Below are 88146 nucleotides of genomic sequence, written 5' to 3'. Positions count from 1 at the left end.
CTTGGAGTTTCTGGAAAATCATTATTGTCAATGTCAATTTTGGTTAATTGATCATTGCTCTTTTGGCAGTTTGTGCCAAGCACCTGCTGCCTTTTTTTCTTTTTCTAGTCCAAAGTCCAGTTTATTGTGATTCCCCAACCTGCGATCGCGATCGCACAAAGCATCAGGAATAATCACTGGAAATAAGTACCGCGATCGCACAGCCACCCCCTTGAAAAGGCAACAATAAGTCTACTAGCGACGTATCTACAAACGTCTAGCCCGAAGAGTAACTCCTTCGGGCTTTTTATTGTGATTCCCCAACCTGCGATCGCGATCGCACAAAGCATCAGGAATAATCACTGGAAATAAGTACCGCGATCGCACAGCTAACCCCTTGAAAAAGCAACAATAGATCTACTAGCGACGTATCTACAAACGTCTAGCCCGAGGGGTAACTCCTTCGGGCTTTTTTTTGTGATTTCCCAGCCTGCGATCTCGATCTATAATTCCTACAGGTGCTAATCCTGAAAAGAGGTCAACATATGGCGATTCTGCAACCTCGCTATAGTAAAGAAGAATTTGCCCAGCGGGGCGATCGAATTTATGAGACTCAAGTACGTCAAAGAGTTGAGTCAGGGAATCGTGGCAAAATTGTGGCGATCGACCTTGACACTGAAGACTTTGAAGTTGATGCGAGTGAAATAGCTGCTTGTGATCGCCTTGAAGCACGTCATCCAGATGCACAAATTTGGATCGTCCGTATTGGTTCCCGATATGTTCGTCGATTTGGTGGGCGCACAAAGAGAGCCATATGATCGCAGGAATCGTTAGCGCTGATTTTGAACCGATTATCTCACTTTCGATATGTAGTTCTGATGGAAAAGTTTACACACAAGATGCGATCGTAGACACGGGTTTTAATGGTTGGCTTTCATTACCTCCAGATTTGATTTCTCAGTTGGACTTGAGTTGGAAAAGGAGAGGACGCGCTATTCTCGGTGATGGTAGTGAATGTGTTTTTAATGTCTATGAAGCAATTTTAGTTTGGGATGGAGATTATCTAACTGTCCCAATTGATGAGGCTGATTCAGAACCTCTTGTTGGAATGTCATTGATGGAAGGCTATCAACTCATAATTCAAGTCTTTGAAGGAGGTAACGTAGAACTCCACAAAGTCTAACAAGTCATTTCTCAGGTTATTTGGATAGAAAATGGTTGGCGGCAACATCATGTACGAAGATTCGATTTCATCCCAACATTCCGCCGATAGTGACAGTTTGGCGCGTTACCTAGGCAATACTATCCGAGACCTTCGCCAAAAGCATGGACTGACGATCGCTGAAGTCGCCGAAAAATCTGGCATCTCGCGGGGAATGCTCTCTAAAATCGAGAACGCACTCACTGCTACCAGCCTCGAAACCCTCGTAAAGATTGCCAATGCGCTCGGTGTCTCGATGGCTACTCTTTTTCGTCACTACAATCCTCCCGAAGGTGGTGCGCAATTGATCAAGCAAGGACAGGGAATGGAAGTCGTGCGGCGAGGCACAAAATCTGGGCATACCTATCATCTGCTGTCTTATAACCAAGGCCCCAATAAATATTTTGAACCATTTTTAATCTCTATGGATGATGCATCGGAGGTATTTCCCACCTTTGAGCATCCAGGGATTGAGTTTATTTATATGTTGCAAGGCAAACTAGATTATCGGCACGGACAAAAGACTTACCTTCTAGAACCTGGAGATTCTCTAACCTTTGTAGGAGATATCCCTCACGGGCCCGAACGCTTGATTGAACTGCCGATTCGCTTTCTAGCAATTATTCACTACCCTCAGCAAGTTTGAATGTTGAGGTTCCTACTCACCATTCATCTGATACCAATTTCTCTTGAATTTGCAACAGATCGGATTTTGTGTTCCGCGCAGAGCGCGGTCTTTTCAAAAAGATGCGTTGCATCATTTTTTGAAAATGGTATGAGCTACGCGCGACCTTTCAAAAAGCTGCGACGTCGCTTTTTTGAAAATGATATTGCTATTCGGTAAATTGCACTGCTAATAGTTGTTCTGAGGCAATTGTTTTTAAGCTCTCGGCTCCTGTGTGTTGAATTCTTTCTCTATCATCCAAATCAGTTGTAATCCTTGAGTTAATTTGACCGATCAGAACCTGCCATTCAACAGGGCTTAGGTCGCTAATCAAAGCAATTTGAGGTTCTTCTTCTAGATCGATATCCTCTTGCATAATCAGATTCATGGTTAGCTCGGCTAATAGCTCATCCCCGCTGTTTACATCCGTATCGCTGGCATCGATCAAGAGTGTAATTGCGCCGCGATCGCTGTGTAAAAGCACCTGTCGAATCGCTTGGCTGAGAGATTCACGAATGTCATCAGGTGAAGCTGACCAGTCAGGGAAAACAATTAGATTGATATCGTTTAAGGGTAGGAAATCTAGAGAAATTGATTCTGTCTCTATTGGGAATGCATCTTTTGTTTTTCTCAGATAGCCATTGATATTCCAAGTTACATTTGTGCCAAAGAAATCGCAGTAGTTGCGATCGACTTCATAGGCATCACCTCTTGTATCGAGGAATTCCTTTGATGCTTTAAGCGCACCTTCACAGGTCATGCCATCTTCAACGAGAATATATTCTCCCTGTCTGAGATAGGGGTGAAAGAATTCTAAGACCTTGGATGTGGTTTCATAGGTATGATCGGCATCCTCAATCACCAATAAGGGACGAGGTAGAGCCTTGAGGAATTCTGGTGAAAACACCGTTTCCAACCGACGACCATCACCACCAAGGAACGTGACGCGATCGCTGCGCACGAGATTCACAGGAATTAGATCTACAGAGTAAATATGCCCATCAATATGGAAATTATCCAGCAAATCCGCCATCCATAACGCGCTACCGCCATATTTGGAACCGATCTCAATAATCGATCGCGGCTTTACCTCCCAAAGCAAGAGCGGATAGAGTGCTAAGTCAAAGGGATTCTTGAGCATGGGAATGCCCTTATAGGAATAAAGATGAGCGCCGAGTTCGATTGGGAGCATGTTGTCCCGAGTTAGCTTGGACTCCCATACTCGCTCATGGGTGGGGGATTTATACGCTTGTCTGTCTGCCAGAATCCTCAGGGTTTTGATTGCCTCATCCGCGTAAAAGTGGCTGGGGTTGAGGGCAAGTTCGGTTTCTACAGCAGCGAGACTGGCTGGGATCTGTCCTGATGCTCTCAAACATAGGGATTTGAGGTAATGTATACCCTGCAGGGTGGCATCCTTGGCTAACAGTGCTTCTACAATCCCCAAAGCTGCTAGAGGTTTAGCATCGCTGAGGAGTGCGATCGCTTGCTCTATTTGTTCCACCAGTGAGTTTGACTGACTCCGATTGGCTAGATCTGCCTGTAAGTCAAAATATTGGGGTTGCGAAGCTTCCAATCCAGATTTGCTAGAAGCATGTTTGCGAACTTCTATATCTGATTGAATGCCATCCCAAACCTTGTCAAATATGGTTTCCCAGTTATGTTCTCGGAGTAGATAATCGCGGATTTTTTGACTGCGGCTGAGTAGTTCAGCTTCGGGCAGATTCAAAGCCCATTTGATAATCTGACGATTGCGATCGGGGTCGTGGGTCAAGAAAATCGCATCGGGACAATCAAATCCACTTTCGGGTGTGACTAATGGAATTAAACCTCTGGCACAGTTCTCTAAGATCGCGGTTGCCTGTGCGTCCAGTGTGGCGGTATGGATGTAAAAGTCACAGGTATTCACAACCCATTGATTTAGATTAGGGTCGCCATTATTGATGCCACCTAAAAAGTTGAAACTATATTGGCGATCGTTAATGCGAACATCCACCATACCTTGAGGGGCTTTGAGCGACTGACTCGCCACATTGAGTAGAACGTCTAGACCTTTTAGGCTTTCGCAAGTCACATCAAAACCCTTATATGAACCGAGGGTACTGACATGCAGCATTTGACGTTTGCCAATGGGATTGAACTGCTGTTTGACAAAGGGGAAATTCTGTAAGGCCACCCCAATATTGGAACGGATTAATTTGTGCCTGACTCGCGATTGAATAGAATCATCTACTTTGGCGAGGGTGCGATCGAACCAAACCTGACCGCAGAGCGTAAAAATTTTATTAACCGCCAAAAGTTGGCTTTCGACCTTGACCAAGTTGGGAACCCATTCTTGGGGAAATTCGGGAACCCAGGGCATGATGATATAGGTGTTGGGATGACAGGCAGCTTGGGGAGTTAGGGCATTATCTTTGACCCAATCACACTTGATCTGTCCGATGCCTGAGGCTTCGGCTTGCTCGGGATTGTCCCATGTGGGATGGCCTAAAAGAATATCCTGGGGATTTTCTGTGACTTTCCCCGTACACCAGTTGGACTGATGAAAAGAGACTTTTTGACTCAAGTAGTATTCTGCCCACTTGGCTAGCTCAAAGTTATAAAACTCATAGCGAGAATAACTATGTTCGCGGATGGCATAGCCAGTCAGAAAGAAATGCAGCATACTTGGCAAGACTTCTAGGGTGTGTCGAGACTATGTCAAGACTACCCCTCAAATCGGAGTTGCGATCGCATCGAGCCGTAAATCGCTAAAATTTTTAAAAGAGCATCCTAAAATCACCAGCCTAAAATTACCGAGATCCCATGAGCCAGCCCCCTGAAACTATTTTTAGCAAGATTATCAATCGGCAGATTCCTGCGGATATTGTCTACGAGGACGATTTAGCTCTTGCCTTTCGAGACATTACGCCACAAGCCCCCGTACATATTCTCGTAATTCCCAAGCAGCCGATCCCGATGTTGGCAGTTGCCACAGATCAAGACCAAGCTCTGTTGGGGCATTTGCTGTTGGTAGCGGCTAAAATTGCCAAAGATGAAGGTCTCGATCGAGGCTTTCGCGTGGTGATTAATAATGGCGATAATGGCGGACAAACCGTGTTTCACCTGCACTTACATATCCTAGGCGGACGAGCTATGCAATGGCCGCCAGGTTAATCGTAGAGGCAATTCATGCGTCAGTGTCGAGGGTCGTCACCGAGTTTTTTCTGGGATGAGGTAAAGCGATCGCTTACCGAATCGTAACAGGCAATTATACTGTTAGGTGAACTGTTCGTCGAAGAACAAAAAGTTAACGCTTCTAAGCTCAGTCCAAATTTAATCACGCTAAACCTAATCCATGACAACTACACCTGTACGCTCAACTGTCGAAGCAAACACCACAGTTAAGCACGAAGTCAAAGATCTCAGCCTCGCCCCATTGGGTAAGCAACGCATCGAGTGGGCGGGTCGAGAAATGCCTGTTTTACGTCAAATTCGCGATCGCTTTGCCGCAGAAAAGCCCCTTGCTGGGATCCGCATTGCTGCATGCTGTCACGTCACCAGTGAAACGGCCAACCTTGCGATCGCGCTTAAAGCCTCTGGCGCAGATGCTGTCTTAATTGCTAGTAACCCCCTGTCTACTCAGGATGATGTCGCCGCTTGCTTGGTGGCTGACTATGGTATTCCCGTATTTGCGATCAAAGGTGAAGACAATGCCACCTATCACCGCCATGTCGAAATTGCCCTAGACCACCGACCCAATATCATCATCGATGATGGTAGTGATGTCACCACCAGTCTTGTATTGCATCGCGCCCATCAGCTTCCTGAAATCATCGGTACCACCGAAGAAACCACCACAGGTCTAGTTCGCCTCAATGCCATGTTTAAAGATGGCAAGCTCACTTTCCCTGCGATCGCTGTGAATGATGCGGAAACCAAGCACTTCTTTGACAACCGTTACGGTACGGGTCAGTCCACCTTAGATGGCATTATCCGCGCTACCAATATTTTGCTGGCTGGTAAAGTCATCGTCGTAGCTGGCTATGGCTGGTGTGGCAAAGGTGCTGCCCTTAGAGCTAGAGGTATGGGAGCCAATGTCGTCGTTACTGAGATCAATCCAGTCAAAGCGATCGAAGCAGTGATGGATGGATTCCGCGTCCTGCCTATGTCTGAAGCTGCACCGATCGGCGATATTTTTATCACCGTTACTGGCAACAAGCATGTGATTCGCGGCGAACACTTTGCTCAAATGAAAGACGGCGCGATCGTTTGCAATTCTGGTCACTTTGACTTAGAAATTGACCTTGTAGCCTTGAACGAGCAAAGCGTATCCAACAGCTTTGTCCGCAACTCTACCCAAGAATATAAGCTCAAGTCTGGCAAGTCCGTAATCGTTCTGGGCGAAGGTCGCTTGGTAAACTTGGCAGCCGCAGAAGGACACCCCGCTAGTGTGATGGATATGAGTTTTGCTAACCAAGCTCTAGCCTGTGAATTTCTCGTCAAAAATCAAGGCAAGCTCCATGCAGGTGTCATTTCCATTCCCTATGACATCGACCAAGAAATCGCTCGATTGAAATTGCAAGCAATCGGCATTGCGATCGACACGCTCACAGACGATCAAATTACTTACATGAATTCATGGACAGTGGGTACATAGTTTTTAAATTCTTCACGTTGAACTAAAAACTAAATTCTGCAAAAAGGGTGCATTTATGCACCCTTTTTGCTTTTCAGTGAATATTTTGATGGGATGTTTTCGACCGTCGGCTGCAACTGAATTTTGGAGCTGATGAGGCTACCTTGGAGCTTTGCGCCAACCTGCTGCAACTGCTTCTGCTTCTGAGCAGAACCACCTTTCCCCCTTTGCGGAATCAACGATCGTTCCATCATAGTCTTCCATCCCCGGAACATGATAAAGCTTATCCCCTGTGGCAATCGAGATATTACCTTTGACAACACAGCTTGGTGTCGCGATCGCTGTGATTGGCGTAGAGGTTGGTGTAGACAAACGATTAGGTCTGAACTGCATCTGAAAAAGCACAATGGCAGCCACCCCCCCAATACCAAGGATAGTTTCGATTACTCGAAATTTCTTGACTTTTCGCTTGGTTGGCGTAGGCTTTAGTTTTTGTGTAGTTGAAGATTGAGAAACAACACCTTGAATTGAAGCATCGGAAGCGCGAATTCTTCCATCTGCCGCAGTGATTAACGCATAGAAAATAGTATCTCCGACTTTTGGGCGACGACCTGTTGTTTTGACTGCGCTGATGTGCAAAAAGACTTCTTTTCCCCCTTCACCAGACTTGATAAATCCAAAGCCCCGATCGTCATTCCATTTTATTAATTGCCCCTTGTTCAAATCAGGCTTCATAAACAACCTCGCTGTTAACCTACTTGCTCATCTAGGGAAGCAGGTGAAATGGCAAAATAGCGTATCTAAACTGATATTTTACTGTATAGCACCCCCATATCGGTGGTTTATACCTATAGTCTTATAGGCAAGAGAGCGAAGCGTTCGCCTAGGAGGTTTTTGTGCAAAAAAGCTGAGATTTTTATGTGAATGCTTCGCCCCTAACAGTTGGAATTAACTCAGAGGCGACGCAGGACTGAAAAACTATGTAAGACGGCTACAGCAAGGGTCAAAAGCAGAACGACCCCATTAATAATTCCTGCGGGTACAAGTCCTAAGCTGCGTCCAGTTGTTAAAATCACTAGGGCAGTCACGCTAACTACACTCCCTGCAATCAGCAAGTCGTAGCCCATCGCTTTATTTGCGGGATACCAAATTCTAGGGCTAGACAGGGTTTTGGCAGTGCGAAAACCATACCAGTTATTGGGTTTAATCTTTTCTGCAATCAATGGCAAGCTTAGTCCCACATACAGCAAGCCTACCCCTAAAAACAAGCTATTGATTAGGAAAAAGTCGTCCATATAAATTCTTTGGAAAAGTTACAGGATGTTTCATCAAGCCTAGGTCACCAGAAACTTACTGTAAGGAATCGATCGCAAAGAATTCACGAACTCGTTAAAGATTTGTAAAGGAACGATCGCAATTGTTCAGGCATTCCATTGACCTCAATCATTCCATTCGCCACGGGGGGGCACGACAGGATTCATAGTTAAAGGGCGAGAATTATCTGCCTCTTTGATCGCACGTCTTTGTAACCACTGACGAATTGCCATGTCAATGACTTGGTTGGGATCGTTGGTAACTTCCGCTAATTCGGCGAGTAGAGCAGGATCTACCTCTACGTTGCGATCGCTTTTGGATTCGCTGGCGTTATCGTCTGGCATAACAGTTTTGGGATATTTAGGGTTGAACTCAGCAAATAGTCTATAACTTGTGTTGGATAAAACTGTAACTTGGCTAGCTCAAAATGATAAAGCTTTAAGTAACTTACAGACTTTAACAACTCTAGTATAGGAAGCAAAGCAATAAATACTACTGTAACCGCTTTGAATCTATGCAGATCCTTTCTAGGGCGATCGCTGTTGGTTTGAGTGCGATCGTCGCGATCGCTTTATGCCCATTCTTTTCAACCCAAGCCACCCTCTTACCCCAACGCAGCCAAACCAGTATGGTGGCTTCAGCCAGTCCCCTTGCCAGTGAAGTGGGCTTGCAGATTTTGCGTCAAGGGGGCAATGCCGTAGATGCAGCTGTGGCGACAACCTTGGCAATTTCCGTGGTAGAACCCTTCTCCGCAGGTATTGGGGGCGGCGGATTTTTGCTCTATTCCCAAGCGGGTCACAATTCTAAGCCGACGATCGAGGCACTAGACTTTCGAGAGCGTGCGCCCCTAGCAGCAACCCCCGATATGTATTTAGATTCAACGGGGAAAGTTCGTGCAGGGCAGAGTCTGAACGGACATTTAGCTGTTGCTGTCCCCGGCACGATCGCTGGGCTAGTCGAAGTCCATCGCCTGCATGGCAAATTGGCTTGGCAAGACTTGGTCAAACCTGCCATTCAACTGGCACGAGCAGGTATTCCTGTTAATCAGCGGTTTGTGGAGCTAGCAAAATTACGGGAAGCGGCGATCCTGCAAAATCCTGCTGCTAAGGAATTGTTTACCCACAACGGTCAAGCCTACGCCCTTGGGGAATATCTCAAACAGCCTGACCTCGCCAAGACCTTAGAAGCGATCGCGCGACGCCCCCAAGACTTTTATACGGGCAAGATTGCCGATGCGATCGCCCGCGATATGCGCGATCGCGGTGGGATCGTTACCAAGTCAGACTTAAAAGCCTACAAACCGATCTGGCGATCGCCCCTCTGCGGTGAGTTTATGCAAACCTACATTTGCTCGATGCCTCCACCCTCGTCGGGAGGTGTTCACCTTTTACAAATTTTAAATATGTTAGGGGATGGCAAAATTTGGCAATCCCTTGGCTGGCATCATCCTGACACGTTACATTTCTTAACTGAGGCATTTCGGATTGCCTATGCCGATCGCGCCATTCATCTCGGCGATCCCGATTTTGTGGCTGTCCCCACTGCTGCCTTGATTAGCCCTCGCTACGCTGCCCATCGTCGCCAAGAAATTGACTTACACAAAGCAACACCCTCCCAAGCAGTAAAAATTTACGACCCAGAAGCCTTGCAAAAGCTGAGCGTCAAGGAAGATGACCAAGAAAGGTACGAACAAATTGGGAAATTGGCATTTTTACCGCAAACCGAATCCCTTAATACGAGTCACTTGACGGTAATCGATCGCGATCGCAACGCTGTCAGCCTAACATTTACGGTGAATGGGCCCTTCGGGGCAAGTGTAGTTGTGCCAAACACGGGAATTTTGCTAAACAACGAAATGGATGACTTTGCGATCGCCCCCAATACACCCAACCTATTCGGTTTAGTCGGCGGAACCAAAAATCAGATCGCGCCTCAAAAGACGCCTCTATCGAGCATGACCCCCGTCATTGCCTTTGATCGCGATCGGCAAAATTTGCAATTTGCCTGTGGCTCATCAGGCGGCAGCACGATCGTTACGCAGGTTTTACAGCTTGTCTTACATCTATTGGTTTATGGGATGGATGCTGGGGTAGCCATGTCTGCACCGCGTTTGCACCACCAATGGCTACCCGATCGCCTATCCGTAGAACGTTGGGGCTTAGATATCAAAACCTTAGACGATCTGCGGCAAAGGGGTCACAAAATCGAGGAGCGCAGTAACTGGGGACATGCCAATCTCATTGTAGTCAAGGCAGATGGGAGTCTTGAGGGGGCAGCCGACCCTCGGCGAGAGGGGTCAGCTTTAGGGTTTTAATAAAAACTTAACTAAGGTAAAGCGATCGTTTCTGCAAATCTTATCGTTTGGGACATCCTGCTGAGACCGCTTTTGGTAAACTGAATGAAAATATGAAAAACCATCTTAATTTATGAGTGTAGTAAGCCAAGTTTTATCGAAAGCAGACGACGAACTTCGTTACCCCACATTGGGTGAATTGCAAGGTATCAATAACTTTTTGAAAACCGGTAATCAACGGATTCGCATCGCCACAACACTTGCAGAAAACGCAGATAAGATTGTCAAAAAAGCCAGTGCAGAACTGTGGAAAGTCCATCCTGACTACATTTCCCCCGGTGGCAACGCCTTTGGACAAAAGCAACGCGCCCAGTGTTTGCGCGACTTTGGTTGGTATGTTCGCCTAGCCAGCTATGGCGTTTTAGCAGGCGACCAAGAACTCATTGACCAAATTGGTATTCTAGGCGCAAGAGAAATGTACAACTCCTTGGGTGTCCCAGTCAGTGGAATGGCTGATTCGCTCCGTTGCCTCAAAGATGCTGCTTTGGCATTGTTGAGCAAAGAAGACGCTGAAACCACAGCACCCTATTTTGACTTCATGATCCAAGGGATGTCTTAAGGAGATTTCCAACAAACAAATTACCTTATGTAGGGGTAGCGCCCCTGTGTTACCCCGCGATATCTAGGGCAACCACAGGGGGATTGCCCCTATATTGTTTTGAATTCTTATTTTGAATTCTTCGAGTCTATACTCTGCGTCAAATCAAAGATTAAAGATTCACAATATGGGCGCAAGTTTGCGCAACGAGAAAATGTCAGGGTTTAATTTCTGCGTCACCATAAAATGATATTTTAATCATTAGTAAAGAATCTTGAACGAGTTTCCATTTATTCAACTTGAGTTAAAGGGCTGGAGTAATCAGCAAGCATGGTACAAACTGCAGAGAAAGCAAACATAGGGTACATTACCCAAATTATCGGTCCTGTTGTCGATGTGGAATTTCCCAACGGCAAGCTGCCTGAAATCTATAACGCCATCGTCATTTCAGGGAAGAATGAAGCAGGGCAGGATATCAATGTCACTTGCGAAGTCCAACAATTATTAGGTGACAACCGCGTTCGTGCTGTAGCAATGAGCACCACAGATGGTGTGATTCGTGGCATGGAAACAAAAGATACAGGCGCTCCCATTCAAGTTCCTGTAGGCAATGCTACCCTAGGACGTATTTTTAACGTCCTAGGTGAGCCCATTGATGAGTTGGGCCCTGTCGATACGAAAGAAACTTTCCCAATCCACCGTCCGGCTCCCGCATTTACCAGCTTAGAAACCAAGCCTTCGACCTTTGAGACTGGCATTAAGGTCATTGACTTGCTCGCTCCCTATCGTCGGGGTGGCAAGATCGGTTTATTTGGTGGTGCTGGTGTTGGCAAAACTGTATTAATTCAAGAATTAATCAACAACATTGCGAAGAAGCACTCAGGGGTGTCTGTATTTGGTGGTGTAGGCGAGCGTACCCGTGAAGGAAACGACCTCTACAACGAAATGAAAGAGTCAGGTGTGCTGCAATACCTCGCTCTTGTTTACGGTCAGATGAATGAGCCCCCCGGAGCTAGAATGCGTGTGGGGCTGTCTGCTCTAACCATGGCAGAATACTTCCGTGATGTTTCTAAGCAAGACGTGCTCCTGTTTATTGACAATATTTTCCGCTTTGTCCAAGCTGGGTCTGAAGTATCTGCACTACTCGGTCGGATGCCTTCTGCTGTAGGTTATCAGCCAACACTGGCAACTGAAATGGGCGATCTGCAAGAGCGCATTACCAGTACCACAGATGGTTCGATTACCTCTGTACAAGCTGTTTACGTACCTGCGGATGACTTAACTGACCCAGCCCCTGCAACCACTTTTGCCCACCTTGACGCAACCACCGTGTTGTCTCGCGGTTTGGCATCTAAGGGTATTTATCCTGCGGTCGATCCACTGGATTCTACGTCAACGATGTTGCAACCAAACATCGTCAGTGCTGAGCACTACGAAACAGCCCGTGCGGTGCAACAAACCTTGCAACGTTACAAAGAGCTGCAAGATATCATCGCAATTTTAGGCTTAGATGAATTGTCTGAAGACGATCGCGTTGTTGTCGCAAGAGCGCGTAAGATCGAGCGTTTCTTGTCTCAGCCTTTCTTTGTCGCGGAAGTGTTTACAGGTTCGCCTGGTAAGTACGTCACCCTCGAAGAAAACATCAAGGGCTTTAAGATGATCTTGTCTGGTGAGCTAGACGAGCTACCCGAGCAAGCATTCTACCTAGTAGGTAACATCGAAGAAGCGATCGCTAAAGCTGAAAAGATGAAATCCGCCTAGTTTGATTCAGATTCAGATTCCCAGTCAGTTGTCGGTGTAAGTTTCATACAAACCACTGGCAACTGATCGCGACATCGACCGATCGCTGACAACTGACAACTGAAATATGACATTAACTGTAAAAATTATTTCCCCAGGTTCCACTGTTCTCGATGCTAAGGCTGAAGAAGTTATCTTGCCAAGCACGACTGGACAACTTGGTATCTTGACCAATCACGCTCCTTTGGTCACAGCCCTTGATATTGGTGTGCTGCGCTATCGACAAGACAAGGCTTGGGCAGCGATCGCGCTAACAGGTGGATTTGCTGAAATCGAAGACAATGAAGTCACGATCCTCGTCAAAAGCGCACAAGCTGGCAAAGACATCGATGCCGAAACTGCACGCAACGAGCTTACTGCCGCCGAGCAAAAACTTGCATCGCTTAAAGAAGACGATAAGCAAGGAAAAATTCAAGCCGAACAGGCTGTGAAAACTGCTCGCGCTCGCTTGCAAGCAACAGCGCCTCTGTAGTTCATTAGTAGTTGGCTTCGGCTCAGTTTGACATCAATCACTGACCTCCGCTCAGCCAACGATACGTTAAATTTAAATATTAATCTAAAGGGGTGGTCATGATGTTTTTTAACAGACTCAGCCCCTTTTTTACTTGTCGAGAAACAGTTACGACACTAATTCCTAAGGTTTCTGCAACTTCTCGGTGGGTAAACTCCTTAAGAAAGACAAATTCCACAATTTGGCGCGTCCGATCTTCTAAGAGATCGAGAGCTTGCTGCAACCGCATGTTATCTTCTTGCGCCAATTGAAAACTGCGATATTTTGTATCGGTCATCAAGTCGCCCAAGGTCGAATCCTCATCGCCATCCCCAATCGGCGTATCGAGACTAATGGGGGCGCGATTTTGGCAGGCTAATTTAATTTCTTGCCACTCAGTGAGTGGAATGTCTAGAGCCTTGGAAATTTCTAGGTCAGAGGGTTCGCGACGTAAGTTTATGCGCAGTTCGCGAATGACTTTGCAAGCTTGGTTGTAAATGGTCAGCCAACTTCTCGGAACGCGCAGCGTTGGACTTTTATCCCGCAGATAATGCTGAATCTCGCCCCGAATATAGGGCACGGCAAAGGAGCTAAAGGCATGCCCCCTTTCCATATCAAACCGCTCGATCGCCCGAATCAAGCCAATCGAGCCCACCTGCATTAAATCTTCAAACCCTTCTGTGCATTGGTTAACCCAGTGATATGCCTCTTTTCTAACTAGCCCCAGATTGAGACTGACCAAGCGATTGCGGAGTTGGGGCGTAGGTTGTTGGCGATAGGACTGTAATAGCTCTAGGGTTTCTTGCTTGAGTTGCCCAGAAGCAGTCGTGTCATCGGTGTCAGCTTTTGTTTTAGATCTCGCAATTTTTAATTCAGGTATTGGTTCAGATTTTAATTCAAGAATCGGCTCAGATTTTGATTCAGTTTTTTTGAGTGCCCGTTCTTCAAGGTTACGTAAAACCTGTTGTAAGACTTCAGTATCTTCTTTCGCTAACCGAAAGCTCTGATATTTGGGTTGCTGTTGTAATGCTTGCGTCTCATAATGCTGGACAGCTTCAGGGGAAATTTCACAGAAGTCAGACCGATCGTCCTCGGCATGTGCTTTGGGTACTTCAATTTCAGTAGACTGCTTTTTTAAAAAAACTTGAATATGCTTATGAATGTGTAAGACAGCAAAATACTGAAAATCTTGATCGGACTGGAGGTCGTATTCTTTAAATGCCTGTTTTAAACCGCTCGATCCTGCTTTGAGTAAATCTTTGTCTTCGCGATCGGCTTGATTGGGTAAGCAGTCGATGACGGTATGCACCAACCCGATGTGCAATTTTACCAATTGCTTTTGTAGCTTGGCAGACGGTAAGTCTTGATAGGATTTAATCAACCCTAGTACTTGACTACCTTGAGTATCTTGATGATTTGGTAGCATCTGTACTTTCCTCAGCTACACATACAACATTCGTTAAGCTGTTCGTAAAATAAAACTCAATCAGAGGCTTCAGTTAAGCCAAATGCTCAGATTCAAAAAAATTTAATTCTAAACGCTTTCCTAAAAGCTCTGAATGATTGCCCCACCGACTCGAAATTAAGTATTAACTGACGCAACATAGGTCTCTAACAAGATCTTGTTAGAAACCCAAAGTAGTAAAGCCAATCCCAGCTATGTCGCACTTCAGTGTAGTGAAGAAAGACAAACAACACCGAAAACACCCTAGGTGACTTACTAAAGCCAAAACTGTATCAACCGATCATACTTTGTCCTGAAGAAAATGATCAAAGATGTTGTAGCAGCAGTAATTCTCATGCAAAATAGGAACGCGAAAATGCTGCCAGATCTGGATCGTAGTCAGAAATCATTCCTTTATAATCAGCAGTGCCTTTGCGGCAAAGTTAATTAGCTGTGAATGCGGGTTTGACTTCCAGACAGTTGCCATTGCAACATTTCCACACTCGTGGCAGGTTCAAAACAGGTAAATCCCTGACAGACTAGGGCAAGGGTATCGGGTGAGGGTAAGTCGTCGGCAATTTTGAATAGGGTTAAGGGATGGTATTGCGGCTGTAATTGGGTGTATTGCTCGACCGTAGTACGGACTAAGGTATGGTTGCGAAACCAGTCGAGGGCAGTTAGCAGGCTCGGACAGGCAATCGGACTATTCACGATCGCTTGGCCAAAGGATTTTAGAGCAAATTCGGCTTTATTGAGGTACTCAAGATTTTCGGTTAACAGAGCCAGTCGAATTAAATTGGCGATCGCGATGCCATTAGGCGATGGTGTGGCATTGTCTTGGTAGCTGCGTTCGCGCATTAACAACTCCTTACTGCGATCGCTTGCCGTATTGAAGTAACCACCCGACTTGCGATCCCAAAAGTAGCGATCGAATTCTGCTTGCAAATATTTGGCTTTTGCCAGATAGCGATCGCCCAGCTCTGGGCAAGCTTGCTGCAAATCTAGCAGTGCTTTAATTAACAGCGCGTAGTCCTCTGACTGAGCGGAGACCAGAGGGTGACCGTTGTAGTTGAGACGTTGCAGGCGATCGTCTATCCATTGGTTTTGCAAGATAAAGTCAGCGGCATTTACTGCTAGTTGTTTGTAGAGATCTTGGCGTAATACGCGATAGGCGGTTGCCAAACCCGAAATCATCAGAGCGTTCCAAGCCACGATCATCTTGGTGTCGGTAACAGGTGGAACTCGTCCTGCCCACTCGATTGTTTTGACATCCTCTAAGCTGCGTGCCACTGGAAAAGCATCCGTAGGACGAGAATATTCCCCATAGCGACAACGAAACAGGCGTTCGAGACAGGTTTCCACCATGCCCGGCAATTGCCCAGAACGGCGACGCTGTAAAACATTTAAGCCCTCAAAGTTACCATTCGCTGTAATCGTAAAGGCTTCCATCAATGCTTGCAGTTCGGAGTCACTGAATAGCTTTCGCAACTCCCCATAGCTCCAAACCCAAAACTTTCCTTCTTTGCCTTCGCTATCAGCGTCTTGAGAGGCATAAAAATAGCCCTCCTCTGTCAACATTTCCCGTTGCAACCAAGTCGCTGTTTTCGCGATCGCTCGTTCTATGGCGGGTTCGTGCAAGCCCGAAGCCCATAGATTTGCCAAGTACTCCACGATCTGCCCGTTGTCATAGAGCATTTTCTCGAAATGGGGAACTGTCCAAGTAGGGTCAACGGTGTAGCGATGCCATCCCCCTGCGACGTGATCGAAAATGCCACCCAAGGCGAGATCTAAGCCGCGTTGCCTTGCTTTAGCTTGAAGTTCGTCATTCAAGGCTTCAAATCGGCTAGCTCTTAGTATCAGATCGGCGTAGGGAATCATGGGGAAGCAAGTTCCCTGCGTGCGGCTAACCACAACTTCGGCGCATTTGGCAATTCCTGTAAATAGGGTATCGTCGTTGAGGGTCGGTACGGAACTCAGTTGATTTACGGCGGTGAGGTTACTGATAATTTGACCTTTAAAGGTTTGAATCTCTTGATACCGCCCTCGATAAATTTGGACGATCGACTGTAAAACCTTTAAAAATCCTGGTCTACCGTAGCGAGGCTCGATCGGAAAGTATGTGCCCCCAAAAAAAGGCACGAGATCGTCTGGAGCCAGAAACAAATTCAGCGGCCATCCCCCTTGTTCGCCCATAATCTGAATCGCTTGCATATAAATGCTGTCAAGGTCTGGACGTTCTTCGCGATCGACTTTGATCGCCACAAAATGAGCGTTCATATAGTCCGCGATCATGCTGTCTGAAAATGCCTCATGCTCCATCACCGTACACCAGTGACAACTGGAGTAGCCAATCGAGAGAAAAATCGGCTTGTCCTGCGATCGCGCCTTCTCTAAAGCCCGATCGCCCCAAGGATACCAATCGATCGGGTTTTCAGCATGTTTGCGTAAATATAGGCTTTGAGATTGAGCGAGATGGTTGGGCATGACATGACCAAGTAGCGTTGCGATAAGGGTGAATTGAATATTGTTTTCAGGAAAACTGCGTTGCAGCTCTTTTGAAAGACTGCGCTAGGCACGGAACTCAAATCCCGATCTGTGGCAATTTCCGTGGAAATTGGCATAAGGATTGAGGATTGAAGGGGCGATCGCGCCTGAACCTAGAGGTTACATTAATTATTCATTATGCTAATTTTTCTGCGTTAAGTCTTTAGTCTTACTGTGGCTCGGTACAGTAACTTTTCCCCCTGCTCGTAACCGACATAGCGCACGATCGCAGGCGCTCCGATCTCAGCATCACCCCCTTCATCCAGTTTATGTTTGTGCGGATCGTAGGCAATTTCTGCACCCACCTCAGCGATCGCTGTAATTCCCCAATGTTTTAGCAAGCGATCGATCGGACGCAGCAAAGGCAACAAATTTCGGGCTGGCATTGTGGCATTGGTCTGGGCGGCATGGGCTGCCGTAGGTAGTTGTAGCAATAAGGATTCTAATATTTGCAAGCTTTCCTGTTGAAATTCCGATCGCAGTAACTGACATTGCTGTTCTAGCTGTTGTTTCAATCGCTCATATTCAGCGTGAATTTCATCCGTTGTAATCGATGGTTGGGGTACATCAGGTACACTACTCGGCAAACTTCTGAAACTTGCCATGAGGTCGGACAAGCTAATTTGTAAGACTTGACTGAGACGCAATAGATCCTGATATTTTAAAGTCTCGGCTTTGCCTTGCCGAATTGTGTCAACCGCACGCCTCGACAATTGTGACTGCTCTGCCAAAACTCGAAAACTATCAATTCCCACAGCCTGCATGAGCTGCCGTAATTGCTGCGTGTAAACCGTTGGATCGGACTGTAAAGAACTAGATGTCATGAAATTAGAAGCGATCGCAAATTTTGATAGAACTGCTAAAATGTTTTGATATGCGTACGATAATCAAATTTACGATCTACAATACGCATTGTCTTTAATAACTTAAAACATAAAGTTAAAGAATATCCTTATAGATACCTTGAGCTTTGACGTTTTATCCTTGACATGCGATCGCATCGGTCATAATCATAATCAGAAACCCACCCACTACTGCAATCCTAACCGCAATGGCACCAAAATCTAACTCTGCAAAGAATCCAGCTAAATCTGTCGGCATCAGTCCAGAAAAGAAGAAAGCCCTTGAAGTCGCTTTACAGAAAATAGAAAAAGATCATGGCAAAGGTTCGATTATGCGGCTAGGAGATGCCGTAGGGATGAAAGTAGAGACAGTCCCTACAGGAGCGCTTACCCTTGACTTGGCTCTAGGAGGCGGTTTACCTAGAGGTCGTGTGATTGAGGTCTATGGACCTGAGAGTTCGGGTAAAACCACGTTAGTGCTACATGCGATCGCAGAAGTCCAAAAACTGGGTGGCGTCGCGGCGTTTGTCGATGCCGAACATGCTCTCGATCCCACCTATGCTGCCAGAATTGGGGTAGATATTGAGAACCTGTTGGTCTCACAGCCCGACACTGGCGAAATGGCTTTAGAAATTGTCGATAACCTCGTGCGTTCGATGGCAGTCGATATCATCGCGATCGACTCCGTTGCCGCGCTAGTCCCCCGTGCTGAAATCGAAGGAGAAATGGGTGACTCTCACGTTGGCTTACAGGCCCGTCTCATGAGCCAAGCCCTACGAAAGATTACAGCCAATGTCGGACGCTCTAACTGCATTGTCGTGTTTTTAAACCAGTTGCGTCAAAAAATTGGGATTTCCTACGGTTCACCTGAGGTCACAACGGGGGGGATGGCTCTCAAGTTTTATGCTTCGGTTCGCCTCGATATTCGCCGCATTCAAACCCTAAAAAAAGGTACCGAAGAGTATGGCAACCGCGCTAAAGTCAAAGTCGCCAAAAATAAAGTCGCTCCCCCCTTCCGCATTGCTGAGTTTGACATCATCTTTGGTAAAGGTATTTCTACAAAAGGATGCTTAGTCGATCTCGCCGAAGAAATGAATATCATCGTGCGTAAAGGCGCGTGGTATAGCTATAAAGGCGAAAATGTCGCTCAGGGGCGCGATAACACGATCAAACATATGGAAGAAAATCCTGAGTTTGCCGATGAAATTGAAAAATTGGTACGGGAGAAACTCGCAGCAGGTGTCCCTGTTTCTGCCACAACCGTAGCCCCTAGCGACGACGATGAGGAAGACATTGAAGTTATCGGCGAGGAATTTTAGGCAGCCTCCCGATCTAGCCAATGCTTAAAAGACGAATCATGTCATTAAACACTTCACTATCTAATACCTCTAAAGCAAAGCGCCTATTTACTGACTTTGACGGCCCCATCGTGGATGTGTCCGAACGCTATTTCCGCGTTTATCAACTCTGTCTCGATAAAGTAAAGCAACCCGATCAGGTCGTGACGCCTTTAACTAAAGCTGAGTTTTGGGCGTTCAAGCGATCGCAGGTGCCTGAAATCGAGATTGCCATCAAATCTGGACTGCTGGAATCGGGGCAATCTAAAACCTTTGCGCAATTGCGTCGCGAAATCGTGCATACCGAGCCTTATTTTCAGTACGATTGCATCATTGAGGGGGCGATCGCTGCCCTCGAAAAAGCCCAACAAGCAGGTGTCGAACTTGCCGTCATGACCATGCGCCGCGTCCGCGAACTTGAGCCCGTGCTAGAGCAATATAATTTGGAAAGATTTTTTCCACCTAGCCACAGGTTCTGCCTCAGCAATGATTACATCAAGACAGGGGACACCAAAGACAAACCCAAACTGATGGAACGGGCGATCGCGACCCTATCTCCCGTCGAATATCAGTGGATGGTGGGCGACACAGAGGCAGATATTATTGCTGGCAGGAGTTTTAACGTGACGACGATTGGGATTCTTTCGGGAATTCGCGATCGGACGCAACTAGAACTGCACCAACCCAGCCAGATTCACCCCAATCTGATGTCTGCGGTCGAGATTGTCTTAAACAGTTAAAAGCTTCTAATTTTTTCTGATTAAGCTTAAAAACTGGACGAAACCACTTTAATCAAATAGGGGCGACTAACAAGTTGCCCCTATGGATATACAGATTCAATATAGCCTCAAAGCCAAAAGCTATTGGATAGCTTTAGATCCCCCGAAACATATCTTTCATATCTTGTTTTGCCATCTTGGCAAACATACTTTGCTGCCCAAGATAGAGTAAATGCAGATCGGTCAGTAATTTTTTCGCTGAGTCTAGATCTAGATCTTGAACTTGCTGGCAAAACATGGTGTGCACAAACTGCTTTTCAATGGATAAATCGCTCATGTGTTTTACTCCTCTTGGTCAGCCATGACTAGGTTGTCGTTGGAACTTAAACTTTAGGTATGCACATATCCAACACAAGGTTATGTCTAACGTAATAATAGTTTAAGAATAACTAAAATGTATCATAGCTACACAATAAGTAGATATGCCTAAAGAGCGATTTTTAAAGATCGCTCAAAAGGGTATTCAACCTACTTACTCACTAAGCCTACACCGTAAGCAATGTGACTAGATTTATGAGGGAAATAGAATGTAGAAAAGCCGAAGATTATTGCAGGCCAGTATTTGTGCCAGATTTTCCAGTAGCTAGACGAACTTGGACAATTTTTCCACCCATTTTCATGATGCGTTGCTGCTCGGCAAACCAATTGTCAAAAGGTACTAGCTTGGTAAAAAAGGTGTTTTGTAATTCGCGTTGGGTGCGAATGCGGGTTTGACTTGGGACGCAAGCTGTGATCTTAAACATCCGCATAGCGGTACTCTCCTTTAGAGTTGATTAAAAATTAATATCAAATTCTCAAAAAAATTACTGCCCTTAATGTCTAGTTATATAAACATATCTAGCTATATGAGCCGATTGAGCTACCTTCACAAATTAGGCGGGGAATCAGAAATCCTAGGTTAAAACATTGAAGCCAAATAATTTAGCCTGCAACACCTTAACATAAGCTTTTTAATTCCACCGCCCTTACTGTTAGCCCGAAAAACTAGCTCAAACCAGAGCTGATGTAGTCGAGATAAACACCAAGTTCCTTACCAGCTTCAGAACCAACCAAGCTAGCAGCTACTTCTTTGATAGCTTGAATAGCTTGAATTGTGGTAACAACAGGGACGCCCAAAGAGCTGTAGGTTTCTTTGAGACCGTTGAGTACGCGCTCATCTAGGATGGATGCGTCGCCAGCCAGCATGGCATAGGTAGCATAGCGGAGGTAGTAGTCTAGGTCGCGGATGCAAGCTGCATAACGACGGGTTGTGTACATGTTGCCACCAGGACGGGTAACATCGGTGTACAGCATAGACTTAGCAACAGCTTCCTTGATGATGGTGGAAGAGTTGGTGCTGATGGTTGCAGAAGCACGAACGCGGAGTTCGCCAGTTGCAAAGTAGCCTTTTAGTCTTTCGAGAGCGGCAGCGTCCAAGTACTTACCTTGAACGTCAGAAGAGTTGATAACAGAGGTAATAGCGTCTTGCATTTTTGATATATCTTCTAATTTAGTTAGTAAGTTGTGTCAAAGAGTTGAATGGTTTTGGGAAACTATTACAGCGCGCCGATGAGATAGTCAAAGTAAAAACCAGCTTCAGCAGCATCTTCACCAGACAACAAACCAGAAGCTACACTCTTCAAACCGCGAAAACCTTCAGCTAGCCCAGAAAGGGGAACATCTAAAGACTTGTACATTTCCTTAGCACCCACCAAACCAATTTCTTCGATTGGGGTGATGTCACCAGCAACGATTCCGTAGGTAACGAGGCGTAGGTAGTAGTCTAAGTCTCTGAGGCAAGCAGCTGTCATTTCTTCGCCGTAGGCACTGCCACCGGGAGAAACTAGGTCAGGGCGCTTTTGGAACATTTGATCGCCAGCTTGCTTAACAATGCGATCGCGTGATTCTGACAAGGTTTGAGCAATACGCAGACGACGTGCACCTGAGGCAACAAATCCTTTGATGCGATCTAGTTCGCCGGGGCTGAGGTAACGAGCTTCAGCATCAGCATTCACGATAGATTTCGTGACTACACTCATTTAATTATTTCCTCCAATCTAAAAATTGAGAATGAAAACCAGTTAGTTAATGTGATGACCCTTCATAGACAAGACTTACCCCAAAGGGATAAATCTCTACTACGGAGATTCAGTTTTACAAATCAATAATCACATGAGTATTTTGATACATTGCGTTGTACAGGAGCTTTTTTTCATAACACTTCTTAACATTTTTGTTTTGTATGTAACAACCCAAAGAAGTTTGTCTAAAAACCTTCTTTTAGGTAATCTCTACCTACAAATTTGCTGAAGTTTAAGTGGGCACGAGCATTGCCGCGATCGCAGCCAAACCCGCAACGATCATGACTCCCGCAGGCATAAACTTGCGCGTTTTCACCAAGCGCACAGCAAACACCAGCACTAGCAACGCCGAGATCGCTAGACCCAAAAACTTTGCCCAGCCTTGACCCTGCCATTGTAATACCGCAGCGACCAACAGTCCGACCCCACTAATGCTGCCTGAGATCATCGAGACTTTGCTTTGACTTTTGACATAACCAAAGATGCCGCCTGCGATCGCCAAGACCCCATAGGCGGCTGTTGCCACAATGCTTACGCTCATAATTTTTTAAGTATCCAACTCTGAATTTATCTAAACCATGGGTATCCAGAAAAATGCTATCGAACTGTCTCGACAGCTTGAGTAGATACTTGAGCTTGTTTACATAAGTTTACAAAGCTATGGTTCGCAAGCCTATAGCGTCACAATATCTCGAATCGCAGAAGCCAGTCGGTTGAGATAGGGTGCAGGATCGAAGGCTACCCAGCCATCTGCTGTAGGTGCAAGAATTTCAAAATGTAAGTGCGGCCCTGTAGAGCGACCTGTGGAACCTACAATACCGATTTGCTGTCCTCTTGCCACATTTTGCCCCTCAGACACATAAATGGCTGCTAAGTGGGCATAGCGAGTACCTGAGGAACCCTGAATAATTTCCACCATATTGCCGTAACCGCCTGCCCAACCCGCAAACTCGATTCTGCCTGATGTTGCAGCTAGTACGGGCGTTCCCATCGGCGCACCTAAGTCGATGCCACTATGAAACGTCCATTCACCTGTCACGGGGTTTGTCCGCCAGCCATAGTTGGAGGTAACGGGTACGGAGTAGGGAAGTGGATAACCACCTGTATCCATGACGATCCCATCGCCTCTCGCAATATAGGATGGTATTGCCACTGGATCTGGCTTCCAAACTGCGCCAGGCACAAACACGACTTTAGGGTGATTTTGGCAGCCGTTGTGTTCAAATAGCACATCAGCTCTCAGTCCAAATTTTTTGGCAACGGTTTTGTAGGTTTCCTCATTTGCAAATCGATAGGAGATTCCGTCCATGGATGGAATTGCGATGGTTTGACCAACCTGTACGCTGCCGTCCCGAACGCTGGGATTGAGCCCCATCAGTGTAGCTGTAGTTAGTTCGTATTTTTTGGCGATGCTCTCTAGGGTCTCGCCTGACTGCACTTTATGTTGTTTTAAGTCGGCAAGGACAGGCTTGCCGCACAATGCCTCTGCGTCTTGATCGATAGGGGGCTCGGTAGAAGTTACAGCACTGCTTGCAAAAGCGGCGGGGAGGTTTGCTAATGAAATGAATGTAGCAACAAGTCCTGATAGGCAAAGAGCGCTCTTTGTCCCTAGTTTGTTTTTTTGATTCACAAATAACACGATGACACTAAGAATGCGACGATGGTTGGGGGAGGAAGCGAACAACTTCCAGAAACCCATAAAAAATTCAGACAAAACTTGCAGGCAAAATTTTAACGCTACATTCTTCACCTAACAGCCATAGATAATCCTGCAATTCATCGCATTCGTCAACTCGCCCAAATGCTGATTTTTGCTGATTTATTTTCTGAGTTAACCTAGGGTCTATGTAATATTCAAGTAGATTGTTTCAACATTATGGTTGCGAAATTATGAACTCTGAGAATAGCGATCGCTTGCAAATTTTTTTAGATATCGCTACAGAAGCTGCCTGCGCGGGTGGGGCGGTGCTTAAGTCGTTTTGGGGCAAGCTGAAGGAAATCGAAGAAAAGCAACCAGGAGATTTGGTGACGATCGCAGACAAACAGGCTGAAATTGCAGTTTTAAGCGTACTCAAACGTCATTTCCCCGATCACGGTATCTTGGCGGAAGAATCTGGCGCGATCGGCAATCCAGACAGTCGATATCTATGGGCAGTTGACCCGCTAGATGGTACCACAAATTTTACTCACCAATACCCTTTTTCGGCAGTCTCCGTAGGCTTGCTGATCGACGGCATACCCTTTGTGGGAGCAATTTACGATCCCTTCCACGATGAATTGTTTCGGGCAGCAACTGGATTGGGCGCAACCTGCGATCGTCGTCCAATTCATGTTTCTAGTACGACAGAGCTGAGTCATAGCCTTTTAGTGACGGGCTTTGCCTACGATCGCACCCGTACAGACGACAACAACTATGCGGAATTTTGCCACTTTACCCATTTAACCCATGGCGTGCGCCGAGGTGGAGCGGCTGCTTTAGACCTTGCCTATGTTGCCAGTGGACGCTTGGATGGCTATTGGGAACGCGGTTTATCGGTATGGGATTTAGCCGCAGGTGTTGTCTTGGTGAGAGAAGCAGGTGGCAAGGTGACAGCCTATGACGGCAGCGAACCAATACTCAAGTCGGGCAGAATTTTGGCGACAAATGGTTACTTGCAGGCTCAAATGATTGCCGAACTCGCTCTCGTGAAACCTTTACAGGTCAAGTTCCCAATGGGAAGGTAGTCTCTGATTCTGTTACGATGATTTGGAGTAACGCACGCCCACATGCTCAGAGCAACCTAACATCACTGTGAGAATTTTATTGGTTGAAGACGATCGAGCAACTCGCACGATGCTTGAGAATGCACTAACTACTCGTCACTATACCGTCGAGGTAGCGATCGATGGGCATTCGGCAATAGGTTTAGCAGAACAATTTGAATACGACTTGGTTTTGCTGGATGTGGGCATTCCCGAGCTAGATGGAATCAGCGTTTGCAAACGACTGCGGACGCAGGGCTGTCAGACCCCGATTTTGTTGTTAACGGGAAAGGATGGAGTTAGCGATCGCATTATGGGTCTAGATGCTGGGGCGGATGATTATATGGTCAAGCCGTTCAATCTACCAGAACTGCTAGCAAGAATCAGAGCTTTACTACGACGGGGTAAAACGACGATCTCTTCGATCGTGACTTGGGAGAACTTGCAGCTTGACAGTGGGGCAAATGAGATTCGCTATAGAGAGCAGGTATTACGCCTAACGCCTAAGGAGTATGGCATTTTGGAGCTACTTTTGCTAAATCCCCACAGAATTTTTAGTCGAGCTGCCTTGATCGATCGCCTTTGGGAAATGGAGGAAACTCCAACGGAAAGCGCGATTAGCAGCCACGTTAAAGCGATTCGGCAAAAGTTAAAGGCTGCGGGAGCGACGCAGGATTTGATTGAGACCATGTATGGCTTTGGCTATCGCCTTCGCCCCCTAGAGGCAAACCATCCTCCCCATCATTCCACCTCCCCATCAAAACAGGAAGAGCCTGCTGCGCAGCACCCACCACAAGAGAAGATGGAGGAGCGGGAAACCAAGAAGGAATTGGATGGAGCGATCGCAGCTCATGCCATGATGCTAGAGCTTTGGGAACAGTTTAAAGATTCCTTTGGCGAACAGATTGCCCTCCTCGATCGGGCGATCGTAGCAATACAGTATGGCAACTTAACGACCGAGTTATGGCAATCGGCAAAACAGACCGTTCATAAGTTGATTGGTTCGTTAGGCGTCTATGGCTTCCCGCAGGGGTCTGTGTTGGCGAGACAGATTGAAGATTTGTTGGGTTCCAATCTCCATTTATGCGTGCTAGAGATCGAGCAGATATCTCAGTTGGTTGCGAAGCTAAAGCAAGAACTCAAGCAAGAACCTGTTTTCGATCTCCCTCCCCATGACGGGGGCGAGGAAGCGATCGATCCTCAAAAAATGCCCTTGGTGCTAGTTGTGGATGATGACGATCTCTTAACGGTAAGGTTAATGACCGAGGCTAGTTCGCGATCGCTTCGGATTGAAGTAGCTGCAAGTCTAGCGATCGCTCAACAAACACTTGAGCGCAATTTACCCGATGCGATCTTGCTGGATTTGACCTTTGGCGATAGCAAAGAAGATGGGTTGACTTGGCTGGGAATCCTACAGCAAAAATACCCTCAGATTCCTGTACTAGTTTTTACAGGACGAGACAGTCTATCCGATCGGGTGGCAGCGGCGCGTTTAGGCGCACGGGCATTTCTACAAAAGCCCATTGCTTTAGATCCAATTTTTGGGGCGATTCAATCTTCGCTCAGACAAGCAAACGTACAGGAGCATCAAGGCGATCGCGCCATGGTAGGCAAGGTAATGATTGTGGATGACGATCTGGCGATCGGGCATCGGTTATCGGTTTTGCTCTCACCTTGGGGATTGCAGGTAACGTTTCTGCCCGATCCAGCCCGTTTTTGGGAAGTCCTGACCAGCACAATTCCCGATCTGCTAATTTTAGATATAGAAATGCCAAGATATAGTGGCATCGACCTCTGTCAGGTCGTGCGCAATGATGCCAAATGGGGCAACTTGCCGATTTTGTTCCTCACCGCGCACCATGAAGCAGAAACCATTGTCCGTGCATTTGCCGTAGGAGGAGATGATTACATTCGCAAACCTATTCTAGAGCCAGAGTTAATCGCTCGCGTGCTCAATCGTTTAGAACCTGGGCAAATTCGGCGTCAGCAATTGATGTCAACCCTCATGGAACAACCCTCATCGAGCAACTACAGTACTGAAGGAAAGGATAGCCATGATTAAAGTGTCACGTACCGTTCTGATCGTGGAAGATAGCCTAGAAGACAGAGAAATGCTGCGTCGCTACCTACAGCAAGACGATCTCTATACCTACACTGTTTTGGAAGCGGAAACAGGAGAAGAGGGGCTAGAACAATATCGCTTATTTTTGCCTGATGCGATTTTGTTGGACTATTTACTTCCAGATACAAATGGGCTGGAATTTATTCAGAACTTACAACAACAAAGCCCCAAAACAGATCTACCTGTTGTTTATCTCACAGGGCAGGGGAATGAGGAACTGGCAGGGCAGTTGCCCCAACAGAACGTGCAACAATACCTAAATAAGTCAACCATAACGGCTGACAAGTTGCATCAAGCCTTGGATAGAGCGTTCAAACAGGTGGAACTTCTGCGTCAGGTAGCAGACCTGAAAATTCAAGCCAATCAGACCCTAGAAATTTTGAGTCAAAGAGAAGAACAGCTAAGGTTAGCCTTAGAATCTGCCCAGATTGGTGTTTGGGACTGGGATATTGTCAACGATCGCCTCATTTGGGACGATCGGATGTACGAAATTTACGGTATCGCTCGCTCGAACTTCTCAGGTGCGTACCAGGCATGGGTAGCTGGAGTCCATCCCGACGATCGCGCGATCGCCAATGCAGCAATTCAGCAGGCAATTCTTGGTAAAAAGAACTACGATCCTGAATTTAGAATTGTACGTCCTGACGGAAAGATTCGCACGCTCAAAGCCAATGCTTTTCTGCAACGCAATGCCGAGGGTAAAGCGCTACGCATGATTGGGACAAACTACGACATTAGCGAACAAAAAGAAGCATTAAGGGAACGCGAACAAGCGCAGGTTCTCCTAATTCAGCAGGTCGAACAACAGCACTTGATCATGGAGATGACGCAGGGCATTCGGCGATCGCTAAATTTGCAAGATATTCTCCAAACGACCGTAGATGAAGTTCGACAGTATCTGCAAACCGAGCGCGTGATCGTCTTCCAATTTTCTTCCAATTGGGGTGGTACGGTTGTGGTGGAGTCTGTGGAAGAAGGCTGGAGCCCCATCCTATCAACTCAGATTGACGATCCTTGCTTTGGTGACGCCTACGTTGATTCTTTTCGGCAAGGTCTCATAACCGCAAAGTCTGACATCTATAATTCTGGACTCGCCTCCTGCCATCTCGAACGCTTAATCAGTTTTCAGGTCAGGGCGAATTTAGTAGTTCCCATTCTTAAAGGTGATGAATTATGGGGTTTATTAGCGGCTCATCACTGTTCGACACCTCGCGAATGGCAAGCCTCTGAGATCGAGCTTCTGTGGCAGCTCGCAGCCCAAGTGAGTATTGCCATTCAACAAGCAGATTTGTTTGAGCAAGCAAAAGCAGAACTCGCCCAGCGCAAACAGGCAGAGCAGGCTTTGCAACAATTGAATATTGACTTGGAGCAGCGGGTGGCAGAACGTACTGCCGAACTTGCCCAAGTGAACGATCGCTTACTAGAAACCTTGATCGATCAGCAGCATTCCCAAATTATCTTGCAAGAGCAGGCACAACTGCTAGATCTCGCCCACGACACAATTATGACCCATGACATGAACGATGCGATCACGTTCTGGAATGAAGGTGCGGAATATATGTATGGCTGGACGAAAGCAGCGGCGCTAGGCAGAGACATCCATACGCTCCTCCAGACCCAATTTCCCAATCAATCTCTTGCTGAGATTAAAATCGAACTAATGGAACAAGGATATTGGGAAGGCGAACTGATTCACACTTGCCGCAACGGCTCGACGATTACAGTGGACAGCCGCTGGGTGCTGCAGACGGACGAACTGGATCGACCGATCAAAGTATTGCAGATCAACAACGACATTAGCGATCGCAAACAGGCAGAAGCCTTGATTAGGCAACAGGCTGAGCGAGAATCTCTCTTGCTTGAGATTAGCCAACGCATTCGTCAATCCCTCGACCTCTATACAGTTTTCGAGACTGCGGTGGAGGAGATTCGCAAGTTTATGCATGCCGATCGCGTCGGTATCTTTAAGTTCTATCCCGAATCGCATTTTGACGATGGCGAGTTTGTTGCCGAATCTGTACTTGAGGGATTTAACTCCGCTTTAGAGATTAGAATTCACGATCATTGTTTTGGCGAACAGTATGCCATCCATTATCAGCAGGGTAGAATTCAAGCCGTAGACGACATCTACAATGCGGGATTGCAGGATTGCCATCGAGATGTTTTGGCACAGTTCCAGATTCGCGCTAATCTAATTGTGCCACTGCTAAATGGAGAGGGTTTATGGGGTTTACTATGCATTCATCAATGCGACGCTCCTCGCCACTGGCAAGAGGTTGAAATTGACCTAGTCAAACAAATTTCCAACCAGTTGGCGATCGCGATCAACCAATCTGAACTCTACGAGAAACTGCGTCGCGAACTCCAAGAACGCCAGCAGGCGGAAGCGATGACCCGCGAATCGGAACGACGCTGGCGATCGCTGTTTGAAAGCACCAACCTTGCCGTTGTGAGTTCGGACACGACGGGTATTATTAACGCGGTCAATCCCTTCTTTTTGAAACTGACAGGCTATACAGAGAGTGAAGTACTCGGGCAAAACTGGTTTGACTTTTTCGTGCCCTCCAATCGCGTCCAAGAGCAACGTCAGAGGCTTCAAGAAAATCTCCAACAGGAAAACTATCCATCCTTTCAGGGTCAGATTTTAACCAAGACGGGCAAAGAGATCGTTATTAACTGGAGCAACACCCTGTTACGAAACCCTAAGGGTGAAGTGATTGGTGTTACGGGCATCGGGGAAGATATTACGCAACGGCAGGCTGTGGAGAAACTAAAAGATGAGTTTATTTCCATTGTCAGTCACGAACTGCGAACGCCACTAACTTCCATACGCGGTTCGCTGGGGCTACTGGTGACGGGGGTGATGGATGACGAACCCGAAGCCATGAGACGGATGATCGAGATTGCTGCAATCGATACAGAGCGGTTGGTTCGACTCGTAAATGACATGCTCGATCTAGAGAAATTAGAGATGGGCAAAATTTCGCTCCTACGAGAATGTTGTGATGCCGCTGACCTGATGCGACGATCGCTAGAGATTATGGAAAGCAGCGCCCAAGAAGCAGGATTGCGCCTAGAAATGGAGATGCACTCCCAGTCCATTCAAATTTGGGTATCGCCCGATCGGATTATTCAAACATTTACCAATCTGCTCAGTAATGCAATCAAGTTCTCACCCGCAGGCAGTTTTGTGTCGATCGCTGCTGAAGTTGTCAATGAGGTCGTAAATGAAGAGCCTAATGAAGAGAGTACAGAAATTCTGAATCCCATCCTTCCACTTCCTTACATTCTCTTTTCCGTGAAAGATCGGGGACGGGGTATTCCTGCGGATAAGCTCGAAATCATTTTCGGTCGGTTTCAACAGGTAGATGCCTCTGATTCTCGCGATCGCGGCGGCACGGGGTTAGGGCTGGCGATTTGTAAATCGATCGTGCAGCAACATGGCGGTCAGATCTGGGCAGAAAGCACTTGGTTACAAGGAAGCACCTTTTTTGTAGCTTTGCCGACGAGATCGTAGTCTCATCAGAGCATTTCTCCAAACTTTCTCCATCTTTGTTAGCTAATCTAGAACAACAAACAGACTTATCAGGTCTCGATGGTGTAACGCACAAGCATGAATGATTGTGTGTAAAGATGGGATTCGTACGATCGATCGCATATTCGTTTCGGATTGTGCTATAAATCTCACAGGAAAATTCTTTTAAATTTTTCAACGATATCCTTGCTGTATTAAGCTTTGCAACGTAATCAATCAAATAAACCTAGAAATAAAACTTCACTTTGTTAAGTTAAAAAAGTGAACGACTTAAGTAGGAGTTGATGAGAGATGGTTTATAGAGATTTGATGGGGAATTTTGGCGAACCTACTAGAATTTTTTTTACATCATTTTTAGAGCGATTGGGACTGGCTTGGTGGGTAAAAATTATCACGGCAAGTCCAGCCTGTATTTATTATTTTGGTCCTTTTATCAGCGATCGCGAAGCCCAAACTCTACATGGGGGATATATAGAAGATCTTACTCATGAGGGCGCTACGATAACAAATTTAGAAATCAAGTGCTTTCAGCCATCCCAACTGACGGTAGATATCGATCTAATCGATGCTGATTAAAATTCAGCGGATTGATTACTGCCATGACCGCTAAAAAGATTTTGATTGTAGATGACGAAGAACGCATTCGAGAAGTCGTGAGCATGTGTTTGACCAAACTGGCGAAATGGGAAGTCATTGCCGTGGCAACAGCTTTGGAGGCAATCCAAAAAGCCTTAGAGTGGCAACCCCATGCCATTTTGTTAGATGTCTCCATGCCAAACATGAATGGGTTAGAAATGTTGCAACAGCTTCAGCGTCACCCAAGAACTGTATCAATTCCTGTGATTTTCCTCACAGCCAAAGTTCAACCCAATGAAAAATTACAGTACCAACAGCTCGGTATTGCAGGACTCATTATTAAGCCCTTCGATCCGCTAGAGATATCACACCAGATTTGCCATTTACTTGGTTGGAATTAGGAGAGCGATCGCTCAAATATTTCTTTCACATATCTTCTAGATTTTCTCCAGATTTTCTCCAGATTTTTTTTCTAATCTAAAGGAACGAACTATTCGGTTCTAGATTGTGTGCCCGATGGTATGTAAGGATAAATTTGCACAATTCGAATTGATTTAACCTTGGCAACTGTTCGAGCCTTAAAGATTTCTCCTGTCAATATAAAAAGAGGGTATCAGCGTTGCAAACTATCATCGATCCCCGTTCCACAGAACATTTACGAGTCCTTTCTCCTTTGCCAAGTACTCCTATGCTAAGCAATTACCCTGCAGGCAAGGCTTTAGAGAGCATTGGAACGTTGGTGACGATCGTAGACTTGCAAGGACGAGTTGTCTTTTTTAATCCTGCCTGCGAAGCGATCGCTAAGTACTCCTCTACAGAAGTGCAGGGCTGCATATTTTGGGAAAAGTTTCTACCTGCAAAAGAAGCCGAGATTGCTCGGTTACGATTTGCCTCCCTCGATCCCCTAGATTTTCCCTATCACGCTACCAACCATTGGCGAAGCCGCACAGGCGATCGCGTCAAAATTAACTGGACAGAAACGCTACTGCTGGACGCCCATGACGCACCGCAATATGTAATTTTTTCAGGCTGTCTCGCCTCTAATCACGATGCGTTACAACCGCAAGTAAACCAAGAGATAGCGCTTGTAAACATCATCTTAAAAATTAGTGCCTCAATTCATCAAGAGGACATCCTCAATATAACCGTAGCGGAAATCCGCCAATTTTTACAAGCCGATCGCACCTTAATTTACTGTCTGCAACCCAATAACACAGGTAGAGTAACGGCTGAAAGCTGTGCTGAGAATGTTTGCCCAACGCTCAACAGCAGCTTAGGAAATTTTGGGGACTTTGCTCATTTTCAGCAGTTCCAACGAGGGGACATTGAGATCGTTCACGATTTACAAAAAGAGGCGTTACTAGGCGAAGTTCGCGATGCCTTTGAGCAAGCACAAATTAAATCCTGTCTGATTATCCCGATCTTCAATGTCGAAGATAGAGTCACTGTATGGGGATTTTTGATGGTGCATGCATGTGTCCGCCCCCGTGAGTGGCATCGTACGGATGTGAACTTTCTGTTATCTATAGATACTCACTTAGAAAGTGCCCTGCGGCAGTCAACGCTCTATATGCAGTTACAGCAAGCCAATCAAGAACTAAATCGTCTCTGTAATTTCGATCACCTCACTCAAATCCATAATCGGCGTAGCTTTGATAACCGCTTGGCATACGAGTGGCATCGGCTGGCTCGCGAGCAGCAAGTCTTGTCGGTGATTATTTGCGATATTGATTTTTTCAAAGCCTACAACGATATCTACGGTCATCTAGCTGGCGATCGCTGTTTAAAGCGGGTTGCGAGTGCGATCGAAGAGACTATGCATCGCCCTGCGGACTTTGCCGCTCGCTTTGGGGGCGAGGAGTTTGCAATTATTTTGCCAAATACCGATATAGAAGGCGCTAGCTATATTGCCAAACAAATTTGCGACGACATCAAAGCATTAGAGATTATTCATGATGGGTCTGCTATCAGTAGCTTTGTGACCATAAGCTGTGGAATCTCTTGTCTCATGCCCATTGCCCAGGACGATCCTATGATTTTGGTGGGTTTTGCCGATCATGCCCTGTATGAAGCCAAGAGGTTAGGACGCGATCGCATTTATGGAATTGGCTAAATACAATCAGATCCTACAGCAGTTTTCGAGCCAATTTATCACGAAGCTGGGTCGCAGGGCGTAGCTCCGCATTGGGTTTTGGATTTCTAGCTGTGGTGCTTTTGAAGTTAATTTGCTGTAAGTTTGCGACTGAGCTACAGCTCGATATTTTGCAAAGTAATCGATAGATCTCAATGCGATCGCCATTAAAAGTGAGAAGATAATCAAAGGGAATTGAATTGCTGGGAATAAAGTCAGCAATGGTTGGCTATCATGGCTAAGCTAATATTAGTGGTAGATGATGAAGAACGCATTCGAGAAGTCGTGCGTGCCTGTTTGGTAAAATTGGCAAAGTGGAAAGCTATTACTGCGGCATCAGGGCTAGAAGCCATTCAAAAAGCTGTAAGCGATCGCCCTGATGCCATTTTACTAGATGTCTCAATGCCGGGGATGGACGGGTTAGAAACGCTACAACAACTTCAGAGCAACCCACTGACAGCATCGATTCCCGTGATTTTTCTCACGGCAAAAGTGCAGCCCAACGAGCAATTGCAATATAAGCATCTTGGTGTAGAGGGGTTAATTATTAAGCCTTTCGATCCGCTCCAGATCGCCAAAGATGTCGATCGATTGCTGGGCTGGAGCCAACTGTAGGAAATAAGAATCGGGGAATGACGATCTTTTAAGATCCATTTCATCACTTTTCGTGCGTAACAAAACTGCAAACAATTTAACAATTGCTTAAGAAATCGTGCGGTTTCTCCAAACTTTCTCCATCTTTTTTACATAACCTAAAGACCTTAACTGAGTTTTCAGTTATTTAGAGCGTAGTACGCATAAAGCTGCAAGCTACATCTACCCCTATTGGCGAATCGATCGGCGATCGCTGCAAAAATCAATGCTTTTCTTGTAGTCAACGATTTTGAATTAGAGGTAAAAATGCCACACGAGTTTGTTAACGTCACACTGCCAACCGTAATTAAAGATGTCTTGGAAGATTATCCAGAGCATCCATATCAAGTAGTCTTTTCGACCCATGAGTTTCGCCAAAAGCTCGTCGATCGAATTTTGAGTCAAACTTCTAACCTTAACGAAGGTGAAGGACAACCAGCCCCACTTTACAAACCGAAAAGTTCGTATAAGTCTCCTTTGGCAGAGCGTTTATATTTAGAAGTTGTAGTACGTGGTAGCATCCTTCATGTTTTGCGAGAAAATGCTGACAGACTGAGCGACGTTTCAAAGGATGGAGACTATTCACTGAAGCCTCTATTTGGGTAATTCTTGTGATTGACCTTTTGTCTAGTATTGCGTCAAAGTGAAACAGAGAGCTCGGATAGTTTAGAAATAAAAATTGGAGGTGGTTAATATGACCACCAAGTTGATTGTTAATGTGACCACTAAGCGAACTGTTAATGTGACCACCAAGCGAATTTTAATCGTTGATGATGATGCTGCAATCCTCGAAGTTTTGGCAGCCTGCTTACAAAGATTAGGAGGCTGGGAAGTCTTAAAGGCAGCATCAGGAAAAGAAGCGTTAGATCGAGCCCTTAAAGAAAAACCAGATGCGATCGTTTTAGACGTGATGATGCCTGAGATGGATGGATTTACTTTTTTACAGTACCTGCGCTCAGAATCTAAAAACCAACTCATTCCCGTGGTGCTGTTAACCGCAAACAGCTACATCCCCAATCCCGATCTTTTGCCACAACTAGGGGTAGTCCTGACCATCTCTAAACCCTTTCTTCCTGTGCTGCTCGTCCAGCAAATTACTCAAGCCTTGAAATGGTAAACGCCTCAACCCTGCTCCATTTCAAGGAAATTTGCAACAGATCGAAATTCAAATTCTGGACTGATGATAACCTTTGACCAAGGAAGCCTAAAACCAATACTTTTAACTATTTTTCTTGTGTTTTGTAACAAAGTCAATCATCGCAATCATGAAATCAATCAAGCGCCGATCGCGATAGAAGAATCCCAAGATTTTAATAAGATTCAGGTGGATATATAGGCTCCTTACTGCAACAACTTCTATCGAAAAAATTAGCTCTGTATGGATGAATAAGCATTTATACCAAGAGGTTTACGTTTCGCAAAAAAACTTTATCAAATTTCTTCTTTTCTCCAAACTTTCTCCAGAATCTCCAAGTAAATTCAAAATGTAGAACGTTGAAGGACTACCCATGCCCTTTATTTGAATGTCTCCCCTCCTTTATAAAATAATTTTTTAAAGCCATGAACGCCTGCCCCTGTTGCTCAAACTCCATGCTTCGGCATTACCGCCACCATCAAGAATATTGGTTCTGTAGAAGTTGCTGGCTAGAGATGCCATTACTTGAAAAGCCACCTACATTAACACCCATTGCTCTGAGAATAGAGCTAAGCCTCTTAAAGAAGAAACCAGCCTTAGTTATGGCTTAAACCAAACGACTCTTTTCGTCTTCCTTCCCTCTTGTCCATTTAAAGCATCAAAGCATGAAAATCGTCGATCGCCCCTATCAGTGCAACGTTCTAGGAGAGACCTTTGGTCTCTGGCAACTACAGTGCCATTTACGCATCTTTCGGATGCATTCTGGACAGCATGTTGTAGTCGTGTCAGATCGAAATTGTGAAATTGGTTGGTTTATTCCCTATAAATTAGAGCAACTGGCAACTCGGATCGTGCAAGAGTTTCAACTTAATCCCGATCGCTTAGTCTGGATCGAACACGATCTTGACTATGCCAACAGACAAATTTGTACGGAGTTTAGCCAGGTTTTATTTCAGTGGAATGATGGCAAGGCTAGCGATCCGCAGTGGCATGCGATCGAGGATGAGTCAATCGCATGGTTAGTTAAAGAACAGCCATTGCAACTAGCAACGGCTTAGGCGATCGGACGTTTGGGCATGGTTCAAATCAAGAGAACAAACTTATGATGACTTACAAGCATGTGATTGTCGGCACATTTTCAAACTATGCCGACGCAGCAAGTATTGTCGTAGAGCTAAAAATTGCCAGTTTTGATACTCATAAGCTCTCGATTATCAGTATTGGTTCTGAGCCAGTGCCGCGATCGCCAGATACCCAGATCAGGCTAGAGATTATCAAAGAAAAGCCTCTAAGGTATGTCGGCACGATCGAGAAAGGTAGATTTGTAGTCATTCTCTCGGGTAGCGATCGAGATATTCAACAGATACAGCAATTTTTTAACATGAAAGAATCAAGCGATGGAGGGTCGCTAACTAAATCTATGGATCGAGTTCTTTGTCACTACAGCAATTGTACGCCCCATATCGAAATTGCCAGAGTTTCCTATGGTAATAATATTTATCTAGAGCGGGTAATTTTTCCACTTCAGCGCATCTTTTTTGAGGCTCCCGTGGAAGCGCAATTGGAAACTTTCACCAGTGAGATCGCTGGCGCTATTTTAAGTGACAGAATATTTTGCCACGAACTTGAAGTTCTCGAACCCTCTAGTGCGATACCAGTAATTTTGCCAGAATTGCTGCCAGAGGTCACGATTAGAGCGGCAACCTTGATTAACTCCAGTGTTGCCGAAGCTAGAACTGCCTTAAAAGATTCCCAAAAATGCCCTACCCATGCCTGAGCATTAGGGGCTGCCTAAGTATTCATGTTACTTGGCGATTGTTAGATTCAAATCAAACACTGTAGAGCGACATACATTGAGCAACTCTCCCTACGAACTAGGTTGGTGGCTGGAAATCTTTACCGCACAGCCCCCCTGTATTTACTACTTTGGCGCATTTGAAACTGCCCAAGAAGCTGAGGAATCCCAAGCAGGTTTTGTACAGGATCTCTATCTTGAGGGGACTCAGGGTATTGCAACAAGACTACGATTCTTTCAGCCTACTCAGCTCGTTGTGACTGAAACAGAATTGCTGACTCATCCTCGCAGAAATAGGGGCGAGAGAATCAGCGATCGCCATAAAACCAAAGCTCAGCTAATGAAAGAGTTGAATTTGGTGCCAATAGAGACAGTCTGTATCAAAAGTGGGCGATCGGATGCTCCATCTCCGCAAGGGAGAATAAATAGAAAACCCAGCCTATCCTCACGCTTCTCAGAATGTCTAGGATAGTTCCAGACTAGCTAAAAAAACGCCAGTTAGGGATCGGAAAGCCTGAAACGCTATACCGAATTCACGTTAACAAAGCTCAAGCAGACTTAATCCAGAACAATCCATTGGATCGAACTATGATTTAGAAGAGCTTACTGCCGTAGTTCGCAGCATAAAACCAGATCAATGCAATTAGAATCATCGGATATAGAATTCGTGCTGAAATATTTAAATATCTGAATGCTCGTTTATATCCCTCTTTTTCTAATTTTGCGCCGATCGCCGTGACAATAATGGGAATTAAGCACAGGCCAAAATAAGTGTAAAAGATATATTCAAGCGCCACGGTGTAGCCTACTTCAGGTAATTGATTATTAAAAGATAGCAGCAGCACAATTCCCGATAGCAGTGCTGAGGCTGGAGCCATTGTACGCGGCACGAACATATTATAGGGAAAGAAGAGCGCACAATAAGTCAGTAACGCCAGCAAGATCAGAGGCAGTAAGTTCTTGGTGAGGAAAACCAAGGTCTTGCGTTTTAGGGTCATACGAACGCTAAATCCTGGGTAGTCAACCTGTGTGGTGGACTGAAATAGATCGGGATCGCCTTGCGTAGAACTACTGCGAGAAGTGTCTTGGAAGTAGGACATTTCTTTAAAATCCCAAAGTTGCAATCCCTGAAACGGTTTGCGTTGAATCGCATCGGGCTTCGGCAATTTCAGACCCAGCGTATCGATTACATAAACGAGGCGATCGCTGGATAGATTGGGGTTGTCAAAGCGCAGAGTGAGATTTTGCGAATCAAAGGGATAGTCGCGAAAATCAAAGGCATTGCGAAACTCGCCGCGCACGCGATAAAGCCGATAGTTGATACCATTACCGACAGTTTGAGCTTTGAGTGGTGCTTTCGGATCGAAGATGGGAGCAGTGGGGTTAACACTATTCGCTAGGGCATCGGGAAACTGAATCTGCACGGGATCGTCATTGCCATTAAAACGGAACCAAATGTAAAAATCAGTGGTAAAGCTAGCCTTATCGATTCGGTTCAGCTTATTGAGGTCAATGCCCGTATAAACCACCCGCTGCCGCCAGAAAAACTGATCGCCCGCTTGGACGATATTTCCTGCTTGTAGTTCGGCAGGCAAGTTTAAACTTTTGGGATTGGCGATCGTCGTAAACTGCTGAGAAGCCGAAAGCAATTTATAGTCTTGAAACTGGGCAACCCGCACAGGTTGGTCGCTATCGCGGTTGGCATTAAAGTAAATAGGACCAGTCAGTCCGCGCAATGCCACTTTACGACTATTTAAGCTGCCAAGTGCCGTGTTGACCAACTCGCGATCTTTACTGACATTGGCAGGCGTAATTTGTAGATCGGATTTACGCAGGGCATCGACCGCCGCGATCGCGGCTTCATAAAATTTTCCACCTAGATAAGAGGGCAACTTGCCCTCATGGGTTTTTTGGTAGGCATTGACAAACTCTTGGGCATCCGCGCCAGCACTATCAAACAAGAGGGGCGACGCTACGTACATGCCATCGGTAAAGAATCCGGGGTCTTTTTTCTCTTCGTCATACTTATCAAAGCGTTTGGCAAAAGCTTCGCGCGAAAGGGCTTGATCGCCCAACACAGGAGTTTTGAGCCCACGTTGTCTCAGTGCCACCAAAAAATCTTCTGCCACATCTTCTTTGCTGAGGGTGAGAAAGAGAATGCCGGGATCTTGCTCTGCTGCTAGCTCGTTCAAAATCTGCTGAATCGATTGCTTGCGATTATTTGGATCGGAATCCAGCGCCCATATCTTCTTGACCGTTCCATTTGTCCCAAAAGCAGTTCTGATCCGTTCCGATTGAACCTGTTCGTTCTTACTGGCATTGTCATAGACAATCGTGGCAGTCTTAAACTGCAAAACCTGTTGAGCGTATATGGACAGCACGCTTGCTAGAGTGGAGTTGGTGTAAACCATCCGAAAATAGTAAGGGCGATCGGCTGTTACTTTTTCGTTGTTCGCCGTTCCTGTAATCGCAGATAGTTTGTTGTCTTGATAGATGCTTCCTGCGGCGATCGATGCGTCCGATGTGCGGTGCCCGAGGACAACAAGGGCTTGGGTTTTGACAATCTCTTGCGCTACTTGCTGCGCTCCATCGGCACTGCCTTTATCATCATAGGTCAGCAATTTAATTGGATGTCCGTTGATGCCTCCTTCTCGGTTGACGATATCCGCGTACAACTGGATGCTATCTACCATCTCTTGTCCGCCACTCGCGCCGCTCCCTGTAAGTGGGGCAGCAATGGCGATCGGAATGGCGATCGCATTGTCGGCCTTGGGCGATCGCGGCATGAGCAAAGCGATCGCGATCGCGAGAAACATTGCTGCTAAAGCAATGGCGATGAATTTAGCGAGACGGTTAGTTTTAAAGAAGGCAGAAACGGTTTGCATGATTCAGCAATGGTGGCACACAGATCAAACTTTACACCGACTTTGCACACGGTCAATCCTGAAATTTATAGGGGCAGCGCACTCAGGTGTTCATCCCGCAATTCGTACAAATCAGCTATTCCAGATCTTTGCCATTACTTAAAAACTCGGACAGGGGATTGCCTGTATTAATAATTCCATTGCAACTTTAGGTAACGCTCTACCGTAGAAATCAGATTTTGGAACTGTAAAGGCTGGTCAAGAAAATTTTCCGCTCCATCTACTTCCATATTTTTCGGATTATATTTGTTATGGGAAGACATATAACCTCTCATCAAACCGATATGAGCTTTTTCTATACCACTAGGAATGCTGTTTGAGGTAATTTACATCCTGAACTTATTTTATCAACTCGTTCGAGCATTATCCCTCAAAGGTTATAATTGGCTTTTATACTGCTAAGTGGGGAACAGTTCATACATCCCAAAAACCCACTGTTCCAGAAATGTCTTACTTACCTTGAATCTAGGGCTATTTCATTCTGATTGAATCCTTGAATTGGCGACTTATACAATCTCAAGTTTCTAAGTTTCTGTGATTTCAAAGCGACATCGGGGGGTATCGATATTTTATGAGAAACTCGATCGCTAATTTGTGGATAAACCGATACGAATCAGTTTAACTAAGCCATGTATCATCTAAGCTGTAATAGATCCGCAAGAAATCCGCCCAATCGACATGAGCAATCAAACCTCAAAAATCACCTATACCTTTACCGATGAAGCTCCAGCCCTAGCCACCTATTCCCTATTACCCATTGTTCAAGCTTTTACACAGGCGGCAGATATTGAGGTTGAACTCAAAGATATTTCTCTTGCAGGGCGAATTATTGCTAATTTCTCAGAATATTTAACCGAATCACAGCGTCAACCTGATGCCCTCGCCGAACTGGGAGACTTGGCAAAATCACCCAACGCCTATATCATCAAGCTCCCAAATATTAGTGCCTCCCTGCCACAGTTAACTGCGGCGATTTCAGAGTTGCAAGCCAAGGGTTACAACATCCCTAGCTATCCTGCCGATCCTCAAACTGAGGAAGAGAAAGCGATTAAAGCGAAATATTCTAAGGTGTTGGGCAGTGCCGTCAATCCAGTATTGCGCGAGGGCAATAGCGATCGCCGCGTCGCCTCCGCCGTCAAAGAATTTGCTCAAAAGCATCCTCACTCCGTTGGGGCATGGACAAAGGATTCTAAAACCCATGTGGCGCATATGACTGAGGGTGATTTCTACGGTAGCGAGAAATCGGTCGTAATTCCTAAAGCAGGCGTAGTCAAGATCGAACTAACCAAAGCCGATGGTTCCACTCAAGTTCTCAAGGAAAAAACGACCGTACTAGAAGGCGAAGTCATTGATGCTTCGGTGATGAGTGTCAAGGCTCTGCGAGCTTTTTATGCTGAGGAAATTGCCAAGGCAAAGGCAGAAGATATTTTGCTATCTCTCCATGTCAAGGCAACGATGATGAAGATATCTGACCCGATTCTATTTGGTCATGCGGTGACGGTCTATTATCAAGATGTATTTACCAAATATGCGGATGTCTTCGCACAGTTGGGAATCAAGCCTAATAATGGTTTGGGCGATGTTTATGCCAAGATACAATCTTTACCTGCCGAGCAAAAAGAAGCGATCGCCACCGATTTGCAAGCGGTTTATGAAAAGCAGCCGCGTCTGGCGATGGTCAACTCCGATAAGGGCATTACCAATCTCCACGTTCCTAGCGATGTGATTATTGACGCATCCATGGCGGCGACCATTCGTACTTCTGGCAAGATGTGGGGCGCGGATGGCAAGGCTTACGACACCAAGGCGATGATTCCCGATCGCTCCTATGCCACGATTTATCAAGCCTGTATCGAATTTTGTCAGGAAAACGGAGCCTTTGATGTCACCACGATGGGCAATGTCGCCAATGTGGGCTTGATGGCTCAGCAAGCTGAAGAATACGGCTCCCACGATAAGACCTTTGAGATTTCTGATGATGGCGTGGTGCGCGTTAGCGATGAAACTGGGGCTGTCCTGATCGAGCATCCTGTCGCGAAGGGTGACATCTGGCGGATGTGTCAAACCAAGGACTTGCCGATTCAAGATTGGGTCAAACTTGCTGTCAATCGTGCTAGAGCCACAGGCAATCCGACGATTTTTTGGCTAGACGAACATCGCGCCCATGATGCAAATCTGATTACCAAAGTCAAAACCTATTTGCCAGACCATGACACTTCAGGGCTAGATATTCAGATTCTGTCACCTGTGGCGGCGATGAAATTTACCTGCGAACAAATTAAAGCGGGCAAAAATGCGATCTCCGTGACTGGCAACGTATTGCGCGATTACCTTACGGATCTATTCCCAATTCTCGAACTCGGTACGAGTGCCAAAATGCTCTCGATCGTGCCATTGCTCGCTGGTGGTGGACTATTTGAAACTGGTGCTGGTGGCTCGGCTCCGAAACACGTTCAGCAGTTTCTCGAAGAAGGGCATTTACGTTGGGACTCGCTCGGAGAATTTTTAGCGATCGCGGTTACGCTCGAAGACCTCGGACGCAAAACCAACAATGAGAACGCAACGATCTTGGCAAAAGCCCTAGATCGAGCCAACAGTCTCTATCTCAATAACGATAAATCACCCTCCCGCAAAATCGGCGGCATTGATAATCGCGGCAGTCATTTCTATATCGCGCTTTACTGGGCACAGGCTCTAGCAGAGCAGAGTCAGAATTTGGAGCTAAAGTCAAAATTTACTCAGTTGGCGCAAGTCTTGACGGACAAAGAAAGCCAAATTCTTCTAGAATTGAGTGCCGCTCAAGGTCAATGCGTAGATATCGGCGGCTATTACTTCGCCGATCCGGATAAGGCAAGTCAAGCTCTGCGTCCTAGCCAAACTCTCAATGCGGCAATTAGTTCGCTTAACTAGCCTCAAAAAATTTCTAGCGATCGCCCATGTTCAAAATGTTGGCGATCGCCTGCTGCTCCATTGACATTCTTGTATGACTTGCGCGTGAATGCTTTAATATCAGCTAATCCATGGGAATAGCGTCTTCCCAAAGTTGTGATACTGGGAGTGTTTATCCTGCGGAGGCGAGTCTTACAGATTTTTGTAAGTCGGCTAATATTTGTTATTTCCTCATTGTTTAAGAGATGCGATGCAATTGCCCTTTTGATATTCTTGTATGACTAAAGCAAAAGTTTTGGGGCTAATTTCAATCAAATTGAGTGAAAATTTCACTTATGTTATGATGGATGAAAATGTGTAAATATGCAGAAAATATAGTGTTTTTCTAAAGTTATTCACATTTTTTATAGCTCAACTGAGTGAATTTCTCATATGTCCTCAAAACCCAGCATTCAAGCTCCTCTCGGTTTCAAGCTTCGTCATACGCTTCGAGGACATAGAAACACAGTTTATGCACTTGCTTGGTCACCAGATGGGAAAATGCTTGCTTCTCCCTCTGGTGATAGGCTTATTCACATATGGGATACAGAGACTGGAGAAATATGTAACACAATCAAATTTGATTCTGTAAATTATGCAGGATGGTCTCCAGATGGACAGATATTTATTTCATCAGGGGATCATAGACAATATGGCTCATACCTTCAGGCTTGGGATGCTAGTGATTTTAGTTTTAAATATTTAATTAAAGAAGCTAAAGAAGAACGTATTTATGACTCAGTTGAAAGATTTGCTTGGGCTCCTGACAGCTCTATGCTTTCAGTTTGGGGATATAATGGTGATATTAAACTGTTTGATACTAGACAAAGACAATTCTTCAAAACACTAAAAAAAGATGGACATAATTACCGTTTTGGAGATTGGTCTCCTAATGGTAAGTTTTTTGCCTTAGCAACACAAGACAAAATTTTGATTTGGAGTGTAGAAAGAGGGGAAATTATTACAGAATTAGAAGGTTTCTATGAGTGGAATTGTCAATTTACTTGGTCGCCTGATAGTAATTTTTTTGCTTTTGGAGGTACGTCAAAACCTAGAGCTAGAGATTACAATGTTCGTCTTTGGAACATGTCCAAGAGCCAGTTAAGTTTTCTGGAGGGTCATAAAAGTGCAGTAATTCAAGTTGCATTTTCACATGATGGACGTTTACTCATCACAAAGTCAACAAATGATATGATTTTTTGGCGTTGTGATACTTGGCAACTAGTTACAGTTCTAAAAGATCCAAATTATAATTCTCGTATAGCTATCAATCCGAAGAAGTCTACATTTGCAATTTTAGGGGAGAATGATAGAGCTATTCATATTTGGGATTTAGATGATGATACTTTATTAAAGGTTTCTTCAAGCAATAATTCTGTTCGCTATCGTAATGCAAAGGTTGTACTGATTGGAGACTCAGGTGTTGGGAAATCTGGATTAGGAATGGTTTTAGCTGGGGAACAATTTAGAGCAACTACATCAACACATGGTCGTCATGTATGGAGCTTAGAAGCAAAACATCATCAAACCAGTGATGAACTATGGGAAATCCGAGAGACCTTACTTTGGGATTTGGCGGGACAAGCAGAATATAGATTGATTCATCAACTATCACTCGATCAAATTAATGTTGCTCTTGTCTTATTTGATGGCTCAAGCCCCACAAATCCTTTTAAAGAAGTCGTTTTTTGGAATAAAGCCTTACAACAGGCTAAAGGAAGCGGTCAACTTAAAAAATATTTAGTGGCTGCTCGAACAGATGTGAGTTCTCTGAGCGTTACAGAAGAAAGGATGAATGATTTTGCTAAAGAGCATGGCTTTGATGGAATATTCCGTACAGCCGCCCTTACAGGCATAGGAATAGAAGAACTAAGACGACACATTGAAGAAACAATCGATTGGGACAATCTACCATTAACTATCTCTGAGAGTCTTTTCAAACAAATGAAAGACTTCGTTGTTGATCATAAACATCAAGGATATATTTTAGAAAAAACAACAAATCTCATACAGCACTTTCGGATAAAAAATCTTGATGTGGATTTTGAAGCCCAAGATTTTCAAGCCGCCCTCGGAAGAGTAGAAGCATACGATCTCATTAAAATATTATCTTTTGGTGATTATGTTTTGTTGCAGCCTGAGTTACTAGACAACTATGCTTCAGCAATGGCAAAGGCGGCGCGTGAGCAACCAGATGGTCTTGGATTCCTAGATGAGCAAGTAGCGAGGGAAGGACAATTCAACTTTGGTTCATTAGATCGAGTTACTAAAGATGATGAACAGATCATTCTTCAATCAGTTGTAGAACTATTTATAGAGAAAGAGTTAGCTATTGCAGACAAAGGCAAGCTGATATTTCCATCACAATTTAATCGCGAACTTCCTGAACATCCTGAAGTACAGGGAACAGTTGTCTCTTATCAGTTTGAAGGTGCATTAATTAATGCCTACACTACATTAGTTGTTCGTTTATATCATAGTGAAGCATTTGTTTTAGATTCACTCTGGAAAAATGCTGCCATATTTCTACCATATGGAGGAGTCAAGAAGCAGAATAGTAAACGTTGTGGTTTTGTGTTTAAGGAAATTGATGAAGGATTAGGACGTATTTTTGTGTTTTTTGGAGTGGAGACTTCAGATGATACAAAAGTTCTATTCTTAAAGTTTGTTCACGAACATTTAAAACATAAGTCTCTCAACAATAAAGTAGTACGAGAACGTATTTATCACTGTCCCAAATGCCAAGAAGCTATTGAAAGAAGGGCTGTACAACTTCGTCTTGAGAAAGGATATAGTTCAATCATTTGTCAGTATTGTTCAATTCCGACAGCACCCACTAATATTCCCCTCACAGATCTTATTGAAGAAACTTTTGGCAAAGATGATGATTTTTTAGCTAAAGTCCGTCAGATGGACGAAAAAATTGACGTTCAGCTTGGTAATGATAGCAAAGAGGCAATCCTCAAAGGTGAGATTACAGTTTTAGTGAGCAAAGCGGGGCAGATTTTCCGTCCATTAATCAGCGATGACTGGGGTATTGATGGTGAAATTGAGTTTAAAAATGCTCAAGGTGAAGCATCTGGTCAACGGATATATGTACAACTAAAATCTGGTGCATCTTACTTGAAGTCAAGAAAAGACGGAACCCAAGTATTTTCAATACCTAAAAAACGCCATATTCAATATTGGCAATCACAAAATTATCCTGTATATCTTGTTATCCGTAATAAAGATGAGAAAATTTACTGGATGAATATTTCGGAATATCTCAAAACAAGAACAAATTTAGAAAATCGTGCTATTCCCTTTAATGGATCTGAGGTAACTCTTGAGACTGTGAATGATCTTAGAATAGCCGTATTAAGTCAATCTTAGCAATTTACAATATGCCAAATTCATTATGGAAGATGCCTATTGAATCATGATCCTGACTTTCTGAAATTTCAAGATTTATGGACTCTTTAGAAAAAGTAGAAGCTAAAGTTGCCACAGGTAGCTATCGTAACTGGAGAGATATTCGTAGAGATGTATGAAGTCCAAACATCACCGCCTTGAGAGGAAATTTAGCAGGACGCTATCGTTATCGGAGCGGTGACTATCGCATAGTGTATCTAGTTGATGAAGTCTCAAAAATTATATCCGCTACTATCATTACCCATCGCAGCACAGTTTATGACGATTGAATCCTCTTAATAATCTTTGTGGACAGTTAGATGTTTGCAAGGGATTTGAGAATTTGAAGAACGGGGTAAAGTTCATTTTGCGATCGCTTAAACAAAGAGAAATCATCAGAAAGATCGTATTGAGAACCATGCTTTTTCACAAACATAAAATGATCGCCGTTGGTGACTAGGGCGTAGGTGGGTAAGTCTCCATTAGGACTTGCCATCATATAGGTTAGGGCTTGGGGTACTGCCACCAAAAATGAAAAACTGGAACGTTTAGCTTCCACTAGTACAATCCAAATATTTTCTTTAAATACCAAAGCATCAATTCGCCCTTTATAGGTAATATCACGATCTTGATCGACAATCTCAACCGCTTCTTCACTGCGAAGACTGAAAGGAGCATCCAGAAAATTCGCTAAAAATAATAAGGGTGACACCACCAATAAATTAACCATCCCTTCAGAGAGAAAGCCTTCGCTGACATGACGTAAATATGATTGCTTAATGCGATCTAGGGTCACTTTTTCAATTTGAGTGAGATCCTCAAAATCCTGCTGCCATTCCGTAAAGAAATCATGGTCAAGCGATCGCGATAGTCTAAATCTCGACTCTATCTCAGCAATAGATCTAATTGCATCCGTAACGGCGATAGTAGTCATTATGTTTTAGCTCCTGTTAGGACTAAGTATATTTATGCAATGTTCTTTAAATAGTTTGACATCCCAATTTGTTTTTCCCCAGAAATCTTGAGCCTTGAGTTTTTTGGCGATCGCGCAAAATCGGCTCAATCTGTTCCCATCTATATCTTGTATGTTCAGGACTACTAAAATTCATTTTGTTGTCCAAAAAATTTATACGTACAATTATTGTAACCTCGTCTCGCGATGATCAACTCCGATAAAGGGTTTGCCAATTTGCACGTTCCTAGCGATGTGATTATTGATGCATCCATGGCAGCGACCATTCGTACCTCTGGCAAGATGTGGGGTGCAGATGGTAAGGCTTATGACACCAAGGCAATGATTCCCGATCGCTCCTATGCCACCATTTATCAAGCCTGTATCGAATTTTGTCAGGAAAATGGAGCCTTTGATGTCACCACGATGGGCAATGTCGCCAATGTGGGCTTGATGGCTCAGCAAGCTGAAGAATACGGCTCCCACGATAAGACCTTTGAGATTTCTGATGATGGTGTAGTGCGCGTTAGCGATCAAACAGGGGCTATCCTGATCGAGCATTCTGTCGCCAAGGGTGATATCTGGCGGATGTGTCAAGCTAAGGACTTACCGATCCAAGATTGGGTCAAACTTGCCGTCAATCGTGCTAGAGCCACAGGGAATCCTACGATTTTTTGGCTAGACGAACATCGCGCCCATGATGCGAATCTGATTACCAAGGTCAAGACCTATTTACTAGACCATGACACCTCAGGACTAGATATTCAGCTCATGTCACCTGTGGCGGCGATGAAGTTTACCTGCGAACAAATTAAAGCAGGCAAAAATGTGATTTCAGTGACTGGTAACGTTCTGCGGGATTATCTCACGGATTTATTCCCAATTCTCGAACTCGGTACTAGTGCCAAAATGCTCTCGATCGTGCCATTGCTTGCAGGTGGTGGACTGTTTGAAACGGGTGCGGGTGGCTCGGCTCCGAAACACGTTCAGCAGTTTCTCGAAGAAGGTCATTTACGTTGGGACTCTCTCGGAGAATTTCTAGCGATCGCGGTTACGCTCGAAGACCTCGGACGCAAAACCAACAATGAGAACGCAACGATCTTGGCAAAAGCCCTAGACCAAGCCAACAGTCTCTATCTCAACAACGATAAATCGCCCTCCCGCAAGATCGGCGGCATTGATAATCGCGGCAGTCATTTTTATATCGCGCTTTATTGGGCACAGGCTCTGGCGGAGCAGAATCAGAATTTGAAGCTAAAGTCAAAATTTACTCAGTTGGCGCAAGTCTTGACGGACAAAGAAAGCCAAATTCTTTTGGAATTGAGTGCCGCTCAAGGTCAATCCGTAGATATCGGCGGCTATTACTTCGCCGATCCCGATAAAGCGAGTCAAGCTCTGCGTCCTAGCCAAACTCTCAATGCGGCAATTAGTTCGCTCCATTAATACCAAGTTCGACAATTCATGCCAAAACAACAAATGGCTATGCCATTTGTTGTTTTTAAAACCCTTGCTGGGTTCGGTTTTCAATTAACAGTTGCGTTGAAGCGATCGAAATTTGTTCCATTTTTAATCGATTCAAAAAATTGCGAAATCTGGTCAGTAGATCGGATGTGATAGACACTTTTGGTACTTCGCGCCTGCTCGATATACTCCCGATATTTTGGGGTCAAACGTTTGTAACACAACCAAAGCACGCGGTAACTATTCATCGAACTCTTTAAGATCGGACTCTTTTCAGGCCAGCCTTCGGGTGGTTTAAAGTAACCTGAGAGCAAGCGTTTCGTCACCCACCAGAAATGCACGTATAGCGGCAGATCGACAAAAACTAGACTATCTGCCTCATTCAGCCGCAGCCAGAGAGTTTCCATGGAACCAAAGCCATCAATAATCCATCGTTCAGTATCCAAAATCTTCTGATGGGCGTGCTTATAGTCCTCGTATGGAACCTCAGCGCCCCCTGATTGATATTGAATCTTGTCCAAGATGTGAAGTGGCAAATCACTGATTTCCGATAATCGCTTGCTGAGCGTTGATTTACCGCCTCCAGTGTTACCAAATACTGCTACTTTCTTCATAGCTACGCTCCCTTTAGTTCGCCCAATTCACTTCTTAAACTAGACTGAGGGATGAAACCCAGCAATCACAGTTTTGAATGCCTAACCAGTACTTGCACTGGACGGTCGATACACATGGGTACATTATATTTCACTTGCCACCTGTGCATCACAAGCCGTGCGATCGCATGGCGCAGTTCGTTGAATATCTGTTTTTAGCCGAGATTTGGATAGATAGAAATGGTCAGCTTTGTTTAGCAACACATCCCTAGCGACAGCTGCTAAAAACAGTGCTATAGTTTTTTAAACAAAAAGACCGATCGGTCTTTTTGAGCTAATTTAAGATTAAATGCCCATGTTGAAGCTATACTACGCTCGTCCTTCTGCCTATGCTCGTCCCGTATGGTTAGCATTGCTAGAAAAACAACTTACTTTTGAATTGATTCCCGTTGATTTAAGTGGCAGACAATTTGAGCCCGAATTTCTTGCCCTAAATCCCTTTAGCCATGTTCCAGTTTTGGTCGATGGTGATTTTCAGGTAATTGAATCCTTAGCAATTTTAGATTATTTAGAAGCACGATATCCCACGCCATCGCTGCTTCCAACCGATGCGATCGCGTTGGCAAGAGCCCGGATGGTGCAACTGGTTGCGTTCAATGAGTTGCTGCCTGCACTCATTAAGATCGTCATGAATGAAGATAGCCCAGAAAAATCAGCAGATTTAGATTACGCAAGGCTACGAGCGCTCAATACATTAGATTTTTTGGAAAACCTATTGGGTGATTCTCCTTACTTTGCTGGCGAACAACTCACATTTGCTGAGATTGTTGCAGGAACATTTGTTTATAGAATGCCTTCTCTGGGAATTCCTTTAACCAATCATCCGCGCTTGAAAGTTTGGTCTGAGCGATTGTTGTCGCGCCCCACTTGGCAGCAGATTGAGCTAAGTTCAGAAGAGTGGAGTAGTTTTAAACGTCATATGAAGGTAATCCCAAAGGCCTGGGAGCGTCGCCGTCGTCAACGCATCAATTCTCTGGGCGAACAAAGATTACAACCAAACATACGATCGTGAACACATTCCGCAGAGCAAGCAAATCAGAGCACAAAACAATCGTACGATTAAGATCGCTTTCGGCATTTTAGCTGTTTTCGCAGTTGAGAATGCGATCGAGGATAGTAATGCTTTGGGGATTACCAGCGTTACGAATTTTTCTTTCGATGCCAATGTTAATTAATTCCATTTGAAGGCGGACGAAGTATGCTGTATCAGCTTCAGTTTTGAATTTATTTAGATCGAGGGAGAGATTCTTTTGGTTCTCATAAAAAGAAAGGTTAGGATTCATGCTAAATTTTTGACTGAGCGCGATCGCGACATAGCGCTGCTCTGGGCGAGCAGTTTGGAGAAGCTCCGTGTCCAGTGAAGTAGAAAAATAAAGGCTTAGTAGAGTTACTGTAGTCAGCTAGCGATCGCTTTAAATTTTCGACGGTAGAGGCTCCCTTAAGATCGGGGATTGCGGGCACTTTGAATCTCTGATTGCCAGCATTGTCAATATATCTGACAGTGGCTTGCCCATTATTTCCATTAGCAAAAAATATGGTGGCAATAGAGGAAGAGTATCCCATGGTGCTGAGAGTTCGCTGAAAATAGAGCAGATTTTTTTCGAGGGCAATTTCGTTATTGTGAGGGGTACCACCACCACCAAATGCCAAAAAATTACATTCGGCCTGATCTTGTTCGATCTGCTGCTTGCTAGCAGTCGCTCTGCTAGGGTACTGCGAAATTTGAGAAAGGGGTTTTAAGGTCGAGACCGAGCCATCCTCTCCAATAACAAAAGGTAATCCCAGCATCAGCACAAAAGATACAAACTTGATCTTCATGGACACTCCATTTTCTACAACTAGATTAAGCAACTCAATGGCGATATGCGGTAATAGAATCGATCTGAAGATGAAAATTGCCTACCTTAAAGTTCCGTAACCTTTGACTGAGATGCCTTTCTATTATACTTTCAAAGATGCCGTGAAAAGTAAGATAGGCAGATGCACTATCTTCAAGGTTTGTTCCATTTTTAATCGATTCAAAAAACTTTGCAAAATGACTCAAAGAATGAAAAAATTCCTGAGCAAATCTATCAATCACGCTTGATTCATCAACCTACTTTTTTTTGCCAGTGCGTCCAAATAATTACCATTGCCATCGTGTCTAAGCAGCAATATTGCTTTAATAGCTCGCGCCACATTTGCCTAATTTCGGGGCAATCTTGATGTTCCCCATACATCATGTTTTGATAAGCCAGCATGGCACCAGTTCCTTCCGTAATTACCTCGGCTTTATCTGAGATTTCAAGCGGTGGCAGTGTCTCGTAGGGATTTAGGATTTGACCGTCAACCTCTTTGAAATATGCAGTCATCCAAGGAATTTGATGCAAATAAGGGTTTGTCTTCCAGATCGCAGGCAAAACACACTTCAGCGAAGTTCTCCCTTTCATGAGGGGATGGAAATAATGTTTCAACGTAAGCGCGTTCATATCCACCAATTGCGTTTTATCTTTGCTATTGAGTTTTGCAACTTTTGCCAGCCAAGCCTTGAGTTTGGGATGCTCGTACTCATAGGCTTCCATTTGATAGTAAATATCGCGCAGAACGCTATTCTCATGGGTTGCCCAAGTTAAGATTGTGCCGCGATCTCCTAGCCGATTCATCAAAGCCTCTGCAAACCTAAAATTTGGGAAGACATCCGAGAGATCGATCCAATCTGAATGAATCGGTTCTGCTCCAGGTGAGGGAATCGTGTGACAGCTCCATTGAAAAGCTACCTGCTCGTAAGGACGCATGCCTGGATGGTAGGGTAGCGCCATTCGCGAAGTCTCAAAGTCAATGAAATGGAGCGGATAACTACACTTTGCCATAATGCTCGGTAACTGATCAGACATCCATTCTCGATTTGTTTTTGTGTATTCCAGTTGAATGAGCTGTCTGAAACTAAAAAAGGTGTCATCCAATTGGTCGAGGGGTATATCGTACATATTCACCTTCCCCATTTGGATCAGTTCGTTGACCACAGGGGTTTCATGCCCCCCGACCCGACCCATATGATATAAATCGAAAATATGCGGCTCTACTTCTGCTAGTTCTCCCCAACATTCCTTAAAACCATCTTTTTTGCTACCTTCGCTTACCCGAAATTCACAGCCTTTACAATGCTTGCTAAGTGGTACCTCGATTTTACGCAATCCATTTACCAAGCTATCTAGATAGATTTCCGTTTGAGCAATCACTTCAGGTAATACCTCTTGCACTTCTCGATCGATACCGATCAGACCGAGAATGTGGTTTTGGTTCAATTGCTCTAGATCGCCTGTGAACTCAACCTCGATGCCACTAAATTTAGAAGGGATAGTCTGCGATTCTGTGCGCTTAATCTTAAAATGTGCCGCAAGGTCGATCGCAGTAGTTTTTGCCTTGTCTGGCATACATAGATAGGGATGTATCTCGACTCGATCGGATAAGAATTCATGAGCGTCTATTTCACTAAGCATCTCTTGCAAAACATAGATTTGATAGGCAACATCCTCTATATAGGTTCGCCAATCACTGCTAATTGCCCCATTTTTCTTATTTCTAAAAATATTAATTCCTTTAGTTTCTAATAGCCAATTGTTTTCATTGCTATCAAAGGACTTAGACTTAACTTCGATTAATTGAAATTTATTTCCTTCTTTAATTAAAATATCTACCCTAATCAGCTTGTTTTTTGCATAAATAATCGGCTCAAACAAAATAATATTTTCTTGCTGAAGTGCTTCTTTTGTCTGGCTTAATCCTCGTTCTAAGTCATGCTCGACTTTTATTTCTATGCCAGACGGATAAAGCAATCTTGCCATTTTGCCAATCGTAAACCCACCGTCTGCCAGCATTCTCGTGTAATTATTGATATAGCTAGTGGTAGGGTAGTGTAATTTCTTGTAGTACAGTTTGGTCGGGCAATTTTTAGCGACTTTATAATCTGATTTAGACAGGAAAACCATAATTTGTGACAAATTAATTACTAGATTCTTGTTCTGTGGGTTGATTTATTTTCTGGGTTTCGTGCATTCTGTTTTGTGAAAATAGCTCTATAAATAATCATAGCCGCGATCGCTGAATTCCTTAAATATCATAGATACAATGTTGCGGCTCTTGTTTGTGCAGATGATTCAGATATTCATTCCATGGTTTGAAACCTCATAAGAGTCATTGAGGGTTTGAGGGGGAATAAAGACAGGAGGTTCTCACCTTTTGTTTTGGGCTTGGCTAGCCAAAAATTGTAGTAGTCTAGTGGGAACGGCAAGTGAGATTATCGTAGAGAGTTGGAACTTCCCTTGCAGGATAAAACGTCTTAGTGCTCGAGAATAGACTTGAATCTCTTCAAAATTATTCAACCACTTACTACCCAATAGCAAAAGCTCATAGGCGCGATGTTCTAGACCAATCTCTTGGTAAATAGAAAAATACTTTTGCGCGATGCGATACCAAGCTAGTGGTGTGACGCGCTTACTGTTGCTGCCCAAGTACTTGCGCCAATTATAAATCACATTTGGAATTCTATGGTAAGTACAGCCAGAAGCGATCGCGCGGATCCAAAATTCAACATCATGCAGATCGTCCGCGCCAAAACTAGGATCGTAGCCGCCGATGGACTGCCACAGCGATCGCTTTAGGGGTGTCGTCCCAATCAATCGCCAATTTGTGCTGAGGGAAAAGCGTCTGGCTCTCAACATAGACTGAAGTGAAATGTCACCAGGGTCAACTACCTGACCCGCATTCACCCGATCTTGTCTGAGATATTGACCATAGACAAAGCCTGCACTTGGATGATTCTCAAAAGCCTGTACGATAGATTTTAGGGCGTTCTGAGGCAAGATATCATCGGCATCAAGGGGCACTAAAATCTCACCACTAGCGGTTCTGAAGCCATCTTCTCGCGCCACGGAAGGACCACCATTCTCAGTTCTCCAAATTACGCGAATCAGGGAGGTTTGTTCTAGGGCTTTGCAAACTGCGATCGTTTCGAGATCGGTAGAGGCATCATTGACAATTAAAATTTCTATTGGAAGCAGCGATTGTTCGATCGCACTATTCACAGCATCCATCATTAACTTGCCTTCTCTGTAGCAGGTTATCACGACGCTGATGCTATTATTTCTTATGGTTTCCATAGGCAAACAATTTACACCTCAAATTGAGTGGTAGAAATCTTAAACAAGTAATGCACAGAATGGATGCATACTTCTTGAGGAACATTATAAGCCCCCAAATTGAATAGGCTTCCCAATTCAGTTTTAACCATACTCGCCAACTCAAGCCTGATTGGGGAACAAAAACTAAATTCAGAAGATCCAAAGGTTTGCCTTCACCTAATAACCATTGTTTGGGATAAAGCTTGGATTCTCCAGGCACGCTCTCTATAATGTTTCGGGTATCTACATATAGTTGAAATCCTGCTTTTTTTGCAAGAATTAGATACAACGAATCGCCACCATAATGAGGCGTGAATCTTGTGTTGGGATAGCCAAGGCGATCGACAACAGAACGAGGAAAACAAACTAGATTGCCACTTAGCAGATCGCAAGGTACAACTGTATTTGCAGAAGGATTCATAAATCTATATCCTTTCCATGTCTTTGCCTTGCCTCCAAATGCGATCGCCTCTGGGTTTTCAGACTCGACTCCTTGGCAGCCCACGATCGCACCCTGATGCTCGCGAGAAAAATCCACTAAACGATCGATAGTGCCCTGACTGAGTTGACAATCATCATTGAGCCAGATCAAGTACGCCGCTCCACATTCGTAGGCATATTGCATTCCTCGTGCGATCGCCCCCGTCCACCACAAATTTCCATCACCTGTGAGAATTTCCACCATGGGATATCCTTCTCGAATTGTCTCAGCAGTACCATCAGTAGAACCATCATCAATCACGAGCACATGGTACTTTTGTAAATCACCACAAGCCTTGAGGTTTTCTAAACAGGCGATCGTAATCTGTTTGCGGTTATGTACGGGGATGATTATATAAGTATCTTTCTGAACATCCATAGTAACTAATTTGTGTTATACCCACATTTGAAGATTGTGATCGAATCGAAATAGGTTTTGGGGATTCAGTAGCTTTTTTACTTTGCTAGGCGCATACCAAATTAGTTTGTCAAAATAAGCTAAAGCCCAATCATTCGCGTTCGGTAATGAGCACATACTTTTAACTTCTTTAGAGTATGCCTCTATATTCTCANAGATTTGACCCTTATGATGTTTAAATCCTCCCAGATAAGCTTCAACAATATTTAATTTCTCTTGCCGAGAAAACTGCTTCCAAAGATAATAATCCCCTGCATATTGCAAATTTGAAAGAAATTCATAGTCAAGCAAAGAATTTAAATTAGAAGACCAGAACGTTGACTCTTGCTGAACACAAGGAAGCTTTTCAAGATAGAATCCACAATTAAAAAAGCTTTCTCGATATTTATAAGGTAATTTTATTCCGACAAGTTGCGATCGCTGATTATAAGCAACGGTATAACCAGTCAGCCAGTGTATAGGTTTGGATTCAAATAAATCTAGAACAATATCAAATGCACATTTGTGATAGTAATCACCTGCATTCAAATAAGCAATAATATTACCCGAAGAAAGGCGTAACCCCTTAGATAAAGCAGAATACATACCTGAATCATTTTCGGATATTAGTTTGATGCAATTTGAGTCGATAGATTTAATTATAGATAACGTACGATCCGAAGAATTACCATCACAAATAATGTACTCTAGTTCAACTCTTTGAGATAACACAGCGGTTTGACAGATAACCGATTCTATCGTTTCTTTTATGTATTTCTCTGAGTTAAAACATGGTGTAACTATTGATATTTTTTGCATAGATTCGCCGAATATTCATAGCAAGAAGATATAAGGTCACTGATAGCTATTTGAATTAAAAACAATATTGTTAGAAGGAACAAAAAAGAGATCGATTTGCCAAAAAGCTTTATCTTTCAACCTATGTACTGGCTCGGCTATATCAACACATCTAAATCCTTTTTTCTCCATATAATCACATAACTCATAAAACTTAAGACTGTCATGTGTTAGCTGAAAGTTATAGGCTTCAATAATTACAAGTTCTGCATTCTTCAAAGCCTGACTTGCGCCCTCCAAAATTGGAACTTCAAAACCATGAGTGTCTAACTTAATTAAAAAAGGTGGGATTAACTTCCGTGTTAGAACTTCGATGTCAATAGTCGTAATTGGAACAGTAATACAGTTGAGATCGAATGGACTGTGTGAAGCGAGCCCCCCAAATAAATCAGACGCATCAAAGTAGCATTGTCCACTTTTATCACCTGCTGCAGCGATTACATAGTCAATATCTTGATATTGAGCTTTGACTTTCACAAGAGCGGGCTCATGCTCTTTTCTTGCTTCGACAAGAAAGTAAAACGCTTCAGGAAAATATTTTTTAGTTGCTAATGACCATCTTCCATCAGAAGCTCCGATATCAATTACAGTCTGGATAATAGGTTTCCTCGATTTTGTTCTTGATAAGGCAGATGCCATTGAATAAGCATCTGTTTCGAAGCCCCTACCTCTTAATTTCTCTTGTAAATCTTGAAGAATATTTTTTATAAAGCGTTTCATAATTCTTTTCTCTTTTCTATCTTCGATCCTGACAAATGATATTAATAAACGTCATGACAATCTTTACAAAACAGTATTTACAATTTCCAAAAAACGTTTGCCATACATCTCAACCCGTATGAGGTTGTCTTGCCTAGCAGAGTTTTCTAATTCCAAATCTGGTCCTGATTTTAAACTTGTAAACGTATAAGATATTAGTTCTGCCAGTTGCTCGGCGTTTCTACGCTCAAAGAAATATGCATGGGGAGGATTTTGCTCTAAATGAACTGGAAAATCAGAAACTAGAATTGGTTTGCCTAACATACGCGCATCCTCAATTACTGTACTCCATCCTTCAAATAAAGAAGGCTGAATTATGGCAATACATCGACGCATTAGCTGAATTTGCTCAATTCGCGGGATTAGTCCTAAGACCCTCAGATTTTCCTTAAGTCCAAGCCTTTCAATGCTAGAAAGTAGTTGCTTAAAATATTCGGGATTGCGATAGTCAGTTGTACTTCCTGTGCACACAACAGTTGGGAAAATTTTGCGTTCTTTCAGTATTGCCAAAGCTTCGATGATGACTGTGTGGTCTTTGTGTTGCCAGAACTGGTTACTAACCAAAAAGAAATCGTTGGGAAGGTTATATTGGGTCTGAATTATTTTGGGATCAAGCTCAAACCAGCTAGGTTCAGTACTACTAGCAAAATGCATGACTGTAGAGCGATCGCAAGCATAGGGATGAATATTACAAAAGTCTGCCTGTGCCATTTGGCTACTCAAGACAATTACAGGTGCTGCGTCAGCAATTTTTTTTGTTAAGGTATCCCTCACAGCCATTTCCTTTGGTGTAAAGAGATGGGGTAAATGATAATGCTGAAAATCAGGAATCCATCCCCCCCATTTATATGCTGCTCTAACACGAGCACAATGGGGATAGATAAAATCATAGGAACGAGGATTGAGCAATCTTAATGGAATAAATGGAGCATACATTGCTAAAGCCTTACATATCCTAAGGTATCCATTTTCAAAAGATCCATCAGCATAGATATGAGCAACTTGTTCCCTTACTGGTTCAGCTAGTCTCAGATTTGACTTATCCACAGCCAAACTCAAGCGAATATTTTCCTGTTCTTTAGTTGGCAAACTTGCGATCGCCTTCACGAGATTTTGTATGTATAAAACGCCCCCCGACCAAGTTGGATCGGACACCATATTGAGACAAATATGTAATTCTTTTACCACCCCAGCACCTCAGCTCGACACCAATGAATATATGAACGAATTCCTTTTTCTAGATCGACTGTAGGTCTAAACCCAAGGTTATGTATATTTGTCACATCTGCTTGCCAGTTTAAAGGAATACCTAGCGCCAGATTACCATCAAATTCCACAACAACAGTGGAGTTGATGGTTGTCAAGATTAACTCGACGAGATCTCTAATTCTGGTTTCAACCCCTGTAGCTAGGTTATAGATATTGGCTTGTCGATCGCTCTGTTCAGCTAAAACTAGCATTGCTTGGGCAACATCAGCACCATGAATGAAGTCGCGACTCTCATTACCTGTCCCACGCAGCTTAATACTTGGCTGGGTCAAAGCTTTTTGGCAGATATCCCAAACTACTTGTCGTCTTAAACCTGCTCCATAGGCGGAAAAGATACGAGCGACCGTTGTTGGCAATTGATAAACTCGAAAAAACTCTACACAAAGTTGTTCTCCCATCAATTTGTGAAATCCATAGGGAGATATTGGGGCAGTTACTTGTGATTCAGGAATGGGAATGATGCTGGGATTGCCATAGACAGCAGCGCTAGAAAGATAAATGAGATGACAGTTAGGCGCATATAGTCGCAGCGTATCTAAAAGATGAAATGTCATCGCCACACTAGCCTGAAAGTCGGAAGCAGGATCTCTGACCGAAAGTTCCACCGAAGCCCTACCCGCACAATGAATGCAAACCTGTGGTTGTAACTGCTGCGCGATCGCTGCTAAATCTGGTGAAGGCAGAACAAGTTGGTAATAATGTGATAAATCTTGCTGAGGTGCATTTTCGGGCGGTCGAGTACCGATACCTGCCACTAAGTACCCTGCTTGGCTGAATTGGCGAGCGATATATCGCCCTAAGAAACCTGTAACACCTGTAATTAAGACTGTTTTCAACTGACTTTCACTTTAAAACTATGACTTAATGGCAATAAATGAATAAAGACGACCAGGAGTATGATCGCGCCAAGCATGAATACGCCCCCATAAAGAAATTATAAAAGGTTGAGATACTAACCATTGAGCCGTCGATCCACCAACAAATTTGCTTAATCTGGTAGAAAGCTTAAATTTATACTGCGCTGATGTCAAAGGGGCATAATTAATTACAGATTCAAGAGGTCTATAAATATGTTTTATGATTAGTCCTGCATTTAGGATACTCCGACGATAATCGGCTAGCATAAAAGCATTTTCTCCACCGTATAGATCATGCAATGGATGCGATCTCAAAAAAACATCTAAGTCTGCTTGACGAGAGATGACATGCTCTCTAGTTGCAATTAGCATTCCCCCAGCACGTAATACTCTAGAAGCTTCTTGGCACAATTGTCCAAGGTTATTTGCATGATGTAAAACCTGTCTCCCATAAACAATATCAAAGGTAGAATCAGCAAAAGATAAGGTTTCACCAAAATTTTGTACAACTTCAATATTTAAATTAAATTCTTTTGCAAGTTTAATAATTGCACCAGCACCAACAATATTGCTAGGATCAGGTTCTACAGAAGTTACTTCACAACCCAAACTAGCGAAAGCATAGCTAGATATACCATTGCCTGCACCTAAATCTAAAATCTTGCATGGAAGCATATGCTTAACAATATCTTGAACTGCTTGCCATTCTTCACTTGCAGCAAATCGTTTTGCGGCATCAATTAAATGTTCATCATAATAACAAGCTTTAACTAGCTCTTGCCAATCTGGCTGTGATTTTAACCACTGTACGGCTTCTTCCCAAGTCAATAGCTTATCGTTCATCTTCTCGGATCTCCCGAATTACCCTCGCTGGATTACCAGCAACAATCGTCCATGCTGGCACGTCTTTAGTAACAACTGACCCAGCACCAACAATTGCTCCCTCGCCAATCGTAACTCCTTTAAGAATAATAACCATACAACCAATCAAAGCATCATCACAAATTAAAATTGGTTTTTCTCTTAAACTAATCACTTTTGGATGATCGACGGTAATAATTTGTTTGAACTGTTCATGTCTAGCTTTTGCACTTATTGGATGAGTATCATTATCAAATATATTAACGTTATGAGATATTAAAACTCTATCTCCAATTAGTATTTCTTGAGCAGACCAAATCCTAGATTGCTCACCAAGATAGCAGTATTTACCAATTTTGATTTTTCCGTTATGACCAAAAGTCAGTAATTCGCCTTTAATGTGACTAAATTCTCCGATTTCTATTGCATTAGGATCTTGAAGATTATTAGCGATGCTTGCAATAGGGTATACAACCGCATTAGACTTTAATATAAAGTTCCTACGACCGCTTAAAAATCTAATTATTTTCTTGATTTTTTGTAGAATTATTTCACCAGTTTTAAACATACAATTGCACGTGAGAATGCCAAAAAATCAGGCTCATATGTCTTTTGCTTGTGTATATCAAAGCATGTTGCATTTTTAGACTTTTCTCTTGAGGATATCTGCCAACCATTATTTTCATATTGATAGTAAAATTCGGTAACAAATGTTGGAGAAAAAGTGCTAATTACTAAGTCAACCATTTCACTATCAAATACTTGAAACCATCCATGATTTACATATTTTCCAAATGGAACAGTTAAGAATAAAGTTCCACCTATCTTTAATACACGATAGAATTCTTTGATTGCACTTAGATAGGAATTAAAGTCGCTTTCTTTCTTTGATTCATCAGTCGTATACAACATAGTATTGTCCAATCCAATATGTTCTAATGTAGAGATACATACTATCCAGTCAAAAAAATCATTTTTATAGCAAGTACTCCTAAGATCTTCATAAACATATGAGATATCTCTATGCGAGAAGTAATTAGTTTCTGGAGCTAGGGTAGAAATAAAAATATGCTTTGAATTTAATACTTCTCTAGAGATTAAGAAACTATGGTTTAATGCTGAACCAGCATCCAGAAGATAACCACTATATTTAGGTAACTGAGAAAATAGCCAAGGATACTCTATAACCCTTTCATCAAGTCTCAATCCATAGTTCTGTTTTAATAAATTAGCATTGAATTCTTGACTGTCAAGAATTTGTTTTATCTGTCTTTCTTTGTAGACATTGTAACCTCGAGTCCAAGGCTTTTTTCCGTTAACTAAATAGAAACTGTAATTTAAGTTGTCTTTAATTTTTTGTAGTAAACTCATATCTAAGCTCTTAAATATCTAGGTTAAATAATTCTTGATACTAATTTCTAGATGCAGATTTATACAGGTTTTAAAATTAGTTGTCAAAGAAAGAAAGAAAGTCGCATTTTTCAAAAACGTCTAGATGTCCTTGATCGGTAGCATCAAAAATTTTAATTCCTTTATTACAAGCAATAAAGTTAAGGTTTTGATATGAGTTATATGTTTTTCTTATTGCATCAGTCATAATCAGATAGGAGTAATTTTTTAAGCTTCCAGGATTTAATTCTTCATAAAAATGAGTAATTTTATAATCTCCTTTAATATATTTATAAAAATTATCGTGATCGCATCCAATTAAAACAATTGGATTGCAGCCCATATAAATAGCAGTCATGATACTTAACATTGGAGTATGAGAAATAGATGGTACATCCTTCGTTAAATCAATATTAATATTGGTGGAAGGCAAAGTATCCAAATCCCAGCCGAAGTTAACACCCAACAAATTGCTTTGATCTATATGCTCTAATTGCAAATCATCAGCATAGTTTTGAATGAATTTGTATGTGCAAACAGGGAAAATATAATCCAAAGCATTTGTGAATCTAAAAATTTCCTTTAAATACAATAGGGAATCATCAATATTTAATAGGCAACTAGAAATAGGATCTCCAGCAAGGTAACTAGAAACAGGATCTCCACTACAAAAAATAGTTGGTTGCCATTGTTTGATAACATCATTTTTGTGGAATTGATTGCATACAATAGTAATCTCATCTTTGAGACATGTTAAATCTTGCCTAGCCAATGATGGACCATTTCCAATAACAAAACAACGTTTATTAAAAAATTTGTTTTTTAATTTCCTATTCTTTAAAAGTATAGAAGTGTCTTCTGGATTAGTTATTTTATTTAAAAGTGTCTTTTTGCTGTGAGCAATATGTTGATATATTCTAGGAGGTAATATCCAGTCACGAATAAAATCTGTGATTTGTAGTTTTCTCATAATAATTTCGATTAGATTGTCCAGTAAACCGTTTGATTATAATTGTGCGAGTAACTGAAATTCAATATTTTGCGATAACAACTCGTTGTATGTACCTGAGCAAATTATCTTCCCCTCCTGCATCAAATAGAGCTGATTGCAATTTTTGACGGTACTGAGACGATGAGCAATCATAATCATAGTTTTCTCTCTACTCATAGATTCTAACGCCTGCATGAATTCTCTCTCAGTGGTATTGTCCAAGGCAGCAGTCGCTTCATCCATCACAATTACCTCTGGGTTATGATACAACGCCCTAGCGATACCTATGCGTTGACGTTGCCCTCCAGATAAACGAATACCACGCTCGCCAACAAGGGTATCTAATTGCTCCGGTAGACTAGAGACTAGTTCTTCTAGCTGAGCCGCTTTAATCGCATTCCATACCTGTGCTTCATCAATTTCATCAGTTGCTAAGCCAAAGGCAATATTACTCCGAATAGTGTCGTCTGAAAGATAGATACTTTGGGGGATATACCCAATTTGCTGCTGCCAACTAGCAAGATCGGTAAAAATATTTTTAGCATCAACTAGAATTTCGCCTTCAGTCGGTTTTAGTAACCCCAAAATCACATCAACAATTGTTGTCTTGCCTGCTCCCGATGAGCCGATAAATGCAATCGATTCACCTTTCATAATTGCTAAAGAAATGCCTGAGAGTGAGGGCTTTGTCGCATTAGGGTACTGATAGTGAATGTTTCGCAGTTCAATTAACTGTTTAAGCTGCGTTGTTGGAGATGCAGAGTAATTTAACGTTGGCAGTAGAATCGATGTTGTTTCTAAGTCCACCAGATCCTGGTAGATCAAATCGACAGTATGTTTGAGATAACGAATGGTAGTGATTGTCGAGACAATGCGTTTTGCAGATGGCATGAGACGTAGTGCCGCGATCGCAAACAAAGACAACATTGGTAAAATAGATTGAATTTCTCTACCTTGGAGCAAACTAAAAATTACAATTAGCAGTACAGCAGCAATCAAAATCGCATCAATAAATAGGTTCGGTAATTGAGTCGCAAGTCCCACAAATAAATTGGCTTTACCAAATGCTTCGGTACTTCTTGTAAATCTATCTAGAAAAAATGTTTCCCTTCCTAATATTTTAGTCTCTTTAATACCACCTAGACCTTGATTAACCCATTGAATCATTTGTCCAATTTGTTCTTGGCGAATTAGACCTTGTCCACTCATCTGCTTACGGATAGTTTTATTTAATCCAAATATCGATATTCCTAAAAAGATAGCAGCGATCGCAGATGATACTGGTTCCACGATCGCTAGCAAAAGCGCAATGCAACTCATCACCATAATCTCAGTAATTAATATCAGCATCGGCACAAGGACACCCACAAAAATTTGCGGTATTTCAGAAGTAACATTTCGAACTAAATCAGCCGAATTACGCTGGAGATGAAATGTATATGGACTATAAAGATATGCTTGCAACAAGCGATTAGATAGAGAAACCTGTTTTTTGTACAAAAAGTAATATTGCCAATATGTTAAAGTAGCGAGATAAGCATTCTTAAACAAATAAATTCCCATAAGCATAATGCTTACCCAAAATAAAAAGTCTTGATTAGAATTTACGCCTAACTTTATATATAGCCATTGAAAAGATTGCTGTTTTTGAATAATGTCAGGATTACCCAGAAGGGTAACAAAAGCAGGAATAAGTCCAACCCCTAAAGTTTCTAGTCCTGACCCTATAAACATCAGAATAAAAATTGAAAGAATCTGCCATTTCTCTTGGCGATTAAAAATATAGAGAAACTTGCTGAGTAAGTTATTCATGCTCAAGAAATGTAGTTTCAGCCTGTAGATGATTGTTGAAAACTACTGTTTATGTAGTCCTGATCTGTATTCCTCGATCTATAGCAGCTTTACGCATTGTCTGCAAACTGAGGCGATCGTAGTGAAGTACATCTGCCATTGCAACAGCACTTACCTTGCCTACTTGAATCACCTCAAGTAAATGGTCTACTGCTCCCATCCCACCACTAGCAATGACTGGCACAGATACAGCTTCCGCTACAGCCTGATTTAAGTTGAGATCAAAGCCCTTGCGTGTTCCTTCTCGATCCACTGACGTGAGTAAAATTTCACCTACACCCAGTGCAACTCCTTTTTTTGCCCACTCTACAACATCAATACCCGTGCGCTCCCGCCCATTATCAGTGTAAGCCTCCCATCGGCAATTGGATATTTGCTTGGCTTCGATTGAAAGCACCATGCACTGAGAACCAAACTGACGAGCAACTTCAGTAATTAGCTCAGGGCGTTGTATTGCTGCGGTGTTAATAGCGATTTTATCTGCTCCACTGCGTAAAAGTGTTTTGACATCTTCTATCGAACGTACTCCTCCTCCAACAGTGAGTGGAATAAAAATATTTTGGGCGGTATGTTTGACGATCGCAGTTAAGTTGTTGCGCCCATAAAGACTTGCCACAGCATCCATATAAATTAACTCATCTGCTCCTGCCTCATAATAGCGCTGGGCAAATACTTGCGGATCGCCAACAACCCTTAGTCCTTCAAGGTGAATACCCTTAATGAGGTTGGTTCCTTTGACATCTAAACGCGCAATGAGACGAATACTAATCATGATTAATTCTCTGGACTAGCCCAGACCGTATGGCGTAGCTCCCATTTTCCATTTTTTTGTTGCCAAAGATGTGGTGAACGGAAGCGATCGGCAAGTTGCATAAAGTAATTGCGATCAATCTCTGGCTGCTCAAACATCGTTGATGCTTTGGGAAATTCCTTGGAATCAATACTCAGATAGCGAAAAATTTGCTCGGTGAATCGTTCGGGAAATTCCCCATCAAATCTTTTGACAAGTGCTACACCTTCTTCGCGGGTGATATCGCTGGAACGAATTTCTTGGGCAGCATCATAGGTTGCACGCCCAATACCGAATTTAATGAAGGTTGTGTAATAGTGCAAGTCATCGATCATGTCATCAATACTATTGTACTTGCTGTATGTTCCGGGCGTGCGTTCGGGGGAAGCTTGGAATCCTCCATGCTCAACAGCATAGTAATAGCAACTTTGAGGATGCCATTTTAGATAGTAGCCAAGATAATGAACTTCCACTTTTTGCTTGGCTATTGCCTCTGGATTAGCAGGTAAATAAGGCTGTAGATCGTTGGCTTGGATATCAAAATATTGCTCTAGATCCTGCACAGAGGTTCCACCTAGGTAGATTTGTGATTTATCTTCAGCAGTGAAATATGACCAATCTCGCTTAGCTGTTTGATTATCGGAAATGGGATTGCCATATTCAGCTTCGTTTTCACCATAAAACACTAATGGAATGCGATGTAGAATCGACATTTTAGGAGCAAGTGCTTTCTGCCCAATAATAAATGGTTGAAAAGGGTGGAAAAGATTTTCTACCGCCAAACGGGTCAGGAGTCTGTGCACACGACCGTTAGGGGTGCAAAGATAGTTATCGAATCCAGCGTGAATCCAAGCTTGGAAGTTTTCCCATCCCCATTTTGTGTAGCTATGTGGTGCCCAAGTAACCGTCAAAGGATGCATGTTGTATTTATACTTGAGGATATGGGCAGCATAAAAACTATCTTTGCCGCCAGAGCCGGGCAAAATGCAGTCATAGGAACCATCTTGACTACGATGGCGATCGCATAAATCCTTTAACTCTTGTTCTCGTTCGTGCCAATTAATCTGTGTCTTTTTTTGTTGTGCGATCTGGCAAGCGTCACAAATACCGTTGTCATCAAAGTGAATGGTTTTCTTTTTACTATCTTTTGTATGGGTATACTCGATCGCAGAGTTAGGACGTTGATTAGAGATCACGCAGGATTTGCAAAATTTTATTTCTCTTGGCAAACCATATTTAGCTTCTAAAACAGGTTCCAAATTGCGTGCAGATAATAGTTCAGACTGTGGCATATTCTCTATCCTGTAGCATGATTTCCAAAATAGCTAAATCTATCTCTGTATCTATGTCTAACGACCTTTCCTGTGGCATTAAATAGGCGATCGTCTCTTCGGTTAAAAAAGATTTCGTTTGCAATAACCACTCACATTTTGCAACATAAATTGCACCATTGAGGGCATATACCGTAGGCAGATCCTGTCGTCGTGGAATTACATCTGCGGACTGCATTAGCGATCGCATTCGACTATCTGCATCTACCATATACATCCAATAGGGATTTTGCTCAGCTTTTGTGACTGAAACGCAGGCATTGCTCTGCTGATTCACACATTTTTCTAAACAACTGTCAATATCTGTCACATTGCGTAATGGTGATGTTGGTTGAAGCAAAACAACATAATCATAGTGTTTAGGAGGCATACCCTGGGCTAGCTGTTCTAGGGTATAGATAATTGGCAATATGCTTGGTGTACAATCCTGTGCTAATTCAGCAGGTCGTCGAAAGGGAAGCTCACAACCCCATGCTTGAGCAATTTGAATGATTTCTTCATCTTCTGAGGAGAGAATGAGGCGATCTATGTATTTAGAGCGTTGGGCTGCGGCAATTGTCCAAGCAATGAGAGGTTTCCCCGCAATGTTGCGAATATTCTTCCGTGGCACACCCTTAGAGCCACCGCGTGCAGGAATAATTGCAAGGACTGTTTTTCCAGAAATCATGCAAACACCTCACAAAATTCCACATTCGCACGCTCAAAATCATCTATTCTTCCCACATCTAACCAATACTCTGATGTGGGAAAAGGCATTACAATTTCTTGCTGTTGCGCCAAGGTTTTGAACAGATTTGGCATGTCATAGTATTCTTGAGAAGGAATTAGATCTAGACAAGATGGTTCCAAAAGATAGATGCCTGCGTTGACATGGAATTTATATAACGGCTTTTCGATAATATCAGTAATTCGATTACGATCGGTTTGCACAACACCAAAAGGAATCTGAAAATCGTATTCTCGCACTGCCATAGTTGCCACGCTTTGATGCTCTTGATGAAAATTTAGCATTGTCAGAAAGCTAACCTTAGTCAGTAAGTCTCCATTCATAACAAACATGGGTTGCTGAGGTCGCTCTGGCAGCAATCCCAAACCTCCTGCGGTACCGAGACGCTGTTGTTCGCGCAGATAGCAAATGTCAACTCCCCAATGTGACCCATTGCCAAAGTATTCCTCAATCATGTGAGACTTATAATTCACACTAATAAAGAACTTGTGAAACCCTTCGTTAATAAAGCTCTCTAGAATGTTTTCGAGAATAGGTTTACCACCTACTTTTAGAAGAGGTTTTGGACAGTCGTTGGTTAAAGGTGCTAAACGGGAACCAAGTCCCCCTGCCATTAAGACAACCCAGTTATGGCGCTGTGTAGCTTCCAGTAATGCATCTAACAAAGCAAGGTCAACTACTATACCTGCTCGATCGATCACAGGAATTTGGCGCAATACCTTACGTCTCATAATTCCTAAGATCTCAGTATGAGAAGTAGTGGTAGTAACTGCGATCGGTTGAGAGTTCATAATCTGGGCAACAGAATCTTCTAAAGAAAAGCCTTTAAGGATGGCACGTCGAATATCGCCATCGGTGACAGTTCCTAATAGTTGCCTTTGGTCATTAACCACTAAAGCAATCTGTAATCCACTTTTATCAATACTTTGAATTACTGCACGAATGGAATGATTAAGAGTAATTAATGTATCTTGCCAACCTTTCATGGATTACTTTACCTCCCGCGCAGGCACACCCATAACCGTTACCCCTGCTGGTACGTCCCGCGTGACTACAGATCCTGCCCCTATCAGACTATTTTTCCCGATCCGAATTCCTTGAATGACAGTCGCACCGGTACCAATATGTACGCCTTCGCCCACTTCTACTTCTCCAGAAAGAGTAACTCCGGGCGCAATATGCACATGAGCAGCGATCGCGCAGTCGTGATCTACGGAGGCTTTTGTGTTAATAATAGAATTCTTACCGATGCGGCAACCTGTCTGGACTACAGCACCTGCCATGATTTGTACTCCTTCTGCAAAATGGACACTAGCAGCGATCACCGTAGAGGGATGAATAACGTGCGCGAAACTATATCCTAATTCTGTAAATTTACAGAATAGATGTTTTCGTTGCGTAGGAATACCCACTGACCCAACTCCATTCACTAAGTGAATTGCATTGGGCTTGTAACTTAGGACTACGCGATCGTCGCCAATTACTTCTATCCCTAACAGTAAGTTACCCTTTTTTGCCAATTCGCAATCAGTAACACCAAGAATTTTAGTTTTTTGGGCAATTAAAGCATCCATTAAAACTTTGCTGTGTCCACCTGCCCCAAGAATAATGATTGGCAAAGTCATAGTTGGCCTAAATCGGATTGCTTATTATCCATTACTAATTATCTCATCTTGCTTATAGTCTTTGGCGGCTGTTTTTCCTAGCCATTGCCAATAGTCTATGGGCGGAATACCTATCCCCGATCTTTTAGTTGTTAAATTTTGGGTCGTAAAGATATGTCCTGCGGCAATAGGTACCGCAGCTACTAAACTCTTGCGGGCAATCGCTTGATTTTTTAGCTCTGATGGTGCGGGTATTTTTAGTCCTGAACCCAGCGCTTCTTCCACTTGCCGAATAGACTTCACCATTGTTGCTAATTCATTCGGTTCTAAGGAAGCTTGATGATCTGGACCGCGTAAATTACGATCCAGGGTAAAATGCTTTTCGATAATTGTTGCGCCACGAGCTACTGCCGCGATCGCGATCGCAATTCCTAATGTGTGATCGGAAAAGCCAACGGGCAAACCAAAAGCAGCCTTTAGGGTATCCATAGCTCTTAGATTTACTTCTGCAAAGGGGGTGGGATATTCTGTAACGCAGTGGAGTAACACGACGTTTTGCTGTAATGCTTGCTGACCTAATGTAGAACGATAGGCTGCCTGAAATGCAGAAATAGAAGGTGACTCATTGGTTTGTGTATATCCGAAAGCCAATACTCCTAAAGCCGCTTCTACCTCTCCAAGGGTGCTCATTCCTGTTGAGAGAATAATCGGTTTGTGTGTCTGAGCAGCCTTTAACAGAAGAGGTGCGTTAGTAATTTCCCCTGAAGGAAGTTTTAGCCTCGGCAAATTGAGTTTGGATGCTAGCAAATCGACACTCTCTAAATCAAAGGGAGTAGAAAGAAACTGAATATTTCTCTTTTGGCAATAATCTAACAATATGTTATGGGCATCTTCATCTAGTTCCAAATGCTTAATCATTTCTAATTGAGATTCCGAAGCATCTGTTACTTGAGATTGATATGCTGCTTTAGGTGCAGATTGACTCACAACTTTTTCTGCTTTGAATGTCTGGAATTTAACAGCATCAGCTCCAGATGCAACTGCGACATCAACTAGTTGTTTGGCAAGTTCTAGAGAACCGTTATGGTTCACTCCAGCTTCAGCAATGATATAAACATTTCGATTTGTTCTCATCATGGAGTACTCCTAACTAAATGTCAAAAAAATGCTTTTTCAGTAATTGGGATGGTTCTCGTATTTGTTGAAGTATTTGTACAATTCTTGTGGCACTGTTACCATCTCCGTAAGGATTCGCTGTTTGCGAACAGTCCATTCTAAAGGCTGCTTGGATAGCTTTAGTAATCTCAGCAGCAATGGGTTCGCAGTTAATAATTGAGGTTGCCTGTAGTCTTCCCTTTTGGCGATCGCCAATATTTACAGTTGGTTTACAAAAAGAGGGAACTTCGTAAAGACCGCTTGAGGAATTGCCCACAACTGCATCAACTTGGGAGATCGTGCTGAGATAGCGAAGTTGACCTAAGGAAGTATAGGCGACTGCATGGGGATGAGTACGGACATAGTTAGCAATCATTTGTATGATAGTTCTACCACTAGGATCGGAATTGGGCATTGTAAATATAATGCCCAAATTGCTACCTAAAGCGTCAATTCCTTGGAGAATCTCTAGAAATTGCTTGGCAGTAGACTGCATATCAAGTGTGACAGGATGAAAAGTAACGAGAATATTCTTTTCTCTAAACTTGAAGTCTAGAGACTTTTCCAGTTCAAACCGACTTAACATCGTGAGTCGTTTAATTTGATCGATGCCTGGGCTACCATAGTTATAGATGATATCGGGGTTTTCACCCAGTTGGCGCACTCGCTTAGCTGAAATTTCATTCGTGACAAAATGCAGGTGAGACATCTTGGTGATGGCATGGCGAATTGACTCATCAAATGCACCTTCTGTAGTGTCACCACCAGCAATGTGGGCAACGGGAATTTTTGCGATTAATGCTGCTTGAACTGAGGCAAGAATTTCATAGCGATCGCCCAAAACCAATAAAATATCTGGCTGTGCTCGTTCCAAGGCATCAGCAAAACCAATTACCGCTAGCCCTATCGACTTTGTAATACCAACAGGTGTATCACTGGATAGGAGCATTTCTACTTTTGCTACAATCTCAAATTCATTTTTACTAATTTCTTGATAGGTCAACCCAAACTCAGGTGAAAGATGCATTCCTGTTACAATTAATTGCAACTGCAAATCAGGTTTAGATTGAATCTCTCGCATCACTGAATATAGAAGTCCGTAGTCGGCGCGAGTGCCCGTGACAGCACAAATTCTAAGCTTCTGCTGCATAATTTATTACTTAAGAACCTTCTTCTGCTAAAAAGCTACTACTTGGAAGATTAATTATTCTTCTAGCTAAACTTTCAGTGACACTAACATCCATTCTAGGATGATGAGTAAACATGGGTAACTTATGCATGGGTGTCCAAACAGGACGGGTCATAATGCCATTACTGTTTGTTAAATTGAGGAACTCATCTCGTTGCCAAGCACATTCTTCATCAAAAAGTAAAACATTTAACCAATAGTTACTTCGGGCAAATCTTGGTTCAGTAAAATAGTAAAGTCCTTCCCATCCCTGTAAAACTCGTTCGTATTGCGCTGCCAACGATCGTTTACTAGCTAAAAATTTAGGAAGTTGTTCAAGTTGCGCACAGCCTAAAGCGGCATTGAAATTAGGGAGGCGATAGTTATAGCCAACCCGATCGTGAGAGATTTCCCATGCATGAGAGACCTTTGCAGTTGTGGTGATATGTTTGGCTAATTTTCCCAAAGACATATCATTTGTTAAAATCGCACCGCCACCACCTGTAGTTACGATCTTATTCCCATTGAAGCTAAGAGCCGAAATTAACCCCCAATTGCCTGTATGTCGATTCTCATAAAAGCTGCCTAATGATTCTGCCGCATCTTCTATTAAAGCTAAATTAAAGTGGCTACAAACTCGTAAAAGTGGCTCAAGATCGACAGGATGCCCAAAGGTATGCACAGGGACAACAGCTTTAATCTGTCGCCCAGTTTGGCGATTCCAACATCCTTCTGGTCGGAGATCCGCGATCGCATCTAGATAGTTACCGAGTTTATAGGGATCGAGACCGAGGGTTTTTTCGTCACAATCAACAAAGTGAGGAATTGCACCACAGTAAGAAACAGCATTGGTTGTTGCTACAAACGTCATAGAGGGAATAAGAACCTCATCATCTGTTTTTACCCCACCTAACTGCAAACAGATATGCAGTGCCGAAGTACCATTTACCACTGCGATCGCATGTTTAACCCCTGTATATGCTGCTAACTGCTCTTCAAATTTATCGACAAACTTACCAACAGAAGAAACCCATCCTGTATCAAGGCATTCCTTTGCATATAGCCACTCGTTACCCTCAAAATGAGGCTCATGTAATCCGATACTATCTCTGTGTTTGGGTAAAACGCCTTGCAAAACTTTTAGCAGTTTAGTTAAGTCAATATGACTCATTTCTGATTACACATGGTTTCAAATATTGTAGATATTCGCCTTATATTGCTTTAGATTAGAGGGATTTGCAAACCAATCAACAGTTTCTGTTAAACCGCGCTTAAGTCCCTCATATCCATTGTAAAGAGGTTCCCATCCCAACAGATTCTTTGCCTTTGTATTATCTGCCCAAAGCCTTTCAACTTCACTCTTTTCAGGACGTAACCTAATTTCATCTGTCTCCATCTTAATCTCTACACCCATCACTTCAGAAATCAGCTTGACTAAATCGCCAACTGATATTTCAAAATTACTACCTATATTAATAACCTCACCAATTGAGCCACTAGATGCCGCAACGGATATAAAGCCACGTACAGTATCTCGTACATAATTAAAGTCTCTTGTCGGATGTAATGCACCCAATTTAAGCAGGCGCTTACCGGCTGCAATTTGAGTGATTATAGTTGGGATTACTGCTCTTGCCGATTGACGTGGACCATAGGTATTAAAAGGACGGATAATTGCTACAGGGGTATTAAAAGCATGATAAAAAGACATGGCAATTTGGTCGGCGCCAATCTTACTCGCTGAGTAAGGTGACTGTCCTTGTAAGGGATGTTCTTCGGTCATTGGAACAAACTTAGCTGTCCCATACACTTCACTTGTAGAAGTCACAACTACTTTACTTACTTCTAACTCTCTTGCTGCTTGAACAATATTTAGCGTGCCATTGATATTTGTATCGACATAGGTAGCAGGAGAGTGATAAGAATAGGGGATAGCAATTAAAGCTGCTAGATGAATCACAACATCACAACCCTTCATTGCTTGTTTTACTCCAAAGGGGTCGCGAATATCTCCTGTAAAAACATCTAAATCATATTGAATATCTTGAGCAATACGATCGAGCCAGCCCCAAGAATTAAAAGAATTATAAAGGACAAACGCCCTTACTTGATGCCCAGTCCTTACTAGTTCTTCAGTTAAATGCGAACCTATAAATCCATCAGCACCCGTAACTAAGATTTTTTGATGAGAAATGTTCAATTAATAACTTTCCTAAGAGCCTATTTGTAGCATAACCTTTGTAGGATAGAGATTTCAAGAATTCCTTGAAATTAATGGTTACGATCGTATCAGGACTCAGATGAAACTGGCTTCTATGCGAATGGGTATATCTCCTAACTTGTAGCATCTCACCCATGTTGAGACAGTCTGCGATCGCTTTGGCTCACCATTGTTGGTTAGAGCAACTAGATTAAGCCATTTTGAAAGGCAAAGATGGCGGCCTGGGCGCGATCGCTGACCCCTAATTTATGCAAAATTGCATGGACGTGAACTCTGACCGTTCCAGGGGCGATGTAGAGAATATCGGCAATTTCATGGTTGGTTTTTCCTTCTGTAATCAGAATGAGAATTTCTTGCTCTCGCTTGGTCAAGGAATTGGGTATTGATTCAGGGCTAGATTTGAAATTTCTTTGAAAGGCTGCTTGAATTTCTCCTGTGACCGACTGATCCCACCAAGAAGCACCTGCCGCCAGCGATCGCAATGCCAAAATTAGGACTTTGGCTTCAACCCCCTTAAGACAATATCCCTTTGCCCCAGCTTCGATGAGTTGAGCAATCAAAGATTTTTGGACGCGCGAAGTCAGGATTAGAATCGGAAGTTGTGGTTTAGCCTGCAGGATTTGACGGCAGGCCTCAATGCCACCAATGCCCGGTAAGCCGATATCTAGCAGCACCACGTCGATAGGTAATTGTTGAGCTAGTTGAACTGCCGTTTCGCCATCGCTTGCTTCGGCTAACACATCAATGCCCTCTTGTTGGAGGGCCACCCGCAAACCTAAGCGAAACAGCTCGTCATCTTCTACCAACAAAATCTTCATGGCATGAATTAGGTTTTAACTAGGTAGCGCAAAGTCAAGCATAGTAGCAGCAACTTTAGGAGTTTGGTTTTCTACCCAAATTTTACCGCTATGGGCTTCAATAATTTGACGACTCAGGTACAGAGTTAGATACTTTGAACTGACTACTTATTGGATCAAATCAATTGCACGACGGCTTGATTTTCAGCGAGAAGTTCGTTGGTGAGCAGATCCTCGACGGTGATTCTTAAGGTGCGTTGGTCGTCTACGGTAAAGAGAACCTTGATCCGATCGCTACCGGGTTTGCCTAGGGGATTGAGTTTGGCAATTGTGCGACTCTCGGGGCGATCGTTGAGGGGCTGCACGGAAATTTGATTTTTATCGAGCGCACGGGTAACAAGGCGATCGCTGTCAAAATAAACCTCAATACTGGTTTCGCCAAGTTCGCCGATTACGAGTTCGATACTGGGCTGATCTTGCCTCGAAGCACCTAAAATCAATTCCACGGGTTTTACGAGGGGGTAGGATTGCCCTGCTTTGACGAGCGTATGCCAGTTGTGACGCTTGTAGCGTTTGTCCCAATAGCGCACCCCATAGCTGTGATAGAGAAAGTCTTGCACTTCCCAACCCTGAGAAATTGCACCGTGGGCGATCGCTTCAAAAGGTTTGTCGGCTTTAACTTTTTCGACTGGAAAATGCTTTAACGTCCAATCTCGCACGGCGGGAATCTGTGCCGTTCCTCCCACGAGCAGAACGGCATCGATATTCTCTAATTCCAAATTCTGGCGGGTTGCTTGCTGGCGAATTTGCTCTAGAGCAGCATCAAGGTTGGCAAAAAATTGGTGTTGTTCGAGAATTTGATTGAATTGAGCGCGATCGAGCTGTAGCTCGTAGCTGTTAAAGGTTTCGTCATCAAAAAGCACTTCGCTGGCTTGCTCGGAACTAGAAAGTTCGATCTTGATTTTCTCCGCCAAGCGCGTTACGAGGGAATTCTTAACCACTCCTTGGGTCGCGTGGAAATGATCGACCAACCAGTTGTCAATATCTATACCGCCGAGGGTTTGTCCCACCTTGGCAAGTACCTTTGCAGTTTGGGCTTTCGATTGGGTATTTGCCAAAGCATTCACTGGAGAGTTTCCCCATTTGAGCAAAAATCCGAGGGGAGATTTCTGTTTGCTTGCAGGCGAATTCTCCGCACTTTGGGATAACAGTTGGGGAAGGGTGAGTCGCACGAGCGACAGATCGAGCGTACCACCACCAAAATCAATTACTAAGAGGGTTTCATCGCCACGGGTGATACCATAGCCCAGAGCCGCAGCGGTAGGCTCATCCAGCAAGCGTACTTGTTTGACTTCTAACCGATCGCAAATTCCGCCCAACCATTGCCGATAGGGTTCAAAACTATCGACGGGAACTGTAAAGACAATTGACTCGACATCGGGAAGCTGGGCGATCGCACGAAGTAAAAACCACTCGCCAACCTGCTCAAAGGTCACCTCTTGTCCATCTAGCTCAGGCACAAACACGGGTGCTGGATTGCCGATCGCGCGTTTAAAGCTACGAAAAAAACGCTGTTCGCCCTTGGTGAGTTTGATATCTAAGCCGCGATCGCGGACTTCTTGCCCTACGAGGACTTGCGAGGTCTGGGCATCTTGGACGTAGACCAAACTTGGAATCAAGGGTGGATTCCCAAACACAAGCGAACTCAAGCCTGCCAGCTTGACAGTCTCCACTTCACTGCGTTTAGCTCCATCCTCTGAGGAATCGCTAATTCTCGCTATGACGGTATTGCTCGTACCAAAATCGATCGCATAATGCATTGTTGAGGGAGTTTAGATAAAAAACAAAGTGGAAAATTCGTGACATTCTTCAATATAACTAATCTGCAACTCAATAGTCAGATATAGGCTTAACCTTCGGCTGAATGAGTTGGTGCTCAGTGTTTATCAGCAATTTTACCCAATATTAATGGACTTAAGAGTTTTTGTATTTTGGGGTATATTTAAACATTTGTTTAGATTAGGTGGTTAAATTTAAACAGATGGGTAAGATTTTTTTGCTGGACTATTCAGACTCAATATGACTAGCGGGTTTACAAGACAGGAAACGATCGATCTTACAGGGATTGACTCAGGTCGGCTTAGTTACCTTGACCGAACCAAGTTGATAGTGCCTCAGAAGTTTGGTAATCCTAAGCATCCAAAAGTTGTTTATAGCTGGCAACAGGTTCTGGAGATCAAAACTATTGAGAGACTTAGAGAAAACTTGACACTTCAGGAGATTCGGAAAGTACTCAATTTTTTAAAAGAACGAGATTATGAGCCTTCTTTTTTCGCGCATAAGCTTGTTTTGGTAAATTCACAATTGTATTTAATTGAAGACCTAAAACAATTTGGTTTGACGGTTTTAGAGGCATCAGGAGAAAATAAAGGGCAAGTTGTGATACATGAAGTTGGTGCGATCGGTGACATTATTACTGAACTATTAAGGGAGGCTGAAAAGCATCATGTACTTGATTTTGAGAAACGTGCAGGGCTTGCATTAGCAAGTTGACAATCACTATGACTAGCCAAGCACTGTTTAATGAAGCTTTAGATATAACTCAGCGTATTTGGATGGATCGTTATCAGATCGAACCAAAGCGTGATATTTCTATGCCTGAAATAGATGCTTCGGAACCAGTGGGGATTAATGCTTTATGGACAGACTATGGTTTGCGTCCTAATGCCAATAGCCTTGCTTTCTTTATTCAGTCTATTTCTAATGAGAATGATTTAAATCGATGGAGACGAAGACTGGAAGAATGGCCAGTTCGGGGAGCTTTACTAGTTAGCTCTGACAATCTACATCTTGTCACAGTTTCGGATTCTTCTAAACGATTAGATGAGAAGACTTTAGATATTAATACTTGGCGTGAGACCCTAGTTTCGACTAAACCAGAACATTTTATGCCAAAGGCTCTGTCTCAGTTTCGTCAAGGACAATTATCACTTGCAGATTTAGAAGAGTCTATTTCTGAAAGAAGTTTTACATTCTTGCTACGTCAGCAGGAAAGGATTGATAAAGCATTTCAAAAAGCTATTGAAGAAGCATTAAAAAAAGTTAAATCTTCAAAGGGGCTAGGCTCATCTAGGAATGAGATTAAAGGTCACATTATCCGAGTCGCAATCGCTTATTTAGCAGCAAGAATTTTGCAGGATAAGGGTTTTTTCGGGACTGCTGAATTACCTCAAACAAACGATCCCTTAGATTTACTTAATCTTATGGTGACTCGTACCAACGGCTTTTTTAGTCGAGCTTTGGAGTCTGCTCAATTTACTAACGAAGTAATTCGACAACAACTTGCTCTCTATATGGGGCAATCAGTTAGTTTTGTCCTAACTAATCATCGTGATGTAGGCAGTTTATATGAAAAAGCAATTATAGAATTACCTGATGACTTAAATGGAAATGCATGGGGTGATTTGAACCGGCATTACACCCCGATCAAGGTTGCAGAAAAAATGCTTGAGTTATTACCATTAGAGCGGATTCGACCAGAAGAACGTTTTATTTTTGACCCTGCGGCTGGTTCAGGAAGTTTGCTTTTAGCAGCTACTGCTCGGCTTTCTCAAATGTCGGACATCCCTACTCATGAACAATCACGAAGAGATTATCTAGCTAATCATGTGATCGGCAACGATTTAGATAGGGATGTCAATTTAATCACTCAGCTTCGCTATTTTCTAGCTAGGGAATCTACTGGCATTTCTGATTTCCTGCCATTTCCAAATTTTTATGGTGAAGATTATAAATTGTTAAGCAAGGAGAATATCATACAAAAAATCGGCAATAAGCCTCGTATTCTAATTGCTAATCCTCCCTTTGAGATAAGAGGAGATAAGCAATTAGCCTTTGAGTTTGTCAAACAATCTATCAACTGGCTAGAGGAAGGTTCTCAATTTGCGTTTATTTTGCCAAGCTCTTTTATCTCAGGCAAAAAATATGGTATATCAGATATTCGTAAAACTTTATCTAGTAAATGTAACCTATTTGAGATTTGGCAACTACCTGTAGGAACCATTGGGGTTAGTGCTAGACAAGACACTTGCGTAGTCTCTGGTTCTGTGGGTCAGCCTAAAAAATATTATTCTATTTCAAGAAAAGTTATTTCTGGCGCTGAAACTCCTGAGATACGCAATGATGGCTACTTAGGAACTTCATGGACTTCATCAGTCAAGCCTAATGGGGACTGGACTAACATTACAGCACCCAAAGTTAATCTATTCGTTCCAACAATTCCATTATTAAATCTCTTTTTTGTTTTTAATGGAGTCAAGCACCATGCAGGTAATCTTCCTGTTGAAAATCCGCCTGTCGATAGACCCTATAAACGAACATGGCGAAGAACTTGGGGGAAAGAAGGCTCTCTTTGGGCTGATCCAGAAAGAGTTAATCCTCTGTTGCGGTGGATCATATATGACTCAATTGCTTTAGAAAGACCTAGATTTAAAGTTGCTGATCTATTTGACAAGCCCAAAATCCTTGTCGGTAGCATAGCAAGTATTTCGTCTAAGAATAATAAGCCTCTTCCTGTACAACTAGATACAACTGGCTTCTGTCCCAATGACAGTATTTGGCTTATCTTACCTATTCAAGAAGCTCAGATGACGAACAAGGGATACAAATCAGATCAACAACCTAGAAATTGGGAAAAACTGAGCTTTAATGAACAAAAATTGTGGTTATTGGGAATTCTATCTTCGGATTTAGCAGTGGAATTATCTATGTTTGGTCGTGGGACTATTAATTTAACAGAAGATATTCTCCTTGATTTTCCGCTTCCTCTGTCTGTGGATCTACAAATTATAGATGTCACTACTCAAATTATTAAACGAGAGCAAAATGGTGAATCTATTCCAAATCCCGATCCTCTAAGAGAACAATTAAATCGTCTAGTAGAAAAATCCTATGGAAATCCCACATGGATTAAACGTCAGCGCACAGGTAAGTCGCCAGAATTAGAGGCTTGGAAACAAGAGAAAAAAAGAAAGACTTTGACTGTTATTGGCCAAGTTTTGGAAATCAACCAAGACAACGATCAAATTTTGTTGAGACTTAGTGGACTATTAGATGATAATGACGAAGCATGGTTGCCATTGCCTCAAGAATTGCCAGGTTGGGCTCTCGATGGCACTGTCTTTGAAGCAGAACTTAGTGAAGATATAGAAACCTTTGAGGAACTAGCTCAACGTCCTTGGGCATTGAGAAAATTCCGACATACACCCTACCCATACCTAACTAATGAAGAACTAAAAGCCAAACTGAGTAGAATTACTGACAGGGAGGATTTCTGATGACCTGTGAAATTGTATTTTTACCTGTTGGTAATGCAGACTGCATCATTGTTCATGCTGAAGATGCTCTTGTTGTTGTCGATCTTGGTAAAAATTCACGGTTTATTTATAAATGGCTGGAACAGAGGCAATTCAAAAAGATTAATAGAATTTACGTCACACATAATCACAAAGATCATTTCCCCTTTAAATCCATCATAGATTTAGTCAAATTCCTTAAGTTATGGTTTAGCAACAACGGTGAGATAGAGATATTTAGCTTGCCTTACGGATTTTATGACCATGCCAATGAACAATTAAACATTCAAAGAGGTCATGATCCTAATTATAAAGAGTTAGAACAAGCATTGATAAATGTTTTTGAATGGGATCGAAGTCGTAAAGTTCGCTTTGTTGAAGCTCTCTCCGATCCAACACCATACCCAATTCATAATCTTCAAATATATACTATTCATCCCAGATCTCCATTTATTGCTCAACAAAAAAGCAAAAACAAGATTAATGAAATCTCTCTAGTGTTGCGAATTGTTTATGGAGAATTTATCGCTATATTCCTAGCAGATTTAGAAGGTGCTGGGTTAGCCGATTACTTATCTGTTGTAAAAGCTAGTGCAGAAGCAACTAAAGAAGCTAAGGCAAATATTGTCAAAATTCCTCATCATGGGGGATATCCGTCAAACGGTGATGATTTGAAAGAATTATTGGCTTTGATTGATGCCGAACTTGCAGTTTTGTCTGTGGGAAGTACAAATCGATATGGTCACGTTGAACCAGAGCTTTTTAAGGCTTTAATTGAGTTAAAAGGCAACAAGGATAATCGTCTTGATGGATTTATCTGTACTGAGGTTACACGCACTTGCGTTCATTCAGCAAGCGATCGCTCGGCAATGGGGAAATCAGGACTATCCTTATCTGAAGCCAGCAAATGTGCAGGCGAAATCACGATTATTGCTGAGACATCAGGTAAATGGAAGTTAAAAACTGAGACAAATCACTCAAGCCAAGTTGCAAGTTTCCCATATGCTGCTTGCGATGGACGTGCAAATGAGCCATGCACCGCTCTCAAAGAAATTGAATGCTATTAATGACACTCCTCAACAATTGTCTCGGATATGAGTTGACTTTCTACTTGCATGAGCTGGGGCTCTGTTGTTTGCAGAGACAGACTTTTTTATTTCCCTAATCTAATCCCCCTCCTAGTAAAGATTCATAAAAAGCTAATAGTTCCTCCATATTAAACCGTAGCTGCTACAACTGGAAATGCATCAGTCGCCTCAGGACTATTTGCCTCAGAGGGCGGTACGACCTGCCAAAACAGCGGCAGATAGTACGACCAGTTACTGAGAATTTGCTTGGCTTTAGGACTACCCGTGCGATCGCTACTGGCTTGAATCAATTCCTTGAGTTGTCTTTCCCCAGCAGCAGCCGCAACCCTTTGTACCTTAAGGGTTTCCTTGCTGAGCTTAGAAGTAAAACTAGAATCTTCATCTAAGAAGTAGGCAATCCCGCCAGTCATACCAGCGCCGACATTGCGACCCGTCTTGCCTAGCACCACGACAACGCCACCAGTCATGTATTCGCAACAGTGATCGCCCGTGCCTTCTACCACGGCTTTTGCGCCAGAGTTCCGCACGCCAAAGCGTTCGCCTGCCTGTCCGTTGACGAATAGGTAGCCACCCGTGGCTCCGTAGAGACAGGTGTTGCCCGCAATCACATTCTCCGCAGGGTCGTAACTGCATGTGGCATAGGGTTTGATACTGATTTCACCGCCATGCATGCCCTTGCCGATGTAGTCATTCGCTTCGCCCACGACGCTCAGATGCAAACCGCCAATGTTAAACGCGCCAAAGCTCTGTCCCGCCGCACCATGAAATTCTAAATTCAATTGACTGGCTAAGCCAGAGTTGCCATATTGCTTGGCGATCGCACCCGATAGCCGCGTGCAGACAGAGCGATCGGTATTCACGATGGGGAACGACTTTGACAGATCGGTTTGGTTGGCGATCGCCGCTTGAATCTCAGGATCGGCAAGAATTTCGTCATCCAAAACGGGCCCATTACTGTGCGCTTCGGTGGCATGATCTAACCAACTGCGATCGGTTGTCGTATCGGGTAGGTTAATCAGGCAGCTCAAATCGATGGCTTGAGGTTTGGCGAGCTTGACATCCGTGCGTTGTACCAGCAGGTCAGAGCGTCCGATGATGTCGGTGAGGGAGGTATAGCCTAACTTCGCTAATAGTTGACGAATCTCTTCGGCGACAAAGCAAAGGAAGTTCACCACATGTTCGGGCGTACCGGGGAAGCGTTTCCGCAGTTGCTCCTGTTGCGAAGTCACACCGACGGGACATTTATTCGTGTGGCAGACCCGCGCCATGATGCAGCCCTCAGCAATCATCGCTGCCGTACCAAAGCCATATTCTTCGCCACCGAGCATGGCGGCGATCGCGATATCCCAACCCGTCTTGAAACCGCCATCGACGCGCAATAGCACGCGATCGCGCAGTTTATTTTGCATCAAGACACTGTGAACTTCCGTGAGACCGAGTTCCCAAGGCGAACCTGCATGTTTGATCGAACTCAGGGGCGATGCACCCGTACCGCCATCGTGACCAGAAATTTGGATGATATCCGCATTCGCTTTCGCTACCCCTGCGGCGATCGTGCCGATACCAATTTCCGCCACCAACTTCACCGAAACCTTGGCAGTAGGATTGATTTGATGCAGATCGTAAATTAACTGCGCGAGGTCTTCAATCGAGTAGATATCGTGGTGGGGTGGTGGTGAAATCAAAGATACACCGGGCTTAGAGTTCCGCAACATGGCGATATAAGCACTCACCTTGGGGCCAGGTAACTGTCCGCCTTCACCGGGCTTCGCCCCCTGAGCCATCTTGATTTCCAGTTGATTGGAACTGGTCAAGTAGGCAGGTGTGACACCAAACCTTCCCGAGGCAATTTGTTTGATTGCCGAGTTTGCTGTATCGCCATTCTTTAAGCCCTTGAGATGGGGGAATGTGGGGGAAATGCCTGTGGAATCATCCACATCCTGAATTTGCAAATAGCGAATCGGATCTTCGCCGCCCTCACCGCAGTTAGATTTTCCACCCAAACGATTCATGGCGATCGCTAACACTTCATGAGCTTCGCGACTCAGGGCACCCAAGGACATCGCTCCCGTACAGAAGCGTTTGACAATTTCGGAAATCGGTTCCACCTGTTCGATGGGAATGCTGGGGCGATCGCTTTTGAATTCCAACAGATCGCGTAGTGCTGTCGGCGTGCGGTTTTGTAACTGCTGACGATAGACTTCGTAGTGGTCGTAGCCATCACCTGCTACCGCTTTGTGAAGTGCCTTCGCCATTTCGGGGCTATTCATGTGGTACTCGCCACCGTTGCGATACTGCACGAAGCCGTAATTCTCTAGTTTTTTGTGGTGCAGATCAGGGAAAGCTTGCTTGTGGAACGACACCACCTCGGAAGCGATATCTGCCAACTGCATCCCACCGATGCGCGAGGTCGTGCCTCGGAAGCATAGATCGATAACTTCCTTGCTAATCCCGATCGCTTCAAAAATCTGAGCGCCGTTATAACTCGACAAGAGCGAAATTCCCATTTTTGAGAGGATCTTTAACAGACCGCCTTCTACGGCTTTGCGATAGCTATCCTGCACCTGAGCCATCGTCATCTTCTTAACCTTGCCCTGTTCCATTTGCATCTGGGTTTTGGCTTTACCCCACCATTGGCGCGTGGTTTCATAGGCAAGATATGGACAAATCGCACTGGCTCCGTAACCAATCAAGCAAGCAAAATGGTGGGTGCTCCAGCATTGCGCCGTTTCTACAACGATGGAAGCTTTCATGCGCAGGTTCTCGCGGATCAAGCGATGGTGCACGGCTCCCACTGCCAATAGAGGGGGGACGTAAGCACGATCGGCATCGAGCAAGCGATCGGATAAAATTAGAATTTCGCTACCTTGACGCACTGCTTCAACAGCAGAATCGCAGAGGGAAGCGATCGCATCGGCCAATCCGCTAGAACCGCTACTCACAGAGAAAAGCATATCCAGTTTTGTGGAGGCAAATCCCATCTGTTGCATTTGCTCCAACTCTGCCTCGTTCAGCACGGGACTCTCGATCTTAAGTTGTCTTGCCGCTTCGGGATTTACTGCTAAAAGATTACCGCGACCGCCCAAGCACATTGCCAGAGACATCACCATGCCTTCACGCAGGGGATCGATGGGAGGATTGGTAACCTGCGCGAAGCGTTGTTTAAAGTAGTCGTAGAGCAAATGCGGACGGCTGGAAAGTACTGCCAAAGGCGCATCATCGCCCATACAAAACACAGGTTCTTTCCCTTCTTGAGCCATGGACTCAATGACCATATCGACATCTTCGGAGGTGTAACCAAAGGCGGTTTGATATTTGAGAACGCTAGCCTCATCTAAAGCCGTAGCCGCATGGAAAGGCTGTGCGGTCAGGGTTTTACGATATTGTTCGATCCATTCGCCATAGGGATGTGCTGACGCTATGCGCTGCTTGATTTCCCAGTTTTTGAGAATCTCTTGACGCTCGAAATCCACGGCAATCATTTGCCCTGGACCAAGTCTGCCCTTTTCTAGAATTTCCGCTTCGGGGATATCTACGGTTCCTGCTTCGGAACTGACGATTACCATGCCACTGCGGGTAATGACATAGCGGGCGGGGCGCAGACCATTGCGGTCTAAAACAGAACCGATCACCTTACCATCGCTAAAGGCAAGCAGTGCAGGGCCATCCCATGCCTCTTGTAAGCCGCTGTAGTATTCGTAAAAATCAACAATTTCAGGATGATCCTTCAGGTCGGGCTGGTTATCGTATGCCTCAGGCACCAAAATCATCATGCTTTCCAATGGGCTGCGACCTGATTCCACCAACAATTCCATGACGTGATCGAGGGTGGCGGAATCGCTTTCATTGGGCTTCACCACGGGCATAATTTCGGTTAAGCGATCGCCCCAACTCGGATGAGCCAAATCGGCTTGACGAGCCAAAAACCAGTTGATATTGCCAAGCAACGTATTAATTTCGCCGTTATGTCCCAAAAATCGCATCGGTTGGGCGAGCGGCCATTTGGGCATGGTATTGGTACTAAACCTGCGGTGATAGATCGCAAAGTGGGAGACGTAGGCAGGATTTCGGAGATCCTCATAAAATTCACCAAGAATTTCCGATCGCACCATGCCTTTATAAATAATCGTGCGCCTAGACAAGGAGGCAACATAAAATTCTTGCCGCCACGAGTAATACAAACGCTCAACTTCTAACTTAATCCGTCGGCGCGTCAGGTGAATCGCCCGTTCCACACTATCTAGCGCTGCGTCTGCATGAAAAACCACCTGCTCGATATGGGGTTGATTTTCCCTTGCTTGAGCCCCTAAAACGTGAGGCTGTACGGGAACTTTACGCCAACCTACAAGCGTTAGCCCTTCTCTAGCGGCACAACTTTCGGTAACTTGACGGCATAGCGCTTGACGCTCTGGTTGCTGGGGTAAAAACATCATTCCCACGGCTGCTCTTTCAGGCTCGATCGCAGGCAGATCCTGTTGTAACAATTGCCAAGGAATTGCGGTCATCAAGCCAGCGCCATCCCCAGAGTCGCGATCGGCACTGCAACCACCGCGATGTTCGACGCAAACTAAAGCTTTGAGGGCGGCGGTAATCAGCTCATGGCTCGCCCGACTGGCGCGATCGGCCAACCACCCCACGCCACAGGCATCCCGCTCTTCTACAAGCCAAGATGGGCCGGGAATATGGGTAGATTGCTGGGTGGGTTGAGGATCGTTCGCGCGGCTAGCTTCCATCAGAGTTAGGGATCGGGTTTAATAGGGGTTTTTTAATTTTAGGTCAAGCAAAACAATACCTTGCTTCTGAAATTATCCCGAAGGTAAGCAGAGGCTGTTACTTAATGTTTTTTTAAGTAAGTTTTTTAAGTATTGTTAACTTCGATCTCAATTATAGGCGATCGAAGAGGGTCAACTGTAATTACAGCGACACTATAGCGATCCTTAATGGACGAGATAGGAGTCGAACCTATGTTAACCACGATAACCCTCACTCTTCGTCTGCAAAAATTTTTGATTTAAGCAGCTAGGTACGAACAAGGGGCTTCTCGCCCAAAGATGATGTAGTTTTAGATGTATTTCAAGAAACTAGATAGATTGTAACACGCATACTACATATATTGCAAGTCCCTGTCAAAAATTTTTTCTAAATTGCAGTAGATTTAGAGAATCCCATGGCTTTAGTGAAACGAAATCGTGGGATTCTTTAATCAAGAAGAATCTTCATTTGGGATTGTCATGTGGCTATATATTCTGAAGCGATCGCTAGGGGTAGTTCCCGTTCTACTAGGGATCACGCTATTGGTATTTTGCTTGCTACATTTGATTCCTGGCGATCCTGCGGTGGTTTTGCTGGGCGAACGCGCCACCCCAGAGCAAGTGGCATCCCTGCGCCAACAACTGGGCTTGAATGCGCCGCTTCCATTGCAATACTTAGCCTTTCTCACCCGTCTGGTGCAGTTCGATTTGGGGCAGAGCATCATCAGTGGCATTCCCATCATCGTGGAACTGAGAAACCGCGTCCCTGCAACGGTGGAACTATCTGTTGCTGCGACGACCGTGGCGATCGCGATCGGAATGCCTTTAGGGATTTTGGCAGCAGTTCGCAAAAATAGCTGGATCGATCGCCTGATGATGACAGGCTCGTTGATTGGGGTCTCTCTCCCGATCTATTGGTTGGGGCTACTGCTGGTTTATCTCTTTGCCGTAAATTTACACTGGCTGCCCCCGAGCGGACGCCTGAGTACCAATCTTGAAATGAACTTCCAACCGATTACAGGTTTTTACGTCTTAGATGGTCTATTGCGCTTAGATTTCACTATATTTTGCGATGCGATCGCCCATCTCATCCTCCCCGCCTTAACTCTGGGCACAATTCCCTTAGCGATTATTGGGCGCATGACCCGCAGTGCCATGCTAGAGGTACTATCGCAAGATTACATTCGCACTGCCAAAGCCAAGGGATTGAGCGATCGCCTCGTGATTTTACGCCATGCTTTGCGCAATGCCATGCTGCCGATTGTGACGGTAATTGGCTTGCAGTTCGGCACACTACTAGGTGGCGCGATTCTCACTGAAACCATCTTTTCTTGGAATGGAATTGGCTCTTGGGTTTACGATGGCATCTTGGCGAGGGATTATCCCGTCGTTCAGGGTGCAGTGATTGTGATTGCTTCAGCCTTTACGATCGTGAATCTGCTCGTGGATATTTCCTACAGCTTTTTAGATCCGCGAATTCGCCTGTAGAATGGGTGGACGACCTGCGATCGCGAATATCATGACTGCGCCACTCCATCCCTATCAAAATCAGTTGCAGAATCAGTTGCAGAATCAGTTGCAGAATAGGTTCTTAACCCGATTCCTCAAATCTCGTGCAGGTGCGATTGGTTTGCTGCTGACGATCGCCCTGCTACTCGTAGCAATTCTATTTCCCTTCATTCATCCCTACGACCCTGCGATCGATCGAGATTATCTGGCGCGTCTGGAGGCTCCGAGTCTCAAGCATCCCTTTGGTACGGATGGGTTGGGCAGAGACATTCTCGTTTTGGTTCTTTATGGCATTCGCACCTCTTTGCTGATTGGGACTGTGGCAGTGAGCTTTGGCTGTGCGATCGGAACCCTGTTGGGACTGTTGGCAGGCTATATGCAGGGATGGCTAGATTTAGCGATCGGCTGGGTGACGGATATTCTCTTGGCATTTCCTTCGATTTTGTTAGCGATCGCGATCGTTACAGTGACGAGTCCCAATATCCAAACGGTGACGATCGCTGTCGGGATCGTACAAATTCCCATCTATATTCGCTTAGCGCGAGGTATGGTTCTCTCTCTGAAGCCTCAACAATTCGTGCTTGCTTCTCAAGCGCTGGGGGCTTCGCCGATGCGCCTGCTATTTCGCCATATTTTCCCTATGAGTTTACCGCCCTTGGTAGTGCAAGCAACCCTCTCGATTGGAACTGCCACCATAGAAGCCGCAGGTTTAGGATTTTTGGGCTTGGGCGTTCAACCTCCCACGCCCGAGCTCGGCATGATGTTGGCCGATGCCTTTAAGGGGGGCTATTCGCTCTCTGCACCTTGGACGATGCTTTTTCCTGGTTTGTTGATTACGATAACGGTGCTAGCATTTAACCTGCTCGGTGATGGCTTAAGAGATAGCCTCGATCCGCGATCGGATACTTAATCCCTTCTCGCTGAGAATTACTAGGCGATCGCCGACGAACTTCCAACAGCAAAGGCATAACGATTAATTCCGAGCGTGCTTTTTCGGTATTAATTGCCAGCGCTAAAGATACATTTTCGGCAAATGTCTGCCTCAGCACATCACTTTGTGGCAAACTTTCCGTAGAGGCAAAAAGATTGATTTCTTCTTCTATGGTGAGTGAGAAGTCTTTTTCTACATCCCTCAAACTAAAACTGCTGTATGCCATACGACGATCCTAGTAGTGAGAAAAACAAAGAACTAGGGCGATCGTTGCCCATCCTACCTATGATTTTAGTTTATTGGATGAGGTTACGTTCGTTACGTTTACCGTTTAAAACGTTTAAGCGATTGCTTAAAGCAGACCCTGATAGCATGTGATAAAATCTCGAAATACAGAAGAATATTATTGTCGCGGTAACGCTTTGAAAGCTATTTACAATATCGATAAATTACTCCTGAAGATATCAAAACTGAAGCGCCTGTACCGCCAAAAACGATTTTGACCATTTTTGCCCCTCTGTCATAGTTCATAAGTAAGTTGGGAGTACTATAGAATTTATGTCAAGTTTTGAGGAAATTATTAAATTTCGAGAAGAAGTGAAAAGGAAAGAGCTAGAGAAGAAAAAGATAGAGATAGAAAAGCTTCGCAACGAAAGAAATGCTTTTGAGCAACTAAAAGAAGCACAGAAAGAGTTTGACAAGAACCATCAATCAAAGAATAAAAGAATAGAAGCATTGTTTAATAGCTTTATTAAAAGTATTCTTAATGACTTTGGAGAAGTTGTATAGGGAGCATCTCAATTAGGCACTGAGCAAATATACTTAGGGGCATAGAAATAACCGTTGAGGTAAGCACAACGATGCTTCAAGACTTGAGCAACATTGTGACGGTTCCATTGAGCACCAGAA

Annotated in this window: 78 protein-coding genes and 1 pseudogene; 33 read left to right on the top strand and 46 right to left on the bottom strand. The window is 43.9% G+C overall.

The window, feature by feature from the left end:
- Positions 1-51: 51 nt before the first annotated feature.
- On the bottom strand, positions 52-201 hold the full coding sequence (locus ACP2WE_RS19100) for a hypothetical protein (protein WP_425217131.1): 150 nt from the start codon (positions 199-201) through the stop codon (positions 52-54).
- Positions 202-524: 323 nt separating this feature from the next.
- On the opposite strand from ACP2WE_RS19100, the gene ACP2WE_RS19095 reads away from it, so the two are divergent.
- The 3 genes from ACP2WE_RS19095 to ACP2WE_RS19085 are packed head-to-tail and all read left to right on the top strand — an operon-like array spanning position 525 to position 1826.
- Positions 525-797: a hypothetical protein gene (locus ACP2WE_RS19095; protein ID WP_425217130.1), complete on the top strand. Its 273-nt coding sequence runs from the start codon at positions 525-527 to the stop codon at positions 795-797.
- On the top strand, positions 794-1162 hold the full coding sequence (locus ACP2WE_RS19090; RefSeq protein ID WP_425217129.1) for a clan AA aspartic protease: 369 nt from the start codon (positions 794-796) through the stop codon (positions 1160-1162). The genes ACP2WE_RS19095 and ACP2WE_RS19090 overlap by 4 nt, the downstream gene beginning before the upstream one ends.
- A 49-nt stretch (positions 1163-1211) precedes the next feature.
- Positions 1212-1826 carry a helix-turn-helix domain-containing protein gene (locus ACP2WE_RS19085; RefSeq protein ID WP_425217128.1) on the top strand — a complete coding sequence of 205 codons (615 nt, stop codon included), beginning with the start codon at positions 1212-1214 and terminating at the stop codon, positions 1824-1826.
- Between the two features lie 187 nt (positions 1827-2013).
- Here ACP2WE_RS19085 and ACP2WE_RS19080 read toward each other — a convergent pair whose 3' ends face one another.
- Complete coding sequence (locus ACP2WE_RS19080) at positions 2014-4506, bottom strand: CmcI family methyltransferase (protein WP_425217127.1); 2493 nt, start codon at positions 4504-4506, stop codon at positions 2014-2016.
- Between the two features lie 140 nt (positions 4507-4646).
- Here ACP2WE_RS19080 and ACP2WE_RS19075 point away from each other — a divergent pair, with 140 nt between their 5' ends.
- Positions 4647-4997, top strand: coding sequence for a histidine triad nucleotide-binding protein (locus ACP2WE_RS19075; RefSeq protein WP_425217126.1), 351 nt, complete (start codon positions 4647-4649; stop codon positions 4995-4997).
- 181 nt (positions 4998-5178) lie between these two features.
- Complete coding sequence (gene ahcY, locus ACP2WE_RS19070) at positions 5179-6480, top strand: adenosylhomocysteinase (RefSeq protein WP_425217125.1); 1302 nt, start codon at positions 5179-5181, stop codon at positions 6478-6480.
- A 138-nt stretch (positions 6481-6618) separates the two neighbouring features.
- On the opposite strand, the gene ACP2WE_RS19065 is transcribed toward ahcY, so the two are convergent.
- From ACP2WE_RS19065 to ACP2WE_RS19055, 3 genes are all read right to left on the bottom strand, one after another.
- Complete coding sequence (locus ACP2WE_RS19065) at positions 6619-7194, bottom strand: cold shock domain-containing protein (protein ID WP_425217124.1); 576 nt, start codon at positions 7192-7194, stop codon at positions 6619-6621.
- A 218-nt stretch (positions 7195-7412) separates the two neighbouring features.
- Complete coding sequence (locus tag ACP2WE_RS19060) at positions 7413-7754, bottom strand: SdpI family protein (protein WP_425217123.1); 342 nt, start codon at positions 7752-7754, stop codon at positions 7413-7415.
- A gap of 144 nt (positions 7755-7898) precedes the next feature.
- Positions 7899-8117, bottom strand: a complete 219-nt coding sequence (locus ACP2WE_RS19055) for a hypothetical protein (RefSeq protein WP_330485093.1) — start codon at positions 8115-8117, stop codon at positions 7899-7901.
- Positions 8118-8287: 170 nt separating this feature from the next.
- On the opposite strand from ACP2WE_RS19055, the gene ggt reads away from it, so the two are divergent.
- The 4 genes from ggt to atpC all read left to right on the top strand — a co-directional run bounded on the left by ggt (position 8288) and on the right by atpC (position 12936).
- Entirely contained in the window at positions 8288-10087 is a 1800-nt protein-coding gene (gene ggt / locus ACP2WE_RS19050; protein ID WP_425217122.1) for a gamma-glutamyltransferase, read from the top strand.
- Between the two features lie 112 nt (positions 10088-10199).
- Positions 10200-10685 (top strand): bilin-binding protein, encoded by a 486-nt coding sequence (locus ACP2WE_RS19045; protein WP_425217121.1) that lies wholly within the window; start codon positions 10200-10202, stop codon positions 10683-10685.
- Between the two features lie 309 nt (positions 10686-10994).
- Positions 10995-12425: a F0F1 ATP synthase subunit beta gene (atpD, locus tag ACP2WE_RS19040; protein ID WP_425217120.1), complete on the top strand. Its 1431-nt coding sequence runs from the start codon at positions 10995-10997 to the stop codon at positions 12423-12425.
- Positions 12426-12531: 106 nt separating this feature from the next.
- Positions 12532-12936, top strand: a complete 405-nt coding sequence (gene atpC / locus ACP2WE_RS19035; RefSeq protein ID WP_425217119.1) for an ATP synthase F1 subunit epsilon — start codon at positions 12532-12534, stop codon at positions 12934-12936.
- Positions 12937-13015: 79 nt separating this feature from the next.
- On the opposite strand, the gene ACP2WE_RS19030 is transcribed toward atpC, so the two are convergent.
- From ACP2WE_RS19030 to ACP2WE_RS19020, 3 genes are all read right to left on the bottom strand, one after another.
- Positions 13016-13819: an RNA polymerase sigma factor SigF gene (locus ACP2WE_RS19030; RefSeq protein ID WP_425217135.1), complete on the bottom strand. Its 804-nt coding sequence runs from the start codon at positions 13817-13819 to the stop codon at positions 13016-13018.
- Positions 13820-14845: 1026 nt separating this feature from the next.
- The gene (locus ACP2WE_RS19025; RefSeq protein ID WP_425217118.1) at positions 14846-16882 is read right to left on the bottom strand and encodes a thioredoxin domain-containing protein; all 2037 of its coding nucleotides are present in this window, start codon (positions 16880-16882) and stop codon (positions 14846-14848) included.
- A gap of 215 nt (positions 16883-17097) precedes the next feature.
- Positions 17098-17766 carry a helix-turn-helix domain-containing protein gene (locus ACP2WE_RS19020; RefSeq protein ID WP_425217117.1) on the bottom strand — a complete coding sequence of 223 codons (669 nt, stop codon included), beginning with the start codon at positions 17764-17766 and terminating at the stop codon, positions 17098-17100.
- A gap of 227 nt (positions 17767-17993) precedes the next feature.
- Here ACP2WE_RS19020 and recA point away from each other — a divergent pair, with 227 nt between their 5' ends.
- Positions 17994-19103 carry a recombinase RecA gene (recA, locus tag ACP2WE_RS19015; protein WP_425217116.1) on the top strand — a complete coding sequence of 370 codons (1110 nt, stop codon included), beginning with the start codon at positions 17994-17996 and terminating at the stop codon, positions 19101-19103.
- A 38-nt stretch (positions 19104-19141) separates the two neighbouring features.
- The gene (locus tag ACP2WE_RS19010) at positions 19142-19861 is read left to right on the top strand and encodes an HAD family hydrolase (RefSeq protein WP_425217115.1); all 720 of its coding nucleotides are present in this window, start codon (positions 19142-19144) and stop codon (positions 19859-19861) included.
- 133 nt (positions 19862-19994) lie between these two features.
- Here ACP2WE_RS19010 and ACP2WE_RS19005 read toward each other — a convergent pair whose 3' ends face one another.
- From ACP2WE_RS19005 to ACP2WE_RS18980, 6 genes are all read right to left on the bottom strand, one after another.
- Entirely contained in the window at positions 19995-20177 is a 183-nt protein-coding gene (locus ACP2WE_RS19005) for a hypothetical protein (protein WP_330485359.1), read from the bottom strand.
- Positions 20178-20445: 268 nt separating this feature from the next.
- Entirely contained in the window at positions 20446-20649 is a 204-nt protein-coding gene (locus ACP2WE_RS19000; RefSeq protein ID WP_330485360.1) for a rod-capping linker protein CpcD domain-containing protein, read from the bottom strand.
- 235 nt (positions 20650-20884) lie between these two features.
- A complete protein-coding gene (gene apcB / locus ACP2WE_RS18995; protein ID WP_425217114.1) occupies positions 20885-21370 on the bottom strand; it encodes an allophycocyanin subunit beta in 486 nt (161 codons plus the stop codon).
- A 65-nt stretch (positions 21371-21435) separates the two neighbouring features.
- Positions 21436-21918 carry an allophycocyanin subunit alpha gene (gene apcA, locus ACP2WE_RS18990; protein WP_425217113.1) on the bottom strand — a complete coding sequence of 161 codons (483 nt, stop codon included), beginning with the start codon at positions 21916-21918 and terminating at the stop codon, positions 21436-21438.
- 274 nt (positions 21919-22192) lie between these two features.
- A complete protein-coding gene (locus ACP2WE_RS18985) occupies positions 22193-22501 on the bottom strand; it encodes a TMEM14 family protein (RefSeq protein WP_425217112.1) in 309 nt (102 codons plus the stop codon).
- A gap of 132 nt (positions 22502-22633) precedes the next feature.
- Positions 22634-23659, bottom strand: a complete 1026-nt coding sequence (locus tag ACP2WE_RS18980; RefSeq protein ID WP_425217111.1) for a LysM peptidoglycan-binding domain-containing M23 family metallopeptidase — start codon at positions 23657-23659, stop codon at positions 22634-22636.
- A 191-nt stretch (positions 23660-23850) separates the two neighbouring features.
- Here ACP2WE_RS18980 and ACP2WE_RS18975 point away from each other — a divergent pair, with 191 nt between their 5' ends.
- The 12 genes from ACP2WE_RS18975 to ACP2WE_RS18920 all read left to right on the top strand — a co-directional run bounded on the left by ACP2WE_RS18975 (position 23851) and on the right by ACP2WE_RS18920 (position 37101).
- Positions 23851-24684 (top strand): inositol monophosphatase family protein, encoded by an 834-nt coding sequence (locus ACP2WE_RS18975; RefSeq protein WP_425217110.1) that lies wholly within the window; start codon positions 23851-23853, stop codon positions 24682-24684.
- Between the two features lie 67 nt (positions 24685-24751).
- Entirely contained in the window at positions 24752-26764 is a 2013-nt protein-coding gene (locus tag ACP2WE_RS18970; RefSeq protein WP_425217109.1) for a response regulator, read from the top strand.
- On the top strand, positions 26757-30341 hold the full coding sequence (locus ACP2WE_RS18965) for a PAS domain S-box protein (protein ID WP_425217108.1): 3585 nt from the start codon (positions 26757-26759) through the stop codon (positions 30339-30341). The genes ACP2WE_RS18970 and ACP2WE_RS18965 overlap by 8 nt, the downstream gene beginning before the upstream one ends.
- Positions 30342-30650: 309 nt before the next feature.
- Positions 30651-30935, top strand: a complete 285-nt coding sequence (locus ACP2WE_RS18960; protein ID WP_425217107.1) for a DUF1816 domain-containing protein — start codon at positions 30651-30653, stop codon at positions 30933-30935.
- Between the two features lie 23 nt (positions 30936-30958).
- The gene (locus tag ACP2WE_RS18955; protein WP_425217106.1) at positions 30959-31336 is read left to right on the top strand and encodes a response regulator; all 378 of its coding nucleotides are present in this window, start codon (positions 30959-30961) and stop codon (positions 31334-31336) included.
- Positions 31337-31623: 287 nt separating this feature from the next.
- Positions 31624-33048 (top strand): sensor domain-containing diguanylate cyclase, encoded by a 1425-nt coding sequence (locus ACP2WE_RS18950; RefSeq protein WP_425217105.1) that lies wholly within the window; start codon positions 31624-31626, stop codon positions 33046-33048.
- A gap of 252 nt (positions 33049-33300) precedes the next feature.
- Positions 33301-33681, top strand: coding sequence for a response regulator (locus tag ACP2WE_RS18945; RefSeq protein ID WP_330485372.1), 381 nt, complete (start codon positions 33301-33303; stop codon positions 33679-33681).
- A gap of 210 nt (positions 33682-33891) precedes the next feature.
- Entirely contained in the window at positions 33892-34305 is a 414-nt protein-coding gene (locus ACP2WE_RS18940) for a hypothetical protein (RefSeq protein ID WP_425217104.1), read from the top strand.
- 88 nt (positions 34306-34393) lie between these two features.
- A complete protein-coding gene (locus ACP2WE_RS18935) occupies positions 34394-34816 on the top strand; it encodes a response regulator (protein WP_425217103.1) in 423 nt (140 codons plus the stop codon).
- A gap of 683 nt (positions 34817-35499) precedes the next feature.
- Positions 35500-35892 (top strand): hypothetical protein, encoded by a 393-nt coding sequence (locus ACP2WE_RS18930; protein ID WP_425217102.1) that lies wholly within the window; start codon positions 35500-35502, stop codon positions 35890-35892.
- A 44-nt stretch (positions 35893-35936) separates the two neighbouring features.
- On the top strand, positions 35937-36611 hold the full coding sequence (locus tag ACP2WE_RS18925) for a DUF1830 domain-containing protein (protein ID WP_425217101.1): 675 nt from the start codon (positions 35937-35939) through the stop codon (positions 36609-36611).
- Positions 36612-36687: 76 nt separating this feature from the next.
- Positions 36688-37101, top strand: coding sequence for a DUF1816 domain-containing protein (locus ACP2WE_RS18920; RefSeq protein WP_425217100.1), 414 nt, complete (start codon positions 36688-36690; stop codon positions 37099-37101).
- A gap of 121 nt (positions 37102-37222) precedes the next feature.
- Here the strand turns inward: ACP2WE_RS18920 and ACP2WE_RS18915 are convergent, their stop codons facing one another.
- Both ACP2WE_RS18915 and ACP2WE_RS18910 read right to left on the bottom strand, forming a co-directional pair.
- On the bottom strand, positions 37223-39514 hold the full coding sequence (locus ACP2WE_RS18915) for an ABC transporter substrate-binding protein (RefSeq protein ID WP_425217099.1): 2292 nt from the start codon (positions 39512-39514) through the stop codon (positions 37223-37225).
- A gap of 167 nt (positions 39515-39681) precedes the next feature.
- Positions 39682-39816: a hypothetical protein gene (locus tag ACP2WE_RS18910; RefSeq protein ID WP_425217098.1), complete on the bottom strand. Its 135-nt coding sequence runs from the start codon at positions 39814-39816 to the stop codon at positions 39682-39684.
- Between the two features lie 415 nt (positions 39817-40231).
- Between ACP2WE_RS18910 and ACP2WE_RS18905 the strand changes: the two genes are divergently transcribed.
- Positions 40232-42463, top strand: a complete 2232-nt coding sequence (locus tag ACP2WE_RS18905) for an NADP-dependent isocitrate dehydrogenase (RefSeq protein WP_425217097.1) — start codon at positions 40232-40234, stop codon at positions 42461-42463.
- Between the two features lie 2 nt (positions 42464-42465).
- On the opposite strand, the gene ACP2WE_RS18900 is transcribed toward ACP2WE_RS18905, so the two are convergent.
- Positions 42466-42594 (bottom strand): hypothetical protein, encoded by a 129-nt coding sequence (locus ACP2WE_RS18900; RefSeq protein ID WP_425217096.1) that lies wholly within the window; start codon positions 42592-42594, stop codon positions 42466-42468.
- Positions 42595-42874: 280 nt separating this feature from the next.
- Here ACP2WE_RS18900 and ACP2WE_RS18895 point away from each other — a divergent pair, with 280 nt between their 5' ends.
- Positions 42875-45856 carry a DUF4365 domain-containing protein gene (locus tag ACP2WE_RS18895; protein WP_425217095.1) on the top strand — a complete coding sequence of 994 codons (2982 nt, stop codon included), beginning with the start codon at positions 42875-42877 and terminating at the stop codon, positions 45854-45856.
- Between the two features lie 334 nt (positions 45857-46190).
- On the opposite strand, the gene ACP2WE_RS18890 is transcribed toward ACP2WE_RS18895, so the two are convergent.
- Entirely contained in the window at positions 46191-46808 is a 618-nt protein-coding gene (locus ACP2WE_RS18890; RefSeq protein WP_425217094.1) for a type I restriction endonuclease, read from the bottom strand.
- A gap of 213 nt (positions 46809-47021) precedes the next feature.
- Between ACP2WE_RS18890 and ACP2WE_RS18885 the strand changes: the two are divergent.
- Positions 47022-48269 (top strand): annotated as a pseudogene (locus tag ACP2WE_RS18885) (NADP-dependent isocitrate dehydrogenase); the annotation flags it as partial.
- 80 nt (positions 48270-48349) lie between these two features.
- Here the strand turns inward: ACP2WE_RS18885 and ACP2WE_RS18880 are convergent.
- Entirely contained in the window at positions 48350-48901 is a 552-nt protein-coding gene (locus ACP2WE_RS18880) for a P-loop NTPase family protein (protein WP_425217093.1), read from the bottom strand.
- A gap of 334 nt (positions 48902-49235) precedes the next feature.
- Between ACP2WE_RS18880 and ACP2WE_RS18875 the strand changes: the two genes are divergently transcribed.
- The gene (locus tag ACP2WE_RS18875) at positions 49236-49952 is read left to right on the top strand and encodes a glutathione S-transferase family protein (protein WP_425217092.1); all 717 of its coding nucleotides are present in this window, start codon (positions 49236-49238) and stop codon (positions 49950-49952) included.
- Between the two features lie 67 nt (positions 49953-50019).
- Here the strand turns inward: ACP2WE_RS18875 and ACP2WE_RS18870 are convergent, their stop codons facing one another.
- The 25 genes from ACP2WE_RS18870 to ACP2WE_RS18750 form a co-directional block, all read right to left on the bottom strand.
- Entirely contained in the window at positions 50020-50223 is a 204-nt protein-coding gene (locus ACP2WE_RS18870; RefSeq protein WP_425217091.1) for a hypothetical protein, read from the bottom strand.
- 1 nt (position 50224) lies between these two features.
- The gene (locus ACP2WE_RS18865; RefSeq protein ID WP_425217090.1) at positions 50225-50758 is read right to left on the bottom strand and encodes a hypothetical protein; all 534 of its coding nucleotides are present in this window, start codon (positions 50756-50758) and stop codon (positions 50225-50227) included.
- A gap of 272 nt (positions 50759-51030) precedes the next feature.
- Positions 51031-52908: a DUF2779 domain-containing protein gene (locus ACP2WE_RS18860; protein WP_425217089.1), complete on the bottom strand. Its 1878-nt coding sequence runs from the start codon at positions 52906-52908 to the stop codon at positions 51031-51033.
- A 243-nt stretch (positions 52909-53151) separates the two neighbouring features.
- The gene (locus ACP2WE_RS18855; RefSeq protein ID WP_425217088.1) at positions 53152-54045 is read right to left on the bottom strand and encodes a glycosyltransferase family 2 protein; all 894 of its coding nucleotides are present in this window, start codon (positions 54043-54045) and stop codon (positions 53152-53154) included.
- Between the two features lie 13 nt (positions 54046-54058).
- Positions 54059-54958 (bottom strand): glycosyltransferase family 2 protein, encoded by a 900-nt coding sequence (locus tag ACP2WE_RS18850; protein ID WP_425217087.1) that lies wholly within the window; start codon positions 54956-54958, stop codon positions 54059-54061.
- Between the two features lie 194 nt (positions 54959-55152).
- Positions 55153-55795 (bottom strand): glycosyltransferase (locus ACP2WE_RS18845; protein ID WP_425217086.1); only part of this gene is annotated, 643 nt, incomplete at its 3' end.
- A gap of 36 nt (positions 55796-55831) precedes the next feature.
- The gene (locus ACP2WE_RS18840; protein ID WP_425217085.1) at positions 55832-56554 is read right to left on the bottom strand and encodes an FkbM family methyltransferase; all 723 of its coding nucleotides are present in this window, start codon (positions 56552-56554) and stop codon (positions 55832-55834) included.
- 63 nt (positions 56555-56617) lie between these two features.
- Positions 56618-57781, bottom strand: coding sequence for a glycosyltransferase family 4 protein (locus ACP2WE_RS18835; protein ID WP_425217084.1), 1164 nt, complete (start codon positions 57779-57781; stop codon positions 56618-56620).
- Positions 57775-58698, bottom strand: coding sequence for an NAD-dependent epimerase/dehydratase family protein (locus ACP2WE_RS18830; protein ID WP_425217083.1), 924 nt, complete (start codon positions 58696-58698; stop codon positions 57775-57777). Before ACP2WE_RS18830 ends, ACP2WE_RS18835 begins: the two co-directional genes overlap by 7 nt.
- Positions 58699-58716: 18 nt before the next feature.
- Positions 58717-59562 (bottom strand): class I SAM-dependent methyltransferase, encoded by an 846-nt coding sequence (locus ACP2WE_RS18825; RefSeq protein WP_425217082.1) that lies wholly within the window; start codon positions 59560-59562, stop codon positions 58717-58719.
- A complete protein-coding gene (locus tag ACP2WE_RS18820; protein ID WP_425217081.1) occupies positions 59552-60148 on the bottom strand; it encodes an acyltransferase in 597 nt (198 codons plus the stop codon). Before ACP2WE_RS18820 ends, ACP2WE_RS18825 begins: the two co-directional genes overlap by 11 nt.
- Positions 60127-60951 (bottom strand): class I SAM-dependent methyltransferase, encoded by an 825-nt coding sequence (locus tag ACP2WE_RS18815; RefSeq protein ID WP_425217080.1) that lies wholly within the window; start codon positions 60949-60951, stop codon positions 60127-60129. Before ACP2WE_RS18815 ends, ACP2WE_RS18820 begins: the two co-directional genes overlap by 22 nt.
- 76 nt (positions 60952-61027) lie before the next feature.
- Complete coding sequence (locus tag ACP2WE_RS18810) at positions 61028-61939, bottom strand: hypothetical protein (protein WP_425217079.1); 912 nt, start codon at positions 61937-61939, stop codon at positions 61028-61030.
- 36 nt (positions 61940-61975) lie between these two features.
- A complete protein-coding gene (locus ACP2WE_RS18805) occupies positions 61976-63772 on the bottom strand; it encodes an ABC transporter ATP-binding protein (RefSeq protein WP_425217078.1) in 1797 nt (598 codons plus the stop codon).
- A gap of 49 nt (positions 63773-63821) precedes the next feature.
- On the bottom strand, positions 63822-64583 hold the full coding sequence (gene hisF, locus ACP2WE_RS18800; RefSeq protein ID WP_425217077.1) for an imidazole glycerol phosphate synthase subunit HisF: 762 nt from the start codon (positions 64581-64583) through the stop codon (positions 63822-63824).
- Positions 64584-64585: 2 nt separating this feature from the next.
- The gene (locus tag ACP2WE_RS18795; RefSeq protein WP_425217076.1) at positions 64586-65893 is read right to left on the bottom strand and encodes an N-acetyl sugar amidotransferase; all 1308 of its coding nucleotides are present in this window, start codon (positions 65891-65893) and stop codon (positions 64586-64588) included.
- Entirely contained in the window at positions 65880-66599 is a 720-nt protein-coding gene (locus tag ACP2WE_RS18790) for an acylneuraminate cytidylyltransferase family protein (RefSeq protein WP_425217075.1), read from the bottom strand. The genes ACP2WE_RS18795 and ACP2WE_RS18790 overlap by 14 nt, the downstream gene beginning before the upstream one ends.
- Complete coding sequence (locus ACP2WE_RS18785; RefSeq protein WP_425217074.1) at positions 66596-67645, bottom strand: nucleotidyltransferase family protein; 1050 nt, start codon at positions 67643-67645, stop codon at positions 66596-66598. Before ACP2WE_RS18785 ends, ACP2WE_RS18790 begins: the two co-directional genes overlap by 4 nt.
- A gap of 3 nt (positions 67646-67648) precedes the next feature.
- Positions 67649-68284 carry an acetyltransferase gene (locus tag ACP2WE_RS18780; RefSeq protein WP_425217073.1) on the bottom strand — a complete coding sequence of 212 codons (636 nt, stop codon included), beginning with the start codon at positions 68282-68284 and terminating at the stop codon, positions 67649-67651.
- A gap of 24 nt (positions 68285-68308) precedes the next feature.
- Positions 68309-69397: an N-acetylneuraminate synthase gene (gene neuB, locus ACP2WE_RS18775; protein WP_425217134.1), complete on the bottom strand. Its 1089-nt coding sequence runs from the start codon at positions 69395-69397 to the stop codon at positions 68309-68311.
- A 16-nt stretch (positions 69398-69413) separates the two neighbouring features.
- Positions 69414-70568, bottom strand: a complete 1155-nt coding sequence (neuC, locus tag ACP2WE_RS18770) for a UDP-N-acetylglucosamine 2-epimerase (protein ID WP_425217072.1) — start codon at positions 70566-70568, stop codon at positions 69414-69416.
- A gap of 10 nt (positions 70569-70578) precedes the next feature.
- The gene (locus ACP2WE_RS18765) at positions 70579-71757 is read right to left on the bottom strand and encodes a LegC family aminotransferase (RefSeq protein ID WP_425217071.1); all 1179 of its coding nucleotides are present in this window, start codon (positions 71755-71757) and stop codon (positions 70579-70581) included.
- An 18-nt stretch (positions 71758-71775) separates the two neighbouring features.
- Positions 71776-72786 (bottom strand): NAD-dependent 4,6-dehydratase LegB, encoded by a 1011-nt coding sequence (locus ACP2WE_RS18760; protein ID WP_425217070.1) that lies wholly within the window; start codon positions 72784-72786, stop codon positions 71776-71778.
- Positions 72787-72992: 206 nt separating this feature from the next.
- Entirely contained in the window at positions 72993-73625 is a 633-nt protein-coding gene (locus ACP2WE_RS18755; RefSeq protein WP_425217069.1) for a response regulator transcription factor, read from the bottom strand.
- Positions 73626-73780: 155 nt separating this feature from the next.
- The gene (locus ACP2WE_RS18750; protein ID WP_425217068.1) at positions 73781-75424 is read right to left on the bottom strand and encodes an Hsp70 family protein; all 1644 of its coding nucleotides are present in this window, start codon (positions 75422-75424) and stop codon (positions 73781-73783) included.
- Between the two features lie 259 nt (positions 75425-75683).
- Here ACP2WE_RS18750 and ACP2WE_RS18745 point away from each other — a divergent pair, with 259 nt between their 5' ends.
- Genes ACP2WE_RS18745 through ACP2WE_RS18735 form a run of 3 tightly spaced genes read left to right on the top strand, consistent with a single transcriptional unit; the run spans position 75684 to position 80025 of the window.
- Positions 75684-76157 (top strand): MerR family transcriptional regulator, encoded by a 474-nt coding sequence (locus tag ACP2WE_RS18745; RefSeq protein WP_425217067.1) that lies wholly within the window; start codon positions 75684-75686, stop codon positions 76155-76157.
- Between the two features lie 8 nt (positions 76158-76165).
- Positions 76166-78940 (top strand): N-6 DNA methylase, encoded by a 2775-nt coding sequence (locus ACP2WE_RS18740; RefSeq protein ID WP_425217066.1) that lies wholly within the window; start codon positions 76166-76168, stop codon positions 78938-78940.
- Complete coding sequence (locus ACP2WE_RS18735; protein ID WP_425217065.1) at positions 78940-80025, top strand: ComEC/Rec2 family competence protein; 1086 nt, start codon at positions 78940-78942, stop codon at positions 80023-80025. Before ACP2WE_RS18740 ends, ACP2WE_RS18735 begins: the two co-directional genes overlap by 1 nt.
- Before the next feature lie 149 nt (positions 80026-80174).
- On the opposite strand, the gene ACP2WE_RS18730 is transcribed toward ACP2WE_RS18735, so the two are convergent.
- Positions 80175-84779, bottom strand: a complete 4605-nt coding sequence (locus ACP2WE_RS18730) for a glutamate synthase-related protein (RefSeq protein WP_425217064.1) — start codon at positions 84777-84779, stop codon at positions 80175-80177.
- A 498-nt stretch (positions 84780-85277) separates the two neighbouring features.
- On the opposite strand from ACP2WE_RS18730, the gene ACP2WE_RS18725 reads away from it, so the two are divergent.
- Together ACP2WE_RS18725 and ACP2WE_RS18720 are read left to right on the top strand one after the other, a co-directional pair.
- Positions 85278-86285 carry an ABC transporter permease gene (locus ACP2WE_RS18725; RefSeq protein WP_425217133.1) on the top strand — a complete coding sequence of 336 codons (1008 nt, stop codon included), beginning with the start codon at positions 85278-85280 and terminating at the stop codon, positions 86283-86285.
- Positions 86286-86316: 31 nt separating this feature from the next.
- The gene (locus tag ACP2WE_RS18720; RefSeq protein ID WP_425217132.1) at positions 86317-87216 is read left to right on the top strand and encodes an ABC transporter permease; all 900 of its coding nucleotides are present in this window, start codon (positions 86317-86319) and stop codon (positions 87214-87216) included.
- Here ACP2WE_RS18720 and ACP2WE_RS18715 read toward each other — a convergent pair.
- Positions 87161-87463, bottom strand: a complete 303-nt coding sequence (locus ACP2WE_RS18715; protein ID WP_425217063.1) for a hypothetical protein — start codon at positions 87461-87463, stop codon at positions 87161-87163. The two genes, ACP2WE_RS18720 and ACP2WE_RS18715, sit on opposite strands and share 56 nt — an antisense overlap.
- Positions 87464-87795: 332 nt before the next feature.
- Here ACP2WE_RS18715 and ACP2WE_RS18710 point away from each other — a divergent pair, with 332 nt between their 5' ends.
- Positions 87796-88026 (top strand): hypothetical protein, encoded by a 231-nt coding sequence (locus ACP2WE_RS18710; protein WP_425217062.1) that lies wholly within the window; start codon positions 87796-87798, stop codon positions 88024-88026.
- Positions 88027-88146: the final 120 nt, after the last annotated feature.

It is taken from the genome of Tumidithrix helvetica PCC 7403 (assembly GCF_965232925.1).
GTDB lineage: Bacteria > Cyanobacteriota > Cyanobacteriia > Pseudanabaenales > Pseudanabaenaceae > Tumidithrix > Tumidithrix helvetica.
This window is presented reverse-complemented; position numbering and strand designations above follow the sequence as displayed.

What these genes read in the sequence shown, in the direction of transcription:
- ACP2WE_RS18710 (WP_425217062.1), top strand. Translation starts at nt 87,796, where the DNA reads ATGTCAAGTTTTGAGGAAATTATTAAATTTCGAGAAGAAGTGAAAAGG.
- ACP2WE_RS18865 (WP_425217090.1), bottom strand. Translation starts at nt 50,758, where the DNA reads ATGAAGATCAAGTTTGTATCTTTTGTGCTGATGCTGGGATTACCTTTT.
- ACP2WE_RS19005 (WP_330485359.1), bottom strand. Translation starts at nt 20,177, where the DNA reads ATGAGCGATTTATCCATTGAAAAGCAGTTTGTGCACACCATGTTTTGC.
- ACP2WE_RS19020 (WP_425217117.1), bottom strand. Translation starts at nt 17,766, where the DNA reads ATGACATCTAGTTCTTTACAGTCCGATCCAACGGTTTACACGCAGCAA.
- ACP2WE_RS19095 (WP_425217130.1), top strand. Translation starts at nt 525, where the DNA reads ATGGCGATTCTGCAACCTCGCTATAGTAAAGAAGAATTTGCCCAGCGG.
- ACP2WE_RS18715 (WP_425217063.1), bottom strand. Translation starts at nt 87,463, where the DNA reads ATGGCATACAGCAGTTTTAGTTTGAGGGATGTAGAAAAAGACTTCTCA.
- ACP2WE_RS18880 (WP_425217093.1), bottom strand. Translation starts at nt 48,901, where the DNA reads ATGAAGAAAGTAGCAGTATTTGGTAACACTGGAGGCGGTAAATCAACG.
- ACP2WE_RS18905 (WP_425217097.1), top strand. Translation starts at nt 40,232, where the DNA reads ATGAGCAATCAAACCTCAAAAATCACCTATACCTTTACCGATGAAGCT.
- ACP2WE_RS18930 (WP_425217102.1), top strand. Translation starts at nt 35,500, where the DNA reads ATGAAAATCGTCGATCGCCCCTATCAGTGCAACGTTCTAGGAGAGACC.
- ACP2WE_RS19000 (WP_330485360.1), bottom strand. Translation starts at nt 20,649, where the DNA reads ATGCGGATGTTTAAGATCACAGCTTGCGTCCCAAGTCAAACCCGCATT.
- neuC (WP_425217072.1), bottom strand. Translation starts at nt 70,568, where the DNA reads ATGCAGCAGAAGCTTAGAATTTGTGCTGTCACGGGCACTCGCGCCGAC.
- ACP2WE_RS18745 (WP_425217067.1), top strand. Translation starts at nt 75,684, where the DNA reads ATGACTAGCGGGTTTACAAGACAGGAAACGATCGATCTTACAGGGATT.
- atpC (WP_425217119.1), top strand. Translation starts at nt 12,532, where the DNA reads ATGACATTAACTGTAAAAATTATTTCCCCAGGTTCCACTGTTCTCGAT.
- ACP2WE_RS18825 (WP_425217082.1), bottom strand. Translation starts at nt 59,562, where the DNA reads ATGAACGATAAGCTATTGACTTGGGAAGAAGCCGTACAGTGGTTAAAA.
- ACP2WE_RS18975 (WP_425217110.1), top strand. Translation starts at nt 23,851, where the DNA reads ATGAACTCTGAGAATAGCGATCGCTTGCAAATTTTTTTAGATATCGCT.
- ACP2WE_RS19025 (WP_425217118.1), bottom strand. Translation starts at nt 16,882, where the DNA reads ATGCCCAACCATCTCGCTCAATCTCAAAGCCTATATTTACGCAAACAT.
- ACP2WE_RS18870 (WP_425217091.1), bottom strand. Translation starts at nt 50,223, where the DNA reads ATGAATCCTAACCTTTCTTTTTATGAGAACCAAAAGAATCTCTCCCTC.
- ACP2WE_RS18840 (WP_425217085.1), bottom strand. Translation starts at nt 56,554, where the DNA reads ATGAAACGCTTTATAAAAAATATTCTTCAAGATTTACAAGAGAAATTA.
- ACP2WE_RS18805 (WP_425217078.1), bottom strand. Translation starts at nt 63,772, where the DNA reads ATGAATAACTTACTCAGCAAGTTTCTCTATATTTTTAATCGCCAAGAG.
- ACP2WE_RS18750 (WP_425217068.1), bottom strand. Translation starts at nt 75,424, where the DNA reads ATGCATTATGCGATCGATTTTGGTACGAGCAATACCGTCATAGCGAGA.
- ACP2WE_RS19080 (WP_425217127.1), bottom strand. Translation starts at nt 4,506, where the DNA reads ATGCTGCATTTCTTTCTGACTGGCTATGCCATCCGCGAACATAGTTAT.
- ACP2WE_RS19065 (WP_425217124.1), bottom strand. Translation starts at nt 7,194, where the DNA reads ATGAAGCCTGATTTGAACAAGGGGCAATTAATAAAATGGAATGACGAT.
- ACP2WE_RS18850 (WP_425217087.1), bottom strand. Translation starts at nt 54,958, where the DNA reads ATGGATGTTCAGAAAGATACTTATATAATCATCCCCGTACATAACCGC.
- neuB (WP_425217134.1), bottom strand. Translation starts at nt 69,397, where the DNA reads ATGAGAACAAATCGAAATGTTTATATCATTGCTGAAGCTGGAGTGAAC.
- ACP2WE_RS18910 (WP_425217098.1), bottom strand. Translation starts at nt 39,816, where the DNA reads ATGTCTTCCCATAACAAATATAATCCGAAAAATATGGAAGTAGATGGA.
- ACP2WE_RS19090 (WP_425217129.1), top strand. Translation starts at nt 794, where the DNA reads ATGATCGCAGGAATCGTTAGCGCTGATTTTGAACCGATTATCTCACTT.
- hisF (WP_425217077.1), bottom strand. Translation starts at nt 64,583, where the DNA reads ATGATTAGTATTCGTCTCATTGCGCGTTTAGATGTCAAAGGAACCAAC.
- ACP2WE_RS18860 (WP_425217089.1), bottom strand. Translation starts at nt 52,908, where the DNA reads ATGGTTTTCCTGTCTAAATCAGATTATAAAGTCGCTAAAAATTGCCCG.
- ACP2WE_RS18795 (WP_425217076.1), bottom strand. Translation starts at nt 65,893, where the DNA reads ATGCCACAGTCTGAACTATTATCTGCACGCAATTTGGAACCTGTTTTA.
- ACP2WE_RS18735 (WP_425217065.1), top strand. Translation starts at nt 78,940, where the DNA reads ATGACCTGTGAAATTGTATTTTTACCTGTTGGTAATGCAGACTGCATC.
- ACP2WE_RS18915 (WP_425217099.1), bottom strand. Translation starts at nt 39,514, where the DNA reads ATGCAAACCGTTTCTGCCTTCTTTAAAACTAACCGTCTCGCTAAATTC.
- ACP2WE_RS18945 (WP_330485372.1), top strand. Translation starts at nt 33,301, where the DNA reads ATGGCTAAGCTAATATTAGTGGTAGATGATGAAGAACGCATTCGAGAA.
- ACP2WE_RS18720 (WP_425217132.1), top strand. Translation starts at nt 86,317, where the DNA reads ATGACTGCGCCACTCCATCCCTATCAAAATCAGTTGCAGAATCAGTTG.
- ACP2WE_RS18985 (WP_425217112.1), bottom strand. Translation starts at nt 22,501, where the DNA reads ATGAGCGTAAGCATTGTGGCAACAGCCGCCTATGGGGTCTTGGCGATC.
- ACP2WE_RS18790 (WP_425217075.1), bottom strand. Translation starts at nt 66,599, where the DNA reads ATGATTTCTGGAAAAACAGTCCTTGCAATTATTCCTGCACGCGGTGGC.
- ACP2WE_RS18980 (WP_425217111.1), bottom strand. Translation starts at nt 23,659, where the DNA reads ATGGGTTTCTGGAAGTTGTTCGCTTCCTCCCCCAACCATCGTCGCATT.
- ACP2WE_RS18785 (WP_425217074.1), bottom strand. Translation starts at nt 67,645, where the DNA reads ATGAAAGGTTGGCAAGATACATTAATTACTCTTAATCATTCCATTCGT.
- ACP2WE_RS19075 (WP_425217126.1), top strand. Translation starts at nt 4,647, where the DNA reads ATGAGCCAGCCCCCTGAAACTATTTTTAGCAAGATTATCAATCGGCAG.
- ACP2WE_RS18820 (WP_425217081.1), bottom strand. Translation starts at nt 60,148, where the DNA reads ATGTTTAAAACTGGTGAAATAATTCTACAAAAAATCAAGAAAATAATT.
- ahcY (WP_425217125.1), top strand. Translation starts at nt 5,179, where the DNA reads ATGACAACTACACCTGTACGCTCAACTGTCGAAGCAAACACCACAGTT.
- ACP2WE_RS18955 (WP_425217106.1), top strand. Translation starts at nt 30,959, where the DNA reads ATGACCGCTAAAAAGATTTTGATTGTAGATGACGAAGAACGCATTCGA.
- ACP2WE_RS18730 (WP_425217064.1), bottom strand. Translation starts at nt 84,779, where the DNA reads ATGGAAGCTAGCCGCGCGAACGATCCTCAACCCACCCAGCAATCTACC.
- ggt (WP_425217122.1), top strand. Translation starts at nt 8,288, where the DNA reads ATGCAGATCCTTTCTAGGGCGATCGCTGTTGGTTTGAGTGCGATCGTC.
- ACP2WE_RS18950 (WP_425217105.1), top strand. Translation starts at nt 31,624, where the DNA reads ATGCTAAGCAATTACCCTGCAGGCAAGGCTTTAGAGAGCATTGGAACG.
- apcB (WP_425217114.1), bottom strand. Translation starts at nt 21,370, where the DNA reads ATGCAAGACGCTATTACCTCTGTTATCAACTCTTCTGACGTTCAAGGT.
- ACP2WE_RS18765 (WP_425217071.1), bottom strand. Translation starts at nt 71,757, where the DNA reads ATGAGTCATATTGACTTAACTAAACTGCTAAAAGTTTTGCAAGGCGTT.
- ACP2WE_RS18890 (WP_425217094.1), bottom strand. Translation starts at nt 46,808, where the DNA reads ATGACTACTATCGCCGTTACGGATGCAATTAGATCTATTGCTGAGATA.
- ACP2WE_RS18960 (WP_425217107.1), top strand. Translation starts at nt 30,651, where the DNA reads ATGGTTTATAGAGATTTGATGGGGAATTTTGGCGAACCTACTAGAATT.
- ACP2WE_RS19060 (WP_425217123.1), bottom strand. Translation starts at nt 7,754, where the DNA reads ATGGACGACTTTTTCCTAATCAATAGCTTGTTTTTAGGGGTAGGCTTG.
- ACP2WE_RS18965 (WP_425217108.1), top strand. Translation starts at nt 26,757, where the DNA reads ATGATTAAAGTGTCACGTACCGTTCTGATCGTGGAAGATAGCCTAGAA.
- ACP2WE_RS18815 (WP_425217080.1), bottom strand. Translation starts at nt 60,951, where the DNA reads ATGAGTTTACTACAAAAAATTAAAGACAACTTAAATTACAGTTTCTAT.
- ACP2WE_RS18740 (WP_425217066.1), top strand. Translation starts at nt 76,166, where the DNA reads ATGACTAGCCAAGCACTGTTTAATGAAGCTTTAGATATAACTCAGCGT.
- atpD (WP_425217120.1), top strand. Translation starts at nt 10,995, where the DNA reads ATGGTACAAACTGCAGAGAAAGCAAACATAGGGTACATTACCCAAATT.
- ACP2WE_RS18780 (WP_425217073.1), bottom strand. Translation starts at nt 68,284, where the DNA reads ATGACTTTGCCAATCATTATTCTTGGGGCAGGTGGACACAGCAAAGTT.
- ACP2WE_RS18935 (WP_425217103.1), top strand. Translation starts at nt 34,394, where the DNA reads ATGACCACCAAGTTGATTGTTAATGTGACCACTAAGCGAACTGTTAAT.
- ACP2WE_RS19045 (WP_425217121.1), top strand. Translation starts at nt 10,200, where the DNA reads ATGAGTGTAGTAAGCCAAGTTTTATCGAAAGCAGACGACGAACTTCGT.
- ACP2WE_RS19010 (WP_425217115.1), top strand. Translation starts at nt 19,142, where the DNA reads ATGTCATTAAACACTTCACTATCTAATACCTCTAAAGCAAAGCGCCTA.
- ACP2WE_RS18895 (WP_425217095.1), top strand. Translation starts at nt 42,875, where the DNA reads ATGTCCTCAAAACCCAGCATTCAAGCTCCTCTCGGTTTCAAGCTTCGT.
- ACP2WE_RS18875 (WP_425217092.1), top strand. Translation starts at nt 49,236, where the DNA reads ATGTTGAAGCTATACTACGCTCGTCCTTCTGCCTATGCTCGTCCCGTA.
- ACP2WE_RS18755 (WP_425217069.1), bottom strand. Translation starts at nt 73,625, where the DNA reads ATGAAGATTTTGTTGGTAGAAGATGACGAGCTGTTTCGCTTAGGTTTG.
- recA (WP_425217116.1), top strand. Translation starts at nt 17,994, where the DNA reads ATGGCACCAAAATCTAACTCTGCAAAGAATCCAGCTAAATCTGTCGGC.
- ACP2WE_RS18725 (WP_425217133.1), top strand. Translation starts at nt 85,278, where the DNA reads ATGTGGCTATATATTCTGAAGCGATCGCTAGGGGTAGTTCCCGTTCTA.
- ACP2WE_RS18925 (WP_425217101.1), top strand. Translation starts at nt 35,937, where the DNA reads ATGATGACTTACAAGCATGTGATTGTCGGCACATTTTCAAACTATGCC.
- ACP2WE_RS18810 (WP_425217079.1), bottom strand. Translation starts at nt 61,939, where the DNA reads ATGAGAAAACTACAAATCACAGATTTTATTCGTGACTGGATATTACCT.
- ACP2WE_RS19085 (WP_425217128.1), top strand. Translation starts at nt 1,212, where the DNA reads ATGTACGAAGATTCGATTTCATCCCAACATTCCGCCGATAGTGACAGT.
- ACP2WE_RS19055 (WP_330485093.1), bottom strand. Translation starts at nt 8,117, where the DNA reads ATGCCAGACGATAACGCCAGCGAATCCAAAAGCGATCGCAACGTAGAG.
- apcA (WP_425217113.1), bottom strand. Translation starts at nt 21,918, where the DNA reads ATGAGTGTAGTCACGAAATCTATCGTGAATGCTGATGCTGAAGCTCGT.